We start from the raw sequence: 115,343 nt of genomic DNA, 5'->3' as shown, positions 1-115,343 counted from the left end.
ATACATGACACTTGATCATAAACATGTATTTATAGAATAAGCACAGGCACAGATTTTCTGTGCCTGTGCTTATTACTCTAATTCAACTAAATTCAGTAATTCTTCAATATTTTAATGCAACCAGTAAATAGGTAGACCAATATTAAATTCTGCATCCAAAGCAACATTTATATTAATTTGATCGTCTATTAGCTGATTATTACGAATGCGCTAATTAAATTTATTATTTAGAAGTTGGATATTCGTAATTACTATTACTGAGTCTGGTAACACTCGTCTTTTCCACGGACTATCATTTCTTCCTCGGCATACTTGTGTGCCAAATTGTCGCTGACTTTAACTACCATTATTCCAATCTGTCTCTGCAAAATCATAACATTCCTGAATCATTCGTTATGAATAATTACCATTAATTATCCCTTTCATTAAAGTTACTTTAAATAAGTTCAATCTCGATATGATGGGAACTTAACCATGTCACTTGAACACTATCACCCACAGTTGCCCCAACATGCGCATACCAATCACCAATCAAAAGCAAATTTCCATTACCTTGAAATTGCTTAGCATATGGACTACCAGCTTCTATATTGCCTGATGCTTTTAACTCTACATCATTAAAAAAACCATCTACAGATCGACAAGTATAAATATTACTAATATTTTGTTGATTACTATTAAGAATATCAAGATTTCGTGATACGCTTATAGGAATCGGTATATAACCCTCACCAGGTCTACGATTTCTTGTTGTTGTATGACGATATGTTCCCCATCCTAGATGAGCATCTGTTAACCTTATTACATACGAGTTACCTGCTACAGCCATTACTACCTTCCCCCTTAAAAGTTGTTAGACTACCAAAATTAATTTAACATTATTTGAAATTTCATACAATAACACAATCAGTTTCTGTGTTTTTTTATCCTTATAAGGATTATTTAATGCAATTTGTTTTGGACATAATATAGCTAAGAGCTTGGAGGGGGATTATTAAATGGAGCCTCAAGAATAATCTTATAAACGTTCTTTAAGAGAATTATCAGAAAAGTATTTATCCGCAAAAATCATGCGTGAAGACATACTCAATTTTTTAAAAAATGAAGTCCAATGTACATCTGCACACCGTGAATTGGCTGAAAAATCAGGAAAAAATTCAAACTCTACTTATAAAGATATTAATGAACATTCAATAATAAATGCTATTAGCTTACTTCGTTATTGGAATGCCATGCAAGAAATTGCTCGTGAAGCTCAAATGATTGAACAAAAAATCCCAAAACTAAATGACTTATTGGAGAAATACACTAAAGAAATACAGTATATCAACGGTATATCAGATTCAAAATCTTTAGATGACTATATTCAAGAAAACCAACAACTCACAATTCAAATTATTAATTATTTTTCAAAAGACATAACCAACTTAAGTAAAGGTTGTCAAGAATTGATAAATAAAATCCATCAAGATTCAACACTTTCAGCATACTTTAGAGCATCAAAAATAGAAAGGATGAAACAAGTATGAGCGAACGTAAAGTCTGGTTTATTACACGACCAGAACGCGATCCACGTTACCATGCGGACGCAATTAAGGCACTAAAAGTATCTACTAACAACTTTACAACAAAGTGGCAAGGAAATCGTGAAGCACATAAACATTTCGAAGAAGTACTGGCTGCAAATGGCCTTAAACGAAATAACATTAGTAATGATGGCTCAGGTGGACGTACATGGTGCGCAATGCTAAAAACATTTGCGTATTGCTATGTTGACCATGACGGATACATTAAACCTACTAAAGTAGGTCAAGCACTACTTTCAGACCAAAAACCGTTTGAAAACGTAAAAAAACAAATTCTTACCCTACAAATTCCCAACGCATATTTTTTAGAAACGGGCTTCCGTCCAAAATTTGCTGCATCATTTCGTATTAGGCCGGCACGTTTTTTAATCCGTCTTGTGCAAAGTAGCGAGCTAGATTACTACATTACAAAAGAAGAGATCACATATTTCGTATTAACAGCACAGCATGATAATCAGCTCCAACATGTAATACAAAGCATTGTAAAATTCCGTGGAAGTGATTTTGAAACCAAGGAAGTTATGAAACAAGAAATTGCTGTTGAATATGATCATCGTGCACGAAATGACCATGCTGCACGCGATTATTTTCAAGCACACTCTGATGTAGCACATACTTTCATGATGCTATGTGAATACACAGAACTTGTAGAATATCATCGTCGAGAAGCTATTTTAAAAGCAGATCATGATTTAGTTGATGTAGCACAAAAAGTCATCGCTTATTACGATGAACGATATCCATTTAATGCACGCTATTTAATTTCATCTGAACGCATGGCCCAAAATAATGGATTAGATATAGATAGTTATAAAGCGAATGATTACGGTGAAATTAAGCCTGCCAAAAATCAGGAGAAATTCCAAAACAAAATTGACGCCATTCTCAATGTAATTCCTAATCCACATGAAATGGAAAAAGATGAATTACTAACTCATTTTGCACCGGTTTTTGGCCCCAGAGATGCACAAAAGATCGTAGACAACCTTGATATTCACAAACAGGAACTCAAGACTATTCCACCAGAATTTGTTGAAAACTATCTCGGTGAACTTACCCCAAATGAATTTGAACAATTAACGACTAAGATTTTAAAAGCAATTGGCTTTGAAGTAACATACCAACCTAAATTGGATGGAATTCCAACAGAGATCGAAATTTTTGTAAAGTATAAAGAACACTCTGGGATTATTGATACAAAACATTATCCGTCAGGCTTTTCTTTATCTCAAAATCTAGCGAATTACATGGGTAGTGAATACATCCCTAACTACTTAAATTACGATAAGACACCACTATCATTTTATGGATACGTCACATCTGCAAAATATACAGGTGAGAAAAAGCTACTGTCCATTACCAAATTAGCTGAGAAATTAACTGGCCATCATATTGAGGGTTTTATTATGCAGCGTGATGTGTTAATTGGTTTCCTCGATTACTGTTTAGAAAATGATTTAACAGTTGATAAACGTGTTCAATTATTTGTCGAAGCAATTCAAAATATGGGTGTTAGACACTTCTAAAACATAATATAATTGAGGCCAGTAAGCTTTATTATTTGAAGAAGATAATGAAAGCAATTAAATTTGGATTTCTAACAATTCCACTCGTATTCTTGATATTAAGTAAGACAAGACATTTATGAAAATGAATATTTCCTATATGACAAGGAAGAAATGAGTATGAGTTCGATTCACACTTTATATTTCCAAAGAAATCGGTAAGAATAACTTTGTACATTGTGAGGCTATAGTAACTTAACAGCATTTATTACAAATTATTGTTCACAAAATTACATCATTTTAAATATAGACTCATTGAAATATTATATTATTTCTAAATAAGTAGAGGTGCATGCTACATAACGAGCATGCACCTTTGTAATTATTCTTTGTTTGTATTGTTTATAAGATACCATCTTCGCACCTCGAATCTCATATACCTTTTTTGGAATTTTCTACACCAAAATCATATCCACATCCTAAATCACGTGTATCAATTAATTTCTTTTCACAAAAATCTATCCTTAAATCAATCAATAAAAATGCCTCAGCTTTTTTGCCGCTTACACGACGTGTTATATAAGTAGGTGCTTGATTATTAGCATTAACGGTAAAAAAAATCCTCGGGCACCTTCTTCTAATAAATCCAATAATAATTGTCCTTAAAACTTCTTCACTAAGGTAATAAAAAAATCATCCTGTCCATTCTTTCCCCCTATTATCTTTATAGCTTAATTTCCCCCCTATATTTTCATGAACTTAATTAAATTTATCGTAACCTAAAATCTCATAATTCACTTTATTAAACCTTAAATAAATACAATCAACATTTTTTCATTACTCGAAAAACTATCTCTTGAAAATACATTGAATCAAACGATTTTACAATCTATAAAAGCCTTATTTAACACTTCATTTTGAATATATATAAATTATATCGGTTTTATAGTTGACTATATATCGTATATTGTACTATATTGTATAAAAGAATTTAAATTTGGAGGTATTTGTCATGAGTGGGAATAAAAAAATGGATAAATTTGAAGAGTTAGCTGAAAAAAGAGTTAGTGAAGCTCTAAAAAAATTACAATTGATAGGTAATCTATCGAATAAAAATAATTATGATTATACAGAAACTCATGTTAAACAAATAATTGATACTCTAGAATCAGAAATTAAGGCACTAAAAAATAAATTCTCAGAGGAGAGTAAATCACGTAAAACTGAATTTAAATTCAAATAATATAGCAATAATACAAAAGAGGAGTGGTCAATCGTGTTAGAAAACTCAGTAGGATGGGAATTCCCTTCAACAGGTGGCGGAAGAGAAGATGGTTTAAACGATTCAGGAATTTCTTTTTTCAAAGCAGACCCTGTTAAATCAATGACTAGAGAAGTTATTCAGGATGCTTTAGATGCAAAATTTGAAGAAGACGTGCCAGTCATTGTTGAATTTGAAGAAAAGAAAATAGAAGCAAAAAGAATACCAGATATTGATGAATTACGAACTTATTTTAAGCAAGCTGAAAATTATTTTGCTCCTCAAAAAAATGAAACACATAAATTCTTCAGAAAAGCACTTGAGATTATAAATGATGAGACTATTTCTATTTGTGCAATTAGAGATCGTAATACTATCGGTTTAACAAGAGTATTGTCTAGTGAAGACAGTCATTTTCATCGCTTAACTAAAACTACAGGGGACACAGGAAAAACCGGAACATCAAACGGTTCTTATGGTATAGGTAAGCATGCACCCTTTGCTACTTCTTTTTTAAGAACAATGCTTTATGGAACTTTAAATCGCGAAAAAACATATAATAGAGGTTTTCAAGGGGTTATTAAAATAGCAAGTTTTAGTAGAGGGAAAAAGCACCTTACTCAAGGAACTGGATTTTATGGTGTTAAGGAAGATTTTAAACCCCTAACGGATTTAAGCAAGATTGATAATTTTTTCAAACGTACAAATGGAGATTATGGCACTGATAAATTCATCATCGGTTTTAATGCATACGAAGGATGGAACAATGTTGTAATAGAAGAAGCTGTATCTAGCTATATGTATTCAATTCTAAAAGGCAATCTAGAAGTGATTGTTAATGGTTTTTGTATTTCAGCATCCAATTTAGATTATGTTGTTGAATATATAAGCGAAGTCAATCCTGATAGTAAAGTAAATGAATTCTACCTTTCACTTACATCTCCTAATAAAATTGTAAAAGTAGGAGAATTTCTAACTGAAGATGGAACTATTGAAACAGTAACACTGTATTTAATTGAAGGAGAAGATTTTCATAATAAAATTTCATTAAATCGTGGAACTGGCATGAAAATTTATGAAAAAGGTAATTTTAGAACACCATTAAAATTTGGAGGCACATTAATAATAGAGGGTACTCAATTAAACCAAGTACTTCGTTTGATGGAACCACCCACACACGACGCTTGGACACCGAGCCTATATGAAAAAAACGTTGAATACGCAACTAAACTTAGACAAGCCATATATGCCTGGCTCAATAAAGTCATCCGTGAAGTAGCACCAAAATTTGATGATGACTCCTTTGAATTGCCGGGTCTTGAAAACATTTTACCTAGCCTATCTCAAGATGAAAACCCTACTGATAGTATCAAAATAGGTGAAAAGCACGAAAAAATTAAATCATTGGTTATCACAAATAATTCGATGACACCTCCCAAGAAAAGACGTCCTAAAGGATCAGGAGGCGGGAAATCTGGTGGGAAGAATGGCGGGAAATCTAAACCATCTATAAAAAATGCTGAAAATAAAGCCAGAGTAAAATCAATTAGAGCATTTTGCACTGACCCTAAAGATGGTGTATATAAAATTCTTATCAACTCTTCTCAAACAGGAAATCTATCATTCAAAGTGAATGTAGTTGGTGAAAGTGTAGTAGATGTTGCACATATACTACAGGGTATTGACAATAACACTGGTAACATAGTTACGATTAATGAAAATAATGTACTAGGACCTATTAAAGTAGAAAAAAATGTTCAACATGAAATCTCGATAAAGCTTGATAATATTACACGTTATTCATTGGAGGTAGAACAAATATGAAACTAAAATCTCGAAACTTTCCTCACCCGGTATTACATCCTGTAACAGATGATATTGTTAAGAGCCATTTCACAGGTAATATTATCAAATATGAAGATACTGAAAGTTTTCTACAGTTTACTATCGAGTTCAAATTGAATAATGATACTTTAAATACACTTTTTCAAGAGGATCTTGTACATCTGAATGTACATTTCGAGTGTATTTCAACAATGCAACGCATTTCTCATCAAGTAATAATTTCAGAGTGTACTGTAACTAAAAATAAAAAAGAATTCATATACAAGACAGAAATCTATATAGATGGTTCATTATTAAATAAAAAAGTCGATGTGAATTACTTTATTCTTTCCAATCAAGCAATTCCAGATTATACCAACTCCAGGATGCACCCTGATTTCCAAGCTTCTAAGTTTGGTATAGAGAAAGGTGATATCCTTGCCTTAGCCATTACACAGACGATTCATTTAGAAAAAGAGGAGCTAGTTCATACAAATAGCATCTTTAAAATTGCTAAAGATCAAGTTAAAAATACAAATCCATTTTCGATTGCAATGAATAATAACCAAATTGAAATTATTTTACCGAATAACATTCACGAGCGAATTGGACAATTAAAGATATTTGCGGGCAACGACTTAAATAAAATATTAATTTCTATGCTTTACTACCCAGCTTTGTTAGATGTTTTACACACTATTCAAAAATTAGACCCTAGTGAACTTGAAGAGTATGAAAGTTTAGATTGGTACCGAACATTAGAAAAAAAAATCCGGACAATGAACCTAGATATTACAAATTTAAATCCTGATAATGTAACTTCACTTTCTTATAACCTTTTGTATGAATCAGTTGAAGAACCTTGGGCAGCATTAGAAGCTGTCGTATATAGAAACGACAATGATGACAGTGGGGACGGTGAAGACAATGAATAATCTAGTTCTAATGAAATCTGAAACTTTGAACGATTTAAAGGATAACATAAATTTAGATCTATACCGATCTTATGATAATTCTGAAATACTATCGGTATTAGATTTAAATTCACTATCATATAATAACTTTTTAGTTGTTTCGGATCATAACAATAAGAGTGCTGACGATTTCGAAAACTGCAAAGCACTCTTTGAACATTTTAAATACCTACCATTATCTATAGCTTCTGACGAAAGATTTTGGAGTTATTTGACACATACTACTTTTTGGGATTATATGTGCCAACGTTGGCCTATTCAGGAAGCAGAGGGGGATGAAACTGAATTTGTTAAAACGCGTTTCTTCTTCAATTCTAAAGGAAAAACATTCTATCGAAATGGCTTGTCCAGACTATGGTGGTACGCTTACCTTACGTATGATGAGACAAAAACAGACCCTTACCATTACACAAAAATGATGCTAACTAATCAGGAAATTGCTAATTTACTTATTGAAACTACCAATCTTTCAAGAAATAAAGTCGCTCTAAAAGCTACTTTAGAAGTAATTACTGACTTCTTAAGATTAGAAGAGTCTGAAGAAATTGAAAAAGTGAAAAATAAACGCAAATTTATACGCGCACTCATTAAATATACAAATTTGGTTGGTGGCGTAACTATTTGGGATACCCTTTCTGAACAAGAGGCTTATGATAAAGCGTGGAAATTTGTTGAAAGAAATATTTTACGTATCCCTACTCCATCTTTGTAAATACCGTTATATAGAAAACATTCAAAAGCCTGCTCAATTTACCCCTTTGAGCAGGCTTCTTTTTATTGTATATTTCTATTTACTCGTCTTTGATAATTGAAATTTAATTTCAATTAGACCGTTTTACCTCTTCATTTACTTATCAATTTTTACATTTTGAATCACCACCATCCCCCCACCAATCCACTGCCGCTTTCCGCTCCTTTACTTACAAACTCAATAGTATCACGAGAATTTGTAAATGCACCTGATTATAATATTTCCACTAAGTAATCGAGAAGTTCTTCCAGCACATCACGAGAATTTAAATGGTATTGGTATATGTCCTAGTTGCCACTTTAGTATCGTCTCATTATTTAACATTGCACTCAGCTTCCAGTACCAATTCTCTACCTCCTCCCGCGTAAGTTCTTGATATCCTATCATACCATTCCAATAAGTTGTCTCAAATCTAACTAAATCAGTGCATACTTATGTCGTTGCATTCAGTAAATAGAATGTTTTTATCGTCTTCAGGTGCAAACAGTTTAGAGACACTTCATACATCAATGCTCCTTCTCCTAGCATTTCACGAATTTTTTTCATTATCAACATAATAGATATTCAGCAATTCCCCCTTCCCTCTATGAAAAACGATTCAATAAACCAGATTTTTATTAGTCTCCAGAAGTGGATCTTCTAAAAGAAAATGTCATACAGCTGTCAATTTCTCTAGCCCCTTATCGAAATCTTCCAACGGTAATAGCACCTTGTAATCACGGATTATCATTTTTTTGTAAGAACGATTTTGCATACATTCTTCTAAATGTCGCACAAGCTTTGCTATCTCTGGTCTTGATATATCTATAAATGTTCTCCTCTTCAACTCCTTCATTGATCATAATATTGCTAATACAACGCTTGCTCTCATCGTTAAGCTACATTCTTAATTTGCATCATTCTATTGACTGTTAGCAGTAGTACGAGGATGTTATTTCTGTACTTGATAAAAATACATTTTATCTCCTCCTTTTCCGTCATAACCTACGTATCTTTTAAAAACAATCAAGAATAAGAACAACTCTTATATAACAATTCCTAAATCCTTATTTTTTTGCCAAAAAACTCGTTAAATTACGAATCTTCTCGAATAAACACCGTTTTTATAAAATTAAAATCCCCACGAATATTTAATGTGTCTGCCGTTGTTTTTTTATTACCCATAGAATCTAATGTACTCGAAATCATTCAGTAAACATTAATTTTAATTGGATGGTTTAAATACTTCAGTAGAGGAAGATTCAAATGCAGCAAAAATTAAACTTAAACGTTACCGTTCAAATTCCTGAAGGGTATGTAATTGTCGACAAATTCGAGTTAGAGGAATTACAGAAAAATCAATTAGACGGTGTTTACTGGTCAATGCAAGATTTACAGGACCACGTAAATAGGAAACAAGATTGGATCAAAGAGAATATCCTCTATATCCCTATATTCAAACAAGAACTGGATGCATCGTTAGGTGGGTTCGTCTTTTATCCTTATAAAAAAGGACAGCCCTGTAGCTTTCACGCAAAGAGAATGATGAAGTTTTTAGATGAAAACTTTAGTGCAATCCACCATCCCAAACAAAATTGAGAAATCATCTGTTGTTTTTGGGTGAACTGAAGAAATATACTCTGTTTTTCATTCTAAATATTCAAAAGGGAGAGAACTTTTACGTTGAGCAACAATGACAATCAATCAACAAAATGTTCTTTGGAACTATTCCATAAACTAAAAAGACTAGAATTAGAGGGCCATCTTTCACAGTTCCTATTTAATAGTTTCTTAGAATTTTTACAAGGTGGGGATAATTTTGAAAAAGAAGACTAAGCCTTTTCCTGGCCAAGCAACTGGGGTTATTAAGATTTTAATTAAACCTTCGACTAATGAGGAGAGTGTTCAATTACGACTTCCATTAAAAGATTAGCTTACTAGAAACAAAATTATACTTTTTTTCAAAAATGCATAAAACACATCTTCTCAGGTCAATGCTGAGTACAAAGGAGATGTGTTTTATGCGAAAAAAAATTAATTTAAGTTTAGGAACCGAGCATAATTCTGCAACGGATAAATGGATTCAACTGCTCATTCAACGAATTATTGTCGAGCAGCTTGATGTTCCTGTTCAGCTAAAGGCAAGGTTACTACACCAAACACTATTAAAAGAAAGAAATGAGGATGATGACTATCAAAAATAAAAAATATGTAGTCTTTTTTAGACGGGTTAGTTCAAAAGGACAAGATTTATCAATGCAAGAATCAGCAGATTATCCATTTCGACAACAATTTCTCCCTAAAGAAATAAAGATTATTGAAGAACATGGCGTTTCTGCAAATAAGTTACGTATATCCGAACGTCCTAAAATGCAGGAATTAATCCAGATGATTCGTAATAACGAAGTGGATGCAATTTATGCCTTTGATCGGTCTCGTCTATTTAGAGATTTTTATGAAGCCAAAGAATTCATTTCAATCTGTCGAGAAAATAATGTACGTATTTTTTATACATCCACCGATAATGGTCAACCAGCGACAAATAACCCACTTGTAGAAGGGGTTTTAAATATTGCTGGGGATATTGAAGGTAAAAATATTGCCAGAAGAACGAAAGAATCAAGAAGAAGATTCCCTCCTAAAAAGTTGGGTTATATAAAATCAAAAGAAGCCCGGCAGTATATTAAGGATCCCACTAGAGCAACGATTCTTTATCAGTTTTTTACCGACTTCATGGAAATAAAATCATTTGGCGAGTTGGATGATTTATTGCAAAAATATAAAAGTGCTCTAAAAACTAGCTCTGAAACTCTTTTAAAGATTCTCAGTGACCCCTTTTATGCTGGATATGAACTAAGTTCAGGTAAAAACAAATTAGTTCACATAGATCCATATCTGACTATTTCTCAATTCGAAAAATTACAAGAAAAAGGGTCTCTACTCTCGAAATACCAAGAAAAGAAAGCAAATCTAAAGAAGAAAGACACTTTCCAGCCTTGTTGTGGTTATTGTAAAAAGCCCATGAACTTCCGTTTTAATATTATTGAAGATAATGCTTGGTATACGTGCTCTAATAAACATCCGAAAGTGGCACTATCTGTTGACGATTTATCCGCCATCAGCATCCACATTTTAGAATATATCATTAATGGATTGGACACTAATAAATTGATAAAAGACTCTAAACAATACTTTCAATCAATCAAAGTAACTTTTGATGATGAATTGAAAATAATAAAAAAGAAAAGGAGCAAAGTTGCAGAAAAAATCATTCTAAATAACGACGATCTCTATAATTGGAAAGAACATCCTCTTTATTTACCGTTCGTAAAATTGGAACAAGAGCTAAATGAGTTACAATCAACAATAACAGAAACCGAAAAGCTATTAATAGATAATAAAAAGATAGTAACTGATTTAACTGATTACCTAAATAGCGGTAAAATTTCGAATCCATCCTTTCTTTATTCTAGGTTGATAAAAAGCCTATACGTATATGTAAATGAAGTAGATATGGAGATTAGTCTAATTGATTATCTAAAATATTTACCCACAACAGTAATTTATGAAGAAGGGACATTCTATGGATAAGATAGCTTTGGGTTATATTCGACGTTCATCGCATAAACAGCTAGAAAACAACAGTATTGAAATTCAAAAGCAATATATTCAAGAGTATGCTAGTCGAAAACAACTTCACGTACCGGATGAATACCTTTTTATAGATGATACAACAAGCGCATACAAAAAAAAGGCAAATGAACGTAAAGAGCTTATGCGATTAGCAGAAAAAATGATTGAATTGGATATTTCGACTGTTATTTTTCATGATACTTCACGAATGGATCGAACTGGGTACTCTTTTACAACCCAATTTTATCGTCCATTAATTAAAAAAATACCCTCTTTAGTAGTGCATTTAACAACTCAAGATGAACCCTTTGATCCTGAAAGTACCGCAATGAAAATGAATTTTCTTCTGTCTGAACACGAATCAGTAGTTAAGTCTGAACAAGCAACCGCTAATTTAATAAAAGATTTAGAAAATGAAAGTGTCTATAGACCCGGTGCTAGAACACCATATGGTTATACACAAAAAGATAAAAATTTGTTCCCAAATGAAAATGCTGAAATTGTATCGTTTATTTTCTATTTATATAGCTGGGGTTATTCGTTACAAAAAATTGCATTTCTTTTAAATGAAGCAGATATTCCATCCCCTAAAGGCAAGAAATGGGCAACTAGTTCAATTGAGAATATTCTCAAAAACACTGTTTACACTGGTGACTTAACTTGGCAAGTTTATTTACAAGAAGAAGGCAAGAAACATTTTATCTTTGAAAATGCTCACGAGCCAATTGTTGATGAGTTCATTATTGAATTACACCAACTAAATAAGTCAGTTCAAAAAAAATATGGAAGACTTGATACACCATTTTTATTTCATAAAAAAGTGAAATGTCGAGATTGTCATCAAGTTTTAGTAACCCAAAATGGTTCAACTAAAAATAACGCACACAATTATCAGTACTACTATTATGTTTGTAAGAAATGTAATTACAAAGTCGCAGCTACGGAAGTACACGAAAATCTTATGCCCCTAATATTGGACTATATTCATCGTCTTGTTTTACAGCAAGATTTTAAACAACAAACATTAGATTTCCTAATGCGAATGAATAAAGACGTAGAGGTACAGGTTTTAAATATTGAAAAGAAGATTTCTAATTTGACGCAAAAAACGAAAATTGCACAAGAACTGAATGACCGTGAATTGGAGCTTGAGATTTTATCTTTTCTCGAACAATATCATTGTGAATTAAGCAATTTACATTCTGTCCGTGTTAATTTAACTAAGACACATCAAGCTGTCGTTTCTAACCATTTTTTCTCTCGTTTCCATAACACGCTAACTCACAATATGGGTGGTATTGAAACACGATTAATCATTCTTTATTTTGTTGATTACATTCAGTTATCATCCGAATTTAAAACAAAAATTCAATATAAAATGAATATCTTTGATGAATTTTTACCCACTATAGATGAATTACCGAAATCTCAAAAACGTTGATTGGATAAATTACCGAATACTTATTGATTATTAGATGAACAAAAAATTAGATTAATGGTAAATCCCTTGTTCCAAGGGGGTTTACCTTATATTTTTTCGACAATCTATCCATATTGGGATACCAATACGGATAGATTATCGAAATGTTAATTATAGTTTGGACAAATTACCGAAATTTATACAATAAATCAATATGGTATGAAAAGAGACGTTTCAATTCATCCGGCTACATACGAGTATGGCTGTAAACCAGATAAAGAAGTTATACGGCCCTTAAAAATATGTACTTTCCATTTATCAAAAGACACGTATCCTTTGGTTAAAAAGTGGGATTACGATGATGAAGCATAAATTATCTTGGTTATATCCGCAAAAGATGCTTAACAATATCCAACATAACGCCATCTATTCAAGTCTGCTCTTCATTCGCTTAGTGACTTAATTGTTTAGCTATAGAAGAATAGCACATGCGAAACAAAAAGAAGAATAAAGCTAAACTATTATTCTTCTTATATGCTTTTAATTAACGTAAATAGGTATTAGTTGTCTAATTAACTATTTTGAAGTTCTTCTTCAGTTATTACCCGCGTTCCTGCTATTTCAACTGCCCCTATCTTCATAACTCCAACTTTTTCACCAATGATCAAATAATCGGTTATTGAAGATACTTCCGCTAAGACAGTGCCACCTCTAGATTCAATTTCTTCGTAAGGTATTGAAAGCTCACCGATGATGACGAATTTTTTCCATCATAAATAATTCCAGCTTTTGAGTGAATAACTGAATTATAGTCAAGTTCTTTAATCAAATGAAACTCCTCCTAATAGATTATTATTGGAGGAAGCCCATAGTGTCGGTTATTTAAACATAAATTTGTAGGAGACTTTACTCTATTTTACTGTGGAAAACTATACGGGAGTGCTCGTTTCTGAATCGACAAGATGAGAGTCACTGGTTCACGATACAAGACCATCATTTTAAACTCATTTATCTTCTAATAATCATACTCCCACCAATCCACCGCAGCTTTCCGCTCCGCTCCTTCACTTACAAACTCAATAATAAAACGCGAATTTTTGAATTCGCTCGATTTTAAAATTTCTTCTAAGTAACCTAGTAGTTCTTCCAGCACTTCTCGATAATCAAAAAGGTATTGATGTATGTGCTCGCCTAGTTGCCAGATTAATATCGTCTCATTATGTAATATTGCACTCAGCTTCCAACACCACTTCTCTAATCCCTCACGCGTTAGTTCTTGATATCCTAGCACACCATCCCAAAAAGTTGTTTCAAAGCCAACTAAATCAGTCCATACATACGTTGTTGCATTCAGTAAATAAAATGTTTTTGTCTTCTTCAGGTGCAAACAGTTCAGAGCCACTTCATACATCGGTGCCCCTTCTCCCAGTATTTCACGAACTTTTCCATTATCAACACAGTAGATATTCATCTATACCCCGTCCCTTCTAAAAACGACATTTGAATAAACCATACTTTGTTAGTCTCCTGAAATGGATCTTCTAAAAGAAAATGACATACAGCTATCAATTCCACCAAGCCTTTTTCGAAATCTTTTAGAGTTAGTAGTGCCTTGTAATCACGGATAATCATTTTAAAGTAAGAACGATTTTGCATACATTTTTCTAAATGACTCACTAGCTGCGCTATCTCTGGTCTAGATAAATCTATTACCGCCCTTTGCTTTGACTCTTTCATTGATTTTATTATTGCCAATACAATACTTGCATTTATCGTTAAGCTACATACATAATTCGCATCATACATGCGACTATTAGCGATAGTTCGTTGATGATGTTTCTGTACTTGATAAAAATACATTTCATCTCCTCCTTTTCCGTCCTAATCTACTCAATTTTTAAAAATAATCAATAAAACGAACACCATTTATATAAAAAACGAAATCAAAGGAATTTTTAAATCAGAAACAAACTACTTAAACCGTTTCTTTCTCTCGTTTAAACACCTTTTCGGTAAAAATAAGATTATCGTTAATATTTATAGTATCTGCCGTTGTTTTTTCATACCCCGTAGAATCTAATGTACTCGAAATCATTCAGTGATTATTTATTTTGATTGGATGGTTTAAATATTTTAGTAGAGGAAGAGTCAAATGCAACAAAAATTAAACTTAAATGTTACTGTTCAAATTCCTGAGGGGTATGTCATTGTCGACAAATTCGAGCTAGAGGAATTACAGAAAAACCAATTAGACGGTGTTTATTGGTCAATGCAAGATCTACAGGGCCACGTAAATAGGAAACAAGATTGGATCAAAGAGAACATCCTCTATATCCCTAAATTCAAAAAAGAGCTCGATGCATCGTTAGGAGGGTTCGTCTTTTATCCCTATAAAAAAGGACAGCCATGGAGTTTCCATGCAAAGAGAATGATGAAATTTTTAGATGAAAATTTTAGTGCCATTCATGATTCCAAACAAAAATAATAAATTTTATAGAGTCAACGAGAGCAATTATTTCGAGAATGAGTGGCTAGTTTTTAACTCACTAAAGTAGTGGGAATACTGTAGCTATTACTGAAAATTATAATTGACACTTGATGTGTCGAAACGGAGGAACAAACAATGGCAAGTATCACAAAACGTGGAAACACTTGGCAATATACTGTAAGCTATATGGACGATGGAAAATATAAACCGATTCGTAAAGGGGGATTTCGCACTAAAAAAGAGGCGTCTGGAGCAGCAGCACTAGTTGAAGCAAATATAGCTCAAGGGATTATTGGTATCAAAAAGGATATAGCCTTCGCTCAGTACTTTTTAGAATGGTATCAGACTTATAAGTTGGATGTTGAAAATATTACCTTAAAATCGTATTTTGCTACGTACAATAAGATTCTTAAACATTTTAAAGAAACGCCTCTTCAAAAAGTCACAAAGCGAGATTATCAAAACTTCCTAAATGCCTTAGGTGAAACAAGTGCAAAGGATACTAATCGAAAGCTAAATGGTTACATTCGTACCTGTTTGAAGGAAGCAATAGATGAAGGACTATTAAGAAATGATTTTACTCGAAATGTCACTGTCACAGGTTCATCCGGCAAAAAAAGTTCTGAAAAATTCCTTGATTATACAAGCAGCCAATTGCTACTACAAGATTTACACAAAAATATTGCCCATGGGATTGAAAATATTATGCTAATTTTAGCTCTATCTACAGGACTACGATATGGGGAGTTAATCGGCTTATGTATTAACGACTTAGACTTTAAAAACAATCGCATTAAGGTACATCGTCAATGGAAGTATAAAGAAGGCGGTGGTTTTGGTCCCTTAAAAACCGAAAAGTCGGAGCGGACTATTAGTATTGATAAACTAACAATGAAGGCTTTAAAGAAGCACCTAATTACCGTAAAAAATGATCCAGCGAATGTGCATAACTTAGTTTTCTTTGAACCATCTTCGGATATCTCTGTTGTCACAAACGACAGACTAAATGATGCCCTTCGCTCTATTTTAAAACGCTTAAGTATTAAACCACTTATTACTGCCCATGGACTACGACACACGCACTCGAGTATCCTACTATACAAAGGTATTTCGATTTTATATGTATCAGAACGTCTAGGACACTCTAACATCGACATTACAACATCTACGTATGCACACGTCTTGAAAGAGTTGCGGGAACGTGACTCTGAACAGACTAGTAACATCTTTGAACAACTTCTTGTTGTGTAGATACATCGTTTTCTAACGTTTATAAAGAAGCAAACGAGAGGCTTTCCCTATTTTTAGGGAAAGCCTCTCGTTAACAGTTATTTCTTTTAAATGTTTCCGAATCTGCAAAGTAATATCCCCAAAGTGTACATTCATCACGAACAGAAGAGGTCCGTAACTCAACATCCCTAATAATGGACAGTGAAGGCTAAATCGCCATAAAAGCAGGTGACCATTGAAGTCTATATTAATTGAAGGACAGATGATTTTAAACTAAAATTTCATCTTTAACAGTTTTCTTATATGTTGATAACACATCAATATAACCGTCTTCTGAAACTACAACTATCATGCAAGGAATTTCATTATCCCTTTTGGTCTTCAAATACCGTTGTGCAGAATTAAATCTAGCTCCCCTTGCTGGATCTCCTTCTGTACTTTCTCCGTCTAATATTACTCCAAATGAATGACAGATACCATCAGTGTCAATTATTATTGCACCATCAATTTCCGAGAAATTCAAAATGTTTTTAGGGGGTATATATGTCCTGGAAATTAAAGTACTTGAATGTTGTAATCTATCTGCTTCCTTATGAGCGGTTAATGTATCTAATATAACCACCATGGTACCTTTCTTTTGTTTTTTTGCATTTTCTACAATTTCACTTATATTATTATCACTAGAATGTGCTTTGTTAAAGGTAAGGTTGAATTTCTCGTTAAAAAATTTAATGTCATTTGTAGTGTCTATAGGAAACTTTAATTGTAAATGTTCAAAGTAAAATATTGGCTTATTGTTAGACACTCTGCACTCCCAAGAGAAAAAGCCTTTAAAAGAGATATAAATATCTTCTTCATCTAATTGTATTTGATCGGATTCTATAATTTTATATCCACTGACTGTAAAACTACGTGTATCAATAACTAAAATAAGGTTATTATTTGTAGTTTCTAATAGCTTTCGGATTCGCTTATGATCATTAATAGATATCCTATCCTTTAGCTCAATATCAATATCACAATTTAAAAGATTCATTTGACGCAGTAACATACGACCTCTACATTCATTTCCTTCATATTTTAAAGAAGAAATTATATGTATATCATTTATAGTATTATTTAAGCTACTATGAATACAAGATGCTGCCTTCCTACCAATTTCATCATATGTATTATCCTCCCAGTGATGTTGCCACTCTTGTTGTAATCTAAAATACAAACTATTTCTATTTTCTACTTTACTACTATTAAACAATAGTATAGGAATCTCTAGATATTGAGATTCAGAATTTAATCTAGCACGACCAGCCCATATTGTGTAATTTTCGAGATCAATCATGTTATCCAAGTCACAAATATCAGGATCTAAACAATTGTATAACTCAATACATAAATCATTTAAAGTAAATTCTGTTTGATCAATATTAAATAATTTCATAGTATGGATATAGTATTCATTCAATTGCTGAGAAAATACTGAATTAGGAAATATATAAGAACCTTCCGCGTTTACTTTAAAATAAACTAAAGTATTAAAGTCATATTCAATTCTCTCTATTGGTATTTTTAAAAAGTAGATATCTTCAAAGCAATTAAAAAAATTATTACTTGAATCAAACTTTTTAAATTCTGACCTTAATTTATCTCTGAAATTTGTAAGATTAAGCGCTTCTATTTGATTGAAATTCATATTAAAATTCTCTTTCCTGTATGTATTTATGATACATATTAGCATATAGTTATTTCTACAATCATAAAATAGAGTATTTCACTTTTTCAGTTTATTTTATTAGTTGATTTGATTTCATAATTTTGGGGCCTAATGGCTCTGGATAGGCTACACTAAGTTGGACAGATGTAATAAGGGCCAGTAAACTTAGACTATAAACTTAAGGGAGCGTGCTACTATGACACGTCAACGTCGAACCTTTACACTCGAATTTAAACCACAACTTGTGATGCTTTATGAAAATGGTAAATCTCGTGCAGACATTGCTAGAGAGTATGATATTACGCCTTCTGTGTTAGATCGCTGGATTAAAAACCATCATGAAACAGAGGTTCACTCGCTGCCAAAGATAATCGCCCTGAAGAAGAAAACGAACTAGCTCAATTACGCAAAGAAAACCAACGTTTATTGATGGAAAATACTATTTTAAAGCAAGCAGCGCTGATCATGGGACGTAAATAGATATGATTCGAAATAACGCTCACAAATATTCTGTTTCAGCAATGTGTGACGTCCTTGATATTCTGAAAAATACATATTACTATCATGCCGATTTAAGTGGCAAACGTGCGCTTAGAACTGAAGAAGAAGAGATTGTCACAGAAATTACCTGTATTTTCAAAGAAAGCCGTAATAATTATAGTACGCGTAAAATCAAGAAGGAACTGAGTAAATTTCCAGATCCAAATTACGTAACATGTCGTCGAATTGGTCGTTTAATGAAGGGTCTTGGTCTTGGGCTCGTATCAAACTATACAGTAGCAAAGTATAAGACGCATAAATCAACGTTTAATGTAGCACCAGTTAAAATGAGTTACAGCATCAGTTTGAGCAAGAAGAGCTACTGGCTGTCATCGTCAGCGATTTAACATACGTTCGTGCCGGTAAGAATACAAACACAGAACTTGTGTATCAAGCGATTGCGAGGATCACTGAGCATGAAAGGATACCCTTATGACAACGCTGTGGCTGAAGCGACGTTTAAAGTACTTAAAACAGAATTCGCTATCGGAGCTCATTTCTCTTCTCTTGAACAGCTGGCTCTTAAGCTTGATGATTATGTTCATTGGTTCAATAACATTCGAATTCATGGCACACTAGGCTATTTAACACAAGTGGAATTCAAGTAACAGATCTTATAATTTTTGTTCAGTTTTTATTGACATTCCATAATTAAAGTATTCTCAACCTTGGTCACAAAAAATCAGAGAAGTTCGATTTCGAACAGACAAGTAGCTTCTTCTTACCACTTTTGGTTGTGTAGAAAATGTGTAGAAACTTTTCATTTTCTATCCTTTTCTAACGTATTGTCAAAAAAAGGAAAAGCGCTTCAAACCCTTGATACTAAAGGATTTGAAGCGCTTTTCAGTTGGTTCAAACTTGTTCTATCTGAACCTCGATACGTCCCAGGAGGGATTCGAACCCCCGACCGACGGCTTAGAAGGCCGTTGTTTATCTTTATTAATAGGTAGGAAAGGATATTGCCTTCCGCACTGGAAAAACAATCAAAAAAACACCAAAATAGTTCAAAAACACCTCAATATTGAGCTATTTATGCTTCTCTAATTACGCTTCAAAACAAAAGAAATAAGACAATGGACTTATGCCTATTTTGATAAAACAACCTAAAAAAAATTGAATTCGCTCGAAAAAATGTTCTTTTGTATACTTTTTTCTTCCTATCTTTGAATCATCTGGCTCTTTGATCTTTCTTCAAGCCACATTTTTTCACCAAAATAATTCGTGTTCTTTTTCGTTTTAACACACGGAAATTTTAACAGTAACTTAAACAAACTCGAGTTTGTTCAAACTCTCAATTTCGATATACAACATATTTTTAAATAAGCGCCATCTCAGGTCTTTAGCCCCGTTTGCCACTTATTTATTTTTAAGTCGTATATCGATTTTGTTAAACGAGCTTTTCCATGTTTTAAAAATACTTTATTAAATTTGCCGCCCAGTCCGAAACTATATTCCCACTCAATCAACAAAAGCATAATCCCCATCACTCTCCAACAATTCCTTCAACACCTTCAACCCCTGCTCAAGCTCCACACTACTTTCCGGTGCAGTCACCGCCAAACGCACCGCATTCACAGGTTTCGCATTTCCAACTGCAAAACGTTCTGCCGCGTACACTTGTACACCTGCTTTTGACGCGAGTAATTCAAACTGCATACCTGTAAATTTCTCCGGCAATAGGAGCCATCTAAAAATACATTCCGCATCCCCTAGTACTTGGTAGTCACCTAAGTAATGATCAACAAGGGTGTTTTGCTCTTTGGTATATGAGCGCTGCTTTTCTAAAATTGTATGGGTGATTCCTTCTTGAATGAGCCTAGACGCTAGTTCCACCATCATTACTGATACGGAAATATTCATATTATAAAGCGTCTCTACAATTTTCTTTTTATAAGCTACTGGTGTGACGATAAACGCTAATCGTAGTCCTGGTGAAATGGCTTTTGACATACTTGCGATATAAATCACCTGTTCCGGTGCATAGCTAGCAATCGGTGCTACAAGATTTTCTTTTAAAAGACTATAAATGGCATCTTCAATCACGATTAAGCCCGTCTTCCTTGCAACTTCACCTATCATTTTTCTTGTTTCCACAGACATCGTATGTGTAGTTGGATTATGAAAATCAGGAATAACATATAAGCCTTTAATATGCTCATTTTTGCAGGCATACAAAAGCCCTTCCTTTGTTATTTCTCCGTTCTTTTGCTGAATTGCCACTAGCTGAATACCTAGCATATTGGCTGCTGTTTTAATGCCAGCATAGGTAATGGGATCGGTCCCTATCCGATCTCCCGGTTGAAATAGTCCGAGTAACGACCCCACAATCCCATTTTGCCCACCTGCTGCTAGTATGATTGGTTGGTCTGTTTGATAGCCTACCTTTTCAAATAGACTCTTTGCCGCTTCTGTCTGCCACGCACTGCCCTCAGGTCGGCCGTACTGAAACAGCTTACTGAAGTTCGGATTACTCAACATTTTTTTCATATACTGTGAAACTTCTTCATTCCCAATATTTGCGGGTAGCACAGAGCCCATTTCAATCATGTGGGAAGAACTACTTGTTGGTAGCAGCATTTTATTCGTTGCCGCATCCGAGGAAACAAATGTGCCACTCCCAATGGATGCATAAATAAGCCCCTTTTGTCCGCACAATTTGAATGCGCGTGAAATCGTACTTAAATTGACATCCAAAAAATCGGCTAGCTCTCGTTGTGGAGGGAGCTTTGTCCCAGGTGCTAGTCTTCCTTCTATAATATCTTGCTGTAACTGATCTGCTATTGCTATATAAAGTGGTACCGAAACATTACTTAAATCAGGCTTCCAACTCATTGGATACTCATCAAATGAATTTACGGGCATAGTTGGTTACTCCTTTATGTACTTAATTTGCATACAATATTATAATTGTCTTGCATACAATCATAATATTGTATGCACTTGATTACAATGGTATAATTTCTAAAAAATCAGAAAACGAGGAATGGTACATTATGCAATACTCAGAAAGAATTTTAAATACCCCATCATCATTTATCCGCAATATCTTGAAAGTGACAGATTCAAAAGACGTGATTTCTTTTGCAGGCGGGCTTCCAAATCCAATCTCATTCCCAATCGATGCATTAAAAGCATCTGTTGACCATGCGATTAGTGAGAATGGTAGTAAGCTATTCCAATATTCTTCAACTCAAGGCTATGCGCCGTTACGTGAATACATCGCAGCAAAATATCGACGCGTACATGGATTAGATATTCAAGCAGAGGACGTATTTATCACAACAGGTTCACAACAAGCACTAGAATTGATCGGTAAAGTACTGATTAACAAAGGCGACGGTATTATCATGGAAGAACCAGGTTACCTAGGGGCTATTCAAGCATTCACCCTAAGCCAACCAACATTCTACCCAGTAACGCTTGAAAACGATGGTCTAAACCTAGAAGAGCTAGAAAATGCGCTACAACAAAAAAATGTAAAATTCGTATATACAGTACCAAACTTCCAAAATCCAACTGGTCTTACATACTCAAAAGAGAAACGTGAGCAAATTTGCGAAATCATTTCAAAATACGATGTAGCATTAATTGAAGATGATCCATACGGTGAACTTCGTTTCCAAGGTGAGCCACTTCCATACATCGGTGCTGGTAAATTAGAAAACAGTGTTTTACTGGGTTCATTCTCTAAAACTGTAACACCAGGTATGCGTCTAGGCTTCATCATTACGAAAAACAAAGAATTAATGCAGCATATTGAAACAGCAAAACAAGCAACTGACTTGCATACAAACATTTTCTCTCAATACGTGATTTATGATTACTTAGCTAACAATGAATATACTGAACACGTAAATAAAATCATTGCTCTCTACAAAGAACAATCAGATGCAATGCTTGCTGCCATGGATGAGTTCTTCCCTAAACACGTAACGTACACAAAACCAGAGGGTGGGATGTTCATTTGGGCAACGTTGAATAACGGAGCTTCTGCGCTAGAAGTGTTTGAAAAAGCAATGGAGCAAAAAGTTGCATTCGTGCCCGGTGACCCATTCTATACATCGAAAACAGGTGTTAACACAATGCGTCTAAACTACACAAATGCCACACCTGAAGTTATTCGTGAAGGTATTAAACGGTTAGGCAGTATCCTATAAAACCGATTTGGCGTCTCCTATTTTTGAGACGCCTTTTCTTATGTATAAAAAAATCCCGTAGCTTAGAATCGCTACGGAATACTTAAAAGAGGGTACTATTTTGTATAAGTTAAGACAGCGTTTTTGTTGAATCCTGCCAATGCTTTTATCGCTTCATCTTTGTTTGTATATTCAAAAATACGATAACTCTTTTCCTCAAATACAGTAATAACCCACATTATAAAGTCCCCCTTTTTTGTAATATAACAATCACTTAAAATGTGATACATATGTCGAACTGACTTATTATAACTCCTTGCTTGATTCCTATCATATGCTAAAGTATTTCAACAAGGAAGGCACATGTGAAGTTTTTCACAAACCATTCAAATACAAAACGCTTTCATATGAACAATTTGTGAAAACTGAAATTTCTAATGCATAGAGGTTCTATCTTGGTTACCAACTTAAACAAGCAAAGGTCGATTATTTCAACGAATATGTTGGAGTATGCCTTACTACACGGTGAGAGCACGGCGCTTCCTTAAAAGTCATGAAAAGTATCAAATCGGTGTTCAATCCAATTAATAGGATGAATCCTGAGAATAATTTCAACCTATGTTTTAATGCTTGAGCGAACTCAAGGACTTGTTGTTTTACCTCGGTTCTAGGTTGAGCGGCCTTGGCTCCAGGTTGAGCGACCTCTGCCCAATGTTGAGCGACCTCGGCTCCAGGTTGAGCGACCTCTGCCCCAAGTTGAGCGACTTCACCCCCAGGTTGAGCGACCTCACCCCCAAGTTAAGCGACTTCACCCCTAGGTTGAGCGACCTCACCCCCCAAGTTGAGCGACCTCAAGCGCAGGGCGTGAATGCCTAGACATTAATTAGAAATTTATACTTTCTTAATCCATTAAGAAAAACCATATGAGCGCCTTTTCCACGGCGCACATATGGTTTTTCAATTTCGATAATAATTTAGTAGTAGTAGCTTTTAATAAGGTATTAAATTCTTATGAGCAGAATACCTCTTCTTGCTTTTGAGTTAACTCAATTTCAAAGCCTAAATCTTCAAGCATACGATAGTCACTGTTCGCTTCTTGACCTTCAGTTGTTAAGTAATCCCCAACGAAAATACTGTTTGCTGCATACATGCCTAATGGCTGTAGCGACCCCAGATTCACTTCACGACCACCAGAAATACGGATTTCCTTCGATGGGTTGATGTAACGGAATAGTGCCAACACTTTTAAACAATATCGCGGATTCAGTTCCCTTGTGCCCTCCAGCTTTGTACCATCAATTGCGTTTAAGAAATTAACTGGAATCGAATCTGCATCCAATTGATGGAGTGCACGCGCTATATCCACAACATCTTCTTTTGTTTCCTTCATGCCAATAATGGCACCTGAGCAAGGTGAAATACCGTGTTTCTTGGCAATCTCAACTGTATTCACTCGATCCTCATACGTATGAGAAGTCGTAATATACGAGTGATGACGCTCCGATGTATTTAAATTGTGGTTGTAGCGATCGACCCCCGCTTCTTTCAATTGCTGTGCTTGTTCTTCCTTTAATAGGCCAAGACAAGCACACACTTTCAAGCCGTATTTTTCTTTAATCTCTTCAACTGCTTCACTGACCACATTTACGTCTTTACGTGTTGGGCCACGACCACTTGCCACAATGCAATATGTACCGATTTTGTTTTCAAATGCTCGTTTAGCCCCTTCTAAAATTTCATCTTTCGTGATAAAAGGATATTTTTCAATTGGTGCTGATGACTTTGACGACTGCGAGCAATAACCACAATCTTCAGGGCAATAACCGCTCTTTGCATTCATAATCATGTTCAGCTTTACTTTTTTGCCATAATAATGCTTACGAATCGCAAACGCTCCATCCATTAATTTCAATAATTCATCATCGTCACTATTTAAAATAGCCACCGCTTCTTCATTACTTATCATCTTTCCTGCAATAACTTCCTCCGCCAAATGTAACCAATCCATAATGCACTCCCCTTTTTCACCGGTACAATTTTCAACCCTCTCACAGAACGAAATACTATATTTGTTTCACAACCTCGGTAGCAGTTCGAATAATACAGAAGAACTTTATTATCCTACCAATTTAAGTTAACTAAATATAATAATTAAGTTAACACAAATACTTCTATTTTGTAAATGCACTTTTCTATCCTTCTAATAAAAATATCGAATCTTGAAGTAAATCACAGGTGTGTATATTTGCGGAAATAAACCTATACTTTAATATTGTTAGTGAACATTGACTTATCAATATGCCTGTAACTTTCTATTTTAGAGATAGGTTAATAAAGCTAAGCATTCTTCCCATGTATCAAATAAGTGTTTCTTAAATCAAAACTCCAGTAAGCCCAACCATCCTCTTGAACACCTCTAATTACAGTAATGTTTGCAAGTCTGTTCCCCTTCATCTAAAATTGAGTTAATTATAATTGCATATAGTTTCCTAAAAGGAACCTTTATGGAACGATTCGGAGAGATATATCATGATTTATGGCTATAAACGACCACTATTAGATGATGAAAATGGCGAAAACCAACTAAAAAAAGTTAGGGTTGATCAGCTTGTTTGGGAAGAACATGGCTTATCAAAAAATCGAGATGCGCTAGAGCAATTGCTTTTAGATTGGCAGCAAGGTGATATTGTGATTGTCGAACGACTAGCTGTATTAGCAGATTCATTGAATCACTTACTAGATATATTGCGTGTTGCAGATAAAGATGGCGTAACACTCCAGTTTAGACAAGAAGGAATTACGAACAAGAACCTACACGACATGGATCTTGCCCACTTAGTTGAGCATTTTGCAAACTTCCAATCTGACAACAAAAAGCAATCGAATGCGCTAAGTCAAACCACAGCCAAGAAAAACACTGTAATTTTAGGACCTTTCAAAGAATCCAACGATAACTTAAAAAACGCGATTGCTATGTACCATAGTGGTTACTTCACGCTCATGCAAATTAAAGAACAAACTGGCATTAGCAAATCTATACTTTATCGCTCCTTAGATAACCTTGAACAACAATAAATCCTCAAAGTAAAAATCACTAGCTGATTACCGTTCGACGGTAATCAGCTAGTGATTTTTATTGTATGACTCTTTCAAAAATTATTTCATAGTCGGTCGGCTTACCATGTTGGTTATAACTAATTGGAAGCACCTGTACTAAGCGCCAGCCTTGTGCAGCATATTGTTCGATCGTTTCTCGGTGCTTCGCCTCTCTAAAAATCCCACCTAAATGTGTTTGTACAAATTTATACTCATACATAGTTTCCACCCCTTTCTATGCTATACGCATTAAATAATCCCAAAGTTTCGAAAAAATAATACTAGCAATTATCTAGTGTGTTTATTGGAGAAAAACTAGGTTTTTACTTACTACGAAATTGGTTATTTTCACATTCAATTCCAACGAAGGTACTAGCTTTTTTGTTGATTGTAGTGAAGGGTGCTCGACTCCTGCGGGAAATACAAGCAAACCGAGACCCTGCACGGAACGAAGTGGAGGAAGCGGCTCGGTGCTTGCCCGCGGAAAGCGAGCATCCCGTAGCGGAAATCAACCTACCCTTTTATAGCAATGGTACATCTAGCTTTTTTTCAGTGACGATTGATTTAAATAGGTCTTTTACCATTTTATGTAGTATATAATTACATAGGGGGTGTATGGATGTTAAGGATATTTAAGGAAACAGAAAAGACTATCGATACATATGAGCAGGTAGGTTTTATTTTGAAATCTTTACTCACTTATGAATTGAAGGATTTACCCGTACGCTATGAATTTTGGTATCGTATAGCACTTCGCCAAGAGGAATATCGAACATTACAAACAGAGCATCGTGCGAAAATTTCAATGTACTCTGCGGTTGGTCGTTTTCACCAAACACAATATGAGGCGACAAAACAAAGGGGCGCAAGGCTTGAACGGCTTTCAGATATTTATAAGGGGTTTTGTATTGAGGAAGAACGCGACAACTTAAATCATCGTCTTTCCTTTTACAAAGAAAATATTGTAACTCTATGTGACCACATCCAAAACAAGGAGCTTTACAGTTACTGCGACCAAGTACAGCAACAGTTTTGGGAAGCAGTAAATGAAGATATACTAAATATAATTGCCCACCTAGACTAAGCTTGGTGGGCAATTATATTTTAGTATTTCGTACGTTTTACGTCCTAATATAAACAACGAAATTTCTCTTTAACCCCATTCACTTTTCTCTAAATATTTAGTATATTTAGGAAGAGCTAAAAGGAGGATAAAAGAAATGGCTAACGAAAAAATATTAATTGTAGAGGATGACATTGATATAATGGAAGTTTTATCTTTCTCGATTACCAATGCAGGCTTTGCAGTCATACAAGCAGCAACCATTTCTGAGGGCTGGAACAATGTACAAAAACATCAACCGGATCTTGTTTTACTTGATGTCAATCTGCCTGATGGCAATGGTTTTGAGCTAGCTAAGAAAATACGTACAATTTCTGATGCTATTATTATTTTTGTAACGGTTAAAAGCTTAATAGATCATAAATTAGCAGGCTTCGATGTAGGTGCAGATGACTATATAACAAAGCCATTCATTCCAAAAGAATTAATTGCTCGTATTCAAGCACATATGAAAAGAAGAACTCCTCCTCAAAAAGAAAACATATTACATATTGATAATTTAACTATAGATTTTGATCAAAAGAATATTTATAAAGATGGTGAATTACTTAACTTATTTACAAAAGAAAAACAGTTATTATTTTATCTAGTTGAGCATGCAAATAGTGTATTAAGTATAGAACAGCTCATTAACCATGTTTGGGGCTATGACGGCGTCGTAGATTCTAAAACTCTATCAGTTCATATTAGTACGTTGCGACGTAAAATTGAAGACACACCAGCAAAGCCTATGCGAATTCAAACCATTCGAGGGTTTGGCTATAAATTTGTTTATGAACAATAAAAGCGTCTAGTTAAAATAAACTAGACACTTTTTACGTTGTAGCTTATTTAGTTCACTACTTCTTGCTCAATTATTTGAGCTGTAACTGGTAATACAAAACTAAAGCGGGAACCTTTATGTTCAATACTCTCTACGGAAATTTCACCATGGTGTTGTGCAATGATCTGTTTGCAAATAGCTAGTCCAATACCATTCGAATCGACATTGCTAATATTCGAAGCACGATAATAATTGTCAAAAACAAATGCTATATCTTTTTCTGGAATCCCAATACCACTATCTTCGATTGAACATACTAGACTTCCATCTTCAACAAACATTGAAAAATGAATACCGCCACTCTTTGTATATTTTATAGCATTTACCATTAAATTCGTAACAACTTGTTTAATACGTTGGACATCAATTAATACATAAGATTCTGTGTCTCCATGAAGATTTGAGTTATAATTCAGACCGGCCTTGTGTATTTCATCCTCATATTGATGCTCTAATTGCGCATAGAGTTCAGCCACCTTTATCTTTGTCAAAGAATACTCTGCTCTCCCTGCTTCTAGATTGGCTAAATCAAATAAATCTTCGATTAATAGATTCAACAATAGTAACCGTTCTTTACTTCTCACTAAGTATTTTTCTCTTTGTTTTTCTTCGGTAACAACACCTTCTAATATCAGCTCAATATACCCTAACGTCGATGTGATTGGCGAGCGTAACTCATGTGTGATACTATGAATTAAATTTTTTCGCTCAAGCTCATTTTTTTCTAAACGATCATTGGCATTTTTCAAGTGTTTATTCATCTCATCCAATTCTTTCGTACGTTCTTTCACGCGTTTTTCTAAGTCCTCATAGATTTGAGCATTCTCTATGGATACGGCAATTTGTCCAGATATCATTTTAAGCAAATCCACCTGTGTGGAACTAAATGCATCTGTCATCACAGTATTTTCTAACAGTAATAGCGCAATTATTTCACCTTTATGATGAATAGGTAAGCAAAGTATGGATTTTGCCGTTGGTGGAAAACTTTTAAGTTTATTATGATTTTGAGCATTTTGAATAATAATGAATTCTTCACTCTGTAAAACATAACGTACAACAGCCTGTATACTTTCATTAAACATATTGATGGATTGATGTTCAAATATCGTAAAATCTGCTGCACTCGCTTCTGCCCTTGCTACAACAACTAAATCATCTTTAACGTTTCTGATAAAATAACCAATGTCGGCACCTGCATGTTTTAATAAGGCAAACAACATTTTTCGTAATAAGTCTTCCATACGAATTTCTTTTGCAAGAGACTGTGTTGTCTTAAAAACTGTTAGCATATCAAATGATAGCGGCAAATCATTTTGAGACTGCACGCGAGGCGTAGGATTCACCTCATAGACATTCTCCCAAAATTGTGCAACTGTCTCAGCTCCCCATTGCCTCAAGTTCTGAATACCACGTAAAACATATGATTGTGCCATTTCTTGATTTTGATGGGACACATAGTAATTTGCTGCACGTTCACAAGCAATTGCCTCGTCTTGCAAAAAATGATGCATTTTAGCTAATTGAATTGCACGATCATAATAGAGAACAGCTTCTCCCTCAAGCCTTTTCATACGGCAATTTTCCGCTTGCAATAAAACATATAAATGTTCATAATTTTGGGGTGCAAATTTAGACCACTTTTTAAACTTACGTATACTTTGTCTAATTTCACGGTGATACACTCTTTTTTCCTCATGCGAGCATGTCCGTTCATGTATACTGTGAAATTGCCATAATGCACGGTAAAAATAATATGAAGGTGATAACAGCAACGTATAGTTCTCTTTTACAGGCTGTTTTAATGCCTCCATATAGACTAACGCTTGCTTTTCATTACGTAATAAAAAAGACATTTGCAAACGTATAGCGTGATGCATAATTGGAATAGCCGGCATATCTTTTATTGTAATTGGATAGTCCCAATTGACAACTGTGTCAGAATTACTGAGTACATCCATCCATAATTTCATTTCTTGCAAAAAGTCGGCAGACAAAGGTTTTTCATTTGCGGAAAACTCCTGTTGCTGGCGTTTTATTTCTGCGCTAATATCTTGAATTGAATCCCCACGTACAAGTTGTATTGCACAAATAAAACAAGAGCTGGCAGATACTAAATAATGCCGTCCGATATCTTGAAAATTGTGCTGAGCTTTCGTAATATAGTGAATATTTTTATCATATGAATTTGTCCAATGATTAATAAGGACACCATATACAAAATAAATATGACCTTGTATAAACATGTTACTATGATTATCTGCGATGGTAATGGCTAGTTTTGCAAATTTAGAAGCGTTCTTCGTATCTCCAAATCCCACATCTAATAATAATGCATAATTAATAAACACCATGCCACTCGATGATGAAGCACCATATTTTAATAGAAGACGCATACCTCTTATTAATAACATGCCTGTTAAATTTGCATTGAGATTATACGTATTACCGGTTATATTAATAATCATTTGAATTAATAAATCGATTTCTTTATTTTTAATTGGCGGTAAGTTTAATAATTTGTGAGTAGACTTGTTTTGCAGTGCGACCTTTAACAATAAAAACTCTTTGGCCACTTGTAACTTTGTCGGTTCTTCTGGAATATTCATCTTCCCTACACGTAAAGCTTCAAAACCTGCTTCCACACCGATAATTTCATTGTCTGATTCAACGTATAGAACTGCTTTCAAATTATAAATTGTTAGTAACTCTAATACAGTTGAAGAATGATTCAAAGCCTCTTTTAAATAAATCTCAGATAATTCATAGTTCCCCATTAAGTATTCACATTCACCTAATTGTGCATATATTTCTACCGATTGCTCTCGTAAGTCTTGCCAATGATTCGAAGGTAATAATTCAACACTTGTTGTTAAAAAATATAATGCATTTTCAAATAGCCCTGCTTTTTTAGCATTTAAGCCTAATGTAAAGTTCCACATCGCTAAATTTTGTTTTTCATCAACACTGAGTAACGCCTTACAATAATTAAAATGTTTGACCGCTTCGTTTAAATAAAGACTCTCATCAATGTCTTCTGTGTTTTCTGTTAGTAATTTACCAATGCTGTAATGTATTTTCTCTCGTTCTTCGTTTCTTAAGCTATAATAAGCGACTTGCTGAATACGGTCATGTACGAATTTAAATTTCAAAGAAAACTCATCTAAAATCCCTGCATGTTCAAAGGTACTTGCCCATTTAAAATGAGCGTCTAATGCTACAATAAATCCTTGCTCTACAAGGATTTCTAATTTTTCTAACAACTCTTTCGAAGTGATAGGTAAAAGCTTTAATAACGTACTAAACTCAAAGTATGTACCGAAGCAGGCCATAATTTGTAAAATCCCACGCGTATTTTCTTCTAAAAATTTCATTCTATTTTCGATAAATAACAACAATTCATTGTTTAAAAAATCATGATTTATTTTTTCTAGGTGGAGTTGCCATTGTTTCTCCTGTAGATCAAAGAAGATGATACGATCTCGTTGAAAAACTCGAAATGCTTCCTTGACAAATAAAGGATTGCCTTTCGTTATAATATGAAGTTGCTTTGCTAATAGTGAAATAGCCTGCGTTTGAGCATTAAGCGATTCTTCAAGCCACATTCTAACTTCATCTTCAGATAATGATTGAAGTGTAATCACTTTATAGCTTGGCAATTGATGTTGCCAATTCATAAATTCTTTCAAATCGGGTATTTCTTCTGGTCGATAGGTAGCTATTAATAAAAAATAGCCAGCTCGATGCTGCTCAAATACTTGCTTTAACATCTCAATGGAGCTGCTATCCGCCCAATGTAGATCATCAATAAACCAAACAATCGTTCTTTTCTGTAAGGCAAAAGTCAACAATATCTTCTGAATAGAGGAGAATATATAAGCATTAAGCTCCTTTGTGTTTTCTTGCTCATCGGACTGACCAAAGTTACTTTCATCTACAAACCACTTCAATTCAGGTATTAGCAACATTAGCTGATTTTTATAAACTAGCTTTACCTCACTAAACAAACCCCTCCATAAAATAACGGATTTTCCACCTTCTACATATACCTGTTTAAGTAAACTTCTCAGTGGTTGAATCATTGGAGCGAAAGTTGTCTGTTGTTGTAGTTGGTCATATTTACTTTCAACAAAATAGCCTTTCGAAGACACTATTTCATGCTTCAATTCATGTACAAAAGCTGTTTTCCCATAACCAGAGCTCCCAGCAATAAGCACAATTTTTTTATCACCATTTTCTACTTGCCTGTAGGTATTTTGAAGCTCCCTCAGTTGACTCTTTCTGCCAAACAGTTTTGTTGTGAGGCCCATATTTACATTGACATCATGCAAACCCAACTCGAAGTCTTCGTGTGGTTCTCCCTTTTCGAATCCTTGCTGAATTTTTAGTAAGTCTTCTTTTAACCCAAAGGCACTTTGATAGCGTTTTTCAGGATCCTTTTCCAGTAGTTTTTCTATCACTTTTGCTACAACTGGCGTTAATTCGGAATTCATTTCTAACAGTAAATTAGGCTTTTTTGTAATAATTTCATAAACTAAATCAACAGAATCCTTTGCTTGAAACGGTAGCTGTCCACAAAGTAGCTCATAAAAAATAACACCCATTGCATAGAGGTCCGACCGATGATCGATCTCTCGATTCAGGCGACCTGTCTGCTCTGGAGAGAAGTATGGTAGGTATTCCTTCCGTTCATGTGGATTATCGGTTGCGATCACCAAATCCATATCAAATTTAATACTACTTTCTGAACTAAGTAGTTTGACTTGAAATGAAATTGGATTTATTAGAATGTGTTGTGGATTTAAATTTTGAAAAAGTATACTTTTCTGCTGTAAGTCGATGCAAGCATTTGCTATTTCAATTGCAATTTTTAAAAAGTGATGAATGGAAAGATTACTTGCCATCAAACTTTTTAAACTTATACCATTAAAGTCCTCAAAAAGAATAGCAAATTGTTTGTCAACGTATTCTAGGGCGATTGGTTTTAAGACCCAAGGATTTTGTTCCTTTTCAAACAAAGAAAACTCATATTGCAACTTTGCTCGTTTCTCAGCCGAACTCATGTGAAGGCTCTTGACAAGGATCATACTGTCAAACTCTCTTATATATTTCCTCTGCAAAGTCCAATCAGTTGTAGTTTGTAAAACCATATTTTTATTAACCATCCCCTACACCTACCTATGCTTCGATTATCGTCACACTAATAACTTCTTCACTGCCTCATAATCTTTTAATTTCAGCTCCATATCTACATTTCTATAATCTTCACCTGCAAAACTAAAGATGAAATTTTCTAATTGATGTTCGCCAATGAAATATAAATTCAATTTACGACCTTGACATTGTATTGGCTCAAACTCTTTATCAATCACACAAATAGCAGATGCATTACAATACATTGCGATTTCTAACAACTCATCTTCATTTGTTCCTACATCCAATAAAAACGGATAAATACCTTTTGTTTGAAATAGTCCTTCTATTAATTGTATAGGTACAGAAGTTCTCGACTCTCTTTTGACTAATATGATAATGACATCCATTTTTTTATTATCTTTACGTAATTGAAATTCAGAATTATTTAGTAAATTTTTCAATTTCGAATGGACTTCCCTTAACCGAATTTCATCTATTACCTCATGATCTTTCATAATATTGAAAATTTTCCACGTTGGGATAAAGATCTTTGTAAAACATTCAAACGGACCATACTGCTCTTTCAATTTTTGATAGTAGCTGTCAATCATATCAACCTCACAAATAATTGAATATTGCCAAAACTCAAAAAATATTTGTTCTGGTTTTCCAATATAAAGTGATAACATTTTCTGAATGTTCAATCGGGAGTCTACTGGTAAGATAAACGATTTATACGTATCTAGTCTTTTAATAATTGGCATCAATGGATACATATTATTTACGCTTTCAACTATTGCATAAGATCCATCTGTTAATAGTACTATAGCATTTTCTGGATAGATGCCAATAAAGTCAACAAATCGATCTAAAAGCTTTTTATCAAATAAGTGTTCTTCCTTATATAGAGTAGTAATTGCTTCTGCTGCCCCTATTTCGACGTTGTATGCCTTTTTTAGCGTGATAACTGAGTATCTATCAATTAATTGCAAAATTGATACTTCCCTAGGCGGTGCTGCCGACGTCAATTCCTCGGTATACCCTGTTCTAACTATATGTTCATGGTGTAACTTAGCTAAGTATGCTACTGACTCCAACTCCAATTCACAAAATATCTCATAACTATCTTGTGTTTGTTTCTTCTTATTATCAAATTCTTTGTTCGACAGCCTACATCCTTTTTTTTCTATTTCACTGACCACTTTTAATTTTCCTATGTCATGAAATAAAAATCCAATCGCACAATGCTCTAAATTCGGAATATCTTCCTGTTTGGCAAATAACGTACATAGCGTAAAAACATCGATTGCATGCATATATGAATGATTATCATGCCTTTCTAAAGCAATAAGCATTTCTCGATAGTGAACATTCTTCATATATTTTTCAAATAAATTCCGCACATAGTTAATATCCTCCACACTTTTCAGTGCATGACCATAGCGAATATCCGTACTTAATTCTGCTAAAACTTCTACATAATTAGGGTAAAGCCTTGGAACATCTAAGGTAACATTACTTTGTAGTTCCTCAACTTTTTCAGGCATCGATGAATCTTCCGCATGATGATGCTCTATTTCATGAGACTGGATTTGCAAAAAATGAATATTACGATTTTTTAATAACGAAATAGTTCTTGTACTCCCTTTTTTCATCAGCATTCGTTTCTCAACAAATAACCCCTTCAAGTCTGCGATTCTTATATTATTAGCCTTCAAAAAACCACCCCTTAGGTAATAGTTACTAACTAACTATACAGACCAAAGGTTAAATTTAGGTTAAATTTTCTAAATTATTTTATTTATTATTAAACAACTATATATTTCGAAAATCGACAAACTGAATTTGATGTTAATGTAAGAAAATTGTATACATTTGGGTATGCTGATTAACCAATTTACAGAAAAGTAACAACCCGATATTCACTAAATAAACACACCTATTATAAATATATACTCACTCTATTAAAACCATTGATATTCAACTCAAATCTGCAGGTATATTTACCCTAAGTTTGTTTGAAATAATTATTTTTTCCAAAAATTGAAACTTCAATTGTCTATTATCCGTAAACATAGGTAGAAAGGGAGTCGAAATAGATGAGCATTGGGGTTGCTATACTTAGAGGCGGTTATCAGGAAGAGGAAAAGATTATTTCCAATATAGAATTTAACGTACACAGTGGTGAACTTGTTGGCTTAATTGGCTCGAACGGAGCTGGCAAAAGTACCACTCTACAAGCAATTATGGGGGTCCTCCCCTTTATGGAAGGTAATATCTCAATTGAAGCATATGGCTATGTACCCGAGCGGCCAATAATATATGAGTATTTTACATTATGGGAGCATATTGATTTTTACATGCGCACAGTTGGGAAGGAGAAAGAACTGACTACGCGTGCACATGAGTTACTCGAGATATTTCATTTAGAGGATAAGTTGCATGAATTTCCAACGTCCTTTTCAAAAGGTATGCAGCAAAAGGTCATGCTCATTTTAGCGTTCCTTGAAAATTGGTCAGCCTATATTTTGGATGAGCCATTTATGGGACTCGATCCACAGGCGATGCGTAAGTTGCTCCATATTTTAGAGGACTTAAAGAATGAGGGGGCAGCGATTTTAATGAGTACGCATGCTCTTGATACAGCGGAAAGAATTTGTGACCGCTTCGTACTGATCGACAATGGGCAAATTCTACAGCAAGGAACACTGGAAACGCTGCGAGTAGGAGTTACACTGGAGAATGGCTCACTGCTGGATGTATTTGATGCACTACTTGAGGTCAAAGTCTATGAGTAATCTATTTCATGCACGAAGAAAGTTAGAGCGTCATAATAATTTTAAGCTAATCACAAGTGTTATTGACTGGACAGTTGCCCTCTATTTTGTTGTTCCAGCAGCGATTATTAGCTTTTTTCTTTATAAAGATTTTGCCACTTATGTTGAAACACTTTGGGTGGCACAAGTTCCGCTCATTATTTGGATTATGCTATTACTTTTATTCACAGGCATGCCCACCATTCGCACATATTTACAGCGAGCGGATCGCTTGTTTTTAATCCAGGACAGTAAGCAGATGATCCAGTTAAAACGAGCCGGATTCACTTGGACATTAACAAAACATCTATGTCGAATTGGCGTTTATCTTGCCTTACTAGCACCAATTTTCATAAAAGTGCATCACCTGACAATACTAGACTTGCTGAGCTATCTGTTACTATTGTTCACTGCAAGCTTTTACAATGCATTGGTAAACTTACGAATTCAAAAAAAGTGGCAGCAATTTTGTATTTCAGTTGTTGTATGGCTAACTAGTATAGCGTTATTTTTATATGTACCACCTATAGTAACTGCCTCCATTTGCTTGATACTTTGTATTGCTTGTCTCATATATTATAACCGTCATTTTGGGCAAAGCATGAAGCATTTTGACCAATTAGTTGAGCTCGATCAAGTCGAATTTTATAAATGGCAAAGTACTATTTTCAAAACAGCTCCAGAACTTCGCAGTACGCTAGCTCCAAAAATGAAGAAACCACGCATTTTATGGAGAAATTCAAAACGTATGTTTAGTCGTTCTGATTATTTTATCGAGGAATTACTATGTAAAACGATGCTTCGTCAATCGCAGTATAAATGGGGCTATCTTCGCCTATTATTAACTGGCCTCGGGCTTATTTTAGTAACACCAGTTTGGGCAAAGTTTGTACTTTTAACTCTACTTTTCTTCGGCCTACGCACCTACATAAAGTCTATACTACAGCTAACTTTTGAACATAATGTATGGACTATTTTTCAAGTATCCGAAGAACAAATGCAAAGAGCTCGTGCTCGTCTAATAAAAGGATTCGTTGATATCCCTGTGCTAACGGTCTTTGTTATGGTAGTTGTTTATTTAATTGGCTACTCGTAAATGTTGTGAACGCGTAAGGTGAAAATGTGTAATATCTTTAACGATGTGTAAAGTTCGCTATATCAACATTTGTAAAAATGGTCATTGTAACATCTTTAACGGAATTTTACCGTTTTTCATTTGATTGCGGTAACAAAATATTAGCATCTATTCACACACTCCTTCTGTGTCGAGGGTATGTGGTAACTCATGGGTGCTAGTGGGTTTTAATAAATGGTTAGGTGCTACCATAGTAGAACCTAATCTTTTTTATTTATCTTCAAACATTTTTATCTTCAACTAACGTACCTGAGAATTGAACAAATAAAACTTTTATATTCTTATAAGTTAACTTTTCTACTATTTGACCCGAAGCCTCCAACGGATTTTCCGTTAAAAAAAATCATAAATGGTGATCTGTACTAACGGAAAGCTCGTCCAATGGTAGCATGGTTTTATGATTATGGTAATTATAGAATCTGGGGTTTATCTGCTAGGATTTTAAAATACTTTATAGAAAGGCTGAAATGAAGTAAAACATATATAGAACCGTACCATATTAATTTCGCTTACCACTCCTTGTATCTTAGTATTGGTTTTTATTTTGAATTGTTATTTGCAAAAGAGAATTGAAATATTTTCCACATCATAAAATCCCCTTCTCTAGACAAGCTAATGTCAAATAAGAAAAGAAGGTGATGACGTGTTTAGCAGCAGCAGGAGATATTACTTTTATTTCTATTCGAAATCCGCTTATCATCAGTTTTGGAGAAGATTATGAATAAACCCTTTATGCCTCAGCTTGTTTATTTTGAACCAAAAGCCTTGGAGTATCCACTAGGTATGGAACTAAAAGAAAAATTTGAAGGGTTAGGTATCGAGATTCGCAATACGACCTCACATAATCAGATACGAAATTTCCCTGGAGACAATGAATTGCAAAAGTATCGTATTGCAAAGTCTACGCTCGTCGTAGGCATTCGTAAGACACTGAAATTTGACACGTCCAAGCCATCTGCAGAATATGCCCTTCCACTTGCAACGGGGTGTATGGGGCATTGTCATTATTGTTATTTACAAACAACTATGGGAAGTAAACCGTATCTTCGTACATATGTGAATGTCGATGAAATTTTAGAAGCGGCAGATCACTATATAGAAGAACGTGCCCCTGAGATTACGCGATTTGAAGCAGCTTGTACATCTGATATTGTTGGGATAGATCACTTAACGCACTCATTAAAAAGGGCAATTGAACATTTTGGCCAAACGGAATTAGGAAGATTAAGGTTTGTAACAAAATTTCATCATGTCGATCACTTGCTCGATGCTAAGCATAATGGCCACACAAGATTTCGATTTAGTATCAATGCAGATTATGTCATTAAACACTTTGAACCGGGTACTTCACCCCTAGCAAAGCGTATTGAAGCAGCTGGGAAAGTAGCAAGAGCGGGTTATCCACTTGGTTTTATCGTAGCACCTATTTACCTTCATGAAAGGTGGAAGGAAGGCTACTATCATATGTTTGAGCGTCTTGATGCGGAGTTACCTCAAGACGCTCGAGAAGATATCACGTTTGAATTCATACAGCACCGATTTACAAAGGCTGCAAAAAATGTCATTGAGAAAAACTATCCAAAGACTAAATTAGAGTTAGATGAATCCTCAAGGCGTATTAAGTGGGGAAAGTATGGAATTGGGAAATACATTTATCAAAAAGAAGAAGAGGATGAAATGAAAGCGCAGTTGTACAGCTATATGGAAAAATTCTTTCCAAATGCGAAACTCGAATATTTTACTTGAGAATCAGGGACAACATGTCAATTAAATTCGTGTTCAGATAATGGAATAAATCTTCCTATATCAAATAAAGAATTTTTATCTAAGAAGGGTTTTTCCCTTCTTTTTGTGTAATATAGAACAATTTCAATCCATGCTTCTTACTCAGTATATTTATCCATTTTAAAACCTATTGCTGCCATGATATAAATTGAGTTAACTGTAATAGCTGTAATTTCTTTGCTAATACCCTTCTCACCTTTTTTCAAAAACAAATGTATAAATTCTCTTGGATTGAACATGAATGAAATCAATAAGTAACGAAAGTTTTCCAGAAGATGGTAAGTGTTCCGTTCTTCTGAGAATCAGATCATGGATAAAACCAAAACCTACATGGCGATAAATTTTTGGCAATAAGTGATGTTCAGGTGATGAGTTATTTATTATCATAATGTACTAAGCCGTAGTTCATAAAAATACTGTACAATTGGATGCTTTAACTTCATCTTCTCGGCCATGTTTAAAATTCGTTTTTTCCCAATCCGTCTGTCCACCAAAGCTAGAATATTCAATAGGATATCATTACTCTCTAAGCTTTCCTCTATAGGAGTGGATAAAAACTTATTAGCTACAACGATAAAATTTGATTTACTTAATGATGACTGCGCTGACAAAAGCTCCTTTGCATGTGCTGATAATTTTCTACTCCTTGCAATTACTAGTAGACGATCCTCTGGAACTATTCCCTTGGTTTCTTTTCTTACCGCTTCAATTTCCTCATTGTTGATAGGAATTTGGATAGCTGAATCATTCTTAATTTCCTGCTCCGTCTGATACCATCTGATTAAGGTAGTACTGTCACTCATATTGAGTACATTCTTTTTATCTACCGCAATATGACAAGTTCCTGCTTTATCAGGTAAATAACGATAGCTGGTTGCACGGTATTCAACCCTTCCATATAATGCAGGACAGAGAAAGCTCTCCAGATTTTGCTTCAATTTACTCCAGGACATGTAATTCTCCTTAATTTTAAGGCTCTACACCAAATTTTGCACTTGACAGCACATTCCACTACAGGCGGACGCTTTCCGTTCCATGTGCTTACGTAGTTTTTAGCTCAAGAGAATGTTTTGGTGTAGACCCAATTTTAATATTATAAATACTTATTGAGATAGTCGTTCTATTATCCATAATACAATAACCAACTCATCGATTATACTAAATACAAGGTTTATGTGTGACTTGAATTTCTGATATTTCAATAATAGTGAGCAAATAAAATATCTAGGCTGATAGAACAATAACTATAAGTAATATGGACATTCGGCTTAAGACAACAATATTATTTAAAAAGATATATCGAGCATATTGTATCAATAATAATCATCCCTACCACAAATAAGAGGTGACCCTGAGTAGGTCACCCTCTTATTATCATATTACTCGTTTCACCTGTACTACAGTACTATTCAACATAAACAAAAAGAATTCCATTGTAGAAGTTATCAAGATTGCTACTGCCAAACTTAAAACTTAACATCAAAGCTTCAAATATTTCTGTATAAACTTCCCTTTTAGCTTTGCCAATATGTTCGATTTGGTGATCGTCATATCTACTAAATCAGTAGGAAATGTTGTAAGCATTTCATAGCCATCCTTGGTTACACGGATGGTATCGGAGTGTCGATAGCCGCCTACCCCCTCAATATAGATGCCTGGCTCAATCGTAATCACCATATTTTCCGCTAATATTTCGTTGCTACCTTCTGCAATATACGGTCCTTCGTGATTTCGCAAGCCGACTCCATGCCCGGTACGATGTAATAAACGATTAAGTAGCCCATGTTGATCAAAATAAGCTCTTGCCTCTGCATCGATGACTGCTGCCCTTACACCCGCTCGCACCAAATTCAACGCTCGATTTCGTGCGTTTTGCATATGTTGGAACATATCCACATCGTCTTTAGTAGGTTGTCCAATAAAAAACGTCCGTTCACACTCTGCTGAGTATCCGTTAATTCGATAATAGGCCATTGCGACGTTCGGTCCATCCCCAAATCGATCACCTAACTCAGGAATACTATGCGGCATCGCACTTGTCGGTGCATTCCAAACTGCTGTGAGCAATGAAGTTGTGATTGGGTCAAATTGCTTTGTTTTTATAAGGTTGGTTTGTACTTTTTTTGACAAGGTAAATGGCTCTAACACACTGGCACCGCGATAAATCGTATTAAAAATATCCCTCATTGCTTCATCGCACACTTTAGCACTCATGCGGATTTTTTCAAGTTCATAGACGCTTTTCACTTTACGTTGTACTTCGACCAACTGTGCTAAAACTAGTTCCTTTGCTTGTATGAGATGATATACGTCTGCACGCACGTTACTCTCGATTCCTACCCGTGAATAACCTTGGATCAACTGATTTAGTTTATCATACCAATTGCTGCCCTCTGAAGATGGAAACTCCCAATAAGAAACAATATCATAATTGATAATACTTTTATGTACGTGGGATTCTTCAAGCTTTGGTACCAGTAATGTAGGTGTTTGATCAGGAACAACGATGATGAAAAAGGGGCGTTCCTCTGGTTTATATGTAATGTTTGTGTAATACCAGATGTCTTCTTCGGCAGTAATAATATAAGCATCATATTCGTTCGTAGTTAACCTCTCTTGCAATTGCTTCATCCGGTTGACTAATTCTTGCTTGAGCATTCCTATCACCCCAATATATTTTTACAATTTTCATAGTTTTTCTATTATATGCAACAATTTAGAGAAAAATGTTTTTTAGCTCCATTTACTTGTGAATAGGCTTTTAGAAAACTAAACTTTTCCTCAACTACGCCTAACATAACCGCCGTTTCAATTGAAAATATGTGTTTTTCAAGAGACGTAAAAGTTGATTCCTCTAATCTATTTGATTTCCGGAGATATGACGTTAATTTTACGTTACTTGAAGAAGTAGTAGATCATTCACGAACTCATCAAACAATTTTTAAACCCTCCCTATAAATCCTTACCACACAGTCCACGTAAGATGAAAGTTTGTAATATCTTTAACAATTTATGCAAAAAGTGCGGTATATCTAGGTTTGTAGATATCTGTGTTATAACATCTTCAACGCTATTTTACTGTTTTTCATTTGATTGCTTAGCAAATTGTTAGCATCTATTCACACTCTCGTCCTGTGCGGAGTGTATGTGGCAATACATGGGTGTTGGTGGGTTTAATTAAATTTGCTCGTTTCCTATATCAATGAATTGAGCCTTTTTCTTATTAATCTTCTACTGTAACTTTTTCAACTAAAGCGCCCGATTGTGGAGCAAGTAACCAGTTGGAAATATAAACGTACCTACAATAGATAATTATGCTATCTATATATAAGGGTGAAAACTTATCTGCTTCAGGTTCTCAAATAATTGTAATTAAACCAATTATTGAAAGCCTCTTTTTTTCGTGGTTTTTGAGAAATTGTGCTATATTCAAAGTGTCAGGAGTGATTTGATGAAAAAGTTTTTAACAATTACCGCAATAATTCTTGTATTATTCGGAGCAGCTGGCTATGCTGTGTGGCATTTTGGGACAAATATCGCTTCCGAAAAAATAATTGAAAAAGTAGAATCTACATTAGGTGACGAAAATCTAGAAGAGGTAAAATCCTATATAGAGAACGATTCGCAGGTTCAAGAAATTGTAAGAGAGGCAGCAAATACAAATCCGGATACTCTTCCCTTCCAAACTAAGGAAGAAGCAACACGTGTGTTAATAAAAAAAGTGGGCATTAATCGTTTACTTGAAATTCAGGAACAAGCGCAAAATGGTTCAATTAGTAAGGATGAAGTATTATCCGAAATTGAAGGTAAACTGTCTGAAGATGAAATTTCTGCTTTAAAATATATTTTATATAAGGAATTGAATAAATAAAACTAGCCATTTAAAAGTTTAAATTAAAAAAGCAAAGAAGCTGAGAGGTGCTGGTGGGTTTAATTATATAGGCTCGATTCCCATTTAGTGGAATCGAGTCCTTTTTTCTCTATCATTCTACTACTGTTGCTTATTAAACTAAAGTGCCCGATTGTTGAAGATCGTTATTCAATTAAAGGCCCTGTAATTGAAGTATAGGAACGATAAAAAAATGCAGTTTTAAAGCGTCAAATATACAGGTTTTTATTCAGATAACACACTCTGCATAATCTCGAAAAGTACTACCGTAGCTCTGTTTATATATTTACATAAAAAGCTGTTTAAACAATATTCAAAGGAAAAACCAAGAAATGTTGGTTTAATAGCATTTCTTGGTTTCCGGCCTCATTCCAAACTTGCGTTTGAGAACGTTAATAGTTTTATTTATGTATACTTTATAAATCCTGGTTTAACTAAAGCCCCTCAAGAAGCATTTTACATTACAATTATTTAAATGGAATACTTGTTTCTTCTCCACTCTCATCAACGATTACAACATTCTTAATATCTTTAGATATTCCTTTATCAATCTCAATGACAAATGTTCTCGGAATTGCATCTAAAAAACAAGCCCCATATTGATTCGGTAATATTAATTTTATAGCTTGGTTGACTGAACTTAGATCCATTTTTTCATTATCAATCTCATAGGGACAATTACTGGACTCTACAAGTCCAATAAAAATAATATCCTTTAAGTTAAGGTTAACTTTTGGTGGTTTATTTTCAAATCTATAAAAATTCCAAGCTTCTTCAAATTCGGTTTGATTAGTACTTTTTCTAACCATATAGTCAAGCCTTCTATCTGACACATTATAAAAGCTATCAGGTAAAGTTTTTTCACTTGCTATTAATCCAAAATCTATTTGATTACCTTTTTTACCATCACTACGACCGTATATAAAGATTAGGATCAGAACAATTGCAAAAATAATTAATGCTCTATAACTTTTTATCTTAACTTCACTCCTTTTTGTTTACTTCAACTCTACTGCTCCGTTAGTAAGTATAACCTTCCCAAAGTGAGGTTTGGGGACACTTCTTTGCTTAATGTTGTAAATCCACATAAATCTGACGGGACCCATATACATAAAGGTTTACACAATAATTGCACATTATATAAATGATGCGACAATAAGTAATTATTTTTTATTTTTTATTTTTTAGTTCTAAAAGTATAGGTGCTATATTTAGCAAGGTGGAAACAAATGTCAAAAACCATAATACCCTTTCAAAATTAGGTACTTCCCATAAAGCTGGCCAATTCTCCGCTTTTACCCACTGAGATACTAGACTATATTCTGAACAAAGTGTTAATGCTGTAAATGATAACCCCATTGCCATCGCAAGTTTGTAATCTTTACCTGTTGTATACATATAAAGATTTATAAAAGTTGCTACTATTGCAATAAGACCTAATATTAACCACATAATGATGCCTCCATTATACTTCTGTTTTTTAATATAGACATGAATTGTAATTATATGGTTCCCAAAGCATGGTTTGGAAAGCTTTCCTCCTAGAGTCAGCAAAGTCTGATTTGGGAACGATTTTTTATACAGTTTTGTTTAAAATATGTAATTAATAAATCTAATTATATATTAGAGTCTCGTTCGATGAAATATCCTCTAATTTCACTTGGTAATTCTTCTATATCTATAATTTTCATTTTTTTCGTTCCAGGAGTAGTTTGAACTAAGTAAGTTTTTTCATCAAATTCTAATAATGTAATTTGTGTAATCATATTAGGGTTAAATTCTTCTTGAATATATTCAATACTCTTATAGTCGATATTTTTAGAATCAAGAAACAGTGACTCTGGATTATCTGAATTCCTTAATGTCTGCATTAATTCTAATGAATTAGAAGGGTTAGTAAGAGCCCAGTGAATGGTCGGTGCTGCAGCAATTAATAAAACAAAAATAATAGCTAATGTTTTTTTCATATAAGATACCTCCAAATTTAAATCGATAAATACACTAGTTATTAATTGTACCTTAAAGATGCATTATTTTTATATTTCGGCTTACTTTAAAAACAAAGTTCCCAAAGTGAGAGTTTTGGAAAGCTTTCTTCGTAGACAAAGTCTTATTTGGGAACGTTTATTGTATATGGTATTTAAAAGTATTTACTTAAGTAATGGTCATTGAATACTCATTTTCTATTCTATTCAAAAATGACACGAATATATTTTTCATTCTTTAAATTTTCAAGATGATGTAGTTCAATGTCTTCGATATTAATCTGTCTTTTTTTCAGGGTTTGATTATATTCTCCTGCCCAAAAACGGATTAATTCAGCAGCTTGTTCTTTTTTAATAGATTGTCTTAAATAATTTAATAAGTCATTTAAAAACGTTGAATTCCAACTCCCTTCGATACAGTAAACATACGGTTGATAATTATAATCCTCCAAATCATAGGGGGGATTATCCCATTTAAATATATTCAACCGTCCAAAAGCCGATTCATCTGATGCATGTAAAATCTTTGCATCGTCAGGCATTGAATGCCATGGTTGTTCAGGTGATTCTTGCGTAATTGGATATAATTTTTTTAACTCTCTCACTGTAATTTCTGTAATTCCAGTACAATCAATCGTTGGTAAAGGTTCACTTGCTACAAGTACAGAATATAAAGTCATAGGTCTCTCCTTTTATTAAAAGATTACGCGTTTTATTCATGATAATTTAATGTGTTCGACGTTAGAGTCACCAAAGTGGAGGGCACTGAAAAAGTGTTTTTTTAATAAATTCTCTAACAAAAATATGACCTAGGGATTTTGCGCTCTGGCGTTCCCTTTCCGCGGGCACAGCGTAAGCCGTAACCCTCGCTACGCGTGGTTTGTTGCGGCTTACGTCTCGTGCTGTTCCTGCAGATGTTTTTTGTGCGAAAGCGAAGCGACAGCAACAGGAGTCTCACGCCGCCGCGCAAAAATCCTTGCATGGTAGAATAGTGCTCATGCAAAAAAAGTACTATAAAATAATTCTAGTTTAGAGTTTTTCAGTGCCCTCACCAAAGTGTGGTTCGGGGACATATCATAAGCAGCCAAAATCGCACCTATTCAATTGAATAGGAGGATTCCCTAACCTCATTAGAACCTGATTGTTTTTTTAGGTGATGTCTTTGGAACTTCTATTAACCTTGCAACACTTTTGCCTTTATTAAATCGCACCTTGTTTAGCCAATAAATAAAAGCATCTGTCCGATAAGAAACACCATATGTAACATTTCCTTCTTCCTCTTCTTCAAACCAATAAGGATGTTGGTTCTCTCTATCATATAGCCATTTCCAAAAATCCCTTTGTAATTGATTAATATTTCTCCCTACTATTGCGGGACAAATCATATACTCTATATCATCTTCATAACCAAATCCGACTTTAACAATCATAATCCATCCTCCTTTTCTATATGGTGAATTTTGCAAGACGTAGACTATTAGAAGTATCCGCCACTTCAACAATACCATATATATATTTTACTGTTTTTTTATTTTGGAGTTCCCAGAGCGAGGTTTAGGTGTATTTTAACGTTGTAAATCCGCATAAATCTGACACCCCAAAAATTTCATGATGGTGAGCCCTTTGGATAGTAGGATTATGATGGTTTTGGGTTTGTAGGAACTCTGGGGATGGTTAAAATCGATTGTGCGTACAATTCTCAATCTTTATCACTGAATACATAGCTACGCTCATTAACTATTTTTTCATCATCTTCCTAGTACCCATCTCGGTTATTATGATAGAAAATTAACAAATTTCAGTTATTTTGAAGTATACTATTTTATGAAGTAGTTAAAAGGAGGTAATCTATGAATAGTCAATATTTGACTTCTACAGAATATGAGAAGATCATTCACTTTTCGGCTCAAATTGCATATCCAGTAGAAGATGTTCGTTTACATATTCAACACAAATTAGCAGATATTTTTGGTTATGATCAAACGATTTTTTGGTACGCAGACAATAATGGAAATTTGAGTGATCCGATAAATTACAATTTAAGCGATAGAGCACTCACAGATTATCTCACGGATTTTCATTTTTACGACTTATTGCACCCTACAAAGAATGTTAACCTGTTTCTTGAGAAAAAAGCTATTCGATTAGATGACCTTGTAACGCCCAATCAATACGAAAATTCTCCTTTTTATCGATCGTTTATGAAGGGTTATGGGTATCATGACGAAATGGTCGTAGCACTTATTCATCAAGATACATTTATTGGAGCGATTGGGCTCGGGCAAAAAAATAATTTATGTAAATTTACAGAAAAAGATAGTAACACACTAAAATTAGTATCAGATGTAATTGCATCTGTACTCTTACATCAAAAAAATAATAACGAATTCAGCTTATTATCAAATAGAGAAATAGATGTTGTAAATCTCGTTAAAAAAGGGTGGACCAATCAAGTCATTGCAGCAACACTGCATATCTCCGTTAACACAGTAAAAAAACACTTACAAAACATCTATGAAAAATACAGTGTACAAAATAGAACGCAATTAGTTCAGAAATTATAAATTTCACTATTAGTAGCTCGAGATAAATAGCATTGAAGCCCCACCAATAAGTATTGGGGGCGCTTCAATGCTTTTCTTCTTGATAAAGTAGATAATTAAAAAAGTTCTATAAACAGACAAAAACTACCCACCTGGGTAATATTCAGATAATTGTAAGCGCTTTATTATAAGTGTAGATACATCAAATTGATTTGGGATGGTGACATGATGACGAAAAATACAGGTTTTATATGTGATGAAAGTTATTTTTGGCATGATACGGGTAATGGAGCGTTATTTATGCTACCCGGTGGATGGATTGAATCAGATGGTCACGCAGAGAATCCAGCGACAAAAAGACGCTTTAAAAATTTGATGGAACGTAGTGGTTTAATGAAGCACCTTACTCAAATTGCTCCTCGTTCTGCGACTGTAGAAGATATCGAACTCTTTCACGGAAGAGACTATATTAATAAAGTGAAAGAATTAAGTGATATTGGTCATGGAGATGCAGGAGAACTAGCACTGGTTGGAAAAGGGTCGTATGAAATTGCCCTTTTATCTGCTGGCGGAGCGATTACTGCAGTGGAGGACGTTGTAGCTGGTAAGGTAGATAACGCATATGCCCTTACTCGCCCACCAGGTCACCATGCAGAAGAGAATCTTGGCATGGGATTCTGCTTATTTAATAATGTTGCGATTGCCGCAAAGTATGCCCGCAAGCATTTAGGCATTGAAAAAGTGCTTGTTCTTGATTGGGATGTCCATCATGGAAATGGAACAGAATCTGCTTTCTATGATGACCCTAACGTATTGTTCATTTCACTACATCAAGATCGAAATTTCCCACCAGAGCGAGGGATGGTAGAAGATATCGGAACGGGTAAAGGAGAAGGATATAACATTAATATCCCTTTACCAGCTGGAACCGGAAATGCAGGCTATATGTATGCGTTAAAGGAAATCGTTGGACCGATTGCTGACCAGTTTAAGCCAGATCTTGTCCTCATTTCAGCTGGACAGGACGCAGGTCTCTTTGACCCATTAGCTCGAATGATGGTGACTGCAGAAGGATTTAGACAGATGGCCCAATTTATGCTTGATGTTGCTGAAAAGCACTGTGGAGGCAAATTTGTTGCATGTCATGAAGGTGGATACAGCACGGCATACGTACCATTTTGCTCGCACGCTATTGTCGAGGCAATGAGTGGTATTAAGACAGAAGTAGAAGATCCATTTGCTCAAGCGCTGCATACAATCCCTACAGATGAATTGTTTGATATTCAGAAAGAGTATGTAGATAAAGTAAAAGAGATTCAGTCAAAATATTGGAATTTCCAATCTGTAACTTTATAAAATTCTTAAGAATCGGCCAAGTGTCGATTCTTTTTGTGCGTCCTAGAATCTCAAGGAGAAATAAGAGCTGCCTATGCAACTTAAGGATCTTCAAGTATATCACCCCGTTAGCCATCCATGTAGCGCAAAACCAGCACTACACCACAGAAAATGAAAGAGTATTACGTTCTTTCATGGGTGTTTAAGAAGAACAGCGAAGCTTATTTAACAATCGCTCCCTATTGTTGAAGAACGCAAAATATAAAAAGTGACGACTGCATACATACGTTGTAATGAAGTAAACTATATTATAAAAAGCACAAATAATTTTGTGTTTTTTAGTTTAGTTTGACTTTTTGACAGAAAATTTGGATAATTATAGAATATAAGGTAGGTATTATTAAAAAAGGAGGAGAGATACGATGTTCGATCAAGTTGCGTATTATATTTTAGATGCCCTGGTAATTCTAACGGTTTTGGTTGTTGTGGTTGGAATCCCTCTTGGGGATACACTGCTTAAAAAAAAATAAGACTGCATCCATTTGGATGTAGTTTTTTGATTTCACATCTTGCTTAGTTTCTATAATAGATTAAGGGATTGGTGAAAAGTACTGGACCAGATGGAAGTATAGGAGCGATAAAAAAGTGCAGGTATACAGCGTTAATAAATTGTCCCTATATACAGATTTTTATTCAGATAACACACTTTGCAAAATCTCGACAAGTCCTATCGTAGCTATGTTTATATAGCGTTGTATAAAAAGCTGTATAAACAATATTACTCGCAAAAAAGCACGAACGTTGATTTAACAATATTCGTGCCTTTCCGGGTGTATGATCCCGTAACGGAACTCAAGTTTCCACACAACAAGAAAAATGTTTTTTGGGGTTTTATCCCCATATTGTTACTTCATACAACTTATCACTCAAAATCTAGCTTATAATCCGTATCTTGAACCAGTTTAAGTTTCTTTTTAAATAAGTAGATGAAAAATAGATTTAAAAGTAAAGGTAGAATTAAAAACATTCCTAACATAATAGTAATGTTCGTTGCATTCCAGCCGCCATCTGCTAGATTAATAAAGTTCAAAGGACCAACTAATCCAGCTAAACCCAATCCTGCACTGTAAGGTGTACCCTGTACATTTAGAACTCCTGCTAAACCACCAAGAATTGCCGCAGTAATTAACATAGGTAAGGCAATTACAGGCTTAAGGAAGAAATTACGCATTTGGATTTTAGGTGATCCTAAAACATGTGCTAAAGCTGTACCAAGGGAATTTGCTTTATAACTTGCAAAACATAATCCCATTCCAACTGCTACAATTCCTAAATTTGCAGCACCAGAGCCAATTCCTGAAAGTATGATAACAGTTGCAATACCTACAGTTGAAATTGGAGAAAGGATAATGATCCCAAATGCAACTGCGATTAATGCACCCATTACTACAGGTTGTAGATTTGTTAAATATGCTACACCATCGCCAACTAAATTAGCAGTCCCTTGAACATAAGGTAAAATATTAAAACCGATCATACCAGGGATGGCTACAGTTAGCATCGGAATTAATAAAATAGAGTATTCTTTTACCCCAGTACCAATTAAGCGGACAAATAATACTGCTAAAGCAGCAGTAATCCCGGCATTAATTACAACGCCAATTCCTCCAATAGTAAATATACCATCAGCCGTCTTACTAATAACACCACTTCCAATTACAGTAGCAAGACCGATACTTGCAGTTTGGATCTGAGTAAGCTTAAATTGCATTCCAACTAAAATACCAACTAAAACTGGTAACATACTCATGACAATAACAGTTGCATCATATAAATGCTGAAGAGGTGGAAAAGATGGAATAAGTAGTTTTAATATTTCACCTAATAGAGCATTTGGTATGATTGCGCAAACAATGGCGATACTCATACCGTTTAATAGTTTACTGAAAAAATCTTTCATATTTATTGCCTCTTTCTAACGTTCTAATTTTTTAGATAATTCATCGTAGTGATAAAAAAAAGAGAAGTAATTTAACCATCTTTAACATTTTTTACTTTGTATCCAACATACAGTGGCAATAGTATGTAGTAATTAGGAATAACGGAATTTTGAATTTTAGACCGTCAATTTCTTCCTTCGTTAGACTTTCTGAAGTTCAATTGAACAATCAGAATAATCATCTAGCTCGTAATAACTGCTACTGGTGCAACAGCAGAAATTTAAATGAACACTTTTTCATCGTTTGCTTCATCATTACTTTCTCCTTCAAACTTTAAATTCCCAAATTGTTTGCGTAAAAGACATAAAAAAAACGCCCTTTTGGATTAACCAAAAGGACGATTCAACTCGTGTTACCACCTTTAATTTATAAGTAATTCACATTACTTACCTTAAGAAGTACGGTCATTTGACGATACTCTCGCACATGATTACGGGTGCTCACCGGCGTAGCCTACTTAGATATGATCTTTTCGGTACACAGCTCCAAGATGAATTCACAATCGTTTTACATGCACCTCTCATCAACCGGTAACTTTCTGTTCGTAAAAATAATTGATACTATTTCTTTTCATAGCCTTTGTTCTATACAAATATTTTTGAATTGTTTTTCATTTTACACTTAAAAATTGTTTTGTCAATATAATTTATAAAATTTCTTCATAACCCGCTTAAATTACATAGGACATTTTACTATATAAATACAACTCACCACTTAAATATAAAAGCTAAAGGAAATATTTCAACAAACGTTAGTAAAGTTCTTTTAAGAATGTTATTCAATAATATGGCCCTTTAATGTAGGAAGGCGCATTCCTTATTAAAGAAATGCGCCCGATTGTGGAATATCGTTTTTTCAACTATAGCCCCTGTAGTTAATATATAGGAACGTTAAAAAATGCAGTTTTAAAGCGTCAAATATACAGGTTTTTATTCAGATAACACACTCTGCATAATCTCGAAAAGTACTATCGTAGCTCTGTTTATATATTTACATAAAAAGCTGTTTAAACAATATTCAAAGGAAAAACCAAGAAATGTTGGTTTAACAGCATTTCTTGGATTCCGGCCTCATTCCAAACTTGCGTTTGGGAACGTTATTTGGTTTATTTATGTATACGTTATAAATCCTTGTTGTACTAATGCAATTAAAAGAATCTCAAAGAAATTCAATTCCCCCAAGGAAGTAACTCTACCTTGACTTGTAATTGTATATCATCGGGCGTCTTTTCCTCTTCGATTAGATAAGAGATGACATAGGCCCCTTCAGGTAATCCATGAAAAACCTTTTCATAAATTTCATTCCGTTTTAACACACCATTTGTGATTGCGATGTTTGGTTCATCCACATTGTAAACCCTGAATAGAAAGCTTTCAGCACCAGAATTGGTTAAAGATATTTTAAATGGCACCTCTTTAGGATAAGAAAAGTACGTTTCACTTGAACCCTTATAAGACGCAACCTCTTCATCAATAATTAGATAGGACTGATAACCACCCATTTGGTCTTCGTACTTTTCCATATACGTCTCGACATCTAAGATTACAAGTTCCTTTTTTACAACTTCTTTCACTTCATCTGGAGTTTCTTTTAAAGATGGTTCTTCTGTTGGAGCTGAAAATGCATTACACCCTGATAAGAGTATAATAAATGCACCTATACAAGCTAATTTATAAATTCTCATGATGACTTCTCCCTCAAAAATTACTAATAGCGGTAATTGTACCATAAAGTGGAAAGTATCCAAAGTTTCCTTTGGGTACTTTTCATTGAGATTCTATTTATATGTTACCGCTATTCAGAACAAGTGGATCGAGCAGTCTTCTTTAAAATAATTTCTCACAGCGTCTCAGAGCGTTATTTTCTAATAAAAACAGCGACAAACACTGATTTAACAGTACTTGTCGCTGTTTGGAATGTTACCAAGCTTGAGTTTGGGAACGTTATTAGGTTTATTTATGTATACGTTATAAATCCTTGTTTCACTAAAGTCTTCGTTAGCTTAATAGGATTTCTTTTCAAACTAATTTATTCATTTTATAGTGTTTCAACTTTTTGGAACACCTCTGTATATAATTCATTTAAATCCTTTTGATTATCTAAATAAAAGAACCAAGCATCCTCTTTATTTTCACTAAAATTATATAAATAAATCGTCGTATGAGAACCGTTATCTAATGTATCGAAATCTGCTGTTTCATAAGTAAACCCATCTCTAACAAACGGAAAGTGTCTTTTGTTAGAATTGAAAAAGCTGATTGGCATCTCAGAGGTTTGATAGGAATCTACGTATGTATCATCTGATGCAGCTTCAAACGAATCAGGTGTGACCATAATAGCATCAAATTTTCCAACGACATTAGGGGGATCTTCTTTAAATTGTTCTAACGACAATTGTTCAAAATGAATCTTTTCATTTTCCACCTCTGGACTTTCACCAATAACTGCAATATTTAATAATTTCCCATCGTACCGAATCTCGTTATTGTCACAAGCAGCTAAAAATAAAACTGCTAAGAATAGTATTACTGTTCTCATTCCCATCAATAATCCAAACTCCTTCTTTAACCAAATCATTTTGATTTCTTTCACCTAATTATTATACCAAAGTAAAATTCTCAGCCCCTCCAATAATTATAAATTCATCATTTGATACCTCTCCTTAAACAAGTAAAGTGATTCAACAAAAAGGAAAAATCCTTATTCAATTAAACTACGTCATTAGTTAAATAAAAAAAGCCCCCAAAGCGGTGTTTGGGCACTTTTGAACTATTTGTTGCCCCCGTTAATTCAAGATAAAATCTTATGTTGGAGAATTTATTTTGAATACTTTAGTTGTTCCAGTTCTCCCTAACAAAGACCTTTGCACTTTCAATTGTTAAGATATTTTCCTTGAGCCAATGTTCACCCATTTCTTTTACCAAAGAGTGAACAAAGCCTATTCTACTAACAACTCCAACATAATCTAGTAGTACATTTATGACGCCATCGTTTAAACCCATTGTTTGTAAATCTTTCACTAGTTCGACATCATTCTCGGATACGTTACCATTACGTCTTTTAAGATAATCAATTGGTGTTGAAGAAGTTACTTGTTTTATATACCATTCTTCTGAACTCATTCCTGTTTGAGCTTTAAGTTTTTCTTCTACTTTTGCTGTCCATTCCTCAATTGTTATTCCATACACTTCTTTAAACCTTTCTTCAGGAGTCTTGCCGTGTACGATTTTCCCACGAATATTCTTATAATCTTCTCGCATACCATTCCCCCTAAAACTAATAGTTTAAAGTTCATTTCGGTACAAAATATATTTCCCCTTCAAACTTTTAATGTTGCATCCTGCCACGCGTTAGCTTTAAGTACAAACCTTCCCAAACCCTCGTTAGGTAACATTTCATAAAAGAATGTTATTCAACAATCTGGCCCTTTCCATGAATAAAGACGCTTTCCCTATTACGGAAAACCGCCTTATTATTGAATAAATAATTTTTATCATCCAAACAATCCAAAAAAGTTAGTCGAAAACAGCAAAAGTAAAAATATTAATGTTACCATTAATTGAATAGCCGAAAAAAGGTAATCATTCTTGTTTTCTGCATATCTCTTCTCCATAATTACTCTAACTATTTCAGTTAAAACAATAACAACAAAGAAAAGGATATGCGTCTCTAAAAACCAAATGTGATTTAAAGGTTCACGGTTGACGTTAATGAAAAAACTGATAAACAAAAAGAAAATAAAAATAATTCTAAGGGTCCAATCAATTTTTTTATGTTTATCATTTACATAGTTATAGGAGAATTTTTTTTTCTTTTCAACATTAAGCCATTTTCTAAAAAATTTATTTATTAAAAATAGAAAAAGTCCATAAATAGATGACACTAAAATTAACTTTGCAAAAAATTCCGACACGAACAATTACCACCTAACAAATCATTTTTTCTCCCCTTTATTTAATTATTACAAATTTACTAATTCAAAACAATACTCTTAAATAAACTGCTACATTAAGCGTCGTTTGGAAACAGTTCTTAAAAGATTGTTATTCCACAATCTGGCCCGATTGTGGAACAAGTTAAAATATTTATCTTCAACTGATCTACTGCTTTAAATTAAATAAGAAAAAATAGCTTTATTCCTTATTGAAGTAAAGCACCCTTCGTTTAGTAAAAAAGAACGAGTCCCTTTTACAGAATTCGTTCTCTATTTACAAATTACACTAATTTCAACCAAGTGACCACTTCACAATGTGTGGAGTGTAAGTGGCAACACTGAGTGTTGGTGGTTTTGGTTATATTTGGTTGTTTCTTATTATATTAAAGTCCCCCCCTACATTAAGTAACTTAACTTACAAGGTACTTTATGTTTTAATATCACTTTACTCCCTTCTTTTACAGCCCTACTTCGTTAGCTCAATGAATTCAACAAAAAATATCATTATTCATTTTTCAATACCAAAAGAACGAATCCCTTTAATAAGAATTCGTTCTTTATAAATGATTATATTAACTCCACACATTTATTAGTAAACAGAGCCCGGCACAGTTCGGCATTAGTGATAGATAGGAAAACATGTCAGTCCCCTGTCATTCTTATTATCTTTGGGCTAACGTTTAAATACGCATTAATGCACCATTAGGCTTTGGTAAATCTTGAACTGTTATCTGATTCATTTTACAAAAATGTTTTAAAAATTGTTGTGCCAGTTCTCGTTCTTCTGGGTTATTTTTCAACGAAACTATATCAAGTAAAATTTGAGCCATCCATAAATTATCAAAATAACGGTATTTACCTGTATTCCATATCATTTTGTCGGGGGATTTTTCATTTATATAATATTGCCAGAAAAGCAGCTGATCCGATTCCTGTTCTGTAAGTTGGATTCTGTATTTTGAATGAGCAGGAATATTTCCATCTTCACAAAGCTTACCGATAAAATCTTCATGCACCATATAGACACCTAAGATACGTCTGTCTTTTTCAGGCATGCCGGAATCTATTGCTGTTAATAGGACAGCACTATTTTGGTGCAAGCGGCTCGGCTTGTTTGGCTTTCCTTTGTTATTACCACTTTTTAATACACCCGAAAAAACTTTCCACTCTGAAAAAGAACTATTCTGTTCTTCTGTGTCACACCAAAAAACCATTTGTGATTCGGGATGAAGTTTATGGTTTTTCATAAGTTTTTCGTGTTCCCAGCGAAGTACCAGTTTTTTTCGTTGTAGTTTTTTTTCCTCTTCCTTCTTCCTTTCTTCCTCCTTTCGTTCCATTTCCTTTTTTTGTATTATTTTTTCAAGTGAATTAGCATCACTTTTATCATGTAGTTTTAGGTGCTTTCCAAAAACATCAGGGAAAACAAACATTTTATTTTCCGATGCGAAATGTATTTCAATACTAGTATCATTATGTTTAACTATACTTCCCATGCCAAAACTTTTGTGTGTAACTTTCTTATTGATTAGATTCATTATTCTAGTCCTCCTTATGGGATAAAAACTCGATTACTATTGGATAGTAAATTAATAATTTTATTCAACTAACTTCCTTTAAAGCTCCTATTAACTGTTTTAATTTTTTTCTTCGGCTAAAAAAAAGATATTAAAAAAACGTATTCAAATTCTATCTGCAAAAAAGGACAGCGGAATTCGAAATACGATTAAAAAAAACAATTGTAAGACTATTATAACATTTTTTAATAATTTTACAAATTTATTATTGACAATATATTTTATCATGAGTTAAAATGAAGTTTTATTATCTGAATTCCCTTAAAATAGCTATAAAATTAAGGCCTCCAAAAAGTCGCGAAACTTCTGGAAATCCCCATAAATAACCACTTGATTACCGGTGATAAGCATAGAATGGCTTCATGATATAAAATCAATACAAGTAATTCCTTTCCTAGAAAAGAAACGGATGGATAAATCCGTGTACTAATCATATATGCTGAACACGAGGTATTTTTCAATTAAGTTCCATATAAAAAGACCCCAATTTCGCAAAAGTTATTTGCAAGAAAATCAGGGTCGGGATTGAATATATCTACTTTTTCAAGTTATATAGTAAAGTTTTTATATTCTCGGAACCATTTACGAATTACGTGTGCACCAGGTATATTATGAAAACTCCAACCACGCGACCGCTTCACAATGCGGTGAGTGGTGAGGGTGGTGTATATGAATTAAAGACGTAGTAGACTCACCTAATATAAAATAAATCGATGCTAGTTTTATATATTAAAGTTTAATCATTTTGATAATGCCAATTTTATATGGGCTAAATGATGCTCTTCGTGCCAAGCTAATTTTGAAACTTTTGTTGAAACTGTTATTTTGCCGTTTGTTTGGTGAGTAAATACTCGATCTAATTGCTCTTCAGTTAAACTTTGTCCTAAAGATACGATACGCTCATTTATACCCTCTAACATTTTAATAGAACTTTCTACAGGAAGCTCTGTATCTGGTTGAACAGCCCACTTTTCTTCATCAAAAGCTGGAACTGTTGGATTATCGTCTGTTAAAGCCAGCTTCAAACGTTGATACATATTCAACTGAGAATCTGCAATGTGATGTACAAGTTGACGAACTGTCCATGCACCTTCACGGTAAGTTTTGTTTAATTCCTCATCACTTAAAGAATCAACAGTTTCTCTTAGTCGAATTGTGTATGTTTCGATTTGCTTTAACCATTCTTGAACATTTTCAAATGTTACTTTTTCAGGAACTTGTAATTTTCCAATTGGGTATCTTACATCCATTTTCAAACCCCTTTTCCCCATTCTTTATTTACCATTTTTCGGTATTAACTCTTAATATAGCAATCGGCTCAGTTCTTGTAAACTTTCAACATAAAAACTACAAATGTTGAATACGTTTTTACTGGTTTTATAATATTCCCTTCAAATTTATTCACATATAAAGATTGAATTTTTGTTGGGGATCTTTCCTTTAATGAAATTCGAACTTGTAATTCTTTATAAATTTCAACCAGGGACCGTTTCACAAGGTGCGGAGTATATGTGGTAACACAGGGGTGCTGCTGGATTTACTATTCAGATCTGACTCCAGTTTGATCACGTGCTTGCGCATTGCTTATCATGGCATGTGTTTTTAGAAACTATAAAGTGGTCTCTTCAGAGAGTAGCTAGAGATGTTTGAGAAATTGTAACCTTTACATCATTATTTTCTTCAATAATTCGAGGGACTCTAATCTCCATTCTTTCATTTTTTGAAACGCGGTGTTTATGCCCTCTCCCATATCGGGTACCCTTTTTTATTATTTGAAAGCCCTTGATACCAAAGGGATTAGAATTATGAATTTAACTCATCTAGTTGTCAAATTCTATTTTAGTCCCAAATAAACCGTATTTTTATATTATTCTAAAATAACAAACAAATTGACTTAACACGGATTTTCTTATATTCTAAGGATTATTTCATAATATTAAATTGTTGTTATCATGATTATTGTGGGATGGCCATAATGAACGCTTCGCAATGAAGTAGTAGATGTCATGCTCAGCCCTACAAAAATTTTCTCAATAAATAAAATGCACTCTAGCATATGTGGTGCCTCTTCTTATTAATTTTAGAAGAGGCCCTTATTTGTATGTTAACTGTTGCGTACTACTTAAAGGAGGAAAAAATGCAAAAAGGAAATCCATGGGCATTAATTCCATTTGTTGTATTTTTAATTTTATTTATCGGCTCAGGAATTGTATTAAATGACTTTTATGCATTTCCTGTAATGGTTGCCATTTCGATTGCTAGCGCAGTTGCCCTTTTTATGAACCGCAAAGAAACAATCACAAAAAAAATTGAAATCTTTACGACCGGCGCTGGGAATTCGAACGTCATGTTAATGGTGATCATTTTCTTACTTGCCGGCGCATTTTCGGAAACCGCAAAAGGAATGGGCGCTATTGAAGCAACCGTAAACTTTGCACTCTCCATTTTGCCACAAAACTTATTAGTTATTGGCTTATTCATCATTGCCTGTTTTATATCTTTAGCAATGGGCACTTCAGTTGGAACGATTGTTGCCCTCGCCCCAATAGGTTTAGCGATTGGGGCGCAAACAGGACTTTCAATACCGCTATTAATGGCAACTGTTATTGGTGGGGCTATGTTTGGCGATAATTTATCATTTATTTCGGATACAACTATAGCATCGGTACGCTCACAAGGAGCAGAAATGAAGGACAAATTTAAAGTTAACTTTTTCATCGTGTTACCCGCAGCAATTGTCACATGTGTTATTTTAGCCTTTTTGACGCTAAATTCCACAGCCCAAGTGACACATGCTAGCTTTGATTGGTACAAATTGATTCCTTATTTATTCGTCATAGTTTTTGCTTTGATTGGAGTAAATGTCTTTACAGTGTTAGCAAGTGGGATCATCCTCGCTGGAACTATTGGCTTAATTGATGGTAGTTATGAGGTGATGACATTTATCAGCGCAATTGGTGACGGTATGAGCAATATGTTTGAAATGGCGTTTTTAGCGATGTTAATTGCCGGTATGGTTGAGGTTATTAAGCATAATGGCGGGATAGATTTTATCGTATATATCGCAACGCGTAAAATTAAGTCGCAAAAGGATGCGCAATTTGCAATGGCAGGTTTAGTTGGTTTAACCGACCTTTCAACCGCCAATAATACGATTGCAATTATGATTGCTGGGCCATTAGCAAAAAAAATTGCCGATCAATACGATATTGAGCCACGTAAATCAGCAAGCATCATCGACATTTTTTCATGTGTCGTTCAAGGTATAATTCCGTACGGTGCACAATTTTTAGCAGCTGCCAGTATCGCCGGCATTTCCCCTATTTTAATCATGCAATATTCGTATTACTCCATTTTAGTAGGTGTCTGCGGAGTCATTGCCATCCTGATCGGTTATCCGAAAACTAAAAATAAACCTATTCAAAAATAGTAAATGTACTATTCGCATTTACTATTTTTAGCATTATTTGCACCGGATGCAAAAAAATTCTTATAATTAACTACAATACAAAAAGCTGTGCCGAAATTCCCAATGAAAACCGGATTTTCGGCACAGCTATCTTTAATTACATCACACTAACTCCAACCACGCAACAGCCTTACAATGTGCGGAGTGTATGTGGCAACACATGAGATTTAGGTGGGTTTATAAGAAAATAGAATAGGTACGTTCCTTGCCACAGTGAAATCTATCCTATTTTTAATACTAAAACTATACCTAATTTTTTGATCCCCATTATTCTGTAATTAAACCGTAAGCAGATATTTTCTTGATTTTTAAAGATACAAGCATTGAAACAATAAAGGATAAAATAAGGATTCCTACACAAACCATTGCAATAATCGGTAAATGAATGGTAAATTCCAAACGTTTAACACCTGCACTTGAAAGTAATACAGAAAGCATAGGATTAGTGAAGAATATCCCTAACAAACCACCAATACCAACACCTGTAATGATTATAGGTAGCAAACTGATAGATATTTGATTCATCAGTTGAATCGTTGAATAACCAATTGCTTTCATTACGCCAAACTCTTTCTTACGCTTTATAATCATTGTTTTAATGACTAGATATAAAATCAGTACAACTACTAGAGCAGTAATTGTCAAAACGATTACCATCACAGCAAATACTGCATCTATATACATACTTGTTTGGCTTTCTATATTTTCATCAATATCTAATGTTTCAACTATATAATCTCCGTACTGTTTTTGAACAATTTTTATAAAGTCCTTGTTCGATATTCCATCTAAATAAACATTAAGTGTAGCACCTTTATAATCTGGTTGTAATTGCTGAATGCCATCTATCGTTATTGCGGCTATATATCCTAAATTACCAATTGATTGACTAAGACCAGTTATTAAATATTTTTCTGTTGCCGCCCCATATTCTACGTCAACCGTATCGCCAATTCCTTTATTGATTTGACTTGCTACTACCCATGAGATCGATATTTCATTTTCATATTTTGGCTGGCGACCCTCGTAAACAACATTATTTTCCAACTGATTATAATGATTCGTAACAGTCGTATATACGCTTTGATCATCAATATTTGTTGGAATAAGATCGAATATATTTACCTTCCTTACTTGGTCCATTTGTTCAATGTCACTTAAAAGTTCACCTGTATCTGCATCTGGCTTAACAGATATCATCACATTCGCCGGTTCTGCGCCAAATAAGTTAACGAATGCGGTTTTGTCTGAAGCAATGTTGTAATACAGCACGACTGAAAAGACAGTAGCAAAAGTTAGTGACATAACGATTATTAAAATCATTATATTTTGCTTCACATTTGCCAACATTGACTTAATAGCAAGTAAAAAATGCAGACCGCCCCTCGCTTTTTCTAAAGGAATGTGGTTTTTTCTAAAGCTGTGTGTCTGGATACCTCCGCGAAGTGCCGCAACAGGTAGAATTTTTCGTACACGAAAGGCCGATACTAATGTGACGATTACAACACAAGCCGCCACAATGAAAATACTAATTAAATTAACCATCATATCAAAGCTCTGATTCCATATTAATCCTGATAAAGTTGAGATAATACTTCCTATCAATGGCATAAGAGAATATGACAATGCAATTCCTACCACGCTAGCACTAAGTGCAATTAAAATATACTGAAGTATAATAGATGAAAGAATTTGCCTACTTGTATAGCCAATTGATTTTAGTACTCCAATATTCTCCAGTCCATCTTCAATATTATTAGAAACACGGAACTTAATAACAATTAACGAAACAATAACGATAATGGCTGAAAAAGCTACCAATATTGTAGCGATAATATTAATGGTCAACATGCTCACATTTTTCACCATTTCAATGTCTAATCCCCAAAAATATGAGGTTGTTTCTCCTGATGCTGATTGAGGAAACTCCTTGTTAAAATCATAAAGTAACTTTGTAGATTGTGTGTAGTCTTCCATCAATGCAGATATGGTATATCCTTTTGATAAATTGTCTAATTCATCTTCTAATATTTGATAGGGAGCGGCTGGCAGCATGAATTTCATAACGCCAACGTTGGTTATACCCATCATTGTTGTTTCGAAAAATCCAGCAATACGGTAGTCATATTCCTTGTTTTGATAGTGAAAAGTAAAGTCATCACCTAACTCATAGCCACCATTTGTTTTAAAAATGTAAGGAATAAAAATATCATTAGCACTTGAAGTATTTAGCTTTTCAACTAACTTCAACTCCCCAATATTACGAGTAGCATCTGCATTAAAAATAACAGTACTACTAGTTAATTCACTATTACCAAAATTAAATTTGGCAATGTTCATGAGGATAGCCTCTTCTGTTTCTGTCTCTGTCACCCCAGAATAGTTCGTTATGAATTCTTTATAATTTGGATCATAGCTTCCATCATCCATCATGATTATTGTATGAGGATCTTTTAGTTGTTCGACTTTCTGATCAAAAAATGGATTTAGTTGAGTAATGACCATTAAGCCAATATTAAGAAGTAGCGCAGCAACTAAAATGAATATAAATAAAGACACGGTAGCAGATTTACTTTTTCTAATATTCGCCATAGCTAGGTTCATGATTTTCACCTTACCACCCCATTTCTACTAGGAAATGTTGGAGCTTTTCATGCCGTTCAAGATTCATTTGTTCACTGTATGCACCTAACTGTAAATCACCACATATGACACCATCTCGTAAAAATAAAATTCGATTGCCGCGCAATGCTGTTTTTATGTCATGAGTGACCATGACAATACTTTGCCCGCTTTGGTTTACATTTGTTAAAACATCTAACACACTTTCACTAGAAGCAGAGTTTAGTGCACCCGTTGGTTCATCAGCAAAAAGGATCCTCGGACTGTTAATCAATGCACGAACAATCCCCACTCGTTGAGCCTCACCACCAGAAAGCTGTGTCGGAAATTTAGACCATGCATTTTCATTGATTCCTACTTGTAATAATAATTCTTTCGCTTTTTGTACGAGTTCACGCTTATTTTTATTTACTAAAAGACCACTAGCCAGAACATTATCGAGTACGCTCATATTGTCTAGTAAGTATATTTGTTGAAACACAAAGCCACAATTGTTTCTTCTAAATATCGCCAACTGATCGTTGTTTAATTTTGCTATACTTTTTCCAGCAAAATCGATTTCACCTAATGTTGGTTTATCCATCCCACTCATTGCGTAAAGTAACGTAGATTTCCCAGATCCTGAGCTACCCATTATGATTGTAAAATCCCCTTCAACTAAACTTATATCTAAATTTTTCAAAACATGCTGTTGAATTCCACCGCTAGAAAAAGTTTTACACAGTTTTTCCGTTTTAATAATTATCTTTGTCATAATTAAATTTGCCACTCTTCCCTTATTATTTTTTTCGACCCAAAGAAAAAAGACCGTAATGAAGATTACAGTCTTATCATACAAAATGAATTCTTATTAAATCTTTATGCAATTCTTAATTAATCCTTAATTATCCAACAAGCTTTATTTTCAATAGCGCGGTAAAACCGTCATCTCGATTAAAACAATAAATTTGGCCGTGCATATTTTCCATGAAGTACTTCGATATATAGAGACCAAGTCCAGAACCATTCTTACCCTCGACATTTTTACCTCGGTAATATTTATTGAACAGTAAAGGCAATTCTTCTTCGCTAATTCCCGGTCCAAAATCTTGAATATGTAGTTCAAGATAATCCTGAATAATTTTAGACTTAATCGAGATTCTTGTTCCTGCATACTTATATGAATTACTAATAATATTATCAATTACCTGCTGCAAACGTATGGGATCGGTTAAAATTATACAAGGTGGAATTGGATCATAAACGATTTGATGATAGTAATTGACATTTTCAATCATTTCAACAAGTACTTCACTCGATTCCTCAGATACTGTTAAATTTAACTGTTGTAGTTCTTCTAAAGTAGCGTGAAACATATCCGTAACAAGTAAGTTAACTTGCTCTGCTTTTGAATTGATTGTATTAACGTGCTTAATCATCTTTTCATCTTTTATTTGTATAAGCATTAATTCACTCAAAGCTTTTATCGAAGCAATAGGTGTCTTAATATCATGACTAATAGTGGCTACAAGCTCTTTCTTACTACGGTTGGATTCATACTCTCTTTGACGAGCAGCATAAAGTTCTTCACGTAATAAATCAAAACTTTCCGTGAATGCGCCAAAGTAATTGTTCTTATCCATACTTAAAGGAATATCTAGATTACCTCTAGCAACATTCGCCGCGAAATGTTGAAGCTGCTGAAAAGGTTTCAATAACGTTCTATAAATATAGAAAAAATAAATAATACTAACAATCATTACGAGGCCAACTATTAAAATGAAGGATGTAACCAGTTCCTTTTTCATTGTTTGCACCATTTCTTTATCGTTAGCATGGATAATAATCTTCCCTACAACCGCATCATTTTGCATCACATCTACAATCGAATCTCTATTTTGGATAGCATCGTATATATTATTAAACTGAGTACCAGGTGTTTGATATATTACGTTTTCTAAATTATCTATAATAGTAAGTGGTTGTTTAAAGTCGCTGTCGTCAATTGTTATTTTATTAATGTTTCCCCAATTTTTTTCGACGATTTTAACTACTTCATTAATGGCTACAAGATTCACTTCTGAAATATTTTTATTGTTAACCATGATGATTGGGAAAGTAATTCCTGTAGCAAAGATAACCAAAAACATGACAATTAGAAGTTTTATTCGCATTGCTGGATATCCTCTAATACATATCCTGTTCCCCATACCGTTTTTATAAATTGCGGGGCCTTTGGATTCTCTTCAATTTTCTCGCGTAAATGTCGAATATGTACGTTTAGAGTTCCATCCCCTACAAAGGAATCTTCCCATACCTCTCGAAACAGTTCGTCTTTTGTGATGATACGATTTTTATTTTTTGCCAAGTACGAGAGAAGTTTATATTCCATCGTTTTTAGTTGAATATCAATACCCTTTACTCGAACACGATGAAGTTGTGTATCAATTTGGATCTGTCCAAACTCTAAAACTTCTTGCTGGTTGCTAGAACCACTGCCATATCTTTTGAGTACTGCTTTTACTTTTGCAAGTAAAACACTTAGTGTATATGGCTTTTGAATGTAATCGTCCCCACCTATGTTAAGCGCAATTAGAACATCGTCATCACTAGAGCGAGCACTTATAAATAAAATCGGAACCTGCGTTGTTATACGCAATTTTTTACATAAATCAAACCCCGATTCATTACCGAGGTTGATATCTAGAAGAATCAATGATGGTTCATGTTCTTCCAAAAAACGCTTGCACTCCTCTGCACTAACCACAAATGCAGTTTTAACTTCGAACATATTAAAATATTCACAAGTTGTTTCAGCTAAAGCGATCTCATCATCAACAATTAAACAATCAAATTTCATCATATATCTCCCAAAAAAAGACTTTCCTACTTGTTTATAGGATATCTAAAGTATACATTAAATTCGATAAGCAAGTGTAAATTATCAGATTTATATATTTTATAAAGAAGTGATTTATAAATTTTGTCTATTAACTATTGTATTTGCATTTGATATACTTCCCCATACAAGAAACTGCTTTCACTACAAAATAAATCAAAATATTCATAACTCTGAAACACACTTGAAATTTCGCTTATATTTCAATTCACAATATAAAAAAAACCCTTGAAATTGCCGTCAATAATCCATTTTCAAGGGTTTCGATTATTTTTTAACTCTAGCAGTTCGACTGACTCACAATGTGCAGAGTGTATGTGGCAACACACGGGTGCTAGTGTGTTTATAGAAAATGTTTGGTCACCAAGAACCAAGCATTCTATTATTTATTTTCCAAATAACACCTTTCGACTAAACCCTCCGCTCGCACGAGGAAGGCTTACTCAAATTGAACAAACATTAATGAAACAATTTCAAAGTAATATGTGATACACATTTTACGCTTTTTATGTTTGTTAAGAATACCCCTGAATTTGTTGTTAGAATGACAAAGAAGCTTCCCACAAGTTTGCACAACTCATGAGAAGCCTCGATTAAAATCCTCTATGTTAGCAAAATGTTAGCTTGCCTATTGCACACTAACACTTAGCATATGCTCTTTCCAATTACCGTGCGGAAGATAAATTGCGCTGTTGTCAAAAAGCTGATCTTTATCTTTGTTATAAAAATATACAAAGCATTTTTCTTTTTGGTTCGTCTGAAGATTTTCAACCTCAAAAATTACTTTATGGTATTCATTTTCAGGATTTTTTTCTCCGACGAATCCTTCCATTTTGTCTATCGCATTCATTGTATCTTCATAATGCTCTTCACTTAGCACCAGGATTTCCCCAAATACAGTATCTTCACCGAAGGCTAGGGCCGGGTATCCTTTGTATGGTAGATGATATAATTTCATATTTTCAAGTTTGGCATCCTTTTTCTCGATGACCTTTCCATCCAAATACTTATTATAATTAAAGAAACCTTCTCTTAAACTTCCATAAACAAAGAGATTGATCCTTTTCATCAGCAGATCTCTCCTCCTACTGCTTTAATATCCTTGTCATTGAGAGTGCAGGCTTCAATCGCAAGCTCCAAGCCTTTTACAATATCATTCAACGACATGAACGGCATGTTTTTCTTATCCATAACCTGCGAAGTCATATAAGGAATGTGGATAAATCCGCCTTTGATATGAGGGTATTTTTTATCAATCATGTATAGAATGCCGTACATAACATGATTGCATACAAATGTTCCAGCTGTATAAGATACTGTCGCTGGTATGTTATGGTCATTCATATGCTTAACCATCGCTTTTACTGGCAGATTCGAGAAATAGGCAGGCTGCCCATCTGCTTGTATCACTGTATCTAATGGCTGATTGCCTTCATTGTCCTTGATTCTGTAATCATCAAGATTAATAGCAACTCTTTCAGGAGTAATATCAAATCTTCCTCCTGCTTGACCTACCGAGATGACAATATCCGGATTATGCTTTTCAATTGCATCCTCAATAGCTTGAACGGATTTTGTTTGAACTGTAGGAATAATAATTTTAATCACTTCAGCTCCGTTTATCTGATCGCTAACCATTTTAACTGCTTCTTCTGCCGGATTGACCGGCTCTCCGCCAAATGCATCAAATCCTGTTAATAGTACTTTCATAGCTCGTTCTCCTATTGAAAAAATTTTCTTATATCCTCTATACGAATAAAAACACCTAGAAATATTCAAATAATCTTATTAAGATTCATCGCCATAACGAAAAGTTGATTTCCGTTCCGGCTGGGCGCTTTCCGGGGGGCGTCCGATGAGCCGCTAATCCCCCAGGAGTCGCCCAGCCTCCACTCCAATCAACTAGCATTCTAAAACCCTAAAACATACATCAAGATGATATGAACAACTAACAATGTTAACGCTATAGGAGCTTGTGCTTTAATGACTGCGTTTTTATCTTTCATTTCAAGCAATACCGCCGGAAGCATATTAAAGTTTGCCGCCATTGGTGTTAATAATGTTCCGCAGTATCCGGCTATTAGAGCAAGCGTTCCACAGATCAAAGGATCTCCGCCAATGTTGAATACGAACGGTACACCAATACCAACCGTGATTACAGCGAATGCCGCAAATGCATTACCCATGATAATTGTAAATAATGCCATACCGACACAATAAGTGATTACCCCAATCAATGCGTTACCTGTCGGGATTACGTTGGAAATAATAGCAGCAATTTTGTCGCCTACTCCCGCAGTTGTAAATAACACACCTAAAGAAGCTAATAATTGTGGAAGAATAGCAAATGCCCCAATTGATTGGAATGATCTGTTTGAATCCGCCATTAGCTCTTTCGGGGTTGCTTTAGTGATGATGAACGTCAGCGCTAGAGCACACAGTGCTGAAATACCGATAGCAACCGTTCCCGGGAAGTCCGTGAAAGTTGCTACAAGCATCGCGATGATTGCGATAGAAAGAGATGGGACGAATATTTTCAATCCTAATTTTTCTGCTTTAATATTGGCAAATGTCTCATTTAATTGCTTTAACGTTCCAACATTGATTTGCTTTGTCGCTGATAAAACTGCAATCACAACGACTAACGCACCAACAATTGTACTTGGAATATAATTTCCTAGAATAAAAATAACAGCAAGAATCCCCCAGAATAAAGCTGTACCGATTCTTGTTTTATGGTTCTTATCTTTGATTGTGTATACCATTGTAATCCCCATGAATAGACCGATGATGATATAAAATATTTCTAATAAAAAATTAGAGAGTTGTGTCATGTCCATTATTGATCACCTCTAATTTGTTCTTTTTCTTTAGTAGCATATTTTTGCTTAAGCTTTCTATCAAATAATATATTTTGAATGACCCACAGCACCAATGAAATGACTGCTACTGGAATTGCCACTTTGACAATTTGCAGTGTATCAACCGGCATACCAAGTCCTTCTAATGTAGAAGCAATTAAAAGTACACCTGAATTTGCCATGAATACATTTTGTGCAAAGAAGTTACCAATATTATCAGAAGCAGCAGCGTACGCTCTGATTTTTTCCATATCTTTTTCTTCTACTTTTTCTCCATATTGAACAATTGCTGCGCCTTCAGCCATTGGGCTAACAAGAGGTCGAACGAATTGCGGATGTCCGCCTAGCGTTACCCCCATACCAATCGTTACTTTTCGTATAAAAGTATAGCCGCTCAATAGTTTACCAACTGATAAGTTAGTCGCTTTCTTAATGAGCATAACCGCTTTAGCCTTCAATCCATATCTTTCAGACAAACCGATAACAGGAAGTGTGATTAAAAATAAACATGTTACACGATTTGATACAAAGGCTGCCCCCAGTGTATCCAATATTTCAACAGGATTCATCTTTGCTACTAATCCAGTAGAGATACCGGCTACAACTACTACTGCTATAGTATCTAGCTTTAAGGCAAAGCCTATTATGATAATTAAAATCCCTATTAATTCCATAAATTACTCCCCTACTCTACGAATAAATAACTATTTCGATATATTTTTATTCATATTATATAGTCAAACCTTTCAAATTGTAAATAACTTAGAGATAGCAGTTTTTAGCATTTAAGTGACTCAAAGGAGGAAAAACAGTTAATTTCTATCGTATATAAAAAACGCGCAGATGCCTTATCTTCTCTTTTATCAATAACTATATCCATCATTAAGGCATACACATACTTCACTGCTTGCCGAAGCTGGTGTTTCACTCGAACAAATTATGGACAGACTCAGACATTCCGATGATCAAATCACATAAAATGTCTATCTACAAGTTACCCAAGAAATGCAAAAAGAAGCTTCCCACAAGTTTGCTCAACTCAGGAGAAGCCTCGATTAAAATCCTCTATGTTAACAAAGTGTTAACATCACACTTTCACCTTACATAAAACCCAGTCATATCAGGGGTTCAAGCGGCTTATTACATCATGCCGCCCGTAAGGTGAAAGTGAGTAATATCTTTAACCATGTGTTCCAAAAGTGCGGTAAATCAATGTTTTTGATAATCCAAGGTGTAACATCTTTAACGAGAATTTACCGTTTTTCATTTGATTGCGTTAGCAAAATGTTAGCAATTAGTCATATACATCTCATATGTTGGATGGGGATGGCAGACCTATGAATGGAAAAATGAGTGTCTAGGGTCGAAATCACATTCCAAAATATATACTCTATCCATAATATCATCTTCCTATTAAAAACTTTTTATATTTATTATTTAGCTGTGTTATCCCGTTTGGTATTTTGTACTTCTTGTTCAATTAGATTTAATATGCACCTTTCAATTTCTTCCCTAGAATATGCCGAATAATAATGAAGATTACGCGCACGATTGGGGACTATACGAGTACCATCGATACAAATTATCCAAATTTTCATTTTACCTTCTTTGTGACGGTCTATATTAAACACTTGGAAATCATTCAAGTTTCCTTTACCATCTTTTCTCTTTCGTATAAAGTTACGGTGATTTTAAAATAAATTCGATGTTTATAAAAAAAATTCTATATTTAGCCCCTTTGGATTTTTTTCTAAAGGGGTATTTTTATAGTGAAAAGAAGATTTGAACTGAAAGGTGGATTAAGAAACTGTTGAGATACTAAGCTAAAGTAACAAAGTTTAACTGTTTACAAAAAGTTACACCGTTGTATTCCCTTTCGTTTATTTTAAGTAAGCTTCTATCAACATTTTATAAAAGCTTACTCTCCACAAGATTATCTCTCCCCTTTTTATTCACGCTTTTTCAAAATAAGTGGTTCACTTGACTGAATTATGTTCAGTCATTTATGATTGAACATGATTCAGTCAAGATGAATAATACATTAAGGAGATGGATTATGAAGAGAATATCAAAAGAACCTGATATAAGGCGCCAAGAGTTAATGGATATTGGCTTTGAACTTTATATGAAAAATGGCATGGGGGGATTTGGCATAAAGGATGTCGTTAATCATGCGGGCGTAGCAACAGGATTATTTTATTATTACTTTAAATCTAAAGAAGAGTTTGTTGATGAGACTTTGAATAATTTCATTTTGAAAAATATGGAGGAAATCCAACAAATACTTACTTCAAATGAAATGTCCGTTATGCAAAAGATGAATGATTCTCTAGAGATATTTTGGACATTTGCTGAAAAACTAGCACCATATAAAAATGTGAGCTCATTTCAGACAGAACAACATTTTCAGCTTGAGCAGAAATTATTCGTACAAATGCAACCACTATTACAAAAAGTAATTGAAGAAGGGGTAAGTACGGGGATTTTCCAAACCGATAACTCAATTTTAGCCTCGGGATTTATTTTATACGGTATTAGCAGCATAGCCCATTCGGAGAAGATAGAGTTGAATCATGATACTAAGCAAGAGTTGGATAATTTGGTTTTAACCACACTAAAATACGATCAAAAAAGAAGACATCTAAAATAACGCTGTGAAGGTCTTATTTTTAGGTATGCTTTAAATAGATATCTTGGCTATATTCAATAAATTGACTAACAATAAGATTCCAAAACGATTGTTGGGACACAGCTGATTAAGATTAAAGGAGGATTAATATGAAAATTTATATTGACGGAAACGATATTTCAAAGGAAGAACTTACAAAATGGAAAAGAGAGCGTATTAAAAAAGTTTTAAGTACATTAGGACATAGAGAGCCTGAATTAAATGATACAGACACAATGATAAAAAAATTAACTGAACTAAAGATGATATACTCCTACAAGGAAATGCACGATAAATTGAAATCTAAACTTAGATTGAGTGGAATGATTATGAGTGTTTGTGCTGCTTTATCTGGGGATAGACGAAAATTTTCCAAAACAGATCTCTATTTAGAAGGCATTACGGCAGAAGAAGCTATAAAGGGAATTGATAGTTTTATGCTAAAGCAATCGCACGAAAATGATCAAGTGAATTTATCAGCTTGCCCTGATCATTATGTACTAAGACCTTTAGGAGAGAACGAACTGGAGGTCATTGAAACTACTGGTAATTCACCGTTTCCTGTTCAATTTTTTATTGTCTTTGATGACGAAACAGGATTAAAAACACCTAGAGACAGCTCTTATCAGTATCAATCAGTAGGTGTTGCACGTATGAAAGACGGTACTGTTATTGGTGGAGTTCGACACCAATTCAAAAATACTGACAAAGGCGTTGAAGTAAGAACTAGTGTTGAATTTCCAGCACTTTGTCCTACTAGCCTTGTTAAAGCGCATCAAATGCATTTAGCATGTGAGTTTTCTTATTGGCTACAATGGATAAAGGATCAAAAAAATAAAAACTGCTGAACCTCCTTAAAGTAGAGAAAGCATACAGTTTTGAAAAATGATCCAATATGAACTTTCGTGCCAAAATTTTATTCAACAAGATTTGAGATGAATTCCTATGTTTTCAATACTGCTAGCTATAAGCTTTGGAGCCGTTTTTGCTATGCAAACAGCTATTAATGCTCAATTACGAAAATTCGTAATTTCTCCTTTTCTAGCTTCAATGCTATCATTCGCTGTGGGTGTAATCTTCTTAGCGATCACAATATTAGTTAGTGGTTTACCATTAGGTATTCCATTAGAGTTATTCTCGAGCCAACCTATTTATATTTGGCTTGGGGGGATTTGTGGTGCAATTGCTTTAACCACCAACATACTTCTGTTTCCTAAATTAGGAAGTGTACAAACATCTATTATACCAATCTTGGGAATGACTTTGATGAGTATGTTAATAGATAATTTCGGTTGGTTTAACTCCATACCATATTCTTTCGGCTTGAACCGATTCATTGGGGTATTACTAGTCATAATAGGCGTTTTTTTTGCTGTGGCTATACCGAGTATGAAAACTAACCAATATCCTTCCGAAGCTGCTAAGAAAAACATGTTAAATCAATGGATTTGGCGTTTAGTAGGCATAATAGCAGGAATGTTACTGGCTATACAAATTGCTATCAATGGTCAGTTAGGGAAAGTTCTGAATTCTTCTTCCCACTCAGCCTTTGTATCATTTTTTGTAGGTACTATCACGTTAATTATAGTTGTTGGGGTAATGGATCGTTCTTACGCAAAAATTAAAGAACCTATTAAGCAGTCGGCTCCTTGGTGGATATGGATTGGAGGTATATTAGGTGGGGCTTATGTTCTAACAAATGTATATCTCGTTGATCAAATCGGAAATGGACAAACTGTAGTCCTTGCTTTATTTGGTCAAATCACAGGTAGCCTGATGGTAGAGAAATTCGGTTTGTTTAACTCTTTTAAAAAACAAATTAAACCAATACAAATGTTTGGTTTAATTGTTATGATAGTTGGTGTCTTTTTAATCCAGATATTTTAAATAACATTATTAATTCGTTCTTTTGGGGGATTCACCATTTCTTCCACTAAGTAAATCCTTATTCGGATTGTCTGCTTCAACGAGTAAGTGAAATTCAAGTTTATTCCGCATTCCTTCATGGTTTAGACCTTCCCATTCAATCTAAATGTGAATGGTACTATGACCTCTGCTGACTTCTGATGGTTCAACTACTTATCACTCAGTAGCTTACATCAACAATTATTTGGATACAGACGAATTTTAAAAAAGATTAATCATTTGAGTGTGTTGTGCTGAATTACATTTGCGGGGCTTCCATACCAAACTGTGCCCATTCCTCTTTTGACGGACCATAAATACCTGGAACAGTTAATCCTGCCTGTCGCATAAGAACAGTCATTTGTCCTCGATGGTGTGTTTGATGTTGAATCAAAAACAATAATAGTGAACCATTTGGCATTTGTTGACCTATAAATTCAATACATTCTTTCATTGTAAAGTCAGTCCATTGGGTTTTTAATGCCTGTACAAATGCATTGCTAGCTTGCTGATAGCTGTCTGCAATAAATTGAGCCGAAGTAGGAACGGGAAAATCTTTAGATGGGGCTTCGAACGTTAGATTTGTATTTGAAGTAATAATATGAATAGCAGTAACGGTATGCCAAGCAATACGTCCTAAGGTCCAATTTTGTGAAGTTATTTCCTGTTTAAGAGATTCATCAGTTAGATTATTTAGTAGTTTCTGTGTAGCACCGGCTTCGTACTCCCAAGATTTCAAGAAATGGTCTAAGGTTTGAAACATAAAAATCCTTTCCTCCTAAAAAAATGTAGTTTTCTTTCTATGCATCTTAATTCAATTATATTCCCCCCTTGAGGGTAATATGTTTATCTTTTTACAAAGGGTACATCTTTATAATTCGTGAATAGTAATTAAGGAAACTGAAAAACTATTGATATTAGGACTTCACCACTTACTACGAATGTTCGTTTAAATCATACACAAAAAAGGCAGATGCCCTCATCTAAGCTGACATCACCTTTTTATCATTTATTATTCACCATTCCTCGGACAAGCATATCTCTAAATTCATGCACTTGATCGGCTTTTATCGCTATTTTTTTATATTGTTTTTTAATACCCATCATAAAAGTAACATCAATAGGTTCCTTCATATTCAATATAAACTGTGGATGCGCCTCACCAAAATCACGTGCCACAAAATCAATCGTGTCCTTTGATAATTTAGCCTCTAATAGCTCTTTGTCTTCGATTACTTCCTCAATATCCGCAAATCGAATTTCCACTCTCTTCATTAAACCAAGTGATAAATAAAACTTATCATTAGATACATGAACCGGATTTAAACGAATTGCCTGCATGTCTGCCACAAAGAACACTACAGAATATACATTGAATATCAGTAAAATAATTGAAAGCACCATTGATTTTTCATGAAGCCACCAGTGGATACCTATTGTCTCAATAACAATTGCATGAATAATCATAATCTGAAATGCGATATAACTAGAATTTTTATGCAAGGTAAGACCAGGTTTTGCTTTTCTCTTCCAACTCGCGAATGCATAATAAAACATGTGAAATTCTGCACAGATTATTTGAATGATTGGATGCTTTGGTGCGTGTTGTTCAACAGATTTTGCAAATGAAAACAAGTCAGGCAATGCACTCGCCCGTACATCTGCTAAAATCTTTGGCATGTAACGTACAAGTGTCACTACGAGTAATACTTCAAATAGGACAAGTGCGCCTTCGACTGCAAAACCACCCCACGTCACAGCAACAAAAGGTTCTAAATACTCGATTGGGATAATAAAACGCGCAGCAATACAGCCAGCAGCAGCTAATACAATTGCTTGCTTTACAGAAAATTTCTTTTTATACAGCATAAATAATACGGGCATTACGACGACAAAATCAATCAATGACCCTACCACAACACCTTGTGATTCACCTTTTAAAATGGATAATCCTAAGCTAGTATTGTAAAGCATGTAATTACCTGCTAATACTAATAGTAAAAAAGCTAACCATACGTTTTGCTTTTTCTTTAATGTAACCATTCCCATCTCTCCTCACTACCCCTATTGTTTCTTACTCTTCATCTAATGCACTCTCTTTCAACACAATTCCACTTAACTTCTCAACTATAAATTTCAATTGCTCTAATTCACCCATTTCCAACTTTGAATAATATTTCGAAACGATAAAACGTCTTATTTCTTCCTCTTTTTCGAAATACTTGACCCCCGCTACATCTAATTGCACAAAAATTTCACGGCGATTTTCTGGGTTTATTCGTCTTGAAAGGTAGTTCTGCTCCTCAAGCTTACTAACAAGCTGACCAACAGCACTTGAAGTGATATTCAGGTACTGTGCAATCTGACCAATCGTCACATTTGAATTTTTATTGATAAAATCAAGAAGAATCATTTGCTTCGCAGATAAATCATCCGTCACTAAATGTTGATATACTTTTACAAAATGGCTATCCATCGAATAAATTGCTTCATTAATATCCTGTACAATTTGATATATTTTCTCGTCGTGTTGTTCCATTAATTCTCAAATCCTTAAAGTGTAATTAATAGTCAAGGTAACTTTACTATTAATTATACTTTATCATATTTCCTTGATTTGTCAATTGATATAAAAAAACGGTTCATCACCATAACTAGGGGTTGATTTCCGTTACGCCAGCGTGCTTTGCCGCTGACGCTTCGCTTTCGCGCAGAGCAAGAGCTTCCTGGGGGCGTCCGATAAGCCGCTTCACTCGCTACAGGGTCTTATCTGTGACGCTGATCCCCAAGGAGACACGCTGGCTCCACTCCAATCAACAAACACTTTATTTAATTTTTACCTTATATTTTGGTGAAGAACCAAAAAATGGATGCCATTTACATCCGTTTTACTTTTATTGAATACTTATAAAAACTCTTTCCGATATGCCTGTGGTGAGTACCCTGTGTATTCCTTAAACTTTTCAATATAGTAACTCACTGTACTAAAACCCGTGTCAGCAGCGATTTCCGTGATTGAGAGTTCCTTATTCCGTAGCAACTCCATGCTTTTCTGAAGTCGAAAATGGAGTAAATACTCGAACGGAGTCATACCAACCATTTTCTTAAAAAACCGACTACACTCTGCCCGACTTAAAAACACATGCGCTGCCAGTTCATCTAACAACACTTTTTCCATATAGTGTGTATGTAAATAATCAATCATCTGCTTCACTCTCTCATGTTGCACAACGTTTGAAATTGTTAATTGTTCTTCCATCAATGTAGATTGCTCCAACAAGGACTCCCATATTTGTAATAGTCCACGCCATACCTTCAGCTCAAAAAACCGCATTCGTTCCTTCAATAATTTTGCTACACCCTCTACTTCACACGCTACATCACCAGTCAATTTCACAAAAGATCGTCTCCCCTCAATTACGTACGGTAATACGTATTGAGTAGCAAAAATACTTTCTTCATGTCCAGCAATCACAGTTGGATCAACATTTATACAATAAAATATTGCTTTCTCTACCTCAAAAGGCTTAGCTTCATGTAAACGACCCGCATTCACAAATAACCCTTCCCCCACTTCCAACACAATAGACTCATGCCCTACTCGGTATAAAATACGACCGCTTTTAACGTAGACAAACTGAATTTCCTTATGCCAATGTAACGGTAAAAAATCTGTTCTATCTAACCGTAATACTGTTTCATAAAGTGCCACTGGGAATGACTTTGAACCATGTGATGTTAATTCCTGCAGGTCCTTTGCTAATTTTATATAGGTTAATGCCAATCTCATCACCTCAATATATTGATACTTTTTAAGCTAAATTCGATATTTCTTCCTGTTAAAAATTACTATAATCAGTTTATATTGATAGTTTAGGAGATGTTGCAGCATGAATCAACTAGCGCAAAAAAATAAAACCATTGGATATGTCCTTGTTATTTTAGGGGCAAGTTTTTGGGGTATTGGTGGTACGGTAGCTCAACGTCTATTTCAGGACGAAAATATCGAGGTGGGCTGGCTCGTTTCTAGTAGATTGTTAGTGGCTGGCATTCTGCTCATCGCCATCTACAAAATAACCCATCGGAAAGACTCGATTTTTGCCATTTGGCGAACAAAAAAGAATGCATTCAGACAACTATTGTTTAGCTTAGTCGGCATGCTCGCCGTGCAGTATACTTACATGGCTTCTATTTCACTAGGTAACTCGGCCGTAGCAACGATGCTACAATATTTATCACCACTTTTCATAATGGCTTACTATGCACTCACTCGGCACAGTAAGCTAACAAAACACGATGGGATAGCTGTTACGTTAACACTTATCGGAACATTTTTACTGCTGACTAATGGCTCAATTTCTACATTTTCTGTTCCTACTATGGCAATTATCTGGGGTATCTTATCGGGGCTTTCCGCAGCATTTTACACATTATATGCTGTGCCTCTCCTTCAGCAGTTCCACTCACTTCTCGTCGTAGGTTGGGCTATGCTCATTGGAGGCTGTATCATGAGCATTTTCCATCAACCGTGGCAAATTAATGCATCGAGTTGGACATTTGAAACCACTGGCTACTTCATCTTTATCGTGATTTTTGGCACAATGTTGGCCTTTTGGTTTTACATTGAAAGTTTACAATATTTATCGCCAAAAGAAACAAGTTTACTTGGTAGCTTAGAACCACTCGCAGCAGTTGTGACTAGTGTCTTGTGGTTACATATTGATTTTGAATTTTTCCAATTTATTGGTACACTTTTGATTTTATGTATGATCATATATCTTACTACCTTTCAAAAAAAGACCTAAATCATGTAAAAAAGTGATACAAGTCCTTATAGAGAACTTTCCAATCAGATAATTCTAATAACTAGCGGTCGTTAATACCTATTTGTATTTTTCAAAACTATGAAATTATACACAAAATTAATATATTTCATGTAGCGTTTTCTCTACATGGACCTTATACTGTAAATATTATTTACCACTAAGGGGGAGTTTGATTGGAGAAAAAAGTGATATTTTTTGAAGTACAAGGAGGCAGTGATAAAGGGACAGATGGTTATCGTAAAGATACAATGCCAATGGTGGATGCCTTAAAAGAACGTGGTCAAGATGCTGAAGTAATTTTCTTTGATGTGACAAAAAAAGATAAAATATTCAATTATGTAAAGGAAAATGGGATTGCTTATGTTTCACGCATTAATCCTGGGAATCTTCAGCATGAAGCTGAGTATTTCGATATGCTACGTGACTTATGTGCAACAGGCGTGATTGGCATGCCACATCCTGATGCGATGATCGGCTATGGTTCTAAAGACGTTTTGTCGAAACTAGTGTCGACGAACCTCGTACCAGATGATACATTTGCCTATTACACAATTGAAGCATTTAAAGATCAATTTCCTAAAGCACTTGCCATTACTGAGCGTGTCTTAAAGCAAAATCGAGGTTCAACAGGTGAAGGTATTTGGCGCGTGAAATTAGTAGATCCTCTTGCTGAAGGTATTACAGAAGTGACACTTGATGCTCAGATTAAATGTACAGAAGCAAAGGACAACCACGTTGAATACTGGAAACTTGGCGAATTCATGTCATTTTGTGAACAGTACATCACAGGAGAAAACGGTATGTTAATCGATATGCGTTTCCTACCACGTATTATAGAAGGAGAAATCCGTTTATTTATGCTTCGAGATAAACCGGTTCATGTTGTACATAAAAAACCAGCTGATTCTGAGGATGCCTTCAGTGCTACACTATTCTCAGGTGCACAATATCGCTATGATTCTCCAGAAGAATGGGAAGAACTTGTACAAAATTTCTTAACACAGTTACCACAAGTGACAAGTTTACTAGGAAATTATGCCTTACCACTAATTTGGACAGCTGATTTCATGCTAGATACAGATGAAGCTGGTAAGGATTGCTATATTTTAGGGGAAATGAATTGTTCATGCGTAGGTTTTACGTCTGAACTTACACTAGCACATCAGGTAGCTGAAGAAATTTTAGCTTGCTTAGGAGAAACTGTTGCTATTACAGCTTAAAGTATAAAAAAGTGAGACAAAACGTTATGGCACTGACTGTCTATAATGAATTGGTAAGAAAACACCTTATTGTACAGCCAGTTCACGGTATTTTACCGGGGACTGACTGTTTAATTTCGTTTGATTCGGATATTGTTATAATAGTTTTAGATGATTTGATATTTTTTGTATAACATTTTCGTAATCTCAGTTTGCATCATGCACCTTTCGAGACCTTAAATGTTCCTGTACTATGAGCAATTAAATTCTTCTCTTCATCAAATAACTTCCCCTCAACCAACACGGTGTTTCTCCTCTGATGAACAACAGTTGCTTCAGAATAAATCGCACATTCTATAACAGGTTTTAAAAATTGAATATTCAGTTGTATCGTCATGACTTCACTAAAACCTAATGTTTTCCCCACCAATCCCATCACCGTGTCTAAAACGGTAGCATAGACACCGCCGTGTACGGAGTTATGACCATTGTTAAAAGAAGGATTAAACGGTAAATATAATTCGACATGGCCTTCTTGTAATTCTTTCATTTGCAAACCTATAAATTCCGAAAAAGGGCTCGGTTTGAAATCGGTTTTTAACTTTTCCAAAAAACTGTTCGTCATTTAATCAACCCCTTTGTAAGTTATAAAGCGTATCCGTGTTCGCAATGACCGATAACCCTTCACCTTCAATCAAACCATAAATTTCAAAGCGAAATACGGAACATGCGGTATACGTATAGCTCCCTAGCATCCGTTACAATCGATGCAGCTAAACCAGTTGGGAGCCTCCAGTAATATTTTCCGGTCTATACGCTTTTCAGTTTACTTTTCTCACACATTAACTATTCTTCTGTAGTAGTCTCAGCCCCTAATACTTCTGTTTAGCACCTAGTAACAAACCTATTATATTTTGGATTTTTTCATTAATACTGTAGGTTCTCCACGATTGTTGCAATTCCTTAACCTCCGCCAACGGAAAAAGTAACAAGTACATACTTTGAACCTCTACGAGCCATTTCATCATGTAATTTTGTCATTAGTATCGCACCTGTAGCACCTTTTGGATGACCAAATCAACATCACATCCTTTATTGACAGCAATCCCCAAAAGTTATTTAAAATTGCATTCTCTAACTCATTTTTCAAGTCTAACTCCACATTACCGTGAAATAAAGAACACTACTATATCAATCTTATACAATAATCTTCTGTTTTGTTGTATATTACTCACTAAGTATATTAAATTTCCAAAAAAACATCAGGACGACTGATTATTCAATTGAAATAAAGATTTCTATCATTAATTCTTTGATATGTCTTTCTTTATAAGACGCCTTCACTATTTCATCCGTAAATTACTTACTACAACCTATATACATCTACATATTTCGTTTCACCAAAAGAGCGTAAGAACCAATTTGTTTTTGCACAAACAATTGATAAACAATAAAGTAAGAAGATCATTCATCAAATAGATATATTGATGAATGATCTTCATTAGAAAAGCACTTATTTTTCACTCGTTAGTTTGTAGAGAATACGTTTAAATTCACTTAATTCCTCCGCTGTTACCCTACTACTAATTTCATCATCGAATTTTTTAAAAACCGTCAGTGCTTCGTCGAATGTTTTTTCCCCTTGTGCAGTTAAATACAATTTTAAAGCTCGACGATTATTCGGATCACGAATACGCTCTATAAACCCCTTTTTCTCCAAATTATCAGCCATCCTTGCTATATTGGCCTTATCTTTTTTCAACTTTTCTCCTATTTCATATTGAGTAAGCCCATTCTCTCGTCTTAAAATAGCTAAAACGAGACTCTGTTCAGGAGCCAAATTATACGGAGCAAATTGTTTTTTGACAGCACTTTGAAGAACTGTACTCGAATGATTGATGAGATAGCTAATGTATTTTTCGGTTGGTTTCAAATGATCACCCACATCAGTTTTTTGAATTATTTGAATTAACACACTAGACAGATAATAATAGCTAGAATATAATTATCTCATACTTATTGAATAGATGGAAAACAAAGTGTTTATAATCCCCCATCTAATAGTTGTCACACTAACTATTGATACACAAACTATTGATACACAAACTACTTTTAGTTTACCTTGATCCACAAAATAGTGTAAAGACAGACGATCTATGTTCACAATGAATAAACCGATTTCCATCGTTTTCAGCAGTATGTTCACAAGCTAAGATTACTATTAATTACGAGGAGGAAATTTGATGATCGTAAAAGCAGCTGTAGTAAATGCCCCAGGAGATGAATACCAACTAAGCAATTTAAAACTAGCGGAAATGCAGCCTGATGAGGTATTCGTAAAAATGGTCGCATCAGGTATGTGTATGTCTGATGAGACAATTAGAAAAGGCGGTACATCCGTTGCTTTTCCTGTAGTACTCGGTCATGAAGGTACTGGCATCGTTGAAAAAGTTGGAAATGCCGTAAAAGCGTTTAAAGTAGGAGATCAAGTTGTTATGTCTTATGCATATTGTGGGAATTGCCCAAGCTGCCAAACGGGGCATCCATCTATCTGTGATGATTGGATGAAGTTGAATTTCCTTGGTGTACGAGATGATGGTAGCTATACATTCCAAAAAGAAGACAATACGCCCGTAGGGAATCTTTATGGCCATTCTTCCTTTACGACACACACATTAGTACATGAAAGTAACTTAACAAAAGTTGATCCAGATGTTGACCTGCGTCTTATTGGTCCATTAGGTTGCGGCTTCTTAACAGGTAGCGGTACAGTGATTAATGGCTTAAAACCTGAAGTCGGCTCTTCTATTGCGATTTTTGGTACAGGAGCAGTAGGTTTAGCTGCTATAATGGCCGCTAAAATCGAAGGTTGTTCAACAATCATTGCTGTAGATATTCATGTCAATCGACTAGAACTCGCTAAAAAACTTGGTGCAACACATACAATCAACAGTCAATCGGAAAATCCCGCTGAAAAAATAGCTGAAATTACAGATGGCAAAGGCGCCAATTACTCAGTCGATACTACAGGAATAGCTCCTATCATTAAAACTGCTTTAGCCGTTTTAGCAAAAGGCGGCGTCATTGCGCCAGTAGCTGTATCAAGAAATACTACTGAATTCAATATCACATCAGAGTTAATGATGGGTAGCAAAAGCATGATTGGTGTAGTGATGGGCGATGGCGTTCCACAACTCTCCATACCGCAATTAGTGAAATTCCATAAAGAAGGACGCTTCCCATTCGATCAGCTAGTCAAATTTTATAAGTTCGATGACATCAATCGAGCTGCTCAAGATTCAGCAAATGGTTCTGTCATTAAACCAATCCTTATTATGGATGAATCATATACAGCTCCAAGTAACTAGCAAAAAAAGCGAATGTCGCCCGCTTTGATGCCATATGAACAGTTCTAGAAAGGGGGCCCTCCATTAAAGCCATTCTTACCTTAGAGGTCTCCCTTCCTAGACTTTTCGCCTTTATCATTTGTGTAGATTGTTTATTTCCCACAATCTTCTTAATCGAATCCTCCACAACCTTCGCTGAATTATCGTCCTCACTCACTTATTACAGGTTCCAAACCTTCGTAACCAATTTTATCCCCTTCATTTTTTAATGAAATTCAGTAAAATAGTTACTAGGAATGCGTACAAATACTATTTCCAATACTTTTATTGTCTCTACACCAAAACATGTACTTGCACTCTGTTACCAATCAAGAAGTACCTTATTGCATTCTACTAAAATCCATTGTTTATCTTCATTCATATAGTAGTGTCAAATAATATCGCCGTCCACACTGACAAAAACAACCGAAAAACACCTAAAAAAGAACAAAAACAACTCAAAATAGAGTCATTTCCGCTCCTCTGATTACATCTCAAAATAAAATAGACAGGACAATATACCTGTATTTTTTCTAATGAAACAGGCTATAAAATGCTGAATTCCATTGAAAAAAGATTCATCTTTGATTACTTTTTCCTTATGCACGGATGATTTGAACACATCAGGCTCTTCAATTGTTGTTCCAACAACATAATTGATTTATCATCTACTTCCGCCAATGCTTCCTTGTATTTTGAATTAACAGCAAGGAACATAGATCTGTGTCTTAATGAAAGAAGTGTAAATAAAGCTCCAAAAGAAATCTTTTTGAAATACTATTAAAAGCTTGTATAACATGGCTTCAAAGCATTTCTATACGAAACGTCGCCTTAGCCACCTTTTTAAGAATCAGGGCAGTTAAAACCAAATTTAATCAGCAAATGTTCATTGTTGATCTTACCGCTAGCCATATTTTCTCTTCAAAAATTAATCGAGTTCATTTTCGTTTTACATAGGAAATTCACTTATTGATTTAAACAACCTCGAATTTATTCAAACTGTCGATTTCGATATACGACATATTTTTAAACAAGTGCCAGTCTAGGTCCTTAATCTCTTTTCGTCACTTATTTATATTTAAGTCGTATATCAATTTTGACAAATGGGTTTTTTCATTAGAAAAATTTTCTGTTCAGTATTCGTACGTGAATAACAAATACGTCCTCATGATTTGAACCCTCTCAGAATTCATGCGAATGTTTTTCCAGAACAGATTTTGATGTAGAGCTCTTTTATTGAAATAAAATAATTACCTCTAATCCATCTGCTAAAAGGACATATAGCGGCTGGATATTTTTAACGAATAGAACCGGCTACTCCTGCAACACGATAAAAGATGCCAACAGAGCTCCCTTCGTCTTTATTAACATAGACAAGATCCTACAAATCATTATTCCAAAATCTCATTTACAATTTTAGCTTTACTTTCCTTTTTTCCATACACAATGTAATAAAGAAGAGCAGTCATTAAAACCAACACGCCCAGTATTGCATACAAATTATCAAAGCCAAATTGTAGGACAATAAAGCCAAGTAGATAAGGGCCGAACCCCAGTCCAGCATCTAAAGCGATACAAAAAGTCGATGTTGCCAACCCGAAGCAGTGAGGAGGTGTCAATTTCACCGCTATTGCTTGTGTACATGACTGCATATTCCCGAAGCCAAGACCAATAAGGACACCCGCAAATAATAAGGTGAACCCATTATTCGCTATGCTTAACAATAACATGCCCACCCCAAAGCTAATAAAAGCTGGATACATGATGAAATTCGCACCTTTTCTGTCCATTAAACGGCCAGTAAATGGTCGTGACACTAAAATAGCTACCGCATACACTACGAAAAAGAAGCTAGCTGCTTCAATCAAACCAATTTCAATCGCATAAAAACTAATAAAGGAAAGGACACCGGAATAACAAAAACCAGTTATAATTACAACAATTGCGATCGGTAATTCTTTTTTTCAATATAGTCGAAAATCTTAAAGCCTCTAGTTTCTGTCGTCCTTGGCACGACTTCTAGTTTGGGTACCCATAAGAACACTGATATGAGTAAAGTTATAATTCCTAAAATCAGACAAACACTAAATATAATAGGATACGTTGTATAATTCATCATGAATAGCCCTACAAAGGGTCCAATTCCCATGGCTAAGGCGCTACTCATACTGTAGTAACCAATCCCTTCGCCTTTCCTTCTTTTCGGAATAATTTGTGCAACAATCGTTCCAGTTGCTGTACTAGCCATCCCAAGCGCTAAACCATGGATGAATCGGTTCAATAATAGAAAAGAAAGACCTAAATGGACAAAATAGAACAGGATCATCAGCACAAAAAAAATTAAACCGATAAACAAAGTACGTTTCTGACCAATCGAATCTATGAATTTACCAATAAATAACCTTCCAATTAATACCCCAATAATGAAAATTCCCGTTACAAGACCAGCTTGGCTTGGGGACGCATCATATTCTGCGACTGCATAAATAGAAATTGTTACCATTAACAAAAAAGAAGATTAATGGTAACAAGAAGTTGATAAGGGAAACAATAATAAATTCTTTTGTCCACAACCTTTTTTCTGATAGTTCCATATGTGTATCTCCCTCTTACTTCACATTTTATTTTCTCCGTTTAAACGCAAATCCCTCACTTTCCCCTTCTCTGCATAGTACTGAAAACGCACACCATGAATGTAGTTACATTCATGGTGTGCGTTAGGAATAAATTGTAGGTTCGACTCTATTTCGTTCTGTCTATTAGGCTCATAATACATTCGTTATTTCATTCTTTGCATAAGCATTTCTAACTTCCCTTTATAAGGTGCATGAGCGAATGTCTCCAGGGGATTGCTACCCACGGGGGTTTGATATAGAACTCCACGTTCATGAGAAAACTCCTTAAATCCAAAAATACCCGTGTATCTTCCAATACCACTCTCATTTACTCCACCAAAGGGAAGATTCGGTTCTAGCATATGTCGTAGGACGTCATTCACAGTGGCACCACCAGAAGAGGTTTGGGAGAGTAACGAATTAACCACACTTTGATCTTCACTGAAAATATAAAGCCCTAATGGTTTAGGTCTAGCGTTGATTTGGTTAATGACATCCTCCAAATCTGTATAAGTTAGGACAGGCAGAATAGGTCCAAAAATTTCTTCTTGCATTATTTTAGCGTCCAGAGAGACATCTGTCAGTACAGTTGGATAGAATCTTCTATCCTCGATTTCACCACCATACCGGACATTTGCCCCTTTGGAAATCGCATCCTCAAGCAATCCCTCTAATCGTTGTAAGTTACGTTCATTTACAATTTTCGATAAATCTGTTTTAGTGAGCTCGCCGTTTTCAAAGTAGCTGCGTTGGATGTATTCCCCTACTAGGCGAACAAACTCCTCCAATTGGTTTTCCTTCACATATACATGATCCGGAGCTAAACAAACTTGACCCGCATTTGTATATTTACCAGATGCGATTCTTGGAACAATTTTCTCCAGATCCACTTGCTCATCGATGATGACCGGACATTTCCCACCCAATTCTAACGTTACAGATGCCAGATGTTTTCCGGCCGCCTGCATAATTTCTCTACCAACATGGGTACTACCTGTAAAAAAGATATGGTTAAATGGTAGCTCTAGCAAAGCAGTAGCAACGTCCACTCCACCTTCAAAAACAGCAACCTCAGATTCATCAAATACTTTATTGATAATCTTCACACTAAGGCTACTAGTTGCGGGTGCCATTTCTGATGGTTTTAAAATGCAAACGTTACCTGCTCCTATAGCAGGTATTAGAGGAAGAAATAGTAGCATAAATGGATAATTCCAAGCAGAATAAATCAGGCATTGCCCTTTTGGTTCAGAAATAATTTTTGCTTGTGCCCCTTCATTACGGGAAGGGACTTCAACCGGTTCCATCCATTGCTTTAGGTTTTCAGCATAATAATCAATTTCACTAATTACACTCAACATTTCTGAAGAAGCCACTTCAAAAGCAGGCTTACCTAAATCTTGTTGGAGGGCCTCTATAATGGCAGGCGCTTGTGCAAGGATTTCCACTTTGAGTTTTTGTAGCTTTTCGATACGCTCTTCTGCACATGTTATTTTTATGACATGCTGATGCATCTTTTGCAACTGAAATACCTCTTGAAGCTTCGCTTTAACATCTACCATTCTAAATCATCCTTCCTATTTTGCTCATATACTCTTCTATTAAAACTACCTTTTGAATTACTATTAAAGAATAAGTCAAACCCATTTTTGCTAAAAAGCAGGAAAATCACACTAGAACTTTAAGTTGTTTACGCTTTTCAATCATCTTCGAAATAACTTCAAACAAATCTCCGAAAATCTCATAATTCCCTACTTTAGAGATGTTCACTTCTGGATCTTTATAAATGCCACGATTATTTTCGAGTTAGATATTCCCATCATATGATGAATAACTCTGGAAATATCTACACCGAAATATAAATCTGTGTAACTACTTTACCTGTCTGTCTAATTTGTAGGGAGTAGTCACAACAATCTTTTTTAGAAGCTCCTCGCAAAACACCATTTGCGCCTCTCAATAAATTAGCAGGTTCTTGTAATGATTGGAACCCTACAGCACTTTTCACGCCGCTTCCACCTATAATCACAACTTTTCACTTCGAACAAATCTATTCCTTCAGACACTTTACACACAACCTCTTTAAGGACTGTACGCAAATTCTTTTTCTCAACAAAAAGATCGGATACAACTCCATTTTAATTTAGACCTTGTTCAAATGGTGTAATAAGGTTGTCTCCGCCACAAGCCAGACAGCTTCCTGTCAGTCTTATGGCTGTGGCTCACCCTTGTAAGGCGTCTACGCTGTATTATTATGTTCACTATTAACATTCATCCCTTACGATACATTGTCACGACGCCTGCGCCACCAAGCCCTAAATTGTGTTGAAGTGCGATTCTTGCACCTTCTACTTGACGAGCACCTGCCTGTCCACGCAGTTGCCAAATCAATTCAGTACATTGTGCCAAACCAGTTGCACCAAGTGGATGTCCCTTTGACATTAATCCGCCTGATGGATTGACTACATATTTCCCACCATAAGTATTGTTCTTATCGTTAATAAATTTTTCAGCCTCGCCTCTGCCACAAAGTCCCAAACCTTCGTACGTAATCACCTCATTTGGTGTAAAGCAATCATGAAGTTCAACAACTTGAATATCTTCAGGTCCGATCCCCGCTTGCTCATAAACTTGTTGCGCTGCACGCCAAGTCATATCTGCACCTGCCAAATTGATTGGATTTTCGTAGCTTTCCATCGTGTCCGTTGTCATTGATTGTGCAATAATTTCTACCGCATCCGTAATGCCATGTTTACGAGCAAAATTCTCTGAGCAAACAATTGCTGCAGCTGCTCCACAAGTTGGTGGACAAGCCATATATCGAGTCATATTAGCAGCAATTATAGGTGCGTTCATGACTTCCTCAACTGTGAGGGGCTTAGTGAAAAGTGAATACGGATTTTGAATTGCATGGTTACGTGATTTCACCGCCACTTTTGCAAAAATATCTGGATTAGCCCCATATTTTTCTAGATAGTCGGTTCCTGCTGCTCCAAAAATTTTTATCGCTCTAGATCCACTTTCTTCTAGTTTTGGATTCAATTCATGTAATCGGTCAACCGCCCAAGAGAATGGCGCGGTACGATCCTCCCAATTACTTTTCAAAGCACCTGGCCGCATCTCTTCAAAACCGAAAGCTAACACACATTCTAATGCGCCCGATTCCACCGCTTGGCGCGCTAAATATAGTGCAGTAGAGCCGGAAGCACAGTTATTATTTACATTAATAACAGGAATACCGGTCATACCTACATTATAAAGAGCTGTTTGACCACAAGTACTATCACCATACACATAACCTGCATATGCTTGTTGAACTTCTTTATAATCGATGCCAGCATCTTCCAAAGCACCTTGAATTGCCTTAGATGCCATTACCTCATAAGGCTCATGCGTTCCTGGTTTTCTAAACTTCACCATATTTACCCCAATTACTTTTGCTTTTGTAGCCATATGGTTTCCCCCTTTTTTAAAGTTCTATCAAGTACCGTTCCTATCAGTGCCATCTAGTTATTTGTTAATCTCAGTTTTTCTTCCTCTATGAGTGCACGTCGAAGTATTTTCCCGACTGGAGTTTTAGGCAATTCTGTTCGAATATGAACGAAGCGAGGATATTTGTAAGCAGCTAATCGTTCCCGACACCAATCAATGACCTCTTCTTCAGTAGCACTCATTCCAGGTTTCAACACAATTGAAGCTTTAACTGTCTCTCCACGATAGGTATCTGGAATACCATAGACAACCGCTTCTGATATAGCAGGATGTTCGTAAAGTACTTCTTCAATTTCTGCAGGATAAATATTGTAACCTCCTGCAATAATCATCTCTTTTTTCCTGCCCACGATGTATAAAAAGCCATCTTTGTCCATCGTGACAATATCTCCTGTGTAGAGCCACCCATTTTGAATCGCCCGTTTCGTCGCCTCTGGATTTTCCCAGTAGCCTTTCATCACTTGGGGTCCCTTAATTAGTAATTCACCTGATTCACCCACAGTGACTTCCTGCGTTCCACTTTCAAGATCAACGATTTTTACATCAGTGCTTGAAACAGGTATTCCGATGCTGCCAATTTTCCTCTCCCCTGTCAACGGGTTTCGGCAAACAGTAGTCGTTGCTTCAGTCAATCCGTAACCTTCTACAATGATTGCACCCGATTTTCGTTCAAAGGCATTAATCACTTCCACTGGCATCGGCGCCGAGCCACAGCTACATATTTTAAGCGAACGTAAATCATCCGCTTGTAAATCGGGATGACGTAACAAAGCAATATACATCGTCGGTGAACCAGCAATTATTGTAGGCCGATGTTGTCGAATCAACTCTAGTACTTTATTGACTTCAAATCTAGCAACCACAATATAAGTAGCACCTGTAAAGATCGCTGTGTTCATATTTGTCATACCCATACCATGGAATAAAGGAGCAATGCCCAACGACAACTCACAAGATCGCTCATAAACGCCTGCAAAGGAAATAAAATTTTGATAGAAGTTGTTTACTACATTAAAGTGAGTAAGCATCGCGCCTTTTGGTCGTCCTGTCGTTCCCCCAGTATATTGCAGAACGGCAATGTCTTCTTTAGGTTCGATATCTAGCGGTGGTAATTGCTTTCGTCCTTCTTCTATCCATAGATAAAGGCTAGCTGTCTGTTCATCCACACCATCAGTAGCAATCATTGTAATTTGATCGGCCATGCCTATTTCATGTATTTTCTGCTGTTGTTCTTGGCGACTAATTAGCCAGCCAGCCCCTGAATCCTTAAAAATATGAACCAGCTCATGTGGCTGAAACATTGGGTTAACCTGAACTAACACACCACCCAACCGATGGATGGCATACGTGACAATGGCATACTCCTTACAATTTGGTAACATGACACAGATTCGTTCCCCTTTTTGAAACCCCCGATGATAGAGTGCAGCTGCTAAACAATCAGATTGATCTTTCAACTGAGCATACGTAAGCGCCTCATCTCCATTAATGATTGCCTTATTATTAGGATGTTCTTCAACAGATCGTTCAAAAAGATCGTAAATGGATAAGTTAGATAGCTCAATTTCATAAGGAACATTTGCTGGATAAAAACGGTGCCAGGGTTTACTCACATTATTTCCCTCCTTCTTGTCTACCTTAAACATTCTTTATTTTCCAACTATTCTTTACAGACCAAGCCCTTTTGCAATAATGACTTTCATAATTTCATTTGAGCCCGCAAAAATCGGTGCAACAGCAATATCACGATAATTACGTGCAATCTTATACTCTTCCATATAGCCATATCCTCCGTGAAGCTGCATACATTCAGGTGCCATTTTTCTTGCATTATCTGAAATCCACCATTTCGCCATTGCCACTTCAGAATTAATGGCTTGACCTTCCATATGTTTTACAATGATGCTATCCAGCATTGTTCTGCCAAGTTGAACATGCGTCGCCATTTCAGCAAGTTTAAACTGAGTATTCTGAAAATCGCTAATGGACTGTCCAAATGCCTTCCGCTCTTTTACATATTCAATCGTCATACTAAGCATATCTTCCGCCGCAATTTGAGAACCAGTAGCAGCGATAATTCTTTCTTGCTGTAACTCTTTCATCAAATGATAAAATCCTTTTCCTTCCACGCCAAGTAAATTAGAAGCTGGCACCCTTACATCTTCAAAAACTAACTCTGACGTATCTTGACTGTGTAGCCCCACTTTATCTAGTTTTCTACCACGAGAAAATCCTGGTGTGTCACTTTCTACTAATATTAAGCTAATTCCTTTATGAGCTGGATCCGCCTTTGGATCTGTTTTACACACAACAACAATCAAATCTGATAGAATACCATTCGAAATGAATGTTTTTTGGCCGTTTATAATGTAACTGTCTCCATCTTTAATCGCCGTTGTACTAATCGCTGCCAAATCAGATCCTGCACCCGGTTCTGTCATAGCTACAGCAATAATCGTATCGCCACTCATTAAACCAGGAAAATACTTTTTCTTCTGCTCTTCAGTTCCAAAGTTTTTGATATAAGGGCCAACAATACTACTGTGAACTCCAATTCCACCTAACCCTCCCCCAACTTTCCTTAACTCCTCACTTAAAATTACTGAGAAAATAAAATCTGCACCCATGCCGCCATATTTTTCATCTACCCACGGACAGAGAAAACCTTGTTCACCCAGTTTTCTCCAAAAACTTTTTGGGATGAGACGATCTTCTTCCCATTGATCGAAATAAGGCTTTGCTTCCTTGTCTAAAAATCTACGCAGTGAATCTCGAAACATAATATGTTGTTCAGTAAAGTAAGAACGATTTTTATTTTTTGTTTCTACAACGGTAGTGTTTGTCATTGTTTGTACCCCTATCTATTTTTTATTTTTCCATTTCTTCACCTTGTCTATGAAATGTTTCTTAACGCCCCGTCCATACAGGTTTTCTCTTTTCAGCAAATGCGCGTAATCCTTCATCACGATCTTCTGACTCCATTGCCTGCTTGGCAATTGGCATTTGCTTTTCCCAAGCCTCTTCCTCAGTCCATTCATAGGATTGACTAATAATTTCTTTACTGGCTATAAGTGCAGTTGGTCCATTTTCAAGTAGGCGTTCAGCAAGTTCGATAGCTGTTTTTAACGACTCCCCTGGCTCAGTTATTCGATTAACTACTCCGTAGCGAAGTAGCTTTTCGACTGGCCACATATCTGCAGTAAGCGCGAGCTCCATCACTAAATGATAAGGCATTCGTTTTGGTAACCGAAATAACCCCCCACCTATAGCTACTAAATTGTGCTTTGCCTCAGGTAGACCCATTTTAGAACCTTTCGCGGCTACGATTAGGTCACAAGATAATGCCAATTCCATCCCACCTGCAACTGCATGCCCTTCAATCGCTGCAATAATTGGCTTATTAGGTGGCTTACGCATAATACCGAACCCGCCGCGACTTAGTAACGAGGCACTCGACTTTTCTCCACGAGCTAGTGCTTTCAAATCGGCGCCCGCTGAAAAGATTCCCCCTGCACCAGTAATAATTGCGACCGACAATTCAGGATCATTCTCGAACGTATCCATCGCCGCATTCATTTGAGATGCCGTTGCAAAGTCAAAGGCATTTTTCGCTTCAGGTCGATTAATCGTAACGATGAAAAGTCGGCCCCTTGTCTCAGTTAAAATAAGATCATCACGTACATCCATTCAAAACGCCTCCATTTGTCTATTAAAGATTAAAAGAAAATCCTCCGTTAACCGGATATGTCTGACCAGTAATCCAACCTGAAGCATCCGAAGCTAAAAACAAAGCCATATTGGCTATATCACTTGGCTCTCCGATTCGACGAATCACATAGTTATTCAACATTTTACGCATCAATTCTTCATCCTCTAACCGTGATGCAAGTGCCGGTGTATTGGTTGCTGCAATTGAAACTGTATTAGCGGTAATCATATATCTTCCAAGTGAACGGGCTAACGCTCGCATTAGACCAGCTGCACCAGCTTTTGCTGCTGAATACACCTCAAGCCCTTGCTCACCAACTCGTCCAGCATCAGACATAATGGTAATGATCCGGCCTTCCTTTCGCTCGACCATCCCTGGAATCGTTGCCCGGCAACAATTGAGCACACCTAGTAGGTTTACATCCAACCATGGATCCCATGACTTTGGATCCGTCTCCCAAAATGGAACTCCACGCACCACAGACTCGGGATTTGCACCCGAATTACCCGCATTGTTAACAATAATATCAATCTTCCCAAAATGTTGATTCCCTACGTTGACCATATGCTCTACACTTTCAAAATTAGAAACATCCCCTTGCAATGGAATTGCTTTTCCACCTGCTTGTACAATTTCCGCAGCAACCGCTTCCGCGCGTTCAAGGTAAAAGTCATTAACAATCACGCCACCCGCATTATGCGCTCCGAGATGAAGAGCAATTTGGCGCCCTACGCCTTGCCCCGCCCCTGTTACAAGTCCTACTTTTCCGTTTAAATCTAAAATATTTTGCATATTTATCATTTTCCCCTTCCTTGTCTGATTATCTCGTCTGTATTAGGAATTTAACTTTCCACTTTTGCAAGTAATTCTTCTGTATGTTCACCATGTTTTGGGGGGAAAGTTGAGTTAGTTAGCAATGAACAACCCTCCGTATAACGGGTTGCAACATAATTATGTCCCCATTTCTGTTGAATCATATTTCTAGCTTTATAATAGGGATGATTTGCTACTTCGTTAGTTTCCAAAACCGGAGCCATGCAACAGTCTACTTCTACAGAGAAAGAGGTCCACTCTTTCAAAGTTCGACTTTTAAACAACTTTTTCATTTCCATGTAAACTGAATTTGTCTCCACTGGTGCTGAAAAATGCTCGGATAACCATTCATCTTTATTTACTGCTAAACAGAAATTTCCCCAAAACTTTGGTTCAAGTGCACCCAAGCTTACAAATCGACCGTCTTTGGTTTCATAAAGGCTATAACAAATGACTTCTTTGTGTACCTTTTCAAGTCCTTTTTGTCTGCCAGTAGCTGATTCAATTAGGACATGATTTGTCATAAGTGTGACCATAACATCTGCAAGTGCAATATCAAGATAAGACCCTTCCCCGGTCCTTTCCTTTTTTAAAAGCGCTGCAACAATGGATTCGCTGGCAGCTAATCCACCAACCAAATCTGCTATTGTCGTGCTCGGATGAACAGGCTTTTCATCATCATCTTTAAGCTGGGAAAGTACTCCACTTAACGCCATATAATTTAGATCATGGCTTCCTAAATGACTCATCACACCCTCTTGCCCGTAACCGGATAATGAGCAGTACACAATATCAGGCTTCTCTATTAGTACTTCTTCATAACTAATACCTAAACGCTTTGTAACCCCTGGACGAAAACTCTCAATAACGACATCTGCTTGTTTAATTAAGTCCATCGCAATCAGTTGTTCAGAACGTTCTTTCAAATTTAGTATAATGCTTTTTTTATCTCTATTTTGTGCACGGAAAATATACTTTTCCCCACCATCTTTTTCTGGTGGAAAGCGTGCAGGATCTCCGATTGGCGACTCTACCTTAATAATTTCAGCACCCAAATCCGCTAATCGTAATGTTGCATATGGACCTGGCAAATATTGAGAAAAATCAATGATACGTATACCTTTCAACATGTCTCATCCATCCTTTACTTCATGAATAGGTTCTCTTTACTTAACAAACGTAACCGCAAGTTCCTCCACTTACATAAGGGACGGTAAGAACAATACGATTTGTGGGAATAAAATAATCAAAAGTAATGCTACCAATAAAACACCGAGGAAAGGGACTGAACCAACCATTACTTTATTAGATGGGATTCCTGAATTCTCGCTGACAATAAATAAATTTATACCAACTGGTGGTGTGATAAGGCCAATTTCTAGTAACAGCACAAGTACAATCCCAAACCAAATTGGATCGTAGCCAAGGCCAATAATTAGGGGGAACACTAATGGAAGCGTTAACAGCATCGTTCCAATTAAATCCATGAACATGCCCATAATGAGATACATGATGACAAGCAAAAATAAGATTGCCGCTGCTGGAAGCCCACTCGCTTCAATCGCGTTTATAATGTCGTTTCCAACTCTTGTTAACGCGACAAAATAAGCAAAAACATGTGCCCCAATAACAATCGTGAAAATCATTGCTGTTTGCTTCGTTGTTATCAGTAATGACTCATAGATAGTTTTAAAACTCAATCTTCTCATCAGTACGCCAATTACCAATGCGCCAAATGCACCGAATGCAGCTGCTTCTGTAGTTGTCCCAATTCCCATATAAATAACTGTCATAATGATGGCAACCAATATGACCACCGGCCAAATATTTTTTAAGGAGATCCATCTTTCTTTCCAAGAAACTTTCACTGTTTTAGTTTCATTTTTAAAAGATGTAAGTACTATATACAGACATAGTAGAAAAGCGATTAACAATCCCGGTATAACACCAGCAATTAATAATTTTGCAATCGAGGTTTCTGTTTGAATACCGTATAAAATCAGCGGTATACTCGGAGGTATCATCGCTGCCAAGACCCCCGTTGCTGTCGCAACTAATCCAGAAGAAAATGTATCCGAGTAATTTGCTTTTACCATTTGAGGAACTGCAATTTGAGACATTGCCCCTGTTGCAGCAATACTAGATCCAGATAATGTGCCAAAACCTGCACTTGCTATTACAGTTGCTACACCTGCGCCTCCAGGGAGATGTCCAATCCATTTAATGACACTATCAAATAATTCATCAGCAATCTTACTTTTTGAAATAAAATGTGCCATTAAAACAAACAGCGGAATGGCGCTAAATGTGAAACTATTAACGCTACGGTAAGCAGTTGTTGCTAAAATCCCCTGTAATGTATCAATGCCTTGCATTAAAGCGATCCCTAACGAACCAATCGTCAGCAATACAAAACCAATTGGCATTCCAAGTAAAAGTAGAACAATCATTGCGAACATTAAAACCCCAATCACCAATTCAACACCTCTCCCCCCCAATTAACCTCATCAACATGGTGATAGTTCAGTCAGTTTCAATAATCTTTCTTCCCTCGTACTATAGAGATAGATTCTAAGGTTAGGTTGATAACGAGTAAAAAGACTCCTAGAGTAATGATCATCAAAGCAGGTGCTAAAGGATAGTTCAGTAAGCTAGTTGTTCGAATATCAGCCTCAAAATATTCCACGCTTTTTTTGAAATTCGCAACACCCAACAGGAAGAACGCAGCAATCGCAAATATATTTGTAACTAATTTCACTCCTTTTTTTACACCTAAAGAAAACTTATTTTGGAATAACTCAACCGACACATGACCACCTTCTTTATAGGTGTAACTAATAGATAGATAGACAATGATGACAAGTAAGTATTCACCCGTAACTTCAATCGTACCAGCAATAGGTGCATTAAAAATTGATCTTAGCAAAACATCTACTACAATCCACACCATCATTATGAATATTGTCACTGCTGATATATTTGTAATAAATCTATCCGTTTCCGCTAATATTTTCCCTAAGAATGTCACAATCTAACCTCCTATTCTTTTTTGCCAAAACAGGGTAGGAAATGATTCCTTCACATACTTTTTTATGATATGAATGGAAATATAAGAGTGATAGTTCTTATAACAAACTTTGTAAAAGTGAAAGCATTTTCACATCAAAAACAATCTAACTCATTGATATTTTTCAACTTCTTTCCTAAAAGTTTCAATCGCTTCTTTTAAATCGGGATTAGCTTTTTCTTTTAACCAGTTTTTTTCAACTTCATCATAAAATTTTTGCCACTGTGCCGCTTCGTCCGCGGATAACTCGTGCATCTTGATTCCGTTCTCTTCATATCCTTGAATGATGTTTTCCGTACGTTCATCATAAAATTTAGCATTACTTGCTGTTAACTCATCACCTACTCGGGTAAGTATTTCTTGTACATTTACAGGCAAATATTGGTATACTTTTTCGTTAATAATCAGACCAGTTCCTAGCCCGCCAAAATGAGCGCCAATCGTCCCATATTTAGCTAATTCATCTAAACCGTAGTCACCAATTGATGACGGATTCGCAACGATTGTGTCATAGACATTCCTTTCAAACCCTTCATATATATCGGATACAGTCAGATTCATCGGTGTCGCATTAAGAGCGGCCACGACATCATTTTGAATTTCTTGCGACACCCTAACTTTTAAGCCTTTCAAATCCATTGGAACTTTAATTTCTTTGCCATTGGTGAAGATTTCAGATGCTGGAAGCGCAAAACTAATGATTGGCCTAACCCCATTGGATAAAAAATCTGATTCTAATACAGGGCTTGTTTTATTGAGTTCATGATATGCCATTGAACCCTCATAGGCCTTTAAGTATAAACCCGGTATTCCTAATAATGGATTCCCAACAGGCATTTGAGTCGGATGATAGGTCGCTAAATATACAGAGATATCTGCTACACCATTACTAGTCAAATCTAGTAGATCTGCTGCTTTCCCAAGTTGCTCAGCTGGATAAAAATCAAATTGTACTTGTCCATCCGTCTCTTCCGTAACTTTCTCCATAAATGGCATAATAGTTTCTGTAACAAATGGATGCGTCGTAGGTTGATAGATAGCAAGCTTTAGCGTAATCGTTTCTTTGCTTTTTTCTGACTCGCCCGCTTTTGTACTTCCGCAAGCAGCTATAACAAGAAGTAGCAAGCCAAACAGTACAGATAGTATAAATTTTTTCTTCATCTGTTTCCCCCCAAAAGTTTATGATTACCATAATAAATGTTCGTTCTTTGGCCATTTCTCTCTATAGGATCTGAAACTCCAAGCATACAAACTTTTTACACTAAAACTATCGAGGCCTTTACGTAAACGCTTTCATAATGGTTTCATAAATCCATATCCCCTTGTAATAATCTCCTAGCAATTGTTCGTTTTTGGATTTCAGTCGTTCCATCTGGTACCCTTGTTACTCTTGCCCATCGCCAAGCCTTCTCTAACTTCAATTCATTGGTTAGTCCCATTCCTCCATGTATTTGCATACATTTATCTACTACTCGCTGCGACATTTCCGTACAAAAGGCCTTGATCATCGAAATTTCTTTTATAGGCAATTCAGATTGATGTTCTAACTTCCAAGCACAATTTAACAACATGTTTTTACCTGCATAGATATCTAATGCACATTCCGCTAACATCATTTGAATCGCTTGATGATTCCCGATTGTCGTACCAAAAGTTTTTCGCTCATTTGCGTAATTGACCGCAATTTTCAAAGCCCATTTCGCTACGCCAACACATTGCGAAGCCATTACGACTCTTCCAATATCCACGCCATGCAATGCTTTGCCAAACCCTTGATGTAAATCTCCAATTAAATATCTTTCATGCACTCTTGCATTTTCAAGAGAGACAATTGCTGTAGCAGATCCTAAATGACCTAATAGTTGAATAGTCGAAGTAGCTGTACAAGTCTTACCATCGATAGGGACTAAAAAACAGCTAATTCCTCCTTTTCGCTGATCAACTAACGCCTGATCTGTAATGGCAAATGTCATCATATATTTTGCATAATGAGCATTTGTAATCCATTGCTTCGTCCCATTAATCACCCAGTGTTCTCCATCCTTTTCAGCTTTCGTTCGCATATTCCATACATCTGATCCAGCATCTGGTTCACTCAATCCGAAGCATAAAACCGTTTCTCCACTCGATATTTCTGGGAGAACTTCCTCCATCACTTCTTTGTTCATCCCTAAAAGAACTGGTGTTAGTCCACCTGAAAAAAGACCTCTTGGAAAAATTTCTGTAGTAAAAAGATCTACACCATATTTTTTGGATATACCCTCAAAGATTACGGCTACGGAAACAGGTCCATATTCGTCTCCATTTCCTCCTAACCTTGGGTCTCCAAACATATTATAAAAACCTGCATCAGCTGATTTTACCCTAATCTGCTTCATTGCTTCCTGAATCTCTTTTACGTAGACACCATTTTCATCATAAAGATATCTTTCATCCTCAAGCTCTTTTTTAAATTTTTCTCTTAATGGCTCTACTTCAACATCGATAAACTTATCAAGTGCAGAAACAACTTCCTTGATTTCTTCAGAAATTCGAAAATCCACCACTTAATTCCCTCCTAATATCCAAATGTCGATATTTTCAATAATCAGAATATTATATTTAATATTAGTGTTTGAATGCTTGTTATTCTATAGCAAATCCAAACAAATAATCCTGATTCATTTGTAGGTAATATACAATTCTATTTTTCACTCATCGCTCTAAATTACTTTATTAACAGCAGGATTTTAACGTCCACAATGATACCACGTGGGTGGGTGGGTTGCTTTCTTCCATGCTGCCGACATTCTGAAGGTCGACACCGTTCATTCACAAGAGAGCATTTAGCGGCTTTCTACAGTTCCTTTTCCACTTCGAATTTCGCAATTATTTTTACATCACCATTTACATTAGTAGCTCGCGCAATGCAGAATAGTCTACCTGCTCTCTCTTCTATGATATGACCTGAAATGACTATTTTTTCTCCTGGCTTCGTCATACCTTTAAATCTTCCTGAAAACTTTTTTATTGCATAGTTCTCAAACCATTTCGGAATGGATTCTCCTATAAACCCCATTACTAGCATCCCATGTGCGATTACTCCACCTAAGCCAGCTTGAACAGCGAAAGGCTCAACTGTATGAATTGGATTAAAATCACCAGAAGCACCAGCGTACTTAACCAATTGTATATGCGTGATCTCTGGAAACTGAATCACTTCTAATTCTTTAGAATTCCCCATTTGGTTCCCTCCTTTAAAACTTCTCAATGATCGTTGTTTTTCCAATCGCAACTAACTCATCTTTTTGATTGATAAATTTTTTATTGATAACAATGATGTTCATAGAAGCCTTCTCATAGACGTCTTCGATCGCTATCGCTACAGTAATTTCATCTCCTACGGCGAATTCCTTAATATATTCATATTCCTGTTCTCCATGAAGTACTTTTTCTAAATTTAAATGAAGCTCCTTGGCAATCGAAAATGTGGATCCCCAAAATTCTATAACCGTCGGAAAAGTTATTGGGATATAATCACTGCCAAAATCTAAATTCGAGCTTGGGTTTAAAACAGCTACCAACTCATTTACTTTGGACCGTTCAATTGTATAATCAAATGTTTCAAACTCATGCCCAATAAACTTTTTCAAGTCCCTTTGCAAAAACAATCACACCTCTCATCAATAATTGAAAATGGAATAAGCGTATTTTTCTATCAGCATTTTGTTAAATTGCATGTAACAACAAGTAGACGCCCATAGCTACGCTGATTATTTTTCTCGACTTTCAACCAAATTAAGCTTACGTGTAAGAGCCGCCATTAATCTGTAGCACTTGTCCATTTACATAATTAGATAATGGTGATGCAAGATACAAAATGCCTTCTGCAGCTTCACGTGCCTGTCCTGTTCGCTTCTGCGGAATTTTGTCGATAAACAATTGGCGCACTTTTTCCGGAATCCCCATTTTTTCACCATCTACTTCTTCACTAAGTTCCTTTGTTTGAGTCATTCTCGTTTCAATAAATCCAAATGCAACAGCATTGGTATTAATATTAAATCTGCCCCATTCTTGTGCAACTACTTTTGTAAGTCCAACTACACCCGCTTTTGCTGATGCATAATTCGCCTGTCCAATATTTCCTCGCAGACCAGCAACTGAGGAAACATTAATGATTTTCCGATGATTCACTACACCTTGTGCTATTTCTTCTTTTCCGCACTCTCGCATATACGGAGCCGCTTCACGAATTAAACGGAATGGCGTCAACAAATGGATATTCATAACCTTTTGGAATTGATCATCTGTCATTTTATGAATGAGGGCATCCATTGTAAAACCTGCATTATTCACCAAAATATCCAGTTTTCCGTAATGAAAAATTGTTTCTGTGATCACTCTTTTTGGAAACTCCGCCAATGTGACATCACCGCAAACAATGATTGCTTCTCCACCATTATTCACTATTTCGTCCTGTACTTCCTTCGCTGGCCCTTCATCAATATCTGTAATCACTACTTTTGCCCCGTTTTCAGCAAATAATAATGCCGTTTCTCTCCCCACTCCTCTTCCTGAACCTGTCACAATCGCTACTTTATTCTCCAAAAATCTCATCATTTAATTTTCCCCTTTCTTTTAAATAAATTATTGTAAACTTACTGTCTATTTGAACAATTGATTATGCTCTCCTAGTTGAGGTACATGTTCATCTTTTTTCATAGCCAGATTCCCTTTACGATTGTTACTTTGTTTTCAAATTGCATAGGACCCTCAGGTTTTTGATGATTCTAAATTATTAAACTATTTAATTTATACTACCGTGAAATAAAAAGCACAACAATGTCAACAATGCACAACAATCTTCTATTTTGTTGTACAATATATACTAAATATTCTGAAAGCAGGTGAGTGAATGACTGTTTATTCATTGGAGGACAATGAGGTCAATGAGGTAATGCACCAAATTGCTAGGTTAATAGATAAAAATCGGTATGATGAAAGTGAATGGGAAGATGCAAGGAGGGCATTGAATAACAACCCTTCCTACAAATTAATGGAAAGACATATTAATGCAATTCAATTGCTCAAACAAAAAGAGAATCTTTTTAGATTTTCTACAAAAATATTAGAAATTCTTCATCAAATTAATTTGGAAATTGCATCTTTAGCTCCTATTACTGAGATTCTCAAACTCAGTGCCAATCGACTAAAAGGCGTATCAAAGGCCAAAGTTATTTTAATAGCCATGTTAGATAAGGATAAGAATGTTCTACGAATAGAAGCAGTTTCTGGTTCAAATGAAGAAGAACTATTACATTTTGAACAGTCCATAGATGACGGAATTGCAAAGCTTGCTACTAGTAGTCACCAACCTTTTATTGTTTCAGAAATAAAGAAGAGCAAGTTTGCAGCAGATCCACTTGTAAAATTATTAATCAAAACTGAAAATATCGCCTCCTTAGTAGCTTCTCCACTTATTGCACATCAAGAATTACAAGGTATAGTATTTGTAGCAACAAATACTATCATTGACTCTAAAAGTTTCTTGTTACAAATGTTAGAAAACTATTGTTATCAGACCGCCATCGCTATTTATAACAACAAGCTGTACTCTAATGAAATTAGAATTAGCACACTGCATTCCGAGCTTTTTGAAGCAGCACTAAACAAAGGTGGAAATGAAGGTATTATCCAAAAACTTGCTCATTTTATCAATGAACCAATTTTATTGCTCGATGAGTTCGGCAACTTGATTCACCAGGCACATCCATTAGATCATATTGATTCTGAATTTCGCTATGATCATTCCATAATATTCAAAGAAATATTGACCAAGAGTGAGCAAGTGCATTCATTTGAAATTTTCGTAGATGAAGCTTACTATTCTGTCTTTATGATTACATTCCACAATCGAACGGTCGCTTACTTAGTTCTTCCTAAGCAGTTGCATCGCTATGATCATTTAAGCATCGTCGCTATTGAACAAACAAAAAACGTCTTAGCTTTACAAATCAATCAAGAACGAACAAGCATCGAAGTGGAAAATCATTTACGTCATGATTACTTATATGATTTAATTTTTGGGCTTGAATCTGAAAAAAATCTAGTTCGCAGAGCGAGATATTTAAATATCTCTTTCGACAAAAAGCATAAAGTCATTGTTCTTTCCCCCAACAGTCATCCACAAATGAACGAACAAATCATTGACAATCAATTAGTACAAATGCTAGAAAAGTTTAGATATATTTTAGGTATCTCTATTTTACCCTTGAGTATGTCCCATGGTGAGAAGTTAATATTAATAGTTCCTGAAGATAAAGTAAAAAGCACTTCCAACTTTGTTTTGAAATATGCAAAAGAGAATTCTTCTTTCACTAATGCAACAATAGGCATCAGCAATACCGTAAAAATGCCAAAGGATTATATAAAAGGCTTTGAAGAAGCAAAAAAGGCTGCTGAATTTGCAAGCGCCTTTCAAAAGGACTCTCCCATCGTTCACTATGATGATTTAGGAATAGTAGGCGTATTGTTTAATACCGAAAATCCCGAAAGCATGAAAGTCTTCATGGAGAAATACCTTCAGCCAATCATTGATTATGACCAAAAAAACAAATCGGACTTAATCAGAACGTTACAAACCTATTTAGATAACGAATCCGTCATACAAATTTCTGCCGAACAATTACATGTACACTACAACACACTCAGATATCGCCTAAATCGTATAGAGGAAATTTTAAGTGTCGATTTATCTAATCCTAATAATCGACTGAACATCCAAATTGCATTAATCATCGCCCAATTGTTAAAAGTCTAAAAAGAAATGCTTGTTAATGAATTATTTTTTTACTCTAGTTAATTTCATAATTTGGAGTCTTTACGGCTCTAAGCTTAAAAAGACAAGAAAATAGAGCACTTCCCAAAATCCTGTATAATGTGAGTTACTACACACATTAACAACTTGGAGAAATGCTCTATTTCTATTATACAATTAGAAAGCCTGTTTGATATGCAAATTTATATGATTTAGAACCAAACCATCGTTCTCACTCTATTTTATCTGATTTATTTTCATAACTTTTAGTAAAACAAATCCTCGCACTTTTTAAATATATACTTGAATCGCTACTATGAATTCGTAAATGAAATAACCTGCAAAGCCCAGTAATAACACTCCTGCTGCAATCGTTAACCTTTTAATCATGGTGCGATTCATCGCTTTCCGTGTCACTGAAATAATCGCCAACAAGCCTACATCATGTAGTAAAATACCACTTAAAACACCTGCTGCTACGATAAGAAAATTTGTCGGTTCACCTTGATCATAGGACTTTGCAAGTACAACACCAAAAACGTTAACCCAAAAAACGAGATTTCCTGGTGAAACTGCAACAAGTAAACCATTCCTGTAAGAACTAAAAAAGGATTTCTTAACCTTTTCCCCTGACAATGTAATGCCCTGATCTGCATTTTTGATGGAGTCATAACCTAAAAACAGTAGAAACCCTGCTCCAATAAGCCACATCGGGATTTGAATAATTGGCATTGCTAAAAAGGAGGCAAGTCCCAGATACAAAGCAAGAATTAAAATTATATCGATTGTCATGCCACCTAGCCCTACTGCCCAGCCATGTATAAAGCCATTTTTCAAACCTTGCTTTGTCATTTCTACGGTGATAGCTCCAACTGGCATGGCGATTGCAAGCCCTACCATCACATACGCTAAATACAAACTCACAAAAAACACTTCTTTCATGCATTGAAATAAGCTTCATACGTCCGTTTATACTATAACTATAGCATAAACATACATTAAAATACATATAAATAAATAAATATACAAAAAGGAGGCATATTGACTTTTCCGATTTCCCAACGTACTATACCCTAGTACGTATTAAACAAATGTTGGGGGATATTCCATGCAAAAAATACTTCTATCGCTTGTAGCAATATTATTACTTGTTGGATGCTCTACTAGCCAAGAATCCTATGAAACGATTGATATTACTACTATTGAAAACAAAGTCACTGATGGCTGGCAAATTGTCGATGTTCGTGAAATAGAGGAATATAACGCAGGACATATTCCAGATGCACTAAACGTTCCACTCACTGCAATCTCAGAAGGTAACTACGGTTTACTTAAGCAAGACCAGAACTACATCATTATTTGTCAAAGTGGCAACCGCTCTCAAAAAGCAAGTGAACAACTTACCAAAGCAGGCTTCCAAGTACTCAACGTCAAACAAGGCATGAGCTCTTGGACTGGTGATATTATTAGTGAATAAAAAACGAAGCTTCTCCTATTTAATGAGAGAAGCTTCGTCTTTTTATAACATTTGTTTCTTCCACTGTACGAGGACATCTTTTGACTTCGACAGCTCCACTTTTAATGCGACTTGCTTGGCACTGCAACGTTTTTCCGCCTTATTCCAAGACTCTTCAAGTGCAGGTAAATAGCTTAAATTTTTCGTAGAAGCCACAAGTTGTAACAGAATATTCCCCTGCACGAAGTACCAGCGTGGGTTCATACCATCTAACTGAATTGCCTCTTCAATCAAACGAAGTGCTAAATATGGGCTTCCCTCTATCCGATTGATAAATTGTGCAAAAGCACCCCAGTATAGTGCTTTATTTGGCTGTAATTTAACTGCTTCTGCATACTGTGCTATCGCCTTATCATTTTCTTTTGCCAACCAAAAATACTCTGCCATCGTATAATAGGCATTTGCCTGTGCTTCCACCGGTCCTACCAATAATTCATCCACAACCTTGCCGAACAGCTCTGCATCCTGACTACCCAAATATGCAGCTAATACATCACGCTCTGGATACGATTCGTCCGCACGTTCAACACTTTGCTTTAGTTTATCCACAGTCGGTTTCGGCATATTGTCATAGCCATTTGCTTGTAACAATTCAACATGTTGCTGCACCACTTCAAATGACTCATCCGATGCAAACGATGGATCAGCAAGTAGCGCTTTTGCGACTTTATAACTTTCCTTTACTTGCCCACTTACAAATAATTCATTGATATTTTGCACTCGCTCGTCAAACTGTTTAATCACTATAAAATCCTCGCCTTCACTTTTAAAAAAGCCTTTCTACAAGTTTACCATCTTTAGCAAGAAAATTAGCTATTTTCTTTCAATTTAAAAGTTTTAACATATTTTTCAAGTTCATGTGCCATTTGTGTTGTTTCATTTGAGCTTTGTGCCACTTCATCAATGCTATCGGTAGTTTGCTGGGCAGCTACAGAAATGTTATTCATCGTTTTCTCTATTTCTTGAATGGTATCCGTTAATTGTTGAATCATTTGCACAACATAATTTGATTTTTCCGTTTCAGCCGTCATCAAATCGGAAATCACCGTAATTTCCTGCACTGTTTCTGCTACTGCCGTTGAAATATCACTAAGTGATTGCGCTGTTAAACGAACTGTCTCCGTGCCTTTTTCAATATATTGCGTATTGTTTGTTGTAGAAGAATTCACATGTTGTATATGTTCCATAATCTCTTGTACGACTTTGTCTACTTCTAATACTTCTCGATTAGATTGTTCCGCAAGCTTTCGTACTTCCTCAGCAACTACCGCAAAGCCTTTGCCTTGTTCACCAGCTCGAGCCGCCTCAATAGAAGCATTTAGTGCCAACAAGTTTGTTTGTGTAGCGATACCTGCAATAGTGGTAGTAATGTCATGAATTTTCGTTGTTGATGCGACTAAATTTTGAATTGTATGTCGTACTTCATCAGAACCACTTCGAATTAATTCCATATCATGATTAATATCCTTTGCACGACGCTCTCCCTCGGCTGCGATTTTCATTGTTTGATTTGAATTTACAACGGTATTATCTGCTTTTGCTTTCATACTTTGCATGTCTTCAGCCAGAGACTCTAGCACTTCTGTCGCGTTTACCGCATGATGCATGCCATCGGTTACAGCCGCTGTTACTTCTCCAATATTATTGGCCACACCTTGCACTGTATCCGTCATTTCACTAAGCGTATTAGTAGTTTGATTGGCATTACCTGTCAATTGATGGGAAGTAGAGCGCATTGTCAATAATATGTTTTGCAAATTAACGGTCATACGATTTAACGTGTTACCTAGATCACCCACTTCATCATGGCTCTTTACTTCCGATGCAGCCACAGCTAGATTGCCGTCTGCAATTTGTTTTGCCTGTTCAATAAGCTGGCTAATAGGTTTCACTTTTCGACGAATTAAGAACCCCGTTACAATCGAAGCTAAAAGCATAGGGAAAATACTAAGTAAAATGCCGTTACGCACGACATCCCACGTTCGTTCTTTAACAATGTTCGCATCGAAATCAATTACACTTATAGCAATAATTTCTTTGCTTGCATCATGATCTTTAAAGATTGGTGCATACCCCGATAATCGGTCCATTCCCCCAAACGTATAGGGCTCAGAATAGGTTGGATGTTTCTTTTCTAGTAACATTGTAATGGCTTCTTTATCTATCTGAAATGAATCACCTGATGCAAAGCCACTTGATGCAAGTTGATCATCAAGTGCCAGTAATGTTCCGTCAAGTTTTAAAATATACTGTGTTTGGAATATTTCCTTATGGTTGATTGTCCAATTAAGCTCACTGCTGATTTTGTCTATTGCTGCGCGATCTCCAGTAAGGGCTTTATCTATATCCGCAGGTTGAATTAAACCTGTTGTAATATTGGCACACCCATATGCCTCTACGCCTGCAGCATCATACAATTTATTATAGGCGGTTATGTATGTAGCGAACGAAGTAATGCCAAGCATAACAACAAGAATACCTGCAATAATTGTTCCGAGTTGAAACGTTAACGAATTTTTTAACTTCACAATTCATACGCTCCCCTTTCTTGTAAAAATCTATGTAACCTCATAATTTTCTACCATCATACTACAAAAAGATGTATTTAAAAAGAATCTTTTATTCTTTTTTGAATTTTAATGAAAATAAAACTTTCGGAATTATCTGAATTATGAGATAATGATAAGAAAATCAATTTTCTATTACTAAAATATTATTTTTAAGGGGGGTATTAATTATGAGCAAATTCACTAACTTTTTATCACTTGTCTTTGGTAATTTTTTAACTTTAGGGGCAATTTTTGTTTATGCTACTCAAAGTCAAACTGAAATCGAGCTTAGCACGTATGGATTAGTGATGGGGCTCTTTAGTACTCTCTTGATCACAGTTTTCTATGTTTGGAGCGATAAAAAAGGACCCATGACAAATCAATTTCAAAATAAAATATAACTAAGAGTAAATAGTCTAGATACCATTAATTAGGGTTGAAATTAACCGTCTTTTCATTAAAACAATGGTTTCAAAAATGTTTTGTATATGAATGATCCGTTTGCATGAGAAGTGATATGTTTGGCAAAGGTAGGATCAGTTTTTTTACTAATGGATTACTTTAGGATTGCATAATATTATCAGTATTCCATTTGTTTTATTAGTGATTTTACACATGTTTTTATCGACCATAATTTGTGGTAAATAACCAATAAAATTGTCTACTCAATTCCATGAAATTCCTATAATTATCCTATCCCCCTGTTATTAGATACAGTGGGGCTTCTTTTGTCACAAAACACTTCTTTTTCCTAATGATTCCTCTTAAAAAATGGATGTTTTTGTTGAAAAGTGGATTTTTTTGTAGAAAATTTCAAAACAATCATTGTGACTTGAGGCAATTTTCTGTATAATCAGCTTGTTTGAAAAATACATTTATATGAACCTGGGGGTAGACAATTGGGTAAAGCATTGATTATAGGAGCTGGCGGAGTTGCCAGCGTTGTGGTACACAAGTGTGTTCAAAATTCGGACGTATTTGAGGAAATCTGTATCGCAAGTAGAACTGTTTCAAAATGTGACGCTCTAAAAGAAAAACTAGACGGCGGGAAGACAAAGATTCACACCGCACAGGTAGATGCCGACAATACTGACGAGGTGATCGAGCTTATTAAGAGCTTCGGACCTGATGTTGTCATTAACGTAGCACTGCCTTATCAAGATTTAACGATTATGGATGCTTGCTTAGCTACAGGTGTGCACTATGTGGATACTGCAAACTACGAGCCACCTGAAACGGCAAAATTTGAATATAAATGGCAATGGGCTTATAAAGAAAAGTTTGAAAAAGCCGGTTTAACTGCCCTACTCGGTAGTGGCTTTGACCCTGGCGTAACAGGAGTTTTCACTGCTCATGCACAAAAACATGAATTCGATGAAATTCACTATATCGATATCGTCGATGCAAATGCTGGTGATCACGGCTATCACTTCGCAACAAACTTTAATCCAGAAATCAACATCCGCGAAATTACAGCGAATGGTCGTTATTGGAGAGAGGGCGAATGGATTGAAACAGCACCACTTGAGAAAAAAGAAGTGTATAACTTACCAGAAATCGGTCCAAAAGATATCTACCTTCTGTATCATGAAGAACTAGAGTCAATCTCTAAAAATATTAAAGGTTTAAAACAAATCCGCTTCTGGATGACATTCTCTGAGAAATATCTTACACACTTAAAAGTATTAGAGAATGTTGGCATGACATCTATTGAGCCTATCGAATATGAAGGCAAAATGATTCAGCCTATTCATTTCTTATCGAAAGTATTACCAGACCCTGCTTCACTTGGGCCACGTACAAAAGGTAAAACAAACATCGGCTGTATCGTTCGTGGACTCAAAGATGGTAAGGAAAAAACATACTACGTATATAACGTGTGTGATCATGAAGAATGTTATAACGAAGTTGGTTCACAAGCAATTTCATATACAACCGGGGTACCAGCTATGATCGGGGCAATGCTTGTGATGAACGGCACATGGCAAAAGCCTGGCGTTTACAACGTAGAAGAATTCGACCCAGATCCATTCATGGATGCGTTAAATAAATGGGGTCTCCCATGGCAAGAAAGTCATAACCCTGAACTACTAGATCTTGATGTAAAAGCTAAGGAACTAAGCAGATGAAATTCATTGACTTCACGAAAGTCCCATCCCCCGCCTATGTGGTGGATGAAAGACTATTAACGAGAAACCTAGAGCTGTTAAAATCAATTCAAGATCGTACTGGCTGCCGTATTTTGCTTGCACTCAAAGGATTTTCGATGCATTCGACATTCCCTTTAGTCGGTAAATACTTAACTGGCATTACGTCTAGCTCGCTATTTGAAGCGCGACTAGGCTATGAAAAAATGGGCAAAGAAGTCCATGTCTATGCACCGGCTTATGTAGAACATGAAATGGACGAACTACTAGGCTATGTCGATCATATCGTCTTTAACTCATTTAACCAGTGGGCACAGTACAAAGATAAAGTGAAGGCAGCTGGTAAAACAATTGAGTGCGGTATTCGCGTGAATCCTGAGTACTCAGAAATTGAAACAGCCCTTTACGACCCTTGCTTCACAAACTCACGCCTTGGCACAACGCTTGCAAACTTTAAGCATGACGAGCTAGATGGCATTGATGGTTTACACTTCCATACGATGTGTGAGCAAAACTCTGACACGCTTGAACGGACAATTGCTGTTGTTGAGGAAAAATTCGGCGAAGTCCTTCATCAAATGAAGTGGTTAAACTTCGGTGGTGGACACCATATTACACGTGAAGATTATGATGTAGAAAAGCTTGTTGGTATCATTAACTACATCCAGGAAAAATATGACCTACAGGTGTATTTAGAGCCAGGTGAAGCAGTGGCATTAAACACTGGCTATCTAGTTGCTACAGTACTAGATGTGCAAAAGAACGGTATGGACCTTGCTATTTTAGATACATCTGCAACATGCCATATGCCAGATGTACTTGAAATGCCCTACCGTCCTGTTATTATCGGTGCTGGACAACCGAATGAGCTAGCACACACATATCGTCTTGGGGGCCTTACATGCCTTGCAGGGGATGTTATCGGGGACTATTCATTTGAACAACCATTAAAAACAGGCGACAAACTTATTTTTACAGATATGGCTCATTACTCAATGGTGAAAAACCACATGTTTAATGGTGTGAATCTTCCTGCAATTGTTTCTTACAACGACGAAGAAGGCATCAAAGTCATTCGTGAATTTAAGTTTGAAGACTATAGTGGTAGACTTTCATAATTCATTTAAAAGTAATGACCAAAACTTACAATGATCATAAAAAAACGTAGAGCTCTTAAGCCTCTACGTTTTTTTCATTTTCTAGCATTTTGTGTAGGTAATTAATAATTTCACGAATACCCTCAAGTGAGTTCACCAATACTTTTGGATCTACGTACGTGATCATACGATTTTCTAGATTTGCAACAGCTGTGAAATAACGCGTCTTCGAATAATTCACAAGGCCCACCTGCTTTAAAACAGACTCGTCAAAATCAAGAATTTCTCTTGCGTCAGTTACTAGCAAGCCATAATTTACGACATCCGTATTTAATACAATGATTCGAGATGTCGGTGTCGTTGTAGAACGATTATACAAAATACGTTCAAAATCAAGTACTGGTATGAGTTCCCCACGAATTCTCGTAAAGCCTAATAAATAATTTGGCAAGTGCGGAATCGGTGTGACATGCTCTAACTTTTCAATCGATATCGCTTGCTCTACAGGCACTGCATATTCTTCAGTCCCACAAGCAAAAACAACTGTTTTTACACTTTCCATGCGGTCACTTCCTTCAATCTGATATTAATGCTTTGTAGATTCCTTCACGATTTCTACAAGTAAATCTGCTAATTTTTCGAGTTCTTCCACTGGCATTTTTTCGTTAGTTGTGTGAATATCTTCGTAACCTACAGAGAGGTTAACAGTTGGAATTCCGAAGCCTGCGATTACATTTGCATCAGAGCCGCCTCCTGAAATACCCAGCTGTGGTGTGCGGTCAATATTTCGTGCAGCTGCCATCGCTACTTGCACTACCTTATCTTGCTCTGTCACACGGAAGCCTGGGTACATTAACGTTACTTCCACCTCAGCACGCGCGCCAAATGATGCTGATACCTGCTCAAATGTATCCTGCATATGTTTTGTTTGGGCATCTAACTTTGCTTTGTCAATCGAACGTGCCTCTGCTAAAATCGTTACCTCATCGCAAACGATATTTGTAGCTTGACCGCCTTCGAAACGACCGATATTCGCAGTTGTTTCTTCATCTAATCTACCAAGCTTCATTTTTGCAATACATTTCGATGCAACAGTAATTGCCGATATACCTTTTTCTGGAGCAACACCAGCATGTGCCGTTTTACCGATAATTTTAGTGAAAATTTTGGCTTGATAAGGAGCTGCTGTCACGATTCCTCCAACTTTACCATCACTATCCACTGCAAAGCCATATTTTGCTTTAATTTTAGAAGCATCTAATTCCTTCGCGCCAACTAGTCCACTCTCTTCACCTGCTGTAATGATGAATTCAATATCACCATGTGTGATGTTTTGTTCTTTTAAGCGTTTCACCATTTCAAATAATGCCGCAAGACCCGCCTTATCATCAGCACCTAAAATCGTAGTGCCATCTGACACGATATAGCCGTCTTCACGGATCGATGGCTTAATGCCTTTACCCGGAACAACTGTATCCATATGAGAAGTGAAATAGATAGGCTCCACATCTAAAGTACCTTTTAAAGTAGCGATTATATTTCCTGCACCGTGGCCATTGCGTGTATGTGCATCATCTTGCTCTACTGCAAATCCAAGCGCTGTTAATTTATCAATTAATACTGGAGCAATCTCATGTTCATACTTTGTTTCTGAATCAATTTGTACGAGCTCAAAAAACTCTTCTACTAAACGACTTGTCATATTGTAGGACTCCCTTAGTTTACGTGTTTTTCCACGCTATAGTATCTCCTATATTTTATCATAACGGACGATCGGTTGAAATCAATTACGCGAGGCGTAATTGTTGCTGTAACTATCGCTTCGCTTTCGCACACAAAATATCTGTAACACCCCTCTTAGGCTTTATCATCATTCAGCCAAGGTCTGAACGCTCACTGAAAAAGTGCTAAAACCGCATTCATGGAGACGTCCAATAAGTTTCTTTTAGCAGAACAACTACCTTTCTATATGGTAAAAATCCGCTTCGCTTTCGTCGCAAAGTAAACTTTCCTATGGGAAAAGCTTGAGCGGAAGGCCCCGCACGTAGCGTAGCGAAGGAGGAGACTGAAGCCAAGCCCGTGGAAAGCGAGTGCCAGAGCGGAAAGCTCCTATACGTCAATAGAACGGAAATAATTGTTTTGAAATTTGCTCATTGTAAATTAGTAAAAGAAAAAATCTGTGAGAAAAACGTGTAAACGTTTCCCACAGATTCTATTAAAATTCTAATAACACAGTCTGCTCCTGCTTGAGTTCCACTAAGTATTCTTTTGCTTTATTTTGCTTTTCATGCAAACGCCTAAGGGTATTATGGACATCATCTTGCACACGTGATACTTGTTCTCTAGCAGTTGATATTTTAGAATGTACCGACCATGCAGAAAAAATGTCATCAAAAAAGTAGTCCGCAAATTTTACAAAACCATCCGTTTCCACATGTAATGATTCCGTAGACATATTTTGGACATCAAGTAGCTCATTTTGGAAGCGTTGCAAAGCTATTTGTGCATTGTGTAAATAGCTCTCTGATTTATCAAGTGAATCGTGTTTTAAATGTGTCGCCAGTAATCCACCACCAAAAAACGTATCCCACGTCGAATAACTACCTGCAGAATGTAGTGATGCTGCTGCTTTTCCAAGAGCTGATAAGGCAACTTCACCCGCTTCATCTGCTTCATTAATTTCTTTCATCAATTGCTTTGTCAGAATTTCCTCATCTACTAGGTGCTCAAGTTTATGTGCTTTTGCAGGATTATGTAGTTGTAGGTACTCTTTCTTTTTCGCCTTCAGGCGGGTTAACTCTTCTTTTAACTGGGAATGATTAATTGGTGTTAATTTTTGGGTTACTTGTTCAAGGTCTTTTAGTAAATCTTGATTTATCTTTTTTGCTTCATTAATTTTTAATTCGAGTACTGCCGCTTTATCTATTTTTTCAGCACGAAGTTCATCTTGTTGTCCCGTCCAAGTACGAATTAGATTCATAAATGAAAAGCCTTCTAACTTATCGAGTTTCTGGCGGATTTTATTGAGTACCGCTGTGTTATAAGCAATATCCTGCCTTGCATGCTCGATTTGCCCTTCAATCAGAGATTTTTGCTCACAGAACCTTTCATAATTTCGAATTTGGGTGTGAATTACTTCCTGTTCTTTTTGTAGTTGTCTCCATTCCATCCGATTCATCTCCCTTTTCAATATATACGTATGAACGGACAGAATGTTTCAATTTTCAGTCATTATTAAACAAATTTTACATACAAAATTACATTATTAAATTCATACTCTATTAAAAAACCCAGTAACCAAAAAGGTTACTGGGCTTGTCCATCCAAATCTTATAGCGGAATGTTTCCGTGTTTTTTCTCTGGACGTGATTCTTGTTTGTTTGAAAGCATGTCTAATGCTTGGATTAACTTGATACGAGTATCGCGTGGATCAATAACATCGTCTACCATCCCGCGAGATGCCGCAACGTATGGATTTGCGAATTTCTCTTTGTATTCTTCGATTTTTGCTGCACGCGTTGCTTCAGGATCTTCTGATTTCGCGATTTCACGTGCGAAGATGATGTTTGCTGCACCAGCTGCACCCATAACTGCGATTTCAGCATTTGGCCAAGCAAATACTAGGTCAGCGCCGATAGATTTAGAGTTTAGGGCTACATAAGCACCGCCGTATGCTTTACGAAGGATTACTGTAATTTTTGGTACAGTCGCCTCTGAGTATGCATAAAGGATTTTCGCGCCGTGACGGATGATACCACCGTGCTCTTGTTTAACGCCTGGGAAGAAACCAGAAACGTCTTCAAAAGTGATGATTGGCACATTGTACGCATCACAAGTACGGATGAAACGAGCTGCTTTATCTGAAGAGTCAATATCAAGACCACCAGCTAATACTTTTGGTTGGTTACATACAAGACCTACTGATTCACCAGCAATACGAGCAAAGCCAACTACTACATTTTTAGCAAATTCAGAGTGAACTTCCATGAACGAACCCTCGTCCACTACTTGTTCAACAACTTTACGTACATCATATGGACGAGTTGTTTCGATTGGCACAACATCCACGATTTCTGGACGGTAATCGTCACCCTCTGGCTTCGCTTGACGAGGTGCTTTTTCTTTATTGTTTTGTGGTAAGTAGCTAAGCAATTGTTTGATTTGATCAACCGCTGCTTCTTCAGAAGGAGCACGGAAGTGAGCATTACCACTAATTGCATTATTTACTTTAGATCCACCAAGGTCTTCAGCAGAGATTTTTTCACCTGTAACAGTTTCAATTACTTTAGGTCCAGTAATGAACATTTGAGATGTTTTATCCACCATTAGGATAAAGTCAGTAATCGCTGGTGAATAAACTGCACCACCCGCACAAGGTCCCATGATAACTGAGATTTGTGGAATTACACCAGAATAAATTGCGTTACGATAGAAAATGTGACCGTAACCATCAAGAGAAAGTACGCCTTCTTGGATACGCGCGCCGCCTGAATCGTTGATGCCGATAAATGGCGTACCATTTTTCGCTGCAAGATCCATTACTGTAGCCATTTTTTTCGCATGCATTTCACCAAGTGCACCGCCGAATACAGTGAAATCTTGAGAGAATAAGTATACTGGACGTCCGTTAATTTTACCGAAACCAGTTACAACACCATCACCAGGACCTTCTAATTTTTCCATACCAAAGTCTACTGTACGGTGTGTAATGAATGGGTTAATTTCGAAAAAAGTACCTTCATCTAGTAATAATTCAATACGCTCACGAGCTGTTAATTTCCCTTTTTCATGTTGCTTCTCGATGCGCTCATAGCCACCACCAAGTTCAATTACCGTCTTACGGTCATACAAGTCATTAATTTTGTCGAACATATCCATATTGATCACTTATCCCCTTTTCCACTTTTATCGCATAATTCATACAACACACCGAAAGATGATTTTGGATGCATGAAAGCAACCTCAGCACCACCTGCACCCGGCCCTGGTTCGTCTGACAAAAGACGTACGCCTTTTTCACGAAGCTCAATCATGCGCTCACGAATTCCTGTTACACCGAATGCTATGTGGTGAATGCCTTCTCCACGTTTTTCGATGAATCCGTGTATCGCACTTTTTTCACTCATTGGTTCTAGTAATTCAATTTTCACGTTCCCAGCGTCGATAAACGCAACACGAACCTGTTGAGATTCAACTTCTTCCACTTTAAGTAACTTTAATCCTAAAGTTTCTGTATAATATGTAATGCGTTCATCAAGATCGCGAACCGCAATCCCGATATGGTCTACTTTCTCCATGATGACATCTCCTTCTGTTATGGTACATATCTATTTTACAGACTTTTTCGACAAAACTCTACTACTTGAGAATTTTTTCAGATTTGCTAAACTATTTATAAGAAAAGAAGGAGCGAACGAGCATATGAGCAATAAAAAATTCCAAAAAGTCGTTGTATATACAATGATTATTATTATGGTATTATCATCATTAGCATTCGGTTTATCAATGCTAGTATA

95 protein-coding genes, 4 pseudogenes and 1 other annotated feature (1 of these 100 cut by a window edge) are annotated in these 115,343 nt (G+C 35.6%); of the genes and pseudogenes, 37 read left to right on the top strand and 62 right to left on the bottom strand.

Features of this window, described 5'->3' with window-relative positions; all coding sequences use genetic code 11:
- Window positions 1–436 precede the first annotated feature (436 nt).
- Window positions 437–829, bottom strand: a complete 393-nt coding sequence (locus ACIQ2D_RS04680) for a hypothetical protein (protein ID WP_402860125.1) — start codon at window positions 827–829, stop codon at window positions 437–439.
- 241 nt (window positions 830–1,070) lie between these two features.
- On the opposite strand from ACIQ2D_RS04680, the gene ACIQ2D_RS04675 reads away from it, so the two are divergent.
- From ACIQ2D_RS04675 to ACIQ2D_RS04630, 10 genes are all read left to right on the top strand, one after another.
- On the top strand, window positions 1,071–1,529 hold the full coding sequence (locus ACIQ2D_RS04675; RefSeq protein ID WP_402860122.1) for a hypothetical protein: 459 nt from the start codon (window positions 1,071–1,073) through the stop codon (window positions 1,527–1,529).
- On the top strand, window positions 1,526–3,112 hold the full coding sequence (locus ACIQ2D_RS04670) for an AlwI family type II restriction endonuclease (protein ID WP_402860119.1): 1,587 nt from the start codon (window positions 1,526–1,528) through the stop codon (window positions 3,110–3,112). The genes ACIQ2D_RS04675 and ACIQ2D_RS04670 overlap by 4 nt, the downstream gene beginning before the upstream one ends.
- Before the next feature lie 991 nt (window positions 3,113–4,103).
- Window positions 4,104–4,334 carry a hypothetical protein gene (locus ACIQ2D_RS04665; protein WP_402860116.1) on the top strand — a complete coding sequence of 77 codons (231 nt, stop codon included), beginning with the start codon at window positions 4,104–4,106 and terminating at the stop codon, window positions 4,332–4,334.
- Window positions 4,335–4,367: 33 nt separating this feature from the next.
- Window positions 4,368–6,176 carry a hypothetical protein gene (locus ACIQ2D_RS04660; RefSeq protein ID WP_402860113.1) on the top strand — a complete coding sequence of 603 codons (1,809 nt, stop codon included), beginning with the start codon at window positions 4,368–4,370 and terminating at the stop codon, window positions 6,174–6,176.
- A complete protein-coding gene (locus ACIQ2D_RS04655) occupies window positions 6,173–7,111 on the top strand; it encodes a hypothetical protein (protein WP_402860110.1) in 939 nt (312 codons plus the stop codon). The genes ACIQ2D_RS04660 and ACIQ2D_RS04655 overlap by 4 nt, the downstream gene beginning before the upstream one ends.
- Window positions 7,104–7,862, top strand: coding sequence for a DUF6339 family protein (locus ACIQ2D_RS04650; RefSeq protein ID WP_402860108.1), 759 nt, complete (start codon window positions 7,104–7,106; stop codon window positions 7,860–7,862). Before ACIQ2D_RS04655 ends, ACIQ2D_RS04650 begins: the two co-directional genes overlap by 8 nt.
- Before the next feature lie 1,284 nt (window positions 7,863–9,146).
- Window positions 9,147–9,479 (top strand): DUF771 domain-containing protein, encoded by a 333-nt coding sequence (locus ACIQ2D_RS04645; protein WP_402860105.1) that lies wholly within the window; start codon window positions 9,147–9,149, stop codon window positions 9,477–9,479.
- 422 nt (window positions 9,480–9,901) lie between these two features.
- Entirely contained in the window at window positions 9,902–10,084 is a 183-nt protein-coding gene (locus tag ACIQ2D_RS04640) for a hypothetical protein (protein ID WP_402860103.1), read from the top strand.
- Entirely contained in the window at window positions 10,065–11,471 is a 1,407-nt protein-coding gene (locus tag ACIQ2D_RS04635; RefSeq protein ID WP_402860100.1) for a recombinase family protein, read from the top strand. Before ACIQ2D_RS04640 ends, ACIQ2D_RS04635 begins: the two co-directional genes overlap by 20 nt.
- A complete protein-coding gene (locus tag ACIQ2D_RS04630; protein ID WP_402860097.1) occupies window positions 11,464–12,954 on the top strand; it encodes a recombinase family protein in 1,491 nt (496 codons plus the stop codon). The genes ACIQ2D_RS04635 and ACIQ2D_RS04630 overlap by 8 nt, the downstream gene beginning before the upstream one ends.
- Before the next feature lie 994 nt (window positions 12,955–13,948).
- On the opposite strand, the gene ACIQ2D_RS04625 is transcribed toward ACIQ2D_RS04630, so the two are convergent.
- Both ACIQ2D_RS04625 and ACIQ2D_RS04620 read right to left on the bottom strand, forming a co-directional pair.
- Window positions 13,949–14,404: a hypothetical protein gene (locus ACIQ2D_RS04625; RefSeq protein ID WP_402860094.1), complete on the bottom strand. Its 456-nt coding sequence runs from the start codon at window positions 14,402–14,404 to the stop codon at window positions 13,949–13,951.
- On the bottom strand, window positions 14,401–14,793 hold the full coding sequence (locus ACIQ2D_RS04620) for a hypothetical protein (RefSeq protein WP_402860091.1): 393 nt from the start codon (window positions 14,791–14,793) through the stop codon (window positions 14,401–14,403). The genes ACIQ2D_RS04625 and ACIQ2D_RS04620 overlap by 4 nt, the downstream gene beginning before the upstream one ends.
- Window positions 14,794–15,085: 292 nt before the next feature.
- Between ACIQ2D_RS04620 and ACIQ2D_RS04615 the strand changes: the two genes are divergently transcribed.
- Window positions 15,086–15,418, top strand: a complete 333-nt coding sequence (locus ACIQ2D_RS04615) for a DUF771 domain-containing protein (RefSeq protein WP_053582565.1) — start codon at window positions 15,086–15,088, stop codon at window positions 15,416–15,418.
- Window positions 15,419–15,556: 138 nt separating this feature from the next.
- Window positions 15,557–16,672, top strand: coding sequence for a site-specific integrase (locus tag ACIQ2D_RS04610; protein WP_402860088.1), 1,116 nt, complete (start codon window positions 15,557–15,559; stop codon window positions 16,670–16,672).
- Window positions 16,673–16,919: 247 nt separating this feature from the next.
- Here ACIQ2D_RS04610 and ACIQ2D_RS04605 read toward each other — a convergent pair whose 3' ends face one another.
- Entirely contained in the window at window positions 16,920–18,341 is a 1,422-nt protein-coding gene (locus ACIQ2D_RS04605; RefSeq protein ID WP_402860085.1) for a DNA integrity scanning protein DisA nucleotide-binding domain protein, read from the bottom strand.
- Between the two features lie 217 nt (window positions 18,342–18,558).
- Here ACIQ2D_RS04605 and ACIQ2D_RS04600 point away from each other — a divergent pair.
- Window positions 18,559–19,510: pseudogene (locus ACIQ2D_RS04600) on the top strand (IS3 family transposase).
- 850 nt (window positions 19,511–20,360) lie between these two features.
- Here the strand turns inward: ACIQ2D_RS04600 and ACIQ2D_RS04595 are convergent.
- Window positions 20,361–21,764 carry an aminotransferase-like domain-containing protein gene (locus ACIQ2D_RS04595; RefSeq protein WP_402860082.1) on the bottom strand — a complete coding sequence of 468 codons (1,404 nt, stop codon included), beginning with the start codon at window positions 21,762–21,764 and terminating at the stop codon, window positions 20,361–20,363.
- A 131-nt stretch (window positions 21,765–21,895) separates the two neighbouring features.
- Here ACIQ2D_RS04595 and ACIQ2D_RS04590 point away from each other — a divergent pair, with 131 nt between their 5' ends.
- Window positions 21,896–23,059 (top strand): aminotransferase-like domain-containing protein, encoded by a 1,164-nt coding sequence (locus tag ACIQ2D_RS04590; protein WP_402860079.1) that lies wholly within the window; start codon window positions 21,896–21,898, stop codon window positions 23,057–23,059.
- A 95-nt stretch (window positions 23,060–23,154) separates the two neighbouring features.
- Here ACIQ2D_RS04590 and ACIQ2D_RS04585 read toward each other — a convergent pair whose 3' ends face one another.
- Entirely contained in the window at window positions 23,155–23,277 is a 123-nt protein-coding gene (locus ACIQ2D_RS04585) for a hypothetical protein (RefSeq protein ID WP_402860076.1), read from the bottom strand.
- Between the two features lie 770 nt (window positions 23,278–24,047).
- Window positions 24,048–25,046, bottom strand: a complete 999-nt coding sequence (gene bioB, locus ACIQ2D_RS04580) for a biotin synthase BioB (RefSeq protein ID WP_402860073.1) — start codon at window positions 25,044–25,046, stop codon at window positions 24,048–24,050.
- 521 nt (window positions 25,047–25,567) lie between these two features.
- On the opposite strand from bioB, the gene ACIQ2D_RS04575 reads away from it, so the two are divergent.
- Window positions 25,568–26,113: a recombinase family protein gene (locus ACIQ2D_RS04575; protein WP_402860070.1), complete on the top strand. Its 546-nt coding sequence runs from the start codon at window positions 25,568–25,570 to the stop codon at window positions 26,111–26,113.
- Window positions 26,114–26,171: 58 nt separating this feature from the next.
- Here ACIQ2D_RS04575 and ACIQ2D_RS04570 read toward each other — a convergent pair whose 3' ends face one another.
- On the bottom strand, window positions 26,172–26,354 hold the full coding sequence (locus ACIQ2D_RS04570; protein ID WP_402860067.1) for a DUF4177 domain-containing protein: 183 nt from the start codon (window positions 26,352–26,354) through the stop codon (window positions 26,172–26,174).
- Between the two features lie 399 nt (window positions 26,355–26,753).
- Between ACIQ2D_RS04570 and ACIQ2D_RS04565 the strand changes: the two genes are divergently transcribed.
- Together ACIQ2D_RS04565 and ACIQ2D_RS04560 are read left to right on the top strand one after the other, a co-directional pair.
- On the top strand, window positions 26,754–27,218 hold the full coding sequence (locus ACIQ2D_RS04565; protein WP_402860064.1) for a hypothetical protein: 465 nt from the start codon (window positions 26,754–26,756) through the stop codon (window positions 27,216–27,218).
- A gap of 136 nt (window positions 27,219–27,354) precedes the next feature.
- The gene (locus ACIQ2D_RS04560; protein ID WP_402860061.1) at window positions 27,355–28,041 is read left to right on the top strand and encodes a response regulator transcription factor; all 687 of its coding nucleotides are present in this window, start codon (window positions 27,355–27,357) and stop codon (window positions 28,039–28,041) included.
- Window positions 28,042–28,088: 47 nt separating this feature from the next.
- Here ACIQ2D_RS04560 and ACIQ2D_RS04555 read toward each other — a convergent pair whose 3' ends face one another.
- Together ACIQ2D_RS04555 and ACIQ2D_RS04550 are read right to left on the bottom strand one after the other, a co-directional pair.
- Window positions 28,089–33,230 (bottom strand): ATP-binding protein, encoded by a 5,142-nt coding sequence (locus ACIQ2D_RS04555; protein ID WP_402860630.1) that lies wholly within the window; start codon window positions 33,228–33,230, stop codon window positions 28,089–28,091.
- 45 nt (window positions 33,231–33,275) lie between these two features.
- Window positions 33,276–34,934 carry an HD-GYP domain-containing protein gene (locus ACIQ2D_RS04550; protein ID WP_402860058.1) on the bottom strand — a complete coding sequence of 553 codons (1,659 nt, stop codon included), beginning with the start codon at window positions 34,932–34,934 and terminating at the stop codon, window positions 33,276–33,278.
- A gap of 381 nt (window positions 34,935–35,315) precedes the next feature.
- Between ACIQ2D_RS04550 and ACIQ2D_RS04545 the strand changes: the two genes are divergently transcribed.
- The 3 genes from ACIQ2D_RS04545 to splB all read left to right on the top strand — a co-directional run bounded on the left by ACIQ2D_RS04545 (window position 35,316) and on the right by splB (window position 38,913).
- Window positions 35,316–36,014 carry an ABC transporter ATP-binding protein gene (locus ACIQ2D_RS04545; protein WP_402860055.1) on the top strand — a complete coding sequence of 233 codons (699 nt, stop codon included), beginning with the start codon at window positions 35,316–35,318 and terminating at the stop codon, window positions 36,012–36,014.
- Window positions 36,007–37,128: an ABC transporter permease gene (locus ACIQ2D_RS04540; protein ID WP_402860052.1), complete on the top strand. Its 1,122-nt coding sequence runs from the start codon at window positions 36,007–36,009 to the stop codon at window positions 37,126–37,128. Before ACIQ2D_RS04545 ends, ACIQ2D_RS04540 begins: the two co-directional genes overlap by 8 nt.
- 756 nt (window positions 37,129–37,884) lie before the next feature.
- Window positions 37,885–38,913 carry a spore photoproduct lyase gene (splB, locus tag ACIQ2D_RS04535; RefSeq protein WP_402860049.1) on the top strand — a complete coding sequence of 343 codons (1,029 nt, stop codon included), beginning with the start codon at window positions 37,885–37,887 and terminating at the stop codon, window positions 38,911–38,913.
- A gap of 422 nt (window positions 38,914–39,335) precedes the next feature.
- Here splB and ACIQ2D_RS04530 read toward each other — a convergent pair whose 3' ends face one another.
- The gene (locus tag ACIQ2D_RS04530; protein WP_402860046.1) at window positions 39,336–39,905 is read right to left on the bottom strand and encodes an SF0329 family protein; all 570 of its coding nucleotides are present in this window, start codon (window positions 39,903–39,905) and stop codon (window positions 39,336–39,338) included.
- A 526-nt stretch (window positions 39,906–40,431) separates the two neighbouring features.
- Window positions 40,432–41,610 carry a M24 family metallopeptidase gene (locus tag ACIQ2D_RS04525; RefSeq protein WP_402860043.1) on the bottom strand — a complete coding sequence of 393 codons (1,179 nt, stop codon included), beginning with the start codon at window positions 41,608–41,610 and terminating at the stop codon, window positions 40,432–40,434.
- 793 nt (window positions 41,611–42,403) lie between these two features.
- On the opposite strand from ACIQ2D_RS04525, the gene ACIQ2D_RS04520 reads away from it, so the two are divergent.
- Window positions 42,404–42,823: a hypothetical protein gene (locus ACIQ2D_RS04520; RefSeq protein ID WP_402860040.1), complete on the top strand. Its 420-nt coding sequence runs from the start codon at window positions 42,404–42,406 to the stop codon at window positions 42,821–42,823.
- Window positions 42,824–43,308: 485 nt separating this feature from the next.
- On the opposite strand, the gene ACIQ2D_RS04515 is transcribed toward ACIQ2D_RS04520, so the two are convergent.
- From ACIQ2D_RS04515 to ACIQ2D_RS04495, 5 genes are all read right to left on the bottom strand, one after another.
- Window positions 43,309–43,650 (bottom strand): hypothetical protein, encoded by a 342-nt coding sequence (locus ACIQ2D_RS04515; protein WP_402860037.1) that lies wholly within the window; start codon window positions 43,648–43,650, stop codon window positions 43,309–43,311.
- A gap of 361 nt (window positions 43,651–44,011) precedes the next feature.
- Window positions 44,012–44,293 carry a hypothetical protein gene (locus tag ACIQ2D_RS04510; RefSeq protein ID WP_402860034.1) on the bottom strand — a complete coding sequence of 94 codons (282 nt, stop codon included), beginning with the start codon at window positions 44,291–44,293 and terminating at the stop codon, window positions 44,012–44,014.
- 164 nt (window positions 44,294–44,457) lie between these two features.
- Complete coding sequence (locus tag ACIQ2D_RS04505; RefSeq protein WP_402860032.1) at window positions 44,458–44,808, bottom strand: hypothetical protein; 351 nt, start codon at window positions 44,806–44,808, stop codon at window positions 44,458–44,460.
- Window positions 44,809–45,029: 221 nt separating this feature from the next.
- The gene (locus ACIQ2D_RS04500; protein WP_402860029.1) at window positions 45,030–45,506 is read right to left on the bottom strand and encodes a hypothetical protein; all 477 of its coding nucleotides are present in this window, start codon (window positions 45,504–45,506) and stop codon (window positions 45,030–45,032) included.
- A 450-nt stretch (window positions 45,507–45,956) separates the two neighbouring features.
- Window positions 45,957–46,256, bottom strand: coding sequence for a hypothetical protein (locus ACIQ2D_RS04495; protein ID WP_402860026.1), 300 nt, complete (start codon window positions 46,254–46,256; stop codon window positions 45,957–45,959).
- 420 nt (window positions 46,257–46,676) lie between these two features.
- On the opposite strand from ACIQ2D_RS04495, the gene ACIQ2D_RS04490 reads away from it, so the two are divergent.
- Together ACIQ2D_RS04490 and ACIQ2D_RS04485 are read left to right on the top strand one after the other, a co-directional pair.
- Window positions 46,677–47,390, top strand: a complete 714-nt coding sequence (locus tag ACIQ2D_RS04490; protein WP_402860024.1) for a LuxR C-terminal-related transcriptional regulator — start codon at window positions 46,677–46,679, stop codon at window positions 47,388–47,390.
- Between the two features lie 207 nt (window positions 47,391–47,597).
- Window positions 47,598–48,725 (top strand): class II histone deacetylase, encoded by a 1,128-nt coding sequence (locus ACIQ2D_RS04485; protein ID WP_402860021.1) that lies wholly within the window; start codon window positions 47,598–47,600, stop codon window positions 48,723–48,725.
- A 901-nt stretch (window positions 48,726–49,626) separates the two neighbouring features.
- On the opposite strand, the gene ACIQ2D_RS04480 is transcribed toward ACIQ2D_RS04485, so the two are convergent.
- The 7 genes from ACIQ2D_RS04480 to ACIQ2D_RS04450 all read right to left on the bottom strand — a co-directional run bounded on the left by ACIQ2D_RS04480 (window position 49,627) and on the right by ACIQ2D_RS04450 (window position 57,462).
- A complete protein-coding gene (locus tag ACIQ2D_RS04480) occupies window positions 49,627–50,664 on the bottom strand; it encodes a PTS sugar transporter subunit IIC (protein ID WP_402860018.1) in 1,038 nt (345 codons plus the stop codon).
- A 370-nt stretch (window positions 50,665–51,034) separates the two neighbouring features.
- Window positions 51,035–51,287, bottom strand: a binding site (T-box leader).
- 585 nt (window positions 51,288–51,872) lie between these two features.
- Window positions 51,873–52,388: a hypothetical protein gene (locus ACIQ2D_RS04475; protein ID WP_402860015.1), complete on the bottom strand. Its 516-nt coding sequence runs from the start codon at window positions 52,386–52,388 to the stop codon at window positions 51,873–51,875.
- A 353-nt stretch (window positions 52,389–52,741) separates the two neighbouring features.
- Window positions 52,742–53,251 (bottom strand): amino acid oxidase, encoded by a 510-nt coding sequence (locus tag ACIQ2D_RS04470; protein WP_402860012.1) that lies wholly within the window; start codon window positions 53,249–53,251, stop codon window positions 52,742–52,744.
- 284 nt (window positions 53,252–53,535) lie between these two features.
- Complete coding sequence (locus tag ACIQ2D_RS04465; protein WP_402860009.1) at window positions 53,536–53,964, bottom strand: replication initiation and membrane attachment family protein; 429 nt, start codon at window positions 53,962–53,964, stop codon at window positions 53,536–53,538.
- A 233-nt stretch (window positions 53,965–54,197) separates the two neighbouring features.
- Window positions 54,198–54,617 carry a DUF4181 domain-containing protein gene (locus ACIQ2D_RS04460; RefSeq protein WP_402860006.1) on the bottom strand — a complete coding sequence of 140 codons (420 nt, stop codon included), beginning with the start codon at window positions 54,615–54,617 and terminating at the stop codon, window positions 54,198–54,200.
- Between the two features lie 701 nt (window positions 54,618–55,318).
- Window positions 55,319–56,173, bottom strand: a complete 855-nt coding sequence (locus ACIQ2D_RS04455; protein ID WP_402860003.1) for a malate synthase — start codon at window positions 56,171–56,173, stop codon at window positions 55,319–55,321.
- 779 nt (window positions 56,174–56,952) lie between these two features.
- A complete protein-coding gene (locus ACIQ2D_RS04450) occupies window positions 56,953–57,462 on the bottom strand; it encodes a YfiT family bacillithiol transferase (protein ID WP_402860000.1) in 510 nt (169 codons plus the stop codon).
- Between the two features lie 887 nt (window positions 57,463–58,349).
- Here ACIQ2D_RS04450 and ACIQ2D_RS04445 point away from each other — a divergent pair.
- Window positions 58,350–59,642, top strand: coding sequence for a Na+/H+ antiporter NhaC family protein (locus tag ACIQ2D_RS04445; RefSeq protein ID WP_402859997.1), 1,293 nt, complete (start codon window positions 58,350–58,352; stop codon window positions 59,640–59,642).
- Between the two features lie 306 nt (window positions 59,643–59,948).
- Here the strand turns inward: ACIQ2D_RS04445 and ACIQ2D_RS04440 are convergent, their stop codons facing one another.
- The 8 genes from ACIQ2D_RS04440 to ACIQ2D_RS04405 all read right to left on the bottom strand — a co-directional run bounded on the left by ACIQ2D_RS04440 (window position 59,949) and on the right by ACIQ2D_RS04405 (window position 68,716).
- Complete coding sequence (locus tag ACIQ2D_RS04440; protein ID WP_402860627.1) at window positions 59,949–62,285, bottom strand: ABC transporter permease; 2,337 nt, start codon at window positions 62,283–62,285, stop codon at window positions 59,949–59,951.
- Between the two features lie 10 nt (window positions 62,286–62,295).
- Entirely contained in the window at window positions 62,296–63,057 is a 762-nt protein-coding gene (locus ACIQ2D_RS04435) for an ABC transporter ATP-binding protein (protein WP_402859994.1), read from the bottom strand.
- A gap of 130 nt (window positions 63,058–63,187) precedes the next feature.
- Complete coding sequence (locus ACIQ2D_RS04430; RefSeq protein WP_402859991.1) at window positions 63,188–64,456, bottom strand: HAMP domain-containing sensor histidine kinase; 1,269 nt, start codon at window positions 64,454–64,456, stop codon at window positions 63,188–63,190.
- Window positions 64,447–65,142 carry a response regulator transcription factor gene (locus tag ACIQ2D_RS04425; RefSeq protein ID WP_402859988.1) on the bottom strand — a complete coding sequence of 232 codons (696 nt, stop codon included), beginning with the start codon at window positions 65,140–65,142 and terminating at the stop codon, window positions 64,447–64,449. The genes ACIQ2D_RS04430 and ACIQ2D_RS04425 overlap by 10 nt, the downstream gene beginning before the upstream one ends.
- A gap of 667 nt (window positions 65,143–65,809) precedes the next feature.
- On the bottom strand, window positions 65,810–66,250 hold the full coding sequence (locus ACIQ2D_RS04420) for a gamma-glutamylcyclotransferase family protein (protein ID WP_402859985.1): 441 nt from the start codon (window positions 66,248–66,250) through the stop codon (window positions 65,810–65,812).
- A complete protein-coding gene (gene pcp / locus ACIQ2D_RS04415) occupies window positions 66,250–66,891 on the bottom strand; it encodes a pyroglutamyl-peptidase I (RefSeq protein WP_402859982.1) in 642 nt (213 codons plus the stop codon). The genes ACIQ2D_RS04420 and pcp overlap by 1 nt, the downstream gene beginning before the upstream one ends.
- Before the next feature lie 200 nt (window positions 66,892–67,091).
- Window positions 67,092–68,021, bottom strand: coding sequence for a DUF979 domain-containing protein (locus ACIQ2D_RS04410; RefSeq protein WP_402859979.1), 930 nt, complete (start codon window positions 68,019–68,021; stop codon window positions 67,092–67,094).
- Entirely contained in the window at window positions 68,021–68,716 is a 696-nt protein-coding gene (locus ACIQ2D_RS04405; RefSeq protein ID WP_402859976.1) for a DUF969 domain-containing protein, read from the bottom strand. The genes ACIQ2D_RS04410 and ACIQ2D_RS04405 overlap by 1 nt, the downstream gene beginning before the upstream one ends.
- A gap of 205 nt (window positions 68,717–68,921) precedes the next feature.
- Here ACIQ2D_RS04405 and ACIQ2D_RS22365 point away from each other — a divergent pair.
- The 4 genes and pseudogenes from ACIQ2D_RS22365 to ACIQ2D_RS04390 form a co-directional block, all read left to right on the top strand.
- Window positions 68,922–69,101, top strand: a pseudogene (locus tag ACIQ2D_RS22365) (tyrosine-type recombinase/integrase); the annotation flags it as partial.
- A 997-nt stretch (window positions 69,102–70,098) separates the two neighbouring features.
- Complete coding sequence (locus ACIQ2D_RS04400; RefSeq protein WP_402859973.1) at window positions 70,099–70,692, top strand: TetR/AcrR family transcriptional regulator; 594 nt, start codon at window positions 70,099–70,101, stop codon at window positions 70,690–70,692.
- A gap of 128 nt (window positions 70,693–70,820) precedes the next feature.
- Complete coding sequence (locus ACIQ2D_RS04395; RefSeq protein WP_402859970.1) at window positions 70,821–71,558, top strand: hypothetical protein; 738 nt, start codon at window positions 70,821–70,823, stop codon at window positions 71,556–71,558.
- A 97-nt stretch (window positions 71,559–71,655) separates the two neighbouring features.
- A complete protein-coding gene (locus ACIQ2D_RS04390; protein ID WP_402859967.1) occupies window positions 71,656–72,597 on the top strand; it encodes a DMT family transporter in 942 nt (313 codons plus the stop codon).
- A gap of 277 nt (window positions 72,598–72,874) precedes the next feature.
- Here the strand turns inward: ACIQ2D_RS04390 and ACIQ2D_RS04385 are convergent, their stop codons facing one another.
- The 4 genes from ACIQ2D_RS04385 to ACIQ2D_RS04370 all read right to left on the bottom strand — a co-directional run bounded on the left by ACIQ2D_RS04385 (window position 72,875) and on the right by ACIQ2D_RS04370 (window position 76,405).
- Complete coding sequence (locus ACIQ2D_RS04385; protein WP_402859964.1) at window positions 72,875–73,378, bottom strand: DinB family protein; 504 nt, start codon at window positions 73,376–73,378, stop codon at window positions 72,875–72,877.
- A 242-nt stretch (window positions 73,379–73,620) separates the two neighbouring features.
- On the bottom strand, window positions 73,621–74,658 hold the full coding sequence (locus tag ACIQ2D_RS04380; RefSeq protein ID WP_402859961.1) for a beta-carotene 15,15'-monooxygenase: 1,038 nt from the start codon (window positions 74,656–74,658) through the stop codon (window positions 73,621–73,623).
- Window positions 74,659–74,689: 31 nt separating this feature from the next.
- A complete protein-coding gene (locus ACIQ2D_RS04375) occupies window positions 74,690–75,154 on the bottom strand; it encodes a MarR family winged helix-turn-helix transcriptional regulator (RefSeq protein WP_402859958.1) in 465 nt (154 codons plus the stop codon).
- 366 nt (window positions 75,155–75,520) lie between these two features.
- On the bottom strand, window positions 75,521–76,405 hold the full coding sequence (locus ACIQ2D_RS04370) for an AraC family transcriptional regulator (protein WP_402859955.1): 885 nt from the start codon (window positions 76,403–76,405) through the stop codon (window positions 75,521–75,523).
- A gap of 100 nt (window positions 76,406–76,505) precedes the next feature.
- Here ACIQ2D_RS04370 and ACIQ2D_RS04365 point away from each other — a divergent pair, with 100 nt between their 5' ends.
- Both ACIQ2D_RS04365 and ACIQ2D_RS04360 read left to right on the top strand, forming a co-directional pair.
- Window positions 76,506–77,420 carry a DMT family transporter gene (locus ACIQ2D_RS04365; protein ID WP_402859952.1) on the top strand — a complete coding sequence of 305 codons (915 nt, stop codon included), beginning with the start codon at window positions 76,506–76,508 and terminating at the stop codon, window positions 77,418–77,420.
- A gap of 194 nt (window positions 77,421–77,614) precedes the next feature.
- A complete protein-coding gene (locus tag ACIQ2D_RS04360) occupies window positions 77,615–78,661 on the top strand; it encodes a Cj0069 family protein (protein ID WP_402859949.1) in 1,047 nt (348 codons plus the stop codon).
- Between the two features lie 196 nt (window positions 78,662–78,857).
- On the opposite strand, the gene ACIQ2D_RS04355 is transcribed toward ACIQ2D_RS04360, so the two are convergent.
- Entirely contained in the window at window positions 78,858–79,265 is a 408-nt protein-coding gene (locus tag ACIQ2D_RS04355) for a PaaI family thioesterase (RefSeq protein WP_402859946.1), read from the bottom strand.
- A gap of 888 nt (window positions 79,266–80,153) precedes the next feature.
- Complete coding sequence (locus ACIQ2D_RS04350; RefSeq protein WP_402859943.1) at window positions 80,154–80,573, bottom strand: MarR family winged helix-turn-helix transcriptional regulator; 420 nt, start codon at window positions 80,571–80,573, stop codon at window positions 80,154–80,156.
- Between the two features lie 310 nt (window positions 80,574–80,883).
- Here ACIQ2D_RS04350 and ACIQ2D_RS04345 point away from each other — a divergent pair, with 310 nt between their 5' ends.
- The gene (locus ACIQ2D_RS04345; protein WP_402859940.1) at window positions 80,884–82,008 is read left to right on the top strand and encodes an NAD(P)-dependent alcohol dehydrogenase; all 1,125 of its coding nucleotides are present in this window, start codon (window positions 80,884–80,886) and stop codon (window positions 82,006–82,008) included.
- A gap of 1,409 nt (window positions 82,009–83,417) precedes the next feature.
- Here the strand turns inward: ACIQ2D_RS04345 and ACIQ2D_RS04340 are convergent.
- From ACIQ2D_RS04340 to ACIQ2D_RS04265, 16 genes and pseudogenes are all read right to left on the bottom strand, one after another.
- A pseudogene (locus ACIQ2D_RS04340) lies at window positions 83,418–84,620 on the bottom strand (MFS transporter).
- Between the two features lie 185 nt (window positions 84,621–84,805).
- On the bottom strand, window positions 84,806–86,203 hold the full coding sequence (locus ACIQ2D_RS04335; protein WP_402859937.1) for an aldehyde dehydrogenase family protein: 1,398 nt from the start codon (window positions 86,201–86,203) through the stop codon (window positions 84,806–84,808).
- A 106-nt stretch (window positions 86,204–86,309) separates the two neighbouring features.
- A pseudogene (locus tag ACIQ2D_RS04330) lies at window positions 86,310–86,776 on the bottom strand (FAD-binding protein); the annotation flags it as partial.
- A gap of 136 nt (window positions 86,777–86,912) precedes the next feature.
- Window positions 86,913–88,094, bottom strand: coding sequence for a lipid-transfer protein (locus ACIQ2D_RS04325; RefSeq protein ID WP_402859934.1), 1,182 nt, complete (start codon window positions 88,092–88,094; stop codon window positions 86,913–86,915).
- 53 nt (window positions 88,095–88,147) lie between these two features.
- Entirely contained in the window at window positions 88,148–89,746 is a 1,599-nt protein-coding gene (locus tag ACIQ2D_RS04320) for a long-chain-fatty-acid--CoA ligase (protein WP_402859931.1), read from the bottom strand.
- A gap of 54 nt (window positions 89,747–89,800) precedes the next feature.
- Window positions 89,801–90,979, bottom strand: coding sequence for an acyl-CoA dehydrogenase family protein (locus ACIQ2D_RS04315; RefSeq protein WP_402859928.1), 1,179 nt, complete (start codon window positions 90,977–90,979; stop codon window positions 89,801–89,803).
- 61 nt (window positions 90,980–91,040) lie between these two features.
- On the bottom strand, window positions 91,041–91,820 hold the full coding sequence (locus ACIQ2D_RS04310; protein ID WP_402859925.1) for a crotonase/enoyl-CoA hydratase family protein: 780 nt from the start codon (window positions 91,818–91,820) through the stop codon (window positions 91,041–91,043).
- Window positions 91,821–91,842: 22 nt separating this feature from the next.
- The gene (locus ACIQ2D_RS04305; protein WP_402859922.1) at window positions 91,843–92,643 is read right to left on the bottom strand and encodes an SDR family NAD(P)-dependent oxidoreductase; all 801 of its coding nucleotides are present in this window, start codon (window positions 92,641–92,643) and stop codon (window positions 91,843–91,845) included.
- A 41-nt stretch (window positions 92,644–92,684) separates the two neighbouring features.
- Window positions 92,685–93,785, bottom strand: coding sequence for a CaiB/BaiF CoA transferase family protein (locus tag ACIQ2D_RS04300; protein WP_402859919.1), 1,101 nt, complete (start codon window positions 93,783–93,785; stop codon window positions 92,685–92,687).
- Between the two features lie 69 nt (window positions 93,786–93,854).
- Window positions 93,855–95,129, bottom strand: a complete 1,275-nt coding sequence (locus ACIQ2D_RS04295) for a TRAP transporter large permease (protein ID WP_402859916.1) — start codon at window positions 95,127–95,129, stop codon at window positions 93,855–93,857.
- A gap of 59 nt (window positions 95,130–95,188) precedes the next feature.
- Entirely contained in the window at window positions 95,189–95,683 is a 495-nt protein-coding gene (locus tag ACIQ2D_RS04290; protein ID WP_402859913.1) for a TRAP transporter small permease, read from the bottom strand.
- Between the two features lie 150 nt (window positions 95,684–95,833).
- Window positions 95,834–96,883, bottom strand: a complete 1,050-nt coding sequence (gene dctP, locus ACIQ2D_RS04285; protein ID WP_402859910.1) for a TRAP transporter substrate-binding protein DctP — start codon at window positions 96,881–96,883, stop codon at window positions 95,834–95,836.
- 143 nt (window positions 96,884–97,026) lie between these two features.
- Window positions 97,027–98,268, bottom strand: a complete 1,242-nt coding sequence (locus ACIQ2D_RS04280) for an acyl-CoA dehydrogenase family protein (RefSeq protein WP_402859907.1) — start codon at window positions 98,266–98,268, stop codon at window positions 97,027–97,029.
- Between the two features lie 290 nt (window positions 98,269–98,558).
- Window positions 98,559–98,945: a MaoC/PaaZ C-terminal domain-containing protein gene (locus ACIQ2D_RS04275; protein ID WP_402859904.1), complete on the bottom strand. Its 387-nt coding sequence runs from the start codon at window positions 98,943–98,945 to the stop codon at window positions 98,559–98,561.
- 13 nt (window positions 98,946–98,958) lie between these two features.
- Entirely contained in the window at window positions 98,959–99,372 is a 414-nt protein-coding gene (locus ACIQ2D_RS04270; RefSeq protein WP_402859901.1) for an FAS1-like dehydratase domain-containing protein, read from the bottom strand.
- Between the two features lie 133 nt (window positions 99,373–99,505).
- Window positions 99,506–100,321, bottom strand: a complete 816-nt coding sequence (locus ACIQ2D_RS04265; RefSeq protein WP_402859898.1) for an SDR family NAD(P)-dependent oxidoreductase — start codon at window positions 100,319–100,321, stop codon at window positions 99,506–99,508.
- Between the two features lie 295 nt (window positions 100,322–100,616).
- Between ACIQ2D_RS04265 and ACIQ2D_RS04260 the strand changes: the two genes are divergently transcribed.
- Window positions 100,617–102,521, top strand: a complete 1,905-nt coding sequence (locus tag ACIQ2D_RS04260; protein ID WP_402859895.1) for a helix-turn-helix domain-containing protein — start codon at window positions 100,617–100,619, stop codon at window positions 102,519–102,521.
- A gap of 288 nt (window positions 102,522–102,809) precedes the next feature.
- Here ACIQ2D_RS04260 and ACIQ2D_RS04255 read toward each other — a convergent pair whose 3' ends face one another.
- Entirely contained in the window at window positions 102,810–103,442 is a 633-nt protein-coding gene (locus ACIQ2D_RS04255) for a LysE family transporter (RefSeq protein ID WP_402859892.1), read from the bottom strand.
- Window positions 103,443–103,626: 184 nt separating this feature from the next.
- Here ACIQ2D_RS04255 and ACIQ2D_RS04250 point away from each other — a divergent pair, with 184 nt between their 5' ends.
- The gene (locus ACIQ2D_RS04250; protein ID WP_402859889.1) at window positions 103,627–103,995 is read left to right on the top strand and encodes a rhodanese-like domain-containing protein; all 369 of its coding nucleotides are present in this window, start codon (window positions 103,627–103,629) and stop codon (window positions 103,993–103,995) included.
- A 42-nt stretch (window positions 103,996–104,037) separates the two neighbouring features.
- On the opposite strand, the gene ACIQ2D_RS04245 is transcribed toward ACIQ2D_RS04250, so the two are convergent.
- Both ACIQ2D_RS04245 and ACIQ2D_RS04240 read right to left on the bottom strand, forming a co-directional pair.
- Complete coding sequence (locus ACIQ2D_RS04245; protein ID WP_402859886.1) at window positions 104,038–104,778, bottom strand: tetratricopeptide repeat protein; 741 nt, start codon at window positions 104,776–104,778, stop codon at window positions 104,038–104,040.
- Between the two features lie 65 nt (window positions 104,779–104,843).
- Complete coding sequence (locus ACIQ2D_RS04240; protein ID WP_402859883.1) at window positions 104,844–106,562, bottom strand: methyl-accepting chemotaxis protein; 1,719 nt, start codon at window positions 106,560–106,562, stop codon at window positions 104,844–104,846.
- A gap of 209 nt (window positions 106,563–106,771) precedes the next feature.
- Between ACIQ2D_RS04240 and ACIQ2D_RS04235 the strand changes: the two genes are divergently transcribed.
- The 3 genes from ACIQ2D_RS04235 to nspC all read left to right on the top strand — a co-directional run bounded on the left by ACIQ2D_RS04235 (window position 106,772) and on the right by nspC (window position 109,848).
- Window positions 106,772–106,984 carry a hypothetical protein gene (locus ACIQ2D_RS04235; protein ID WP_402859880.1) on the top strand — a complete coding sequence of 71 codons (213 nt, stop codon included), beginning with the start codon at window positions 106,772–106,774 and terminating at the stop codon, window positions 106,982–106,984.
- Window positions 106,985–107,482: 498 nt separating this feature from the next.
- On the top strand, window positions 107,483–108,712 hold the full coding sequence (locus ACIQ2D_RS04230) for a saccharopine dehydrogenase family protein (RefSeq protein ID WP_402859877.1): 1,230 nt from the start codon (window positions 107,483–107,485) through the stop codon (window positions 108,710–108,712).
- Window positions 108,709–109,848: a carboxynorspermidine decarboxylase gene (gene nspC, locus ACIQ2D_RS04225; protein WP_402859874.1), complete on the top strand. Its 1,140-nt coding sequence runs from the start codon at window positions 108,709–108,711 to the stop codon at window positions 109,846–109,848. Before ACIQ2D_RS04230 ends, nspC begins: the two co-directional genes overlap by 4 nt.
- Before the next feature lie 55 nt (window positions 109,849–109,903).
- Here nspC and ACIQ2D_RS04220 read toward each other — a convergent pair whose 3' ends face one another.
- The 5 genes from ACIQ2D_RS04220 to mce all read right to left on the bottom strand — a co-directional run bounded on the left by ACIQ2D_RS04220 (window position 109,904) and on the right by mce (window position 115,124).
- Window positions 109,904–110,389: a chemotaxis protein CheW gene (locus tag ACIQ2D_RS04220; protein ID WP_402859871.1), complete on the bottom strand. Its 486-nt coding sequence runs from the start codon at window positions 110,387–110,389 to the stop codon at window positions 109,904–109,906.
- A gap of 24 nt (window positions 110,390–110,413) precedes the next feature.
- Window positions 110,414–111,529, bottom strand: a complete 1,116-nt coding sequence (locus ACIQ2D_RS04215; RefSeq protein ID WP_402859868.1) for a M20/M25/M40 family metallo-hydrolase — start codon at window positions 111,527–111,529, stop codon at window positions 110,414–110,416.
- A gap of 513 nt (window positions 111,530–112,042) precedes the next feature.
- Window positions 112,043–112,996, bottom strand: coding sequence for a hypothetical protein (locus ACIQ2D_RS04210; protein ID WP_402859865.1), 954 nt, complete (start codon window positions 112,994–112,996; stop codon window positions 112,043–112,045).
- A gap of 161 nt (window positions 112,997–113,157) precedes the next feature.
- Entirely contained in the window at window positions 113,158–114,705 is a 1,548-nt protein-coding gene (locus ACIQ2D_RS04205) for an acyl-CoA carboxylase subunit beta (protein ID WP_402859862.1), read from the bottom strand.
- A gap of 5 nt (window positions 114,706–114,710) precedes the next feature.
- On the bottom strand, window positions 114,711–115,124 hold the full coding sequence (gene mce / locus ACIQ2D_RS04200; protein WP_402859859.1) for a methylmalonyl-CoA epimerase: 414 nt from the start codon (window positions 115,122–115,124) through the stop codon (window positions 114,711–114,713).
- A 124-nt stretch (window positions 115,125–115,248) separates the two neighbouring features.
- On the opposite strand from mce, the gene prli42 reads away from it, so the two are divergent.
- Window positions 115,249–115,343 carry the 5' portion of a stressosome-associated protein Prli42 gene (gene prli42, locus ACIQ2D_RS04195; RefSeq protein ID WP_402859856.1) on the top strand. Its footprint extends 1 nt past the window's final position, so only the first 95 of its 96 coding nucleotides appear in the window; it begins with the start codon at window positions 115,249–115,251; only part of the stop codon is in view: it crosses the right edge, with 2 bases visible at window positions 115,342–115,343.

Source organism: Lysinibacillus sp. NPDC097287 (genome assembly GCF_044761695.1).
Classification (GTDB): Bacteria; Bacillota; Bacilli; order Bacillales_A; family Planococcaceae; genus Lysinibacillus.
Note: the sequence above shows the minus strand (reverse complement) of the source record. Positions and strands in the feature narration are given on the sequence as shown.

Bases quoted from the DNA above. Each gene is read 5' to 3' on its own strand.
- ACIQ2D_RS04680 (WP_402860125.1), bottom strand. From the start codon at position 829: ATGGCTGTAGCAGGTAACTCGTATGTAATAAGGTTAACAGATGCTCAT.
- ACIQ2D_RS04675 (WP_402860122.1), top strand. From the start codon at position 1,071: ATGCGTGAAGACATACTCAATTTTTTAAAAAATGAAGTCCAATGTACA.
- ACIQ2D_RS04670 (WP_402860119.1), top strand. From the start codon at position 1,526: ATGAGCGAACGTAAAGTCTGGTTTATTACACGACCAGAACGCGATCCA.
- ACIQ2D_RS04665 (WP_402860116.1), top strand. From the start codon at position 4,104: ATGAGTGGGAATAAAAAAATGGATAAATTTGAAGAGTTAGCTGAAAAA.
- ACIQ2D_RS04655 (WP_402860110.1), top strand. From the start codon at position 6,173: ATGAAACTAAAATCTCGAAACTTTCCTCACCCGGTATTACATCCTGTA.
- ACIQ2D_RS04650 (WP_402860108.1), top strand. From the start codon at position 7,104: ATGAATAATCTAGTTCTAATGAAATCTGAAACTTTGAACGATTTAAAG.
- ACIQ2D_RS04645 (WP_402860105.1), top strand. From the start codon at position 9,147: ATGCAGCAAAAATTAAACTTAAACGTTACCGTTCAAATTCCTGAAGGG.
- ACIQ2D_RS04640 (WP_402860103.1), top strand. From the start codon at position 9,902: ATGCGAAAAAAAATTAATTTAAGTTTAGGAACCGAGCATAATTCTGCA.
- ACIQ2D_RS04635 (WP_402860100.1), top strand. From the start codon at position 10,065: ATGATGACTATCAAAAATAAAAAATATGTAGTCTTTTTTAGACGGGTT.
- ACIQ2D_RS04630 (WP_402860097.1), top strand. From the start codon at position 11,464: ATGGATAAGATAGCTTTGGGTTATATTCGACGTTCATCGCATAAACAG.
- ACIQ2D_RS04625 (WP_402860094.1), bottom strand. From the start codon at position 14,404: ATGAATATCTACTGTGTTGATAATGGAAAAGTTCGTGAAATACTGGGA.
- ACIQ2D_RS04620 (WP_402860091.1), bottom strand. From the start codon at position 14,793: ATGTATTTTTATCAAGTACAGAAACATCATCAACGAACTATCGCTAAT.
- ACIQ2D_RS04615 (WP_053582565.1), top strand. From the start codon at position 15,086: ATGCAACAAAAATTAAACTTAAATGTTACTGTTCAAATTCCTGAGGGG.
- ACIQ2D_RS04610 (WP_402860088.1), top strand. From the start codon at position 15,557: ATGGCAAGTATCACAAAACGTGGAAACACTTGGCAATATACTGTAAGC.
- ACIQ2D_RS04605 (WP_402860085.1), bottom strand. From the start codon at position 18,341: ATGAATTTCAATCAAATAGAAGCGCTTAATCTTACAAATTTCAGAGAT.
- ACIQ2D_RS04595 (WP_402860082.1), bottom strand. From the start codon at position 21,764: ATGCCCGTAAATTCATTTGATGAGTATCCAATGAGTTGGAAGCCTGAT.
- ACIQ2D_RS04590 (WP_402860079.1), top strand. From the start codon at position 21,896: ATGCAATACTCAGAAAGAATTTTAAATACCCCATCATCATTTATCCGC.
- ACIQ2D_RS04585 (WP_402860076.1), bottom strand. From the start codon at position 23,277: ATGTGGGTTATTACTGTATTTGAGGAAAAGAGTTATCGTATTTTTGAA.
- bioB (WP_402860073.1), bottom strand. From the start codon at position 25,046: ATGGATTGGTTACATTTGGCGGAGGAAGTTATTGCAGGAAAGATGATA.
- ACIQ2D_RS04575 (WP_402860070.1), top strand. From the start codon at position 25,568: ATGATTTATGGCTATAAACGACCACTATTAGATGATGAAAATGGCGAA.
- ACIQ2D_RS04570 (WP_402860067.1), bottom strand. From the start codon at position 26,354: ATGTATGAGTATAAATTTGTACAAACACATTTAGGTGGGATTTTTAGA.
- ACIQ2D_RS04565 (WP_402860064.1), top strand. From the start codon at position 26,754: ATGTTAAGGATATTTAAGGAAACAGAAAAGACTATCGATACATATGAG.
- ACIQ2D_RS04560 (WP_402860061.1), top strand. From the start codon at position 27,355: ATGGCTAACGAAAAAATATTAATTGTAGAGGATGACATTGATATAATG.
- ACIQ2D_RS04555 (WP_402860630.1), bottom strand. From the start codon at position 33,230: ATGGTTTTACAAACTACAACTGATTGGACTTTGCAGAGGAAATATATA.
- ACIQ2D_RS04545 (WP_402860055.1), top strand. From the start codon at position 35,316: ATGAGCATTGGGGTTGCTATACTTAGAGGCGGTTATCAGGAAGAGGAA.
- ACIQ2D_RS04540 (WP_402860052.1), top strand. From the start codon at position 36,007: ATGAGTAATCTATTTCATGCACGAAGAAAGTTAGAGCGTCATAATAAT.
- splB (WP_402860049.1), top strand. From the start codon at position 37,885: ATGAATAAACCCTTTATGCCTCAGCTTGTTTATTTTGAACCAAAAGCC.
- ACIQ2D_RS04530 (WP_402860046.1), bottom strand. From the start codon at position 39,905: ATGTCCTGGAGTAAATTGAAGCAAAATCTGGAGAGCTTTCTCTGTCCT.
- ACIQ2D_RS04525 (WP_402860043.1), bottom strand. From the start codon at position 41,610: ATGCTCAAGCAAGAATTAGTCAACCGGATGAAGCAATTGCAAGAGAGG.
- ACIQ2D_RS04520 (WP_402860040.1), top strand. From the start codon at position 42,404: ATGAAAAAGTTTTTAACAATTACCGCAATAATTCTTGTATTATTCGGA.
- ACIQ2D_RS04515 (WP_402860037.1), bottom strand. From the start codon at position 43,650: ATGGTTAGAAAAAGTACTAATCAAACCGAATTTGAAGAAGCTTGGAAT.
- ACIQ2D_RS04510 (WP_402860034.1), bottom strand. From the start codon at position 44,293: ATGTGGTTAATATTAGGTCTTATTGCAATAGTAGCAACTTTTATAAAT.
- ACIQ2D_RS04505 (WP_402860032.1), bottom strand. From the start codon at position 44,808: ATGAAAAAAACATTAGCTATTATTTTTGTTTTATTAATTGCTGCAGCA.
- ACIQ2D_RS04500 (WP_402860029.1), bottom strand. From the start codon at position 45,506: ATGACTTTATATTCTGTACTTGTAGCAAGTGAACCTTTACCAACGATT.
- ACIQ2D_RS04495 (WP_402860026.1), bottom strand. From the start codon at position 46,256: ATGATTGTTAAAGTCGGATTTGGTTATGAAGATGATATAGAGTATATG.
- ACIQ2D_RS04490 (WP_402860024.1), top strand. From the start codon at position 46,677: ATGAATAGTCAATATTTGACTTCTACAGAATATGAGAAGATCATTCAC.
- ACIQ2D_RS04485 (WP_402860021.1), top strand. From the start codon at position 47,598: ATGACGAAAAATACAGGTTTTATATGTGATGAAAGTTATTTTTGGCAT.
- ACIQ2D_RS04480 (WP_402860018.1), bottom strand. From the start codon at position 50,664: ATGAAAGATTTTTTCAGTAAACTATTAAACGGTATGAGTATCGCCATT.
- ACIQ2D_RS04475 (WP_402860015.1), bottom strand. From the start codon at position 52,388: ATGAGAATTTATAAATTAGCTTGTATAGGTGCATTTATTATACTCTTA.
- ACIQ2D_RS04465 (WP_402860009.1), bottom strand. From the start codon at position 53,964: ATGCGAGAAGATTATAAGAATATTCGTGGGAAAATCGTACACGGCAAG.
- ACIQ2D_RS04455 (WP_402860003.1), bottom strand. From the start codon at position 56,173: ATGAATCTAATCAATAAGAAAGTTACACACAAAAGTTTTGGCATGGGA.
- ACIQ2D_RS04450 (WP_402860000.1), bottom strand. From the start codon at position 57,462: ATGGATGTAAGATACCCAATTGGAAAATTACAAGTTCCTGAAAAAGTA.
- ACIQ2D_RS04445 (WP_402859997.1), top strand. From the start codon at position 58,350: ATGCAAAAAGGAAATCCATGGGCATTAATTCCATTTGTTGTATTTTTA.
- ACIQ2D_RS04440 (WP_402860627.1), bottom strand. From the start codon at position 62,285: ATGAACCTAGCTATGGCGAATATTAGAAAAAGTAAATCTGCTACCGTG.
- ACIQ2D_RS04435 (WP_402859994.1), bottom strand. From the start codon at position 63,057: ATGACAAAGATAATTATTAAAACGGAAAAACTGTGTAAAACTTTTTCT.
- ACIQ2D_RS04430 (WP_402859991.1), bottom strand. From the start codon at position 64,456: ATGCGAATAAAACTTCTAATTGTCATGTTTTTGGTTATCTTTGCTACA.
- ACIQ2D_RS04425 (WP_402859988.1), bottom strand. From the start codon at position 65,142: ATGAAATTTGATTGTTTAATTGTTGATGATGAGATCGCTTTAGCTGAA.
- ACIQ2D_RS04420 (WP_402859985.1), bottom strand. From the start codon at position 66,250: ATGAAAAGGATCAATCTCTTTGTTTATGGAAGTTTAAGAGAAGGTTTC.
- pcp (WP_402859982.1), bottom strand. From the start codon at position 66,891: ATGAAAGTACTATTAACAGGATTTGATGCATTTGGCGGAGAGCCGGTC.
- ACIQ2D_RS04410 (WP_402859979.1), bottom strand. From the start codon at position 68,021: ATGGACATGACACAACTCTCTAATTTTTTATTAGAAATATTTTATATC.
- ACIQ2D_RS04405 (WP_402859976.1), bottom strand. From the start codon at position 68,716: ATGGAATTAATAGGGATTTTAATTATCATAATAGGCTTTGCCTTAAAG.
- ACIQ2D_RS04400 (WP_402859973.1), top strand. From the start codon at position 70,099: ATGAAGAGAATATCAAAAGAACCTGATATAAGGCGCCAAGAGTTAATG.
- ACIQ2D_RS04395 (WP_402859970.1), top strand. From the start codon at position 70,821: ATGAAAATTTATATTGACGGAAACGATATTTCAAAGGAAGAACTTACA.
- ACIQ2D_RS04390 (WP_402859967.1), top strand. From the start codon at position 71,656: ATGTTTTCAATACTGCTAGCTATAAGCTTTGGAGCCGTTTTTGCTATG.
- ACIQ2D_RS04385 (WP_402859964.1), bottom strand. From the start codon at position 73,378: ATGTTTCAAACCTTAGACCATTTCTTGAAATCTTGGGAGTACGAAGCC.
- ACIQ2D_RS04380 (WP_402859961.1), bottom strand. From the start codon at position 74,658: ATGGTTACATTAAAGAAAAAGCAAAACGTATGGTTAGCTTTTTTACTA.
- ACIQ2D_RS04375 (WP_402859958.1), bottom strand. From the start codon at position 75,154: ATGGAACAACACGACGAGAAAATATATCAAATTGTACAGGATATTAAT.
- ACIQ2D_RS04370 (WP_402859955.1), bottom strand. From the start codon at position 76,405: ATGAGATTGGCATTAACCTATATAAAATTAGCAAAGGACCTGCAGGAA.
- ACIQ2D_RS04365 (WP_402859952.1), top strand. From the start codon at position 76,506: ATGAATCAACTAGCGCAAAAAAATAAAACCATTGGATATGTCCTTGTT.
- ACIQ2D_RS04355 (WP_402859946.1), bottom strand. From the start codon at position 79,265: ATGACGAACAGTTTTTTGGAAAAGTTAAAAACCGATTTCAAACCGAGC.
- ACIQ2D_RS04345 (WP_402859940.1), top strand. From the start codon at position 80,884: ATGATCGTAAAAGCAGCTGTAGTAAATGCCCCAGGAGATGAATACCAA.
- ACIQ2D_RS04335 (WP_402859937.1), bottom strand. From the start codon at position 86,203: ATGGTAGATGTTAAAGCGAAGCTTCAAGAGGTATTTCAGTTGCAAAAG.
- ACIQ2D_RS04325 (WP_402859934.1), bottom strand. From the start codon at position 88,094: ATGGCTACAAAAGCAAAAGTAATTGGGGTAAATATGGTGAAGTTTAGA.
- ACIQ2D_RS04315 (WP_402859928.1), bottom strand. From the start codon at position 90,979: ATGACAAACACTACCGTTGTAGAAACAAAAAATAAAAATCGTTCTTAC.
- ACIQ2D_RS04310 (WP_402859925.1), bottom strand. From the start codon at position 91,820: ATGGATGTACGTGATGATCTTATTTTAACTGAGACAAGGGGCCGACTT.
- ACIQ2D_RS04305 (WP_402859922.1), bottom strand. From the start codon at position 92,643: ATGATAAATATGCAAAATATTTTAGATTTAAACGGAAAAGTAGGACTT.
- ACIQ2D_RS04300 (WP_402859919.1), bottom strand. From the start codon at position 93,785: ATGTTGAAAGGTATACGTATCATTGATTTTTCTCAATATTTGCCAGGT.
- dctP (WP_402859910.1), bottom strand. From the start codon at position 96,883: ATGAAGAAAAAATTTATACTATCTGTACTGTTTGGCTTGCTACTTCTT.
- ACIQ2D_RS04275 (WP_402859904.1), bottom strand. From the start codon at position 98,945: ATGGGGAATTCTAAAGAATTAGAAGTGATTCAGTTTCCAGAGATCACG.
- ACIQ2D_RS04265 (WP_402859898.1), bottom strand. From the start codon at position 100,321: ATGATGAGATTTTTGGAGAATAAAGTAGCGATTGTGACAGGTTCAGGA.
- ACIQ2D_RS04260 (WP_402859895.1), top strand. From the start codon at position 100,617: ATGACTGTTTATTCATTGGAGGACAATGAGGTCAATGAGGTAATGCAC.
- ACIQ2D_RS04250 (WP_402859889.1), top strand. From the start codon at position 103,627: ATGCAAAAAATACTTCTATCGCTTGTAGCAATATTATTACTTGTTGGA.
- ACIQ2D_RS04235 (WP_402859880.1), top strand. From the start codon at position 106,772: ATGAGCAAATTCACTAACTTTTTATCACTTGTCTTTGGTAATTTTTTA.
- nspC (WP_402859874.1), top strand. From the start codon at position 108,709: ATGAAATTCATTGACTTCACGAAAGTCCCATCCCCCGCCTATGTGGTG.
- ACIQ2D_RS04220 (WP_402859871.1), bottom strand. From the start codon at position 110,389: ATGGAAAGTGTAAAAACAGTTGTTTTTGCTTGTGGGACTGAAGAATAT.
- ACIQ2D_RS04215 (WP_402859868.1), bottom strand. From the start codon at position 111,529: ATGACAAGTCGTTTAGTAGAAGAGTTTTTTGAGCTCGTACAAATTGAT.
- ACIQ2D_RS04210 (WP_402859865.1), bottom strand. From the start codon at position 112,996: ATGGAATGGAGACAACTACAAAAAGAACAGGAAGTAATTCACACCCAA.
- ACIQ2D_RS04205 (WP_402859862.1), bottom strand. From the start codon at position 114,705: ATGGATATGTTCGACAAAATTAATGACTTGTATGACCGTAAGACGGTA.
- mce (WP_402859859.1), bottom strand. From the start codon at position 115,124: ATGGAGAAAGTAGACCATATCGGGATTGCGGTTCGCGATCTTGATGAA.